Genomic DNA, 110,116 nt, shown 5'->3' with positions numbered 1-110,116 from the left:
CAAGGCTGGGACGCGGGTCCCTCCCCCGACCACGGCCGGGAGGCGGGACCCTCCGCCGACCAGGCGTCGGCGACCGGGCTCTCGACCGTCCATCCGTGCGCGGCGGCGGTCTCTTCGGCCGAGGCCACGTCGCCGAGACCCAGTGAGTGGCGGATGGCGTAGGCGCCCTCGGCCACCTCGCGCGCCGAGCGCGGACGGTCGTCGGGGTGCTTGGCCAGCAGCGCGCCGACCAGGCCTCGGACGGCATGCGGCATCGATTCGGGCAGCGGCGGGGGCTCCTCGCGCACGTGCTTGAGCGCGAGCGCGACCGGCGTGTCGGCGACGAACGGCGGCCGCCCGCACAGGCACTCGTACGCGACGACGCCGAGGGAGTACAGGTCGGCGGCCGGGGTCACCCGCTTGCCCGTCGCCTGCTCCGGCGAGACGTACTGGGCGGTGCCCATGACCATGCCGGTCTGGGTCATCGACGAGTCGCCGCCGCCGCGCGCGATGCCGAAGTCGGTGATCTTCACGGTGCCGTCGGCGGTCACCATCAGGTTGCCGGGCTTGATGTCCCGGTGGATGATGCCCGCCGAGTGGGCGACCTGGAGGGCCTGCGCGGCCTGCCCGATGACGTCCAGGGTCGCGTCGACCGACAGCCGTCCGTCGCCGGCGAGGATGCGCGAGAGCGTCTCGCCCGGGACGAGCTCCATGACGAGGTAGGCGAGGTCGTCCTGCTCGCCGTAGTCGTACACCTGCGCGATGCCGCCGTGCTGCAGCCCCGCGGCGAACCGCGCCTCCGCGCGGAAGCGGCCCCGGAAGGTCTCGTCGTCGAGGTACTGCTGCTTGAGCAGCTTGACCGCCACCGGCCGGCCCAGGAGCCGGTCGGTGGCCTTCCAGACCTCGCCCATCCCGCCGACGGCCAGACGCTCGTCCAGCACGTATCGGTTGTTCAGGACGTCCGGGGAAGTCATCGTCAGCGCACCGCCTGGACCATTCTCAGCGCGATCGGCGCCGAGAACTTCGCACCGGTCGACCCACTCGGCCCCTCGGTGACCACGGCGAAGGCGATCTTGGGGTTGTCCTTCGGGGCGAACCCGACGAACCAGTCCTCGTTGATCCCGCCCGCGCCGGTCTCGGCCGTTCCGGTCTTACCGGCGATGTCCTGCCCGCCGACCGTGCTCGCCGCCGTTCCGTGGTCGACCACCGCGCGCATCATCTCCTGGAGCTGCTGGGCGGTGTCGGAGCTGATCGGCTGCCCGAGCTCCTTCGGCTCCGCCGTGACCAGCTCCGACTGGTCCTGGGCGACGACCCGCTTGACGAGGTACGGCTTCATCAGCTTGCCGTCGTTGGCCACCGCCTGCGCGACCATCGCCATCTGCAGCGGCGAAGCGGTGACGACCTCCTGGCCGATGCCGCTGCGGGCCAGCTGGTCGCCGTCGATCTGCTTGGTCGGGTAGACGCTGGTGGCGCTGGAGACCTCGTTCTCGATCTGGGTGGGCTTGTTGAAGCCGAACTTGGCCGCCATCGCGCTGAGCCTCTGCTGCCCCAGCGTGCCCGCGAGCCGGGCGAACGTCGAGTTGCAGGACGCCGCGAACGACTCGATCAGCGCCGGAGAGCCGGTGCACTTGGCCTCGTCGCCGTCGGAGTTGTGCAGGGTTCGGCCCGTCACGGGCAGGTGGAACTCGTTGGCGTCGAACCCCGAGTCCTTGGTGCCCAGCCCACCCTCGATGGCCGCGGCCGAGTCGATGATCTTGAACGACGAACCCGGTGCGAACGTCTCGCGGGTCGCGTAGTTCAACATCGGGTCGGGCTTCTTCTTCAGCGCGGCGAAGGCCTTGGTCGCCTTGTCGCCGTCGTGGACCGCGACATCGTTCGTGTCGTACGACGGGAAGGAGGCCATCGCCAGGATCGCGCCCGTCTTGACGTCGAGGGCGACCGCCGCGCCACGCCGGACCGTCCTGTCCTTGACGCCGCTGTAGGCCGCCTGCTGCGCGTCCGGGTCGATCGTCGTCTGGACGGTCGCGCCAGCGGCCTTCTTGCCGACCAGGGCGTCGAACCAGTTGTGCAGGGCCAGCCGCTTGTCGGTGCCGTCCAGGAGGGGGTTCTCCGCGCCCTCCAGGCCCGTACGGCTGAACACGCTGACGTAGCCGGTGATCGGGGAGTACAGCGTGCCCTGGTTGTAGTGCCGCTGGTAGTTCTTCCCGTCCTTGTCCGTCTTGGTGGAGTAGGCGAGCGTGACCTTCCCGGCCATGATCGGGCCACGGTTGTACTGCCACTGCTGCGCGAACTGGCGGGAGTTCAGCGGGTCGTTCTTCAGCTTGTCCGCCTGCGACCCCTGGATGTAGTTCACGTTGATGATCAGGATGACCACCAGCAGCAGGCCGGCCACCGAGACCTTGCGGAGCGGCTTGTTCACCTCGTGCTCACCACCTGGGTCATTCCCTCGTCCTGGATCGGCTGCGGCGCGGGACGCCGCGCCGTGTCACTGATGCGGATCAGAATGGCGATGAGAATCCAGTTGGCTAGCAGGGAGGACCCTCCCTGGGCGAGGAACGGGGTGGTCAGACCGGTCAGCGGGATCAGCTTGGTGACACCGCCGACGATCACGAAGACCTGCAGCGCGAAGACGAACGACACACCGCCCGCGAACAGCTTGGAGAAGTTGTCCTTCGTGGCCAGCGCCGCCTTCATGCCCCGCTGCACGATCAGCGCGTACACGAGGAGGATCACCATCGCGCCGGTCAGCCCGAGCTCCTCACCGAACGAGGTGAAGATGAAGTCGCTGAAGGAGTACGGGGTGCGCCACGGCTCGCCCTGGCCCAGCCCGGTGCCGAGCACACCGCCCTGGCCGAGCGAGAACAGGCCGCGCATCAGCTGACCGCTGTCGGCGACGTACGTCCCGCCCTTGGCGTGACACGCGGCCACCGTGCCGATCTGATTGATGATCTTGTTGCCGACCTGGCAGCCGCCGTCGAAGTACGACTTCGGGTCCAGCCAGATGTTGATCCGCTGCTGGACGTGCGGGATGAACGGGGTGAGGGCGCTGGCCCCCGCCAGCAGCAGCCCGCCGATCGCCACCCACATGAACCGCTCGGTGGCGATGTACAGCATGCTCACGAACAGCCCGAAGAACAGGATCGCGGTGCCGAAGTCGTTCTCGAGGGCGAGGACGCCGAGACACAGCGCCCAGATCACCAGGATCGGGCCCAGGTCACGCGCTCGCGGGAGGTTCAGCGGGCCGATCTTCTTCCCGACGATCGACAGGGCCTGCCGTTTGTTGACCAGGTAACCGGCGAAGAACGCGACCAGCGCCAGCTTCGAGAACTCGCTGGGCTGGATGGAGAACGGCCCGAGCCGGATCCAGATCTTCGCGCCGAGGCTGCCGCTGATCGACGACGGCAGGAAGCCCGGCAGGGCCAGGAAGAACAGCCCGGCCGCGCCGATCGTGTACATGTACCGCTGCAGGACCTTGATCTCCCGGAGCAGCACGATCGTCGCCGCGAACGCCGCGATGCTGAGGGCCGTCCACATGAGCTGGTTCGGCGCCGACGCCCAGATCCCGGAGGGGTTCTTGCCCTGGGCCCGGGCCAGTTGGACGTCACGGCTCGTGCCGAGGTCGAGCCGGTAGATCATGGCCAGCCCGATGCCGTTCAAGAAGACGGCCAGCGGCAGCAGCAACGGATCGGCGTACGGGGCGAAGCGCACGATCAGGGCGTACGAGATCGCGACGAGCACCGCCAGGCCGGCACCGTAGCCGTACATCCCGGTGGGCAGGGTGCCGTCCCGCGCGAGACCCACCTGGGCGAAACCCGCGATGGTGATCACCATCGCGAAGATGAGCATCGCCAGTTGGGCGCTCCGCCGGGGGCGGGTCGCGATCTGAACCTCGGGTTCGGCGGCTGCGGAAGTCATCAGTGCTTACTGCTCGGCTTTGGACAGTCGGACCCGGGGCGCGTCCGGCACTTGTCGGCCGCGTCCTTCAGATCGTTGACCTTGGCGCGGGCCTGATCGATGTCGGGAACGGTGATGCCCCTGCGCACGCTGTCCTTGGCCGACTTGGGGAGCTGGCTCGTGAGCAGCGACGGATCGGGCGTCTCGAGGACCTTCTCGTCACAGCCCTGCGGCTTCTGGCCCTTGCCTCTCCAGATCGCCACGACGCCCTTGGAGTCGTCGGACACGACCAGGTGACAGACCTGTTTCCGCAGGTCGGTGACGGTTTTGCGGGCCTTCGTCAGGCTGTCGAGATTGTCGATCGTGTGGGTCACGGAGTTGCGGGCCGCCGAGGTGAGGTCCTCGAGCTTCAGCGCGGGGTTGGGGCGCTCCTGCAGGTGGGACAGCTTGAAGCCCAGGATGTCCTGGTTGATCCCCTGGTAGATGACGACCTGGCCGCCGTCCGCCGCGACGTAGTACTGCCCCTGGGTCGTGTTCCACGCGACGTACGACCCGCCCGCGGCCAGCAGGACCACCGCGCCGGCCGCGGCGACCAGCCACGGCCAGCGGCGCCGTCGCCGCCCCACCGCCATCTGCGGCAGCGTGTCGTCCGGCTGATGACCGATCGCCGGCATGTCCGCCACGGTCACGGGCGCGGGCTGCTGCTGCGGGTCCCGCAGCTGGGCGGCCCGCTGCGCCGGGGTCTCCCCGGCCATCGCGCCGGGCGGCGGCATGTCCGCCTCGCCCCGCGTACGGCCGGCGTTCTGCGCGGCGCCCGCCGTGATCGGCACCGACGGCGGGCCGTGCTGCTGCTCCAGCTCCACGACGTCGGCCACCACGCACGTGATGTTGTCCGGGCCGCCGCCGCGGTTCGCCAGGTCGATGAGCTGGCGCACGGCCTGGTCCGGCTCCGCCACCGTGCTCAGCGCGTGGTGGACCGTCTCCGCGCTCACCACCGTGCTCAGCCCGTCGGAGCACAGGAGGTAGCGGTCGCCGATCTGCGCCTCGCGCAGCGAGATGTCCGGATCGACCTCACCACGGCCGTCGAGCGCCCGCAGCAGCAGGGAACGCTGCGGGTGTGAAGCGGCCTCGTCCAGGCTGATCCGGCCCTCGTCGACGAGCGACTGCACGAGGGTGTGGTCATGGGTGATCTGGAACAGCTCGCCGTTCCGCAGGAGGTACGCGCGGGAGTCGCCGATATGGACGAGGGCGACCTGCGGGCCGTTCCAGAGCATCGCGGTCAGCGTGCAGCCCATCCCCTGCAGGGACGGATCGCCCTCCACGATGCTGTGCAACGTCTCGTTGGCGCGGTGCACCGCCTGCTCGAGCACACCGACCAGCTCATGCGGCGGGACGTCGTGGTCGAGCGGCTTCAGGGTCTCGATGGCCGCGGCGCTGGCGATCTCGCCGCCGACATGGCCGCCCATGCCGTCGGCCACCGCGAGCAACCGGGGCCCGGCGTACGCCGAGTCCTCGTTGCCCTCGCGGAGCATGCCGACGTCCGACCGGGCGGCGAAACGAATTCCGATGGTCATTTGCGCAGCTCTATGACGGTCTTCCCGATGCGGATCGGTACGCCGACGGGGACGGGTTCCGGCCTGCTCACCTTGGCACGCCCGAGGAAGGTGCCGTTCGTCGAACCGAGATCCTCCACGAACCACTGACCGTTCTGCGAGAAGAGCCGGGCGTGCCGCCCCGAAGAGTAGTCGTCTCCGAGAGGCAGCGTGACGTCATTGGCACGACCCATCGTTATCTCCGTGCCGACGAGATCCATCGTCGTGCCGGCCCGGGCACCTTCGGTGATCACGAGCTTGGTCGGGTCCGCTCGCCTGACGCGCGGCGGCGCCGCCGACCGAGGCGGCCGGGCGGGCTGAGCGGCCTGGCGAGGCCGCGCCGCCTTCGCGGCGGCCTTCGAACCCCACAGGTCGGCACGGATGACGCCCGCAGCCGCGATGACGAACAGCCACAAAACGGCCAGGAACGCCACCTTCATGAGCGTCAGGGTGATTTGGTTCATCGGAGTCGGAGCTACTCCCTATCGCGGCGGAACACCAGGGTTGTTCGGCCCAGCGTCACACGTGAGCCATCGTGCAGCGTCACGCGACGGATCGGCTGGCCGTTCACGAAAGTGCCGTTTGTCGACCCTAGATCAACCGCAACCACCTCCGGGCCCTCGACTCTGATCTCGGCATGGTGCCGGGAAACGCCCGGATCGACAAGCCGAAGATCGCAATCGGTGCCCCGGCCCAGCAGTGTCACCGGGGTCGTCAGATCGTACGTGTGACTCTGCTGACCCTCCGTGCTCACCAGCAGTCGCGGCCGGCCACCCGCGAACCCGCGCGGCGGCGGAGGCATGTCGCTCATCGGCTGGCGGATCTCACCGCCCTCGACCGTCGAACCGCGGATGACGCCCGAACGGATCCGGAACATCCCCGTCCGCAGGTCATCGGCGTTCTCGAACCGCACCCGCACCGGCCCGACGAAGGAGTAACCCTGCTCCTTCGCGTGCTCCCGGGCGAGATTGGCCAGCTCCTGGCTCAGGCTGTCGGCGTACACCTCGAGCCGCTCACCGTCGGGGTGCGAGATCTCGACGACGAAGTCGTTCGGCACCAGCGTGCGACCCTGCGCCACGATCGCGGCGCGTTCGTCCATCTCGCGCTGAATGGCGCTGGCGACCTCGACGGGCTGGAGCTCCGACTTGAACGCCCGCGCGAAAGCACCCTCGACCATGCCCTCGAGCCGACGCTCGAAGCGCTGTAGGACACCCACGTGCACCTCCCCTCTCCACTGCTAGACGATCGTATCTGTGCGTAGGTTCGTCCCGAGCAACCGATTCGGACCACGGCACGAATGGTGCTAACCTTTGGACGCGCCCAGGGCGGGTGGCGGAACGGCAGACGCGCACGGTTCAGGTCCGTGTGTCCGCGAGGACGTGAGGGTTCAAATCCCTCCTCGCCCACTCGGTGTCGGGGTCAGTATGGTCGGAAGCGTTGCTTCCTTCCCGCTGACCCCTTCGTCATTTTTTCGGGGGGACGACCCCCCGGGCCCCCCGAGGTGGGGGCTTCGCCCCCCACGCCCCCCTTGTGGGCTGGGGTTTGGTGGTTGGCTTTTTTTTGGGGCTTTGCCCCTTGCTCTCGGTGGTTGTCGGTCTGGTTCAGGATGCTCTTGTTTTGGGGTCGGGTGGGTTGGTGGTTGGGAAAGATTTACGGTTGGGTGGTTCTGTTCTGGGCTTGGCTTCACTACGGGGTGACGATGCCGGCGTCGTGGGCCAGTAGGCCGGCCTGGGTGCGGTTGACGCAGCCTAGTTTGTCCAGGGTGCGGGATACGTAGCCCTTGATGGTGGCTTCGGAGAGGAAGAGGCGCGCGGCGATCTGTGCGTTCGACAGGCCCTCGCCCAGGCCGGCCAGCACTTGGGTCTCCCGTTCGGTCAGCGTGTTGACCAGTTCTTGTGCGCGCTCGCGGGCCGACAGGCTGTCCGTCGACGCCGCGACCAGTCGGCGGGCGGCGGCGGGCGACAGGACGGTGTGTCCCTGGGCCGCTGCGCGCACCAGACCGATCAGCTCTTCCGGTGGCGTGGACTTGACCAGGAAGCCGGTCGCCCCGGCCCGCAGGGCACGCAGCACGTACGGGTCGGCGTCGAAGGTCGTCAGCACCACGACGTTCGGCGGATCCGCCAGCTCGTTGATGCGCTGGATCGCGGTCAGGCCGTCCATGCCCGGCATGCGCAGGTCCATCAGGACGACGTCCGGGCGGTTCTGCTGGACGGCTTCGAGGCCGGCCGCCCCGTCGTGTGCCTCGGCGACGACCTCGATGTCCTCGGCCGAGCCGAGGATGGTGCGCAGGAACATTCGCACCATGGGCTCGTCGTCCACCACCAGCACTCGGGGCATTCTCACACCGTCAATTCCGCGGTAGGCACGTGCGCGGGCAGCGTCGCCTCGACGCTGAACCCGCCGTCGGGACTGGGTCCGGCACGCAGCTTGCCCTGCACCAACTCGGCGCGCTGCCGCAGGTGGGGGATGCCCAGACCGGAGCCGGAACCGGTGAGGGCGATGCTGGGTCTGCTGGTCGGTGGCGTGTTGTGCACCGTGAGCCGCAGCTGCGCCTCTCCGTACTCGACCCGCACGGTCACCCGCGCGCCGGGCGCGTGCTTGCGCACGTTGGTCAGGGCCTCGCGCAGGACGCGGTAGGCGATGCGTCCCACCACCGGTGAGGCGAGTGCCGGGTCGCCCTCCTGGATCAGTTCCGTGGGTATCCCCACCGCGATCGACTCGGTGACCAGGTCGTCGAAGCCTCCCACCGAGGGCGTGTGATCGCCGTCGGAGGGGTCGCGCAGGATGCCGACCACGTCGCGCAGCTCGTCCAGGGCCTGGCAGCCCGCAGCCCGCAGGTCCTCCGCGGCCTGCCGGGTCGCCTCGTCCTTGGCGGTCACGCGCAGCGCGCCGGCCTGCAGCACCATCAGGCTCACCCGGTGGGTGACCACGTCGTGCATTTCAATGGCCAGCCGCGCGCGCTCCTCCGTGCGCGCCTGCTCGGCCAGCAGGTGCTGCTCCCGCTCGGCCCGCTCGGCGCGTTCCACCAGCGCGCAGACCATCCGCCGGCGGGCGTCGAAGTACAGCGCCAGCAGCGGGCCGACCGCGGTGCGCAGCAGCCCTATCGTCATGGGCGTTAGCGACGGGTCCCAGGGCCGCATGACGACGACGGTGAAGGCGGCGAGCGCGACGAGCGCCGTCTTGCGGTTGCGGTGGTAGAAGAGCGGACCGTACGCGGCCAGCATCGTGGACAGGGGGGCCCAGGAGTTCTCGTCGTGCGCCGGCGTCAGCGCGCCCACCGGTGAGATCAGCAGCGTCACCGCCAGCGTGAACGCGCCGAGCACGCCGATGACGGTGAGCGGGGCGATGCGGCGGATGGCCAGCGAGCCGCAGGCGAGCGCCTGCACGCCCAGCATGACCCAGGCGAGGGTGCCCGGGTGGTCCGGCCACCAGGTGGCGTGGATCAGCGTCATGCCGGTGTCGAGCAGCCCGAAGGCGACCGCGATCGTCACGTCCAAGGCGACCCGGTGTTCTCGGTACCACGGTGCCTTCGCCATGCCCCCTACCGTACGGATTGTTGGTCTTCGTATCGCCTGCACGTGAATCGCCCCGTACGTCCGTCTTGGGCGGACCCTACGAAAGTCGTATGTCACCGCCTGTGAGTAGCCCTTTCGGTGTTCCCGGAGCCGACGGCCGGCCCTGTCGCGCGGGGGCCCGTCGGCAATGAGATAGGGGCATGGCCTCGACAGTCAACCCCGTCACGACGACCCCCCGGCTGGGTCGCTACACGATCGACACGAACCGCTCCTCCATCACGTTCAGGAGCCGCCACTTCTTCGGCCTACTGCCGGTGAAGGGCACCTTCGCCATTCGCAGCGGAACGATCAAGGTGGCCGAGCCGCTCGCGGAGTCGAGCCTTCGGGTGGAGGTCGACGCGGCGAGCTTCCACACCGGCAACGGCCAACGGGACGCGCACGTACGGTCGGCGAAGTTCCTCGACACCGGCCGCCACCCTCTGATCACGTTCGTCTCCGACAGCGTGGACGCCACCACGGTCTCCGGCACGCTCACCGTGTGCGACGTCTCCCAGCCCGTGAGCCTGGCGATCGTGCACTCCGAAGTGGCCGCGGAGAGCTTCACCGTGCGAGCCACGACCCGGGTCGACCGCCACGACTTCGGTGTGACGGCGTCCCGCCTGATGGCCGGGAAGCGCTTCGACCTGACGTTGGAGGTCACCTGCGTGCATCGCTGACCGCACACCACCGAATCACGGGAGAGGACCATGACCAACGCGGTCGTGGTGGAAGGCCTGCACAAGACCTACGGCACGGTACGGGCCGTGAACGGCGTGAGCTTCACGGTCGACGACGGCGAGATCTTCGCGCTGCTCGGCCGCAATGGCGCAGGCAAGACCACCACCATGGAGATCCTTGAGGGGTTCCGCACCAGGACCGGCGGGCGTGCCGAAGTGCTCGGCCTCGACCCGGGTGACCCGGCCACCAAGCGGCGGCTGAGCGAGCGCGTCGGTCTCGTGCTGCAGGACATCGCGGTCGAGCCGTACCTGACGGTCCGCGAGACGATCGCCCGCAACGCGGGCTACTACTCGGCGCCGCGCGACATCGACGAGGTGATCGGCCTGGTCGACCTCGTCGGGCTTGAGAAGAAGAAGGTCCGTACGCTCTCCGGCGGCCAGAAGCGCCGTCTGGACCTCGCGCTGGGAATCATCGGCGATCCGGATCTGCTCTTCCTCGACGAGCCGACGACCGGGTTCGACCCGAACGCCCGTCGGGGCGCCTGGCAGCTGGTGCGGAATCTGCGTGACGCGGGGATGACCATCCTGCTCACCACGCACTACATGGAAGAGGCACAGGTGCTGGCCGACCGGGTGGCGGTGATCGCCGCCGGGCGGATCGTGGCGGAGGGCACCCCCGACACCCTCGGCGGGCGCGACACCGCGCAGACCCGCATTCGTTTCGAGCTGCCTCCGGGATGCGCGGTCACCGATCTGCCGGCGGTCGCCGTGCCGAGCGACGACGGCCTGGTCACCGTGGAGTCCGGGGAGCCGACCGGGACGCTGCACCGGCTGACCGGCTGGGCGCTGGGCCGCGGTGTGGTGCTCGCCCGGCTGACCGTCGACCGGCCCAGCCTGGAGGACGTCTACCTGCATCTGACCAGCGCCGGCCAGAGCGCGCCGGAACGCACGCTGGAAAGGAGCGCACCGTGAATGCCGCGGTTCCGGGCGCGGCGCACCGGCAGGTCGCACCTCGCCGCGGTGTCGGTCTGTTGTGGCACCAGATCCGCTACGAGCAGCTGACCTTCTGGCGCAACCCGCAGAGCGCGTTCTTCACCTTCGTGTTCCCGGTCCTGGTCATCTCGATCTTCGGCGGGTTGTTCGGTGACGTCAAGGACACCTCGTTCTACTACGGCGGGGATGCGCTCCAGTACTACGTGTCCACGATCATCGCGATGTCCGTGCTGGGCTCCTGCTACAGCCAGTTGGCCATCGTGCTCGCGACCCGGCGCCAGAACGGGATCCTGAAGCGGGTCCGGGCGACACCGCTGCCCGCCTCCGCGTACTTCGTGGGCCTGCTGGCGCACTGCATCCTGGTGAGCTTCGTCGACGTCCTGCTCATCATCGTGGTCGGCCGGTTCTACGGGCTCTCGCTGCCCGGTTTCTCCCAGTGGCTCTCGATCGTCGTGTCCCTGGTGCTCGGCGCGACGGCCTACTGCGCGCTGGGCGCCGCGGTGGCCTCAATGATCAAAAACGCGGATGCCGCGCCGGCGGTCGTGCAGTTCGTCCTGTTCCCGCTGGTGATCATCTCCGGCACGATGGTGCCGATCCACGGCGTCGTCGGCACCATCGCCGGCGCGCTGCCGGTGAAGCCGTTGAACGACGCGCTGCTGACCGCCTTCACCGGCGACGGCTCCGGCTTCCAGTGGCATGACTACGGCACTCTGCTCGCGTGGGGTGCGGTCAGTGCGGTGGTGGCCATCCGCCGGTTCCGCTGGGACCCGCGGCCGGAGTAGACCGATCCGGCCGACGGCAAGGGCTGAACTGGGTATTTCCGCTTCTGTGATGGATGTTCGCCTGCTCACCGATGCGGGGATCGAGGAGCGTTCCGCCGACGAGTTGCCCGCGCTGCTCGACCGCACGGACTGCCTGATCTGGGTGGACATCGCCGGCTGTGACCCGGCGGCCGTACGGATGCTGTCGGAGGTGTTCGACTTTCACCCGATGGCGGTACGCGACTGCGTCGAACGCAACCGCGTGCCCAAGATGCATGCATACCCCGACCACGTGTTCTTCGTACTGCACACCCCCGAACGCGGCGAACGGGGCCACGTGCACTACATCGAGCTGGACCAGTTCGTCGGCCGCAACTACCTGGTGACCGTGCATGGGCCGATCAATCCGGCCGTCGATCCGGAGGCCGCGCTGCGCGAGACCCGCGCGGTGCTCGCCCGGATCGAAGCGGGCCGGCTGCGTCCCACGACGCCCTTCGCGCTGTCGTACGCGATCGTGTCGGCCCTGACCCGCAACCAGGAGGAGTACATCGAGACGCTGACGAGCGAGGTATGGCAGCTGGAGCAGCGGGTCACCGGCGGGCGTGTCGGTGACCCGGAGGAGTTCATCAACGAACTGTTCCGTGCCCGCCACGGACTGCTCGCCGTGCGCACCATGGGCGCACAAGGGGCCGCCATCCACCGGCGGATGGCCGCGCTCCCTCGCATCTCACCTGAGGGGCGGCGGCTGGTGGCCGACATGGCCGGCCAACTGGAGCAGGTCCGCGGAGTCGCCGACGGCGAACGCGAGTATCTCCAGGGCGTGATCGAGTTCTATCAGACCACGCTCACCATCAACGCCGCGTTGATCGGTCAGGCACAGAACGAGGAGGTCAGACGCCTGACCGAGGCCAGCTATGCCCAGAACGAAGAGATCAAGAAGATCTCCGCCTGGGCGGCCATCTTCTTCGCTCCCACCCTCATCGGGACCGTGTACGGGATGAACTTCCGCAACATGCCCGAGCTGCACTGGACCTTCGGCTACCCGGTGGCGTTGGTCCTCATGGTCCTGGCGTCCGTCGCGCTCTATCTGGTCTTCAAGCGCCGAGGGTGGCTGTGACCGCACGGCCGATGCGGCCATCGCGGAGAGCGTCGCAGACGGTCTCATAGAGCGCGAAACCGTCGGCGAAGCAGCCGTGGTGGAAGAGTTCGTGAACCGGCTCGGGCGCGCCTGCCAGCGCCAGGCGGCCACCGTGGGTACGTACGCGCCGCCAGGCCCCGACCAGTACGGCCACGCCCGCGGGGTCCACTAACGCGGCTCCGCTCACGTCCACCAGGAAGCGCTGGCACTTCCTTATCGTCACCGACCACGACCAGCGGCAGATCGTCGCCGACATCTTCCGTCGCGCTCTGGCCACCGGCGGCGGGCAATCGGTGAACGAACGCGACCTGCGCCGCATGAACGCCCACCCGGGCAGCATGGAGCGCATCTACGACGGGCTGCGGCACCTGTACGACAACGTGCACCGGGTGCCCGCATTCGTCATCCCCGCCGTCGAAGGCCGTACCGACCGGGCGTCGGTGCTCGACCAGTCCATGACCTGGGGCTCCATCCTGCCCGCGGTGTGGAGCTTCATGCTCGCCGCCCGCGCCCGCGGCCTCGGCACCGTCTGGACCACCGCCCAAGGCCCCCTCGAACGCGAACTCGCCAAGGCGCTCGGCGTGCCGTACAGCGAGGTCATGCTCGCCGCGTTCATCCCGCTCGCCTACACCATCGGAACCGACTTCAAGCCCGCTCGCCGCATCCCGCGCGAGGAGGTCCTGCACTGGAACCGCTGGTAGGCATCGACGGCCGCCACGGAATCAGTCACGCCGGGGACCGCTCAGGTCCGTGCGGAGCAGCCCGGTGCGTTTGAAAGTCTGCAGGAGGGGGGTGGTGTCGATGCCGGTGATCCCGTCCAGGGGGCCGACGACGGTGGTCAGGAAGGTGTACAGGGCGTCGAGGTCGGTCGCGGCGAGCGCGATGAGCAGGTTGGCAGGGCCGGAGGTTGCGGCGGTGAACCGTACCTGTGGGTGGGTGCTGAGGGTCTGTGCGGTCCGGTGCAGCGCGCCCGGCTGGACGGTGATCCACAGCAGCGCCTCGGCGTGCGCGCCGAGCAGCGTCAGGTCGACCTCGGTGGCCACGCGCAGGACCTGACCGCGCAGGAGCGCGTCGAGTCGTCGACGGGCGGTGAGCGGGGTGGTGCCGGCGCGACGGGCGAGCTCGGTGTAGGTGGCCCGGCCGTCCTGGGTCAAAGCGGCGATCAGGGCGGCGTCGACGTCGAGGGGAGCGGGTGGTGTCGTCGGCGGGCCAGGGTCGAGTTGGGCCGTCTCCTGGGGGGAGAGCAGGTCGGCGGTCCAGCGGAACGCGGTCGGGAAGACGCGCAGCACGCTGTGTGTGGTCCAGGCGTCCACGGCGTCGGTGGCGGGCAGGTCGCGCAGCAGCAGGGTGTTGCGGGCGTCGGGACCGTCGAGAAAGAAGATCGCGGAGATCTCGTTGCCGCCGCCCAGGATGTCGACCCAGACCGTGTCGCCGCGGCGGGCCAGGGCGCGGGCCACCTGGCTGATCTTGGCGGGTCGACAGCGGATGCGCACCGCGATGGGGATCAGGTCGGGGAAGTGCGCGGGGTTGCGGACGGCGGTGGCCCGAAGGGTGCCGTCGCCGTACAGGGGCGCGGCACGACGGACGACGGTGCGTTCGGACAGCCCCAGGCAGCGGGCCAGCTCACGCCAGGAGGCGCGGGGCGAGAGGAGGAGGGCGGCCGCGATCCGGCGATCCGTGTCATCCAACGCGTGGCGCACGATCTGCATTCTAACCCGCTTTGATGGCGTACTTCCTGCGATAACGGCCGCTCCATGGAATCGAATCTGTCGAAGTCTCGTACAACGGGATGGTCGACAGACGAGATCGAGGAGGTAGGAAAGCCATGACTGATCACGGTGCGGATCTGCTGATCCGGGGTGCGGTGGTGCATACGCTGGTGCCCGGCCAGCAGCCGCAGCGGGCCCTGGCGGTGCGGGGCGACCGCATCGTCGCCGTCTCACCCGACCCGAACGGCCTGAACGCGTGGGTGACCGCGCGCACCACGGTCCACGAACTGCCCGAGGCCACCGTCCTGCCCGCGTTCGACGACACCCACACCCATCTGATCTTCGCCGCACACGGCGCGCACGACGTCCCCGTCCATCGGGCGCGTACCATCCCCGAGTTCCTGGACCTGATCCGCCGACGGGCCGAGACCACTCCCGCGGGCCAGTGGATCCGCACCACCACCAACTGGCAGGAACTCAACCTGGCCGAGCGGCGTATGCCCACCGCCGCCGAACTCGACCAGGCCACCGACCGCCATCCGGTCCTGGTCAAACGCGGCGGCCACAACGACGTCGTCAACACCTACGCCCTGCGCCTGGCGGGCATCACCGAGGACACCCCCGTACCGCCGGGCGGTGTCATCGGCCGCGACGCCGACGGCAGGCTCGACGGCCGGCTGATCGACAACGCCCTGCCCCTGGTGGAACGCTTGCTCCCCGCCCCGGACCGGGCCGGGCGCATCGACGGGCTGCGCCTGGCCAGCAGCCAGTACGCCGCCACCGGCATCGGCACCGTGCGCGACTGCGCGGTCACCCCCGACGACTACGCGATGCTGCTGGCCACCCGCGAGGCGGGGGCGCTGAGCACCCGGGTGCGGGCCTTGATCTCGGCGCTCGGCCTGAGCGGCGCGGCCCAGGTGGAGGACCTGCTCGACGTCATGGAGGACTGGCGCTACGGCTCCGACCCATGGCTGCGGGTGTGGGGAGTCAAGTTCGGCCTCGACGGCGGCCTTGAGGCCGGGGCCACCGAAGAGCCGTACGCCTGCGACCACGCCTTCTCCGGAACGCTGACCTGGGAGCCCGACGCGCTGGTCGAGGCGGTCGAGGCCGTGGTCCGCCGCGGCTGGCGGGTCGGCACCCATGCCTACGGCGACCGCGCGGTCCGCATCCTCCTGGACGTCTACGAACGCGTCCTCGAGCGCATCCCCGGCCTGCCCGCCGGAACGCTGGTCATGGAACACGGCGGCCTGGCCGGCGCCGAACAGCGCGCCCGCGCCGTCGCCCTCGGCGTCCCCGTCACCATCCAGCAGCCGCTGCTGCACGACACCGCCGAGGTGGAGCTCGGATTCTGGGGCGCCGAAAGGGTCGCCGCGCTCTTCCCCGCCCGGGAATGGCTCGATCAGGGTGCCCTGGTCGCGGCCGGATCGGACTTCCCCGTCGGCCAGTTCGGCGCCATGCGGTCGGTGTGGGGCATGACCACCCGCCAGACCGTCATCGGTGTCCAGGGGCCCCAGCACGCCATCACCTACGACGAAGCCGTGGCTCTGCACACCACCCACGCCACCCGTCTGCTGGGAGAAGATGACCAGCGCGGCATGCTCACCCCCGGCCGCCTCGCCGACCTCACCATCTGGGACCGCGACCCCGCCTCCTGCTCGAGCGAGGTCCTGCGCGACCTCAACCCCACGCATACCGTCCTCGGCGGCTCCCTCGTCGCAGTCGACCACTGAGCCCTGTTGATCATCATTTGGTTCAGCGGCGGGCGAGTTCTCGGTAGTCCCGGAGGTTGATGTTCTCGGCGGCCTTGCGGGCCATCTTGGCGGGCATGTTCTTGCCCGGCAGGTAGGGCATGACCTTGTAGTAGCGGTTGAGGAACGAGGCCAGGGCACGGCTGCTCGGGACCATGAGCTTGGCGACGCCGTCGCCCATCTTCTGGCAGCCCGTCGCGTACTCCCGCATCTCCTGCTCGTAGCGTGCGAAGGCCGTCCGGTGGTCGCCCTGCGCGGCGGCCAGTTCGCCCGCCAGGACGTACGCGCCGACGAGGGCGAGACCGGAGCCCATGCCCGACAGGGATGACGGGCAGTACGCGGCGTCACCGAGCAGGGCGACCCGGCCGCGGCTCCAGGTGTCCATGTGGACCTGGCCGACGGAGTCGAAGTAGAAGTCGGGCGCGTACCGCATCTCGTGGAGCAGCCGGTCGCTCTGCCAGCCGTTGCCGGCGAACTGCTCGGCGAGGACGGCCTGCTGCCGCGCCACGTCGCGTCGGTCGAGGCCCAGGGCCGGTGAGCCGAAGTAGAACATGGCCCTGGCCTGGGTGTTGTGGTGGGCGCTGTACATCGCGACCAGCCTGTTCGCGGTGCGGTAGGCGTGCCCGGTGTGGTCGAGCCCGAGGTGGTTCTCAGTGGTGAAGATCGCGCAGTAGAGGCCGAGGTGCTTCACGAACTGCTCTTCCGGGCCGAAGGCCAGGCGGCGGGTGTTCGAGTGGAGGCCGTCGGCGCCGATCACCAGGTCGAACCGGCGCGGTGCGCCGCGTTCGAAGGTGACGTTCACGCCGTGGGCGTCTTCGGTGATCGAGGTGATGGAGTCGCCGAAGACGTATTCGGTGTGGTTCTTGGTCGCGTCGTAGAGGATGCGGGCCAGGTCGCCGCGGAGGATCTCGATGTCCCCGGCGAACAGGTCGGCGGGGAGCTTGGCGATCGGTTTGCCCGCGTCGTTCACGTACGACATGAAGCCCATGCCGGTGCGGGCGCGTTCGAGGTCGGCCAGGATCCCCATGCGGCGCAGGACCGTCAGGTGCGCCTCACCCCGGAAGTCGACGGCGTAGCCGCCGTCGCGGAGGGCCGGAGCCCGCTCCACGATCGTGGGGGTGAAGCCGTGACGGTGGAGCCAGTAGGCGAGCGCGGGGCCGGCGACGGAGGCACCGGAGATCAGGACGTTGAGGTTCTTCATGCCGGTGAGCTTCGCGGGGAGCGCTCACCGCGGGCTCACCGCGCGCTCACCGCCTCGACGACGTTCTCGGGGAGCCCCATCGCGCGGAGGGCCTCCGGGGTGGCCGTCCCCATCACGGCCGCCGCGGACTCGGCGGCATCCCCGTAGCGTGCCCGTGCCGCGGCGTGGTCGCCGCGCGCCTCGGCGACGCGGCCGAGCCCGGCGAGTGTGCGGACCCGGTTGGCGGCGCTCTTGATCCAGTGCGGGTCGAGCCGCTCCAGTGCCTCGTCGAACAGCCGCCCCGCCTTGGCCGGATCCCCCTCCGACAGCGCGATGTCGCCGAGCCCGCGCAGGGCCGCCGCGAGGTAGGTGGCGCTGCCGGCGCGGCGGGCGAGACCGGCGGCCTTCTCGTAGTCGGCGCGCGCCGCCGCCGCGTCGTGCGCGATGAGGTGATCACCCCGGTTGACCAGGAGGTCGGCGCCGTCCTCCAGGGCACCGAGCCGCTCGGTGAGGGCCAGCGCCTCGTCGGTCAACGCGAGGGCCGTCGCCTGGTCCCCGCGCGTGCCCGCCAGGCCGGCGAGCGCGTCGAGGGCCAGCGCGGTGCCCCACCGGTCACCGAGTGAGCGGAACCCCTCGACGGCCGAGGCGAAGACGCGCTCGGCCGACGCGTCGTCGCCCTCACCGAGCGGCCCGAAGCCCGAGACGAACCGCGCGGCCGCCCGCACCCACGGCTCGGAGCGGTCGCACTGGGACGCCACCAGCGCGAACGCGCCGCGGGGATCGCCATCGCTCGCGTTCCGCATCATCCACATGAGCAGGACGACCGGGTAACGGCCCGGCTCGGCACCGGACCACGCGGCCGCCAGAGCCTTCTCGGCTACGGCACGGTGCCGCTGCCAGACCGGCCGCCCGGCCGCGTCGGCCGCCGCAGACAGCACGCACATCACGTACTCCTCGCCCCGGCCGGCCGGGGGCTCGTCGCCGATCGCGTCGAGCAACGCCGTCGCCTGGGACGCGATCGAAGCGGACGCGCCGCGGATCCACAGGTAGTGGGAGGCCGCGGCGATCAGGTCGAGGGCCGTCTCCGCGTCCCGGGTCTCGACCGCCCAGCGGACGGCCGCCAGGAGGTCGCCGTGCTCGGCGGCGAGGACGGGCAGCCACTCCAGCTGTTCGGCCCGGCGAAGATGCGGATCGGCGGTCCGCGCCAGGTCCAGCAGATGCCCGGCGTGAGCGCGTCGTACGGACTCGGCTTCGCCGGACGCGTCGAGCCGTTCGGCGGCGTAGGCGCGGATCGTCTCCAGCATTCGGTAGCGGCCGCCCGCGAACTCCAGGAGCGACTTGTCGAGCAGCGACTCCAGCGTGTCGGCGTCGGTACCGCAGACGCGTACGGCGGACTCGGCCGTCGCGCCCCCGGCGAAGACGGCGAACCTGCGCGCGGCCAGCTGCTCGGGCTCGGAGAGCAGGTCCCAGCTCCACGCGACCACCGCGCGCAGCGTCCGATGCCGGTCGTCGACTCCGCGGCTGCCACGCGCCGCGACACCGAGCCGGTCGTCCAGCCGCGCCGCGAGGTCGTCGACGTGCAGCGTCCGCAGCCGGACCGCCGCGAGCTCGATCGCCAGCGGCAGGTCGTCGAGGGCCGCGCAGATCCGCCGTACGACCTCGGGGTCGGCGGTGAAGCCGCGCTGGACGGCCTGGGCGCGGTCGGTGAAGAGGCGCACGGCGGCCTGGGCGTCGAGCGGCCGTACCTGCCGGAGGTGCTCGCCGATGACGCCGAGCGGCTCGCGGCTCGTGGCGAGGATGCGCAGGCGCGGGCAGGTCGCCAGCAGCCGCGACGCGAGCGCGGCCGCGTCGTCGACGACATGCTCGCAGTTGTCCAGGACCAGGAGGAGTACACGGTCCGACAGGGCGGTGATCAGCCGGTCCAGCGGCGTCTGCGCGCCACCTCCCAGGTGGAGCCCGTTCTCGCGCAGGCCGAGCGCGCCCAGCAGCGCCTGCGGCAGCCCCGCGCCGTCGCGCAGCGGCGCCAGCTCGGCGAAGCAGACCTCGTCGGTGACGGCACCGGCGACCTCGACCGACAGCCGGGTCTTGCCGACGCCGCCGGGGCCGATCAGCGTGACCAGCCGGGCCACGCGCAGCAGGTCGGCGACCTCGGCCACCTCGTCGTCGCGGCCGACGAAGGCCGTCAGCGGGACGGGCGGCGCGGCGGGCGACGGCGACGGGTCGGCGCTCAGCAGCTCCCGGTGCAGCGCGGTCAGCTCGGCCGAGGGGTCGGCGCCCAGTTCGTCGGCGAGGCGTCGTCTCGTCTCCTCGAACACGACGAGGGCCTCGGCCTGCCCGCTCTCGGCGGCGAGCGCCCGCATCAGCAGCGCCGCCGGCCGCTCCCGGAGCGGGTGGCGGCCGACCAGCTCGCGCAACGCGGGGACGCGGTTCTCGCCGAGTCGCAGCTCGGCCTCGATCCGGTCCTCGAGCGCCCCGAGCCGCTGCTCCTCCAGCCGTACGGCGGCGGCCTGCGCCGTCTCGCCCTCGGCGATGTCGGCGAGCGCAGGGCCCCGCCACAGGTCGAGGGCCTCGCGCAGGAGCGCGGCCGCGCGTTCGGCGTCGCCGTCGCGCAGCGCCGCCCGGCCGTCCTGAGCCAGCCGTTCGAAACGGCAGGCGTCCACGTCGTCCGGTGGGACCACGATCCGGTAGCCCGCCCCCGCCCGCTCGATCGGGGCCTCGGGGCCGAGGGCCGTACGGAGCCGGGACACCTGGGACTGCAACGCATGCGACGACAGCGCTCCGTCCGGGTCGATCTCGTCGCCCAGCCGGTCGGCCGACACGACCTCACCGGGGCGGACCAGCAGCAGGGTCAGCAGCGCGCGGCGGGCCGGCCCGCCCAGCGGAACCTCGGCTCCGTCGTCGCGCCACACCCGGGTCTCGCCGAGGATTCCGAACCGCATGCCGGTGATTATCCACCGGTGACGATCGCGCAGGGCGGGCCGGTGCGGCCCGCCCTCTCCCGTAGGCGCTGGTCACGGGGCGATCGGGCCGAGGTAGGTCCCGCCCGAGACGTCGACGGTCTGGCCGGTCACCCATCGCCCCTGCGGGCCCGCCAGGAAACCGACGACGTCGGCGACGTCCTCCGGCTCCCCGAGTCGGCCGAGCGCGGTGATCGCTTCGAGCCCGGCGACCATCTCGGGGATGGAGGTGTAGCCCGCGGTCATGTCGGTCCGCACCGCGCCGGGCGCGACGGTGTTCACGGTGATGCCGCGCCGGCCGAGTTCGTTGGCCAGTGACGGCGCCATCGACTCCAGCGCCGCCTTGCTGATCGTGTAACCGATCTGCGTGGAGACCGCGAACCGGCTGGCCGTCGAGCCCATGTTGATGATGCGGCCGCCGTCGTTCAGCAGCGGCAGCGCGCGCTGGATCACGAAGAACGGCGTGGTGACGTTGATCGTGAGCAGCCGGTCGAGCTCTTCGGGGGTGACGTGCGCAATCGGGCTGCCGGAGCCGATGCCCGCGTTGTTGACCAGGATGTCCAGCCCGCGTCCCGCCAGCCCCGCGGTCAGGCCCTCGAACAGCCGGTCCACCGCGCCGTCGTCACCGAACCGCGCCTGGACGGTGAACGCCCGGCCGCCCGCCGCCTCGATTCGCGCCACGGTCTCCTTGGCCGCCGCGTCGTTGCCGCCGTAGTGGACGGCGACCAGCGCGTCCTCGGCGGCCAGCCGCAGCGCGACCGCCCGGCCGATGCCCCGCGATCCACCCGTCACCAGCGCCGTCTTGCCGGTCAGCATGCCCATCGCCCTGCTCCTCGCTCAGTGGCCGGTCCTCGGCGGATCCGGCGATGGGGCAACCGTGGCGGGGACCCCTCACCGCACGCTCACCGCACGCTCACCGGCGACCGGCGGCGGAGGGGTCCACCGACCGGTGGACGCCAGGTTCAACCGGTCGAGGCTGTCGACGGCATCGGCCCGGCGACCAGCATGAATGCCATGACCAACCTCCCTGTACGGGTGGCGCGCTGGAGCGCCCATCACCCCTGGCGAGCGATCGCCGGCTGGATTCTCTTCGTCGTCGTGTGCCTTGGCGCGGGCATCGGGGTCGGCGGCCACGCTGCGACCTCAGCGGACTTCCGCGTCGGTGAGGCCGGCCGAGCGGAGGCGATGGCCGAGGAAGGCGGCCTGCAGCAGAAGCCCCTGGAACGCGTCCTGATCTCCGCGAAGGCCGCCGGTGGGCTGGACGCCGGTCGGGCCGGCACCGCGGCCCGGGACATCACCGACCGGATGAAGAGACTTCCCGAGGTCGAGTCGGTGGCCGCGCCGGTCCGATCGGCCGACGGTACGGCGATCCGGGTCGACGTGACCATGAAGGGTCCCGAGCTCGAGGGCAAGAAGCACATCGATCCCCTCCTCGCGCAGACCGCCAAGGTACAGAGGGCCAACCCCGATCTACGGGTGGAGGAGGCCGGCAGCCCGTCCATCAGCAAGGACGTTCAGGGGCAGCGAGGCGACGATCTGTCCCGCACCGAGTTGATCGCGCTGCCGCTCACGCTGATCACCCTGCTGCTCGTCTTCCGTTCGGTGGCGATGGCGGCCGTGCCGCTGCTGCTGGCGGTCTCCTCGATCACCGCGGGCGTCGGCCTGTCCATGCCGGCCTCGCACCTGTTCCCGGACGCCGGCGTCGGCACCAACGTCATCCTGCTCATCGGGATGGCGGTCGGCGTCGACTACACGCTCTTCTATCTCAAGCGAGAACGGGAGGAGCGGGCCCGGTCCGGTGGAAGGCTCTCCTCCGAGGCCGTGGTGGAGCTGGCCGCGGCCACCTCAGGACGGGCCGTCGTGGTCTCGGGACTCGCGGTCGCCGCGTCCAGCGCGACTCTGTACCTCGCCGACGACGTCATCTTCTCCTCGCTGGCCACCGGCGCGATCGTGGTCACCGTCGCCGCCGTGGTCAGCTCGCTCACCGTCCTTCCGGCGCTGCTGGTCAAGCTCGGCCGGCGGGCGGAACGCCGTGCGGAACGCAGGGCTCGGCGAGGCCGGGCCGTACGGCCGACGCGGCAGGGGGCCGGCCGGATCACGGCCGCCATGCTGCGCCCCACGAGCAGGCGTCCCGCCATCACGCTGGGCGTCGCGGTGATCGGCATGCTGGCACTGGCCGCTCCGCTCCTGGGCCTCAAGCTGACCGACGTGGGACGGGAGACCTACTCCCGTGAGCTCCCCGCGATGCGGGCGTACGACCGGATCAACACCGCGTTCCCGGAGCTGAAGTCCATGAATCAGGTGGTCGTCCGCGCCGACGCGAGCCGCGCGGACGAGGTGGCCGCCGCACTGCGCGACCTCGGCGAGCGCGCAAAGGCCGACCCGTTGTTCGCCGGAAAGGCGGAGTCGCGTGTCTCGGCGGACCGCCGGATCAGCCTGCTGGAGCTGGCCGTACCGCACTATGTGAGCTCCGACGAGGCGCAGGCGTCCCTCAAGCGGATCCGTGAGAGGTATCTCCCGGCCACCGTGGGCAGGCTGCCCGGGGTCGAGGTGGCGGTGACCGGAGACGTCGCCCGCTACGCGGACTACCCCGAGCACCAGAAGCAGAAGCTACCGATGATCATCGGTGCCCTGCTGCTCGTCACCTTCGTCATCACGGTGTTCGCGTTCCGCTCCGTGGTCCTGGGCCTGGCCGGCCTGCTGCTCAATCTGCTGTCGGCCGCTGCCTCGCTCGGGCTGCTGACGCTGGTGTTCCAGGGCCGCTGGGCCGAGGGGCTGCTCGGTTTCACCTCGATGGGCTCGATCGGCTCGCGGGTGCCGCTGTTCCTCTTCGTGATCCTGTTCGGCCTGTCGATGGACTACCAGGTGTTCGTGATCAGCCGGATCAGGGAGGCCGTGCAGCACGGAACGCCCACCCGGACGGCCGTGCTCGACGGCATCGGCAACTCGGCCAGTGTCGTGACCAGCGCGGCCTTCGTGATGGTGACGGTGTTCGCCAGCTTCATCCCCTTGCACCTGATCGAGATGAAGCAGCTCGGCTTCAGCCTGGCGATGGCCGTGCTGCTGGACGCTTTCGTCATCCGGCTCATGGTCCTGCCGGCGCTCATGCTGCTCCTCGGCGAGGCGACCTGGTGGCCGTCGCGGCGGGCGCGGATGGCGGCCCCCGGCGCGCCGGTTCTCCAGAACGTACGCTGATCAACATGCCGCGGCCCAACGACCAGCGCTGGATCCACCGGTGGAACACCGTCTCCTGGATGCTCCTGGGGCTGGCACCCACGATCGTCGCGGGTCTGGACGATCCCGGTGCGATGAGGTACTGGTCGTTGGCACTGCCAATCGTGCTCGCCGTCGGGTACGTGATCGCGTTGCGGTCTCCCCGCCACCGTCTTCCGTTCCTCTGCATGCTCATCCTCGGTCTGGGCGCGCTCTCCTACCTGAGAGGCGGCGGCGCGGCGCTGTTCATCATGTCGCTCCCGCAGTTCTGGATCTTTGACGGAAGGGCGGGACGATCGGTCGCGTTCAGCGGCGCGGCCGCCCTGACCACCGAGCTGGGCGGGATCATCCGGACCGGGGATCCCACCACCGGCAACGCCGTCGTCACCCTCGTGGCGTACTCGGCCGGCGTACTGCTCGGACTGTCGATGCACCGCATCGTCGGGAGAAGCGAGGAGCGCGCCGACCGCTTGAGCATCGAGCTGGAGACCACCAGGTCGGAGCTGGCCCGGGCGCACCGGCGCGAAGGCGCCGCAGAGGAGCGCGAACGCCTCGCGCGGGAGATCCACGACACTCTCGCCCAGGGCTTCGCGTCCATCATCGTGCTCGCGGAGGCGGCACGCTCGAACATCGCGGCCGAGCCCGAAAGGAGCGCCCAGCAGTTGCTCTCCATCGAACAGACCGCGCGAGAGAACCTCGCCGAGGCGCGTGTCCTCGTCGGCGCCGCCCCGGTGAGCGGTATCGCGCCCGGTTCGGTCGCCCGGACGCTGCGCCGGACCCTGGACCGCTTCATCGAGGACACCGGTCTGACCGTGATCGCGGATCTGGCGGAGATCGAGTGCGATCAGACGACACGGATCGCGCTTCTGCGGTGTACCCAGGAGTCACTGGCCAACGTACGCAAGCACGCTGCCGCATCCACGGTGGGGGTCGTGCTCGCGCACTGTCCCCACGGCGTCGAACTGGAGATCACCGATGACGGTCGCGGCTTCGTGGTCGGAGAGTCCCGTGGCTTCGGCCTGGACGGTATGCGCAAGCGCCTGGCCGAACTCGGCGGCGAGCTCACCGTCACCAGCTCCATTGGCGACGGCACTCGTGTCCTCGCGATGATCCCTACGGAAGAGTGAGATGAAGAAGGACAGACTCCGGATCATCGTGGCCGACGACCACCTGGTGATGCGCGCGGGCGTCGTCGCCCTGCTGGCCTCCGACCCCGGCATCGCCATCGTCGGCGAGGCCGACAACGGCCGGGAGGCGGTAGAGCTCGTCGAGCGCCTCGCGCCCGACGTGGCACTCATCGACCTGCGGATGCCGGTCCTCGACGGCGTCTCCGCGACGGCCGAGATCGTCGCTCTCGGCGCCGGAACGAAGGTGCTGATCCTCACCACCTACGACACCGATACCGAGATCGAGCACGCGGTCGAGGCCGGCGCCATCGGCTACCTGCTCAAGGACACCTCGCGCGAACAGCTCGCCGATGCCATCCACGCCGCGTCCCGAGGTGAGACCGTCCTGGCCCCACGGGTCGCGGAACGGCTCGTGGCCCGGATGCGGCAACCCGCCCCGGTGGCGCTGACCGCCCGGGAGGCGGAGGTGCTGGGAGCGGTGGCCGACGGTCTGTCCAACGCCGAGATCGGCGACCGACTGGTCATCGCGGAGGCGACGGTGAAGACCCACCTGCTGCGGATCTTCGCCAAGCTCGACGTCAGCGACCGTACGCACGCGGTGGTCGTGGCCCTCGAACGCGGCCTGCTGGCCCACCGCGGTCCGTGGCGTGACTGATGTGGGCGGCGAGGTCGGGGCGAGAGCTATCTCATAATACGAAATCATATGTCTCGTTTTATAAGACATTGACCTAGGGTTGTCGACCATGAGATCCCCCGACCGGCGGGTCCTTGTGGGCCTGAGCGTTGCCGTGCTCGGCGCTGGATGCGCCGCGATCTTCGGGCTGTCCGAACGGCCGTGGGCGATGGTCGCCGTGCTGGCGGCGGGGATCGTGGCCGGCGCCATCAACGCGATCGTCGGATCGGGCTCCCTGATCACCTTCCCCACGCTGCTCGCCGTGGGACTGCCGCCGATCACGGCGAACGTCTCCAACAACATCGGCCTGGTGCCCGGCGGGGTCACCGGTGTCCTCGGATACCAGGCCGAGCTCTCGGGGCAGCGCGGCCGTCTCGCCCGGCTGGTCCCGGCCTCGGTGGCGGGCTCGCTGATCGGCGGGTTGTTGCTGCTCAATCTGCCGGAACGCGCCTTCACCACGGTCGTCGCCGTGCTGATCGGGCTGTCCTGCGTGCTGGTCCTGACCCAGCCCGTGATCAGCCGCAGGCTCGCCGCCCGGCCCCGGAAGGCACACGGCGGGCCCTGGCTGTGGCTGGGCGTGTTCGCGGCCGGCGTCTATGGCGGCTATTTCGGTGCGGCACAGGGCGTGCTCTTGGTCGGCCTGTTCGGCGTCTTCCTGGATGAAGACCTGCAACGCGTCGTCGCCGCCAAGAACGTCCTGACGTTGCTGGTGAACGCCACGGCCGCGGTGCTGTACGTGCTGGTCGCGAAGGTCGACTGGTGGGCCGTGGCGCTCGTCGCGCTGGGGTCGATGGCCGGAGGCTTCCTCGGTGCGAGGGTGGGGCGCCGGCTCCCGTCCCCGGTTCTGCGCGGTGTGATCGTCTGCGTGGGCGTCGCGGCCGTCGTCAAGCTCCTCAGCGGTTGACGACCGGCCGGTGGGATCGTCAGAGGTGGCCGGCCAGGTCGGCGAGGAGGCGGCGCTTGGAGCGGGCGCCCATGATCTGCTGGACCACCTGACCGTCGCGGTAGAGGTTCAGGGTGGGAAAGCCCATCACGCCGTATCGCTCCACGATCTCCGGGTGCTCGTCACCGTTGATCTTGGCGATCCGGAGGCGGTCACCGTACTCCGCCTCGATCTGCTCCAGGATCGGAGCGATCATCTTGCACGGAGGGCACCACTCCGCCCAGAAGTCGACCAGTATCGGCGTCCCGTCGCGGAGCACGAGCTCGTCGAAATTCTCGCTGGTCAGCGTGATCATCTGTTCCCTCCGGGAAAAGGGCGCAGCCCGGGCAGGCCCGCGCCAGTTGGTCGGCCACGTCGATCCGTCGCCTGATCAGGTCGCGGATCTCGGCGTCGATCTCGGCGAGCTTGCGCCGGTAGACGGCGACCGACTCCGGGCAGGAGGCCCCCGTCGACTGCCCCGACCGCAGGCAGTCCACGAACGGCCGGGCGTCCTCCAAGGTGAACCCCGCCGTCAGCAGCGAACGGATCTCCACGACCAGGCGGAGATCCGACTCGTCGTACTCCCGGTAGCCGTTCGCGGCGCGGCGTGCCGGGAGCAGGCCCTGCTGCTCGTAGTAGCGGAGCGCCCGCGTGCTCACCCCGGCCCGCTCGGCCAGCTCCCCGATCCGCACCGGTTCCTCCCTGATCCGTGGCCGTCAGCGACGGTACGCCTTGACACCGGCGTCAATGTCAAGGCTCCGCGGTGGCCCCGGATTCCGGCTTCCGGCGTGCCGCGGAGGCCGCACCATGTGCGAGATGAAGAGGATCACGGCTGCGGGCGAGTACCGGGTGACCGCCACCCCGGAGGAAGCCGATGCCTGTTGAAACAGAGACCCTTCCCCTCAGCCGGGACGACCCCGAGTGGTTCACCGTCCTGTACGACCGGTACGCCGAGGACATCCACCGGTACATCGCCGGGCGCCTGGGGCGGGAGTCCGCCGACGACCTGACCGCCGATGTCTTCCTGGTCGCGTTCCGCAAGAGGGCGACCTTCGACCCGGCCCGCGGCGCCGTCAAGCCCTGGCTGTACGGGATCGCGACGAAGGTCGTGTCCCGGCATCGGCGCAGTGAGGGGCGCCGGCTCAAGGCCCTGTTCCGGATGAGCGCTGAGGATGCGACCGACGGCCATGAGGACCATGTGGCCGCCCGGGTGGCGGCCCAGCGGGCCGGTCCGGAGCTGGCGCGGGCCATCAACGGCCTGTCCCAGGCCGAACGGGACGTGCTGTTCCTGACCGCACTGGGCGGGCTCAGCTACCAGGAGGTCGCCGAGGCCCTCGGCATCGCCAGCGGGACCGTCGGCTCCCGTCTCAACCGCGCCAAGCGTGAACTGCGCCGTGTCCTCGGTGGCGTCAACCCCGCGAAGGAGAACTGATGGAGGAGATCGAGATCGTGAAGCAGATGTTCACCGAGCCCAAGCCTTCGCCGTCGGTTCTCGCCGTCGGCCGCGAACGCGTGGTCAGGGGGACACGCGGCCGTACGCGGCGGCGCGCGGCGCCGTTCTGGGCCGCCGGCGTCGCGCTGGGCGCGGCGGCGGCCACCGTTGCCGTGGTGACCGTGGGCAGCGGCGGATCGGGTGCTCCCACCACACGGTCGGCGATCCGCCTGAGTGCCGCGCAGGAGGTGCTGGCAGGGGCCGCGCGGAACGCCGAGCGACAGGCGGCGCTGAACCCCCAGCCGAGCCAGTGGGTCTATTACCGGTTGGTCGGCTACGACCCCAAGCGCCAGGACCACGTCTACAAGTACGAGGGCTGGGAACGACTCGACGCGCGACAGGACGCGAGCCGGATCGAAGGGCGGATCGTCGTCCACGGTCCGAGGAACCCCGGGCCCGAGGTGTACACCCCGTTGGGCGCGTGGCGCCGGCTCGCCGGGCTGCCGACCGAACCCCGGAAGATGCTGGCCGCCCTTCGCGACCAGCCGGGACTTTCCCCGGACGATGCCGACTCGCCCGACGAGCGGGCGTTCGCCAACGCCGGCGAACTGTTGTGGAACTCCCCGCTGGGAGCGCCGCCGAAGGTGCAGTCCGCGCTGTACCGGGCGCTGGGCACACTGCCCGGGATCCGCGTCGACAAGTCCCCGGACGCCGTGGGGGAGCCCGCCGTCGGGCTGTCGCTCCCCCACACCCAAGAGATCCTCTTCGATCCGCGTACCTATCAGTACCTGGGCGCACGGGTGGTGAGCGACGGCGTCCAGAAGAAGCGCCCGCAGCCGCCCGCGGGGCTGTCCGCGACCAAGCGCAAGGCCTGGGAGCAGCAGGGGGCGAACTACCGCGTCCCGCCGGCGGGAACCCTCGTGAGCTCCCAACTCCGGACCCTCGTGAAGCTCGTCGACAAGCCTGGGAACCGGTAGCGGTCATATGCACCCGAGGGCGAGACGCATGTCTCGCCCTCGGGTCCAGGAGGTCAGGGTTTCAAGCCGTAGGCGTGGACGATCGTCTGGTCGACGGTGCGCCCCGTGGTGTCCTCGGCGACGGTGCGGAGCGACACGTACCCGCCCCGCACTCCTTCGGGGTTGCGCACCGTGGCCGTCCAGCCGTCGGCCGTCCTGGCGACCGGGGCATCCGACCAGATCACGCCGTTGTCGTAGGAGACCTGGACGGTCATACGGCCGATCGTCGGCTTCGGCTCGTTCCCGTTGGTCCGCGCGTCGAGAGCGATCCGCTGGGTCCCTGGCGTCGCACGGTTGTCGTCGTCCAGCGGGGTGCGGTACAGCACGGAGAGCAGGGGCGCGTACGCGGCCTCGTCCCCGTCGGGGACCTTCGCGGGGAAGGTCCAGACGACGTGCTGCCGCGTCGCGAGGTCCGACCACGGGGCCTGACGGTTCAGGTCGGTGGTGACCTTGTACGAGCCCTGCCCCGGCGGCAGCGGGAACTCGCCGTAGCCCGGCTGGTCGCTGGTGCCGATGACCTTCCCGCCGGCGTCCTGCAGTGTCGTCTGCCCGGTGACGCGGTCGTACGGAGCGATCCCCGACCTCGCGCCCCAAGAGCTCAGCATGGGCACCCAGAACAGCGGGGTGCCGTCGCCGATCACAGCGTTGTAGTCGGCTCCGGGGCCGAGCGGCCCCGTCGTCCGGTCGCGGGTGTACGCGCCGGCGTGCTCGAAGTGCTCGGTGACACCGGTGGTGCTGCCCTCGTTGAAGGAGCAGTCCGCCGGTCCGACGACGGTGTCGGTGTCCCAGTCGACGCCGGGGCTGAAGTACTCGGTTCGGGTGGCGGGTAGCGGCCCGACGCCCGCATAGAACCCCACGTTGAACCCTCCGCCCGGCAGAAGCGCGGCGGCGTGGGTGCCGGCGCAGCCGGGCACGCCCTGCCGCGCGTAGCGGGTCCGTACGGCGGCCAGATCCGCCGTACGGACCCGGAGGACGGGATCGGCGGGGATGAGCTCCTGGTCCGAGGCGTCACCGGCGACGTTGTAGATGTACGGGCTGCCCGTCACCGCGCCGTCCTTCGTCAGCCGTCCCGCCATGAGGAGCGAGAGTCCCGGCGCGCGGTCGCTCGGTGTGACATAGGTGGGCGAGCCGTCGAGGAAGACGGTCGCGGTCGTCGTGGTCTTACCGCCGATGTCCTGCACCACACGCGCGAGCCCACCGCCGCCGTCACCACCGGTCAGGCGGGCGTCCGGACGGTCGGCCGCGATGGACATGGGGCGGCCCAGGCGTGCGTCCAGCACCACCGTACGGTCCCGATCGAGGACGAAGCGGGGCAGGTAGACCAGGGTGAGCGGCCTCGTGCCGTCGGCCTTCGGGGTGTACACATCGGCTTCGACGACGTACTCGCCGGGCGGCAGGTCGGCGGTCAGGTGGCCGTCCTCCGCCTGACCGTAGAGGGGGGTCGAACCGTCCAGCGGGCGGAAGAACACGTACTGTGCGTCGGCCGTCCGTGGGGCCGCTCCACTGCGGTCGACGAGGTCGACCGTGAGCGTATGCGTGTCGGCAGCGGCCGACTTGGTACGCACTGCCGAGAGCGGTTTTGACTCCCGCATGATGCCGAGGACGTCGCCGATCGCGTTGCTCCGGGCGGCCGTCGTACCGCCGTGCACGGCGACGCCCCGGTAACCGTTGGGATAAGTCGCGCCATCCGGCGCGTGGGGCGGGCGGGGAACAGCGTGAGACGCGGGCAGAGGGCCGGTCGTGACCAGAGTCAGGGCCGTCGCGACGGTCGCGAGCGTGGCCGTTCGTCTTCTCATCGGAACCTTTTTCGTCGGCCGCCGGGCATGGCGGCTGGGCCGTCCTGTGCGAATCAGGCCGGAGGGAGGGAAAGGGAAGTCCGGGCGTCAATGACCGAGCTGCGAGCATGCGCCGCGTCAAGAAGGTGCGGCCCGGGAGACCTGGGTCAGGGACGCTGACCGGGCCGATCGACGATCTTCGGGGTGGCGTGCGTCTCGAGGTTGAGGATGGCGCCCTTCTTGATCGTCCATCTGCCGTCCGTGGCCGTGGACGCGTGGTCCTTGACGGCGATGTCGCGCTCGCCCAGATAGGCGTATGTCTTGGGATCGATCAGGATCTCCCTGAACAGGTAGCCCTCCTCGACGCGTCCCACCGCGATGGCCGGGCGTCCTGCCAGGTCGACGGTGTTCTTCCGCAGCGTGACACCGGAGATGCGGGCGATCGCCCGGAAGACCGCCGCCTCGATCTTGGGCGGTGCCACGCCGTTCCGCAGGATGGCGCAGTACTGGCCGTAGAGAGCGACCGCCCGCTCCTCCGCGTTCTTCGGCTTCAGGCCGCCGATGAACTCATGGGAGGCGACCCAGGCGTCGAGGGCCGCCGGATCGGTCGGCAGGGCCGCGAGCATCGGATAGTTGTGCTTCCAGAGCTGATTGCCGTTCTCGATCCGGAGCTTCCCGTCGCCGTAATGGCCCTCCTGCGTCCGGGCGATCTGCTTGCCGTCGGCACGCCACCACGTGCGCTCGACGAACTTCACGAGCGGCGTCTTCGGGCCTTCCGCGTGGGTTCCGATCGCAGGAAAGCGCTGGCGGGACTCCACGTAGATCCACTGGTCCGGGCGGGGCGCGAACTGCTGCGCCTCCGCGGCGCCGGCGGCGCGCTTCAGCAGGTCCTCGGCGTTGGCGACCGGGCCGGCGGGGAGGCCGGGGATCACCGGCCGCGGATGGCCGTGACGGTCGGTGCCGCCGACGTTCTGCGCGATCGTGACGCCGGCGGCGATCGCGACCGCGAGCGCCCCGACGACGGCCAGCCGGACCCCCGTACGGGGCAGCCGGAACGACCGGCGTGACGGCCTCGCCGCCGGAACGCCCTGGGTGGCGGCGAGGAGCCGGCGGCGGCCTTCCATCACCGCGGTGGCTGCGGGCGGGGGGACCTCGGCGCACATGCGCTCGAGCTCGTTCATGGGTGAACTCCTTCCCCGACGACCCGGGGGTCGGTGCCGCCGAGCGCGTCGCGGGTCTTCTTGCGGGCCCGGTTGAGCCGGGAGTGGACGGTGCCCTTCGCGACGCCGAGAGCGGAGGCGATCTCCTCGGCGGACAGGCCGCCGGCGGCGGTGAGCAGCAGGACGTCGCGCTGTCCGCGCGGCAGCCTGGCGAGTGCTGCCGCGAGTTCGCGGCGCATGCCCTGCGCGGTGACGCGTTCGGTGACGCGCTCACTCGGGGACTCGATCGCCGGGTCGACGCCGGTCCTGGCGATGAGCCGCCAGAAGCGGTCCTCCGCGCGGTGGTGCCGCCCGACCAGGTGAGTGGCGATGCCGTAGAGCCAGGGGCGCGCGTTCGCGCAGGTGAGGTCGTAGCGGTCCCGCTGCCGGAAGGCGATCAGAAAGGTCTCGGCCATGAGATCGTCGGCCTCATCGCGGCCGAGCCGTCGTGCGAGATACCGGTGGATCGTCTGGTGATGCCGGTCGTACAGGTCCGCGAACCGCTCCGGTTCGCGCAGCGAGGCCTCGATCACCTCGGCGTCGGTCTCGGCGCCCGCCTCGGCCCTCACGGGCTTCTCGTCTCGGTCATGCGACCCTCTCGGTGGGGGATGTCACCTGTTGTTGCCGCAGCCGGTGACGCCGCTTCCCCGAGGGTGGCGTACGGGACGGGTCAGCTCTTCCGGCGGCCCTTCTCCCGGCGAGGGGCGCGCCGTCCGAGGAGGGGCTTGCGCTCGGGCCGGAGGTGCGGGGCCGGTTCCTGGCCGTTGACGACGGTGGGCTCGGCGGGCGGCTCGACGCCGGTGGCACGCCGGAGGAGGGCCCACAGGTGCCGGTTGACGTCGCCGGCACGTTCGAGGGTCATCAGGTGCCCGGCGCCGGGGATCACCGCGAGCTCGGCGCCGGGGATCTCGGCAACGAGGTCCTCGGCGTGCCGTACCGGCGTGATCAGGTCCCGGTCGCCGACCATGACGAGCACGGGCACGCGCCCGAGCGCGGGCAGGGCGGCCCGTTTGTCGTACGTGATGAGCTCCTTGTAGAAGTCGGCGATCACCTCGATGGGGACGGAGGCCATCAGCCGGGTGGTGACCTCGGCGACCTCCTTCGACACGCGGGCGCCGAAGAGGTACGACCGGGTCAGCAGGAAGGACATCCCGCCGAGCGGCCGCCGAGCCGCGTCCACCAGCCGGGCCTGGTGGCGGAGCGTGCCCAGCGTGACGGGGACCATCCGGTGCAGGACGCGGGCCGTGCGCTCCGGCAGCCCGATCGTCACGGAGGACAGGCCACCAGAGGAGGTCGCGGCGAGGAGCACGCCGGCGATCCGCTCGCCGAACAGCTCCGGGTGCGCCTCGGCGAGCCCGAGGATCGCCATGCCGCCCATCGAGTGGCCGACCAGGACGACCGGCCCCTTCCGCGCGGTCGCCTGGAGCACCGAGTACAGATCACGGCCCAGCTGGTCAATGGTGGCGTTCGGCGGATCCCCCCAGCCGGATCGGCCGTGCCCGCGGAGATCCCAGAGCACGGCGCGGGCCCGGCCGTCCAGCGCGTCCCGCTGGACGTGCCAGCTGGTGGAGTTGAGCAGGAACCCGTGGCAGAAGACGACGGTCACCCTGGCCTCGGAGGCCTCCTGTACCTCGACGTGCAGCCGGACACCGTCATCGGCGGTGATCGCCGACGTCCGGAGATCCGGACGCGGCTGCGCCCCGTCGGGAGATCCGTTCGGCCACCAGGTGTGCCTGCCCAGCACCTTGGTGATTTCCGTGAACGACATGGCCACCTCCGCCCGTTGCCGCTCCCAGCTCTTTACGGTGGCCCCTAACTCCAGTTTGGGCCATGGTGAAGGCATCGTCAAAGAGAGGGGCTGGATCGAAGGAGCTCACGGCGCGGCCGGAGGGGTACGCCAGGTCAGCGCGGCGGACAGTGCCGATGAACGCGGACCGATCGTGACGGAGTACCCGGCGGCGCCCAGCCCGTTCGCCACGTGGCCCAGCGAATGACGGAGCCGCCGGGCGATCCGCTGAACGCCCGCGGCCACCGCCACCGGCACTCCCGCGGACCCGTCGTGCGCCCGGTAGAACGCGGCGACGAGATCCGAGCAGAGCGTGGCCCAGGCCACCAAAGCGGCGTACACGGCCTCGGGGTCCCCGCCCCGAGGATCGGCGTCGATCGCGTCCTCGAGCTCGGCGAGCACCGAGACGAGGCCGTTCTCGTCCGCGCCGGCCGCGCGTACGCGCTCGGCGAGCTTTTCCCGGAAGACGTCCGCTGGTCCTTCCATCATTCCCCCCCGAAATCCGCTGCTCTCTTCAGCGTGGGCGGCGGGAGGCGAGTGCCAGGACGGCCGACCGTCCCGAACGACCAGGGACTTTCGCCCCTCACCCCCGGCCGCACGTCCGTACGGGATCGGCTGGGGGAGCCGCCCGCCATCCTCCTCGGTCGCACGTTCGATACGGGTCGGCCGGGGCGAGCCGTCCGTCCTCGGCCTCGGCCGCACGTCCGTACGAGCGATCATCCTTCTCGGTCACCCGTCCGGTACGGGGCAGGTCACGGTGAGCCGTCCGTCCTCCGCCTCGGCGACGGTGGTGCCGAATCCCGCGCACGCGGCGGCGAACCGCTTGTGGATCCAGGCGTGATCGGCGCCGGTGGCGAGGCGGGTACGGGCGTACTCGAGCGTCAGCGGGACGGCCGTGAGCCGGGCGATCCGCCGTCCCTCCAGCCTCACCTGGAACGCGAGGCCCAGATCGTTCCGCAGCACCGGGTCCACGGCGTAGTCGTCGATGAGGTCGCCGAGGTCGTACAGGACGCGGCCGCACACGCCGTGGAAGACATGCGCGGAGTGCCCGGCGACCAGCGTCGCCCCGGCGTCGACCAGCGCCCGCGCCGCCGCCCGGATGTAACGGAGGGGTTCGGTGGTCATGTTGGGACCCCAGTGCGCCAGCACGAGGACGAGGAACCCGTCGGCGGACAGCGCGCGGACCCGGTCGGTGAGCCAGGCCGGGACCTGGTGGCGCAGGTCGGCGTACGCGACCCCGGGCCGGTCGGCGCGGGCGGCGAAGTCGGGCGGATGGTCGGTGACGCCGAGGACGGCCACGCGCGCGTCCTCGAGGTCGAAGAGGGCGGGTTCGCGCGCCCGCCGCAGGTCGGGTCCAGCGCCGACGGCCCGGATGCCCGCCCGGGACAAGTGCGCGAGCGTGTCCGTCAGAGCCTCGTGGCCGTAGTCCAGCCCGTGGTTGTTGGCCAGCGTCACGCCGTCGATCCCCAGGTCGGCGAGGGTGTCGACGGCTCGCGGCGGGGCGCGGAAGTGGAACGGTTTACCGGGGGCCGGCCAGGGGTGGCCGCGCGCGGAAACGCAGCACTCGAGGTTGACCAGCGACAGGTCGGCGGAGCGGAACATCCGCCGCACCTCGTCGGCGAACAGCCCGTACGGGCCGGACACGGCGATTCGCTCCGCGACCCCGCGTCCCAGCATCGTGTCGCCGCCCAGGGCGACGGTGATGGTCACGTCGGACTCCCCTCACCAGAATCGCCGTGCGGGCCGCGCCGGGCCAAGGGCCGAAGGTCCCGCCCGGCGATCGAGGCGCGGTTCTCCCGACCGGCCTGGCGGCGATCGTCCACAGCCTGTGGACGGAGCCGTACCCTGGGACCATGCCGGAGCTGCCGGAGGTGGAGTCCCTCGCCGCCTTCCTGCGCGAGCACGCCGTCGGGCGGGCGATCGCGCGGATCGACGTGGCCGCCATCTCGTCGCTGAAGACGTACGATCCGCCGATCACCGCGCTGAGCGGCCTGACCGTCACCGGGGTCGCGCGCCACGGCAAGTTCCTCGACCTTGACGTCGACGGGCTGCACCTGGTCATCCACCTGGCCCGCGCGGGCTGGCTGCGCTGGAAGGACGCGCTGCCGCCGGCGCCGCCCCGGCCGGGCAAGGGCCCGCTGGCCCTCCGGGTGCACCTCGACGACGGATCCGGATTCGACCTGACCGAGGCGGGCACCCAGAAGAGGCTCGCGGTCTACGTCGTGCGCGACGCCGCCGAGGTCCCGGGCGTCCAGTCGCTCGGCCCCGACCCGCTCGCCGACGGCTTCACCGCGGACACGCTGAAGGGCATCCTCGACGGCCGGCGCACCCAGATCAAGGGACTGCTGCGCGACCAGAGCGTGATCGCCGGCATCGGCAACGCTTACTCCGACGAGGTCCTGCACGTGGCGCGGATGTCGCCGTTCAAGCTGGCGGCGAGCTTCACGGACGAGGACGTCGCGACGCTGTACGACGCGATCATCCGCACGCTCGGCGACGCCGTCGAGCGCTCCCGGGGCCTGGCGGCCAAGGACCTCAAGGGAGAGAAGAAGGAGGGCCTGCGGGTGCACGGCCGGGCAGGCCAGAAGTGCCCGGTGTGCGGCGACACGATCAGAGAGGTGTCGTTCGCGGACTCCGCCCTGCAGTACTGCCCGACATGCCAGACGGGCGGAAAGCCCCTGGCCGACCGCCGGATGTCCCGGCTGCTCAAGTAGGCCACGCGCAGCGAGCCGCCGTCGACCGTTGTCAGCGCGCGGTCGCGGTCCGGCACGGCGGCACATCCGCCGCACCGGACCGGCGGAGGGCCGTGGTCAGCGGACCGGCGGGTGCGAGCCGAACAGCAGGGCCAGGGTGCCCCACCGCTTGATCTCGCAGCCGTTCTTGCGGCTGAACGTCGCGTCGACCTTCTTGCCGTTCCAGGTGCCGGTGACGGTGGCGGTCTCCGGCCCGCCGTAGATCTGGGTGCACATCACGTTCTTCGGCGTCGGCGCGAACGGGTCCTTGCCCGTCGCGGCCGCCGTGGCGAGCGCCGCGCACGCCTCCTTGGCCTTGGGCAGGTCGCCGCCGACGGGGTCGCAGGTGAGCGTCCTGGTCTTGGGCTGCGACGTCTGCGAGTCGCGCACCGTGATGGTCAGCCGGGTCTTTCCCGCCTGCCCCGGTGCCGAGGATCCGGGCGCGGAAGTGGACGGCCCGCTCGGCTTGACCGTCGCGGTGTCCTTCCCGCTGCCGCAACCGCCCAGCATGAGGGCGGCGGCGATGCCAGGGAGGGCGACGGCCGCTGGTCCCAGTCTGGTTAGAGATTGCCTCATGACGATTCGACGCCGGGCGTCGGCTCGTGGTTCCGTTAACTTGTGAATGCTTTCAGGGACCAGGTTCCCGCTGTGGAAGTCGCCAAGGTTCCGGACGACGCATACCTCCTGGACGTGCGCGAACTGGACGAATGGGAGGCTGGGCACGCGCCTCGCGCGATCCACATCCCGCTCAGCCAGCTCGGCGCCCGCGCGTCCGAGGTGCCCACCGGCGAGGACGTCTTCGTCATCTGCCGGTCGGGGGCCCGGTCGGCGTCGGTGGTCATGGCGTTCAACAACGCCGGCTGGAAGACCGCGAACGTCTCGGGCGGCATGCACGCCTGGGTCGCGGCGGGCCGTCCGATGGTCAGCGAATCGGGCGGAGAGCCATACGTCGCCTGATCGAGGTACATTAACGGCGGAAAAGTTCAGACTCGCGGGAGCTCGGGCGACGACCGGGCTGAGAGGGCGGCTTCACACGCGCCGCCGACCGCTCGAACCTGACCGGGTAATGCCGGCGTAGGGAGTGTGCCTTGAGCACTGCCGTCGACGAACGTCCACTCGACAACGAGGCCCCGTACACCCTCGATCAGCCCGCCCCCAAGGTCCTCAGCTTCTGGGACCAGAGCGCCTTCTGGGCCAACCTGGGCGTCAGTCTCCTCGCCTTCTCCGGCGCCTACACGGTGCTCGCGCCGGACGCCCAGGGCGCGCCCCGGCTCCCCATCGTCGCCGGGATCGTCGCCATGGTCGTCGGCACCGCGATCGGCGGGATCATGCTCGGGCTGGCGGCCGTGCCCGGCACCCGGGCCGGCGTTCCGGCGATGATGCTGCTGCGTGGCCTGTTCGGCACGCGCCTCTCGTACGTCCCCACCGTCCTGAACATCCTGCAGATGATCGGCTGGGGCACCTTCGAGCTGGTCACGATCGCGGGCGCGGCCAAGGAGCTCGTCGGCGGCGGCCCGCGCTGGGCGTACGTCATCGTCGCGGGCGTGGTCACGACCGTGCTGACCATCTGGCCGCTCGGCTCCGTCCGGGTCCTGCGCCGGTACGTCACCGTGGCGGTCATCCTGGCCCTCGTCTACTTCTACGTGCAGCTCGTCCGCCAGCCCCTCCCGAATCTCTCCCACGGGTCGTGGAGCCATTTCTGGATCGGCGCGGACGCCGCGCTGGCCGTCTCCATCTCCTGGGTGCCCATGGCGGCCGACTACACGCGGCACTCCCGCTCCGAGCGGGCGGCGTTCGGCGCCGCGAGCGTGGCGTACGGGCTGACGCAGATCGTCGCGTACGTCCTGGGCCTGCTGGCGCTCGCCCTGGTCGCCGGCGACTCTTCCAAGGTGTTCGGGCCGTTCCAGCACGTCGCCCTCGGCACGCTGTTCTTCGCGGTGTTCGTCCTGCGCGAGGCGGACCAGTCGTTCGCGAACGTCTACTCGACCGCGGTCTCGATCCAGAACCTCGTGCCCCGCGTGGACCGGCGGCTGCTCACCATCACGCTGGGCGCCCTGACGACGCTGCTCGCCCTCGCCCTGAACATGGACAACTACGCGGGCTTCCTCACGCTGATCGGGTCGGTGTTCGTGCCGATGCTCGGCGTGCTGGCCGTGGACTTCTTCTGCTTCACCGGACGGCGCGGCTGGGACGTCTCCGATCGCGCGCCCGCCCGCTGGGGGATGGTCGTGGCGTGGGCGGCGGGCATCGCGACGTACCAGCTCATCAATCCCGGCCAGGTCGGGTGGTGGTCGCGGATGTGGACGCACGCGCAGAGCGCGCTGCACTTCACCCCGGCCGACTGGATGAGCGCCTCGCTCCTGTCCTTCGCCGTCGCGGCGGCGGTCACCGGGGCGATCGGTCTCATTCGCCGGTGAAGACCCTCAATCGCACGTCACGGCGTCGTCGCGCCCGTCATGATGGGAGTACGGAGCGCGGGAGGCGATCACGATGGCGCAGTGTGATCACGACTGGGTGCAGACGGCGCCCAACCAGAAACGATGCCGCAAGTGTGGATTGGTGCTGACCTTCGCATAGGAGCGCGGCGCGGGTGGCACTATGGGCCGCGTGAGCTCGTCTGATGCGATGATGCGTGCGGCGGTGGCCTCCTCCGCCGACGCGATGATCGCGTTGGGGGCCGACCAGACCGTCCGGCTGTGGAACCCCGCCGCCGAGCGGATGTTCGGCTGGACGGCGGAGGAGGTGCTGGGCCGGCCGCTGCGCATCGTCCCCGAGGAGCACACCGCGGAGCACCGCGCCGTGCTCGAACGCGTCCGCGAGGGCGGCCACATCTCGTTCCTCACCCGGCGGCTGCACCGCGACGGCCGGTTGATCGACACCCGGGCGGTCGCCAGCGCGATGCGCGGCGAGGACGGTGAGTTCCTCGGCTGGGTCGGCCTCTACCGCCCGGTGCGGGAGGACGAGGCCGTTCAGCACCAGACGGCCGAGCGCATCCGCCTCGTGCGGCGGCTCAACGACGTGGTGGCCGACCTCAACGCCGAGCTGGAGCTCCCGGCGGTCCTGGACCGCGTCACGTCGGGTCTCATCGAGCTCACCGGCGCGGACGCCGCCGGCTTCGTCGTCATCGAGCAGGCCACCAACACGCTGCGGCTGGTCAGCATGACCGGCCTGCCCCGGCGGCTGCGCGGGGCGACCGCCGACCTGCGCTCCAGCCTCGTCGGCGAGCTGCTGCGCTCCGGCCGTACGGTCATGCTGGCCACGGCCGACACACGCAGCCTCGGCGACCTGATCTGGTCCGAGCTCGACGGCCTGCACACCATCGCCGTCGGCATCTCGAACGTCCAGGGCAGCCCGTACGGCGCGTTGTACGCCCTGTTCTCCAAGCGCAAGGCGGGGCACATCGAGCTGGAGCTCCTCGAGCTGTTCGCCGGGCACGCCGGAGTCGTCCTCGGGAACGCCATGAACTACGCCGAGGTGGTCCGGCAGCGCAGGCACGAGCGAGCGGTGATCGAGGCCAGCGCGGACGGCATCGCGGTGCTCGACCGCGACGGCGTCGTCCAGCGGTGGAATCCCTCGGCGCACCAGATCACCGGCCTCGCCCCCGAGGAGGTCATCGGCCGGCCGCTGCCGTTCGCGCTGCCCGATCCGGGCGGCGAGACGACGATCCAGCTGGAGTCCGGCACCTGGCTGAACGTCCTGCACACCGAGATCGAGGGCCACGACGAGGTGGTCGTGGACTTCCGCGACGTCACCGAGGCCAAGTCCCTCGAAGCGGCCAAGGACCTCTTCCTGTCCATGACCAGCCACGAGCTGCGTACGCCGATCACGGTCGTGCAGGGGTTCGCCAAGACGCTGGTCGACCGGTGGGAGAAGCTCGACGAGGCCGACCGGCGGCGCGCGGTCGCGACGATCGCCGACCGCGCGGACGCTCTCGGCCGTCTCGTCGACAACCTGCTGTACTCCCGTGCGGTGCCGGACGGGCTGAGCGTCACCAGTGAGCCGTTCGACCTGGGTCGGCTGCTGCGTGGCGCGGCGTACGGCTTCCGCGGCGTGTCGGAGCGCCACCTCGTCGAGCTGAAGATCGCCGAGGACCTGCCGCCGGCCCTCGGCGACTCGATGGCGACGGACATCATCGCCGGCCAGCTGCTGGAGAACGCGGTGAAGTACTCACCGGAAGGTGGCGTGATCACGGTCCGTGCGGGCGTCGACGGCGACGCCATCGTGGTGACGGTGGAGGACGACGGGATCGGGATCGCCGCCGACGACCGGGAGCGCGTCTTCGAGCGTTTCGTGCAGGGCGAGGCGGGGGACCGCCGTCGTTTCGGAGGCCTTGGACTCGGGCTGTACATCGTGCGCCGGCTGGCCCGTGCGCAGCAGGGCGACGTCTCCGCGCACCCGCGCGCGGACGGGCTGGGAGGCACCTGCATGCGGTTCACCCTCCCCAGATTTGGTGACTCTGAGTAACAGGTCATACTGGTGCATACCGCTCAAATGGGCTGATCTTCGCAGCGTGGCGGAGGTCACAGTTACACGTGGTGTTGGTAACAGATTCCTGTGGCACGGTTTCCGCGTTTTTTAAGCGGGCATTTCGGTTGTAACCGGGGTGACCACGTAACGGGGAGTATCCGGGAGCCAGTGCCCGGGGAGGTGAGGGTGTCGAGCGTCGTGTTCCTGCCACATGCGCCGTCCAGCGTCTCGGACGTGCGAAAGCGCCTGTGCGCCGACCTGCTCGCGTCCGGTGTGTACGAGGAGGTCGCGGACGACGCGGCCGTCGTCATCAGCGAGCTCATCAGCAATGCGCTGCGCCACGCACGTCCTTTGCCGTCCGGGGAGATCCGGGTGTCCTGGAGTCATGACGGCGACCTCATCCAGCTGGCCGTCAGCGACGGCGGTTCGATGACCGAACCGCGCCGGACGCGCGCGGCCCTGTCCTCGCTCGGCGGCCGCGGGCTCAGCATCGTCGAGACGCTTTCCGAAGGCTGGGGCGTCTCCCATGAGGACGACGGCACCACCGTCTGGGCCATCCTCCGGGCCATCCAGCCGGCCAACGGCCACCACGTGCCCGCGGTCCACCCGATGAAGATCGTTTTCGACCCCTCCTTCTGAGCGGTTCGTACCGGCAGCGGCGCCTCTTCCGGAAGAGGCGCCGTACGCTGCTCCCTGTCGTTCGCCATGTATCTTGGCGTTCAAAACGACTCGATGGTCGAGAGGCTTGATGTCGAGAGAACCTGGTGACGATCTCCGGCAGGCCGTCGGCGAGGAGATGCAGGCGATGCAGGCGGCCGTCGACGCGTACGACGAGGCGGCCGCACGGGTCCTCGGCGTCAACCGGACGGACCTGCGCTGCCTCGAACTGCTCATGCGGCACGGCGCGCTGACCCCCGGGCGCATCGGACCCGAGCTCGGCCTGACCACCGGCAGCGTCACGGCGATGCTCGACCGGCTGGAGCGCCTCGGCTACGCCACCCGGTCGCCCGACCCCGGCGACCGGCGCAAGGTGCTGGTCACGATGACCGATACCGCCCGCGAGAAGGCATGGCGACTGTACGGTCCGTTCGCCACCGAAGGCGACGCCCTCATGCGGGAGTACAGCGACGCCGACCTCGAAGTCCTGGCCGGCTTCCTGCGCCGCTCCCGCGAGCTCTACGAACGGCAGCTGGAGCGCACTCTCAAGGAGCACGCCGAGAAGTAGCACCCGGCGTCCTTCGGGCGCCGCAGACCGGCTTACCGCAGGTCGGTCACCCGGGGTCGGTCACCCGGGGTCGGTCACCCGGGGTCGGTTACACCGGGTCGCGGAGGATGGGGCAGGACATGCAGCGCGGGCCACCTCGGCCGCTGCCCAGCTCGCTGCCCTGGATCCGGATGACCTCGATGCCCGCCGCCTCCAGGCGCGCGTTGGTCTCGACGTTGCGCTCGTACGCGACCGCGAGGCGCGGGCCGATCGCGAGGGTGTTGTTGCCGTCGTCCCACTGCTCGCGTTCGGCGGTCACGGGATCGAGGCCGGTGTCGATCACCCGGAGCCGCTCGATGCCCATCGCCTCGGCGGCGGCCTCCAGGAACGGCCGGGCCCGCGAGACGCGCAGGTCGCCGTTGTCCTTCGTCACCGTGTAGGCGACCAGGGAGTACGCCACGGCCGGGTACATCACGACCTTGTCGACGTCGACCATCGTGCAGATCGTGTCGAGGTGCATCGTCGCGCGCTCCTGCGCGATCGGCACTGCCAGGACCGTGTGCGCGAGACCGGCGTCGAACGCGCGCCGGGCGATCCGCTCCACCCCGGCCGGGGTCGTACGCTCGCCGGTGCCGATCGCGAGCACGCCGGGGGCGAGCAGGAGGACGTCGCCGCCCTCGATGTGCTCCAGGCCCGGGTCGTACAGCTGCTTCGTGCCCTCGAACCGCGGGTGGTACCGGTAGATCACCCGGGTGAGGGCGGTCTCGCGGCTACGCGCTGGCATCGCGAGGCTCGTCACCGCGACCTGGTCGCCGACCCACACGCTGGAGTCGCGGGTGAACAGGACGTTCGGCAGCGGGTCGATGACGAAGTCGTGCCGGTCCATGAGCCGGTACACCAGGCCCCGTCCGGTCTTCAGCTCCTCATGGGCGAGTCCGGCCACGAGCACCTGGGTGAGGTCCTCGGTGGTCAGCTCGGCGAGGTGGCTCTCCAGGATGACGCGGAGCTGGTCGCCGAGCCGCTGGTCGCTGAGGACGTCGGCGATCGCCTCGTCGCGCGCGTGCTGGTACTCCAGCGTCTCCTGGAGCAGCTCGGTGAGGTAGAGGACCTCGACGTCGTGGTCGCGCAGGGCCTGCGCGAAGGCATCGTGCTCCTGCTGGGCGCGTCCGACCCAGGGGATGCCGTCGAAGAGCAGTTGATCGTTGTTGCGGGGGGTGAGTCGCTTGAGCTCTGGGCCCGGTCGGTGCAGAAGGACCGTGCGGAGGCGACCGACCTCGCTGTCGACGCGATGCGCATGAGTCACAGGAGGAGCTTAACCGGATATTCCGCCCCTGACCTTTTCAGATTTGCTTGAACCGGCCAAAGTCTCCACAACGGGACAGTCGTCGCAACCGCCGTGGCCAGGGTGGTGCGGGCGCTAAGGTCGGCGATCATGGCGAACCGGTCCTTTCTGCTCGTCGGCGACTACGACGGGATCAATCCGGGGTGGCGGGGCGACATCCCCGGCCTCGAGCACCAGGTGCTCGCCGAGGACGTCTACTGCGTGCCGTTGCTGTGGCTGGCGATGTTCCGGCCGGCGGACCTGGTGACCGAGACGTTCCCGCCGGAGGACGAGGAGGACGGGCCGATCGAGGCGACCGCGCCGCTCGCGCCGAAGGAACGCGCGCTCGCCCAGCTCGACGCGGCCCTCCCGGCGCTGAACCGGATCTTCGACGGCGCCGGGCGGCTGGACGACCACGCCGCGCTGCTGCGGGAGGGCGTCGCGTCCATGCCGGGCCGGTCCGTGACGATCGAGCTCTACGAGATCGCGGTGCTGATCGACGACGAGCAGTTCTACCAGAACCTGCGTGCCGGGCTGGGCAGCCTGGACCAGCCCGGCGACCTCGCCGCCGACCGGTCCCGCCTGACCGACCTGGCGCAGCTGCGCGAGGGACGGCCGTTCCCGCCCGCCCGGCTGGTCCTCGACGGCCTCGACGCGCCGGACGACGACGATTGGAACCACACCAGGCTGCTCGGGACGTGCTTCCTCCGCCCGGTCCCGTGGGAGACCGCCGTGGACACGCCGGCCTGACCCGACCCGTCCGCCGACGCGAGACGAGGCCCGGGCGATGCCCGGACCTCGCGTGCCGACCGTCCATCGCGCAGGTCTACCGGCGAACGCGGCGGCGCGGATCGGCGGAGGACGGCTAGTTGGGCAGAACCTTCGTCCACTCGGCGACGATGGTGGCACCACCCGGGACGAAGGCCTCCGCCCCGTCCGGAGTGACGAAGAAGTTCGTCTCATGCACGCGCCCGGTCGCCGGATCGACCACCAGTCTGTCCGGAGCGCTTCCCGCCTGGCCGCCCCTGGCTGCGGGCCGCGGGGGCCGTGCTGCGGGCCGCGGGGGCGGTGCCGGGTGCGAGGACGTTATCCCCAGGGCCTGCCCGCCGCTCACGGCACCCAGGTTCTTGACGTTCGGATAGGTGGCGATCGCGCGGAAGGCCGCGGCGCGGACCTTCGGTGTGGCCGGCAACGCCGAGACCAAGGAGACCAACCCCGAGAAGACGGCGTCTCGCTGGTCCTCGGCGTTCAGTCGGCCGGCACTGGTCCTGACGTCGCCGTGCTTCACGATGTCGGCGATCCGCGCCTTGAGACCGTTCGGCGTGGCCGGCAGCTTCTCGATCTGCGCGAAGCTCACATCGGCCCCTCCGAGCCGGAACGGAGTGGGCTGGACGATCTTGACCACCTTGCCGCCCGACTTCTCTCCTCTGAACCACTCCTGGCCATCGCGCCGGGTCCAGGTCTCCCACTGGAACGGGGCCTTGCCCGTGCCCTCATTCGTCACCGTCTTGACGTACCAGTAGGTGCCCGAGCCCCCAGGGGTCCGTTCCGCGGTGCTGGCGGCCGCGAGCAGGACCTGCTGCGCGGACAGAGACGCCGTCGTACGGCCCGTCGCATGGCCGCCCGGTCCGCCCGTCGGCTTCCCGGAGTCTCCGGTACTGATCACGACGGCGGCGGCGGTCGCGCCGGCGACGGCGGTCAGCGCCGCGGCCAGGAAGACGGGGCGACGCTTCCGCGTACGGCGCGGCCGCTCGGCCGACTGCAGGTCCTGGTGGATCCGGCTCATCACGAACTCCTGGATTCGTTGGTGACGGCCGCTCGGCAGATCCCGTTCCGCCGGTGGCGGAAGCAACCGGGCCAGCTCTTCGCGATCGTCGCGGCCGGGCTGAGTCGGGGTGGTGTTCATCGGGTGTTCTCCTGAGCGGACCGGACCGCGATTTCGCGGTCACCTTCTCCCTGTCCGTGGCCGGCATGCGGTTCCCGATCTTCTCCGGGTGGCCGGATCCTTCCCGCGGCGACCAGTTTGTGCAGCTTCTTGCGGGCCCTCGACAGCCGGGAGCGCACCGTGCCGACCGGGATTCCCAGCGCCTCTGCGGCCTCGGCATAGTCGAGACCGGACCACACGCACAGGGCCAGCACCTCGCGCTCGTGCTTGCGCAGCGCCGCCAGGGCCGTACGCACGAGGGCGAGGCGTTCTCGGTCGTCGATGCGGGCGGTGACCTCCTCGGCGAAGTCCGGGACCGCCTCCTGCCGCGGAAGACGGGCCAGCGCGCCGTCGTATCGCCGGGCCGCCCGGCGTACGTTCCGTGCGACGTTGGTGGTGATGCCGAGAAGCCAGGGGCGGAGCGAACCGCCGTCGGCGTCCGTGTCGACCCGGTCGCGCAGCCGCCAGGCTTCGAGGAAGGTCAGCGACACCACGTCCTCCGCCGTCGACCAGCTGCCCGTCAGGCGAAAGGCATGGTTGTAGACCGAGCGGACGTGCTCGTCGAAGAGTTCTCTGAACGCGTCCGGGTCTCCGGCGCGCACCCGGGCGCGCATACTCATCTCCACGGCCCAGGACTGTCCGGTCCGATCCTCCCGGTTCCCGTGATGTGGGTCACATGATTGCTCAGGGGAGGAAGACGGCGTACTCCGCGATCTCGGGCATGAGGTCGGGGTGCAGGTCGGCGGTTGCCGCGAGCTCCTCCGCCGAAGAGAAGCCGCCGACGTGGTCGCGGACCGTCGCGATGTGCTGGGCCAGCTCCGGCGTCACCCCGGAGAACAGCGTGAGGACCTGTGCGGGCACGTGGTTGACGTCGATCAGCCCGCCGTCGTCGTACTGGCGGGGTAGATCGGGTCGGCCGATCCGCAGTTCCCGGGCGAGGACGATGTCGGCGGCGGCCTGTTCGCGGGCCTTGTGCCGCATCTCACGCCGGAGGTTGGCGGCCGCGACGGCCTGGGCGTTGAGGTTGGCGGGCGGGGGCCCGACGGGGCCGACCGGGACGACCGGGGGACCCGGGGGACCGACCGGCGGCATCGGACGGCCGTTGAACAGCAGGACGCCGTACGGGTCGACCGTGATGACCAGGCGCTTCTCGGTCCCGGTGATGGCGAGGATCACCCAGACGGGCAGCCACAGGCCGCACAGCAGGAGCGTGATGAGCAGGTGCAGGACGTGGTTCACCTGGCCGCCGGTGACCAGCACCGCCTGTATGTCGGACTGCGCCTGGAGACGCCATCCGAACGACGCCTGCCGCATGACCGCGTTGCTCAGGATCGCGCGGAGCTGCTCGGGCGGCAGCGGTGCCCCTCCCGGCGGGCCCGGTGGCTGCCCCGGGAAGCCCGGAGACCCGCCAGGCGGGACCGGTGGCGGACCGGGCGGAAACGGATTCATGATCTCCCCCTGAGTACGCGGCTCGGTGCACCGTCTCGCGTCGCCTGCTCTGGCGGATCCGGCTCCCTTCCGCTCTGTCCGGCCTGTATCAACGAACCGCGCGGCTCTCGTGCTCCCAGTACGGCTTGCGCAGTTCGCGCTTGAGCACCTTGCCGGTCGGGTTGCGGGGAACGGCGTCCGTCCACTCCACGGAGGTCGGGCACTTGAAGTGGGCCAGCCTGCTCCGGCAGAAGTCGATCAGCTCGCGCTCGCCGACCTCGCCGTCGCGGACGACGAAGGCCTTCGGCGTCTCGCCCCACTTTTCGTCCGGCACGCCGATGACCGCGCAGTCGGCCACGGCGGGGTGGCTCATCAGGACGTTCTCCACCTCGGCGGGGTAGATGTTCTCCCCACCCGAGATGATCATGTCCTTCACGCGGTCGTGGATGTAGAGGTAACCGTCCTCGTCGAGGTAGCCGGCGTCGCCGGTGCGCAGCCAGCCGCCGGGGAGCACGACGTCCCGGGTGGCCTCGTCCAGGGCCCAGTAGCCCTTCATGTTCTGCGCGGACCGGCAGACGATCTCGCCGACCCGCCCGGGCGGCAGCGGCTCGCCGGTCGCCGGGTCGACGATCTTCAGCTCGCTGCCGGGGTTGGCGATGCCCGCGCTGCGCAGCCGCGGACTGTCGGGCACGTGGTCGGCCGGGGGCAGGTGGGTGACGGCCCCCGTCGTCTCCGTCATGCCGTACACCTGCATGAAGTCGCACGAAGGAAGCATCTCCAGCGCGCCGCCCAGCACCTCCTCGCTGATCGGCGAGGCCCCGTAGATGATGAGGCGGAGGCTGGACAGGTCCGCCTCCCTGACCTGCGGCAACTGCTGCATGAACAGCAGGAGCACCGGGACGAGGAAGACGTGGGTGACCTTGTGCTCCTCGACGGACCGGGCGATCCCGACCGGATCGGGCTCCCGGACGAGCACGGCGGGGATGCCGGCGTAGATCCCGGCGACCGCGAGGGCGCATCCGGCGATGTGGTACATCGGCATCGCGACCATCAGCACGCTGTCCGGGCCGATGTCCCAGAGCTGCTCGCTCATCGGCAGCGCGGTCAGGAAGTTCTCGTGGGTCAGCATGACCCCTTTGGGCCGGCCGGTGGTGCCCGAGGAGTACAGCTGGACGAACACCTCGCCGGACTCGTCGCGCGGCCCGGCGTCCCGGTCGGTCCACGCGTCGTAGTCCGTGTAGCCGTGACCGGTGCCGCCGATGACGATCAGGTGCTCGGTGTGACGCAGGCGGCCGGCGATCGCGTCCAGCACCGGAACGAATTCCGGTCCGACCACGAGCACCGGGGCCCGCGCGTTGTCGACGATGTAGGCGATCTCATCGGCGGACAATCGGTAATTGATCGGAACCTGCACGGCTCCGGCCCGCGCCGCGCCGAACAGCAACTCGGCGTAGGCCAGTGAGTTCTTGTCGAGCACGGCGACCCGGTCGCCGGGGCGTACGCCGGACGCCCGGAGCGCCTCCGCGACCTGGTCCGCACGCTGGTCGAATTCCCGGTATGTCACGCGGGTGCCTTCGTAGCTGAAGGCGGTCTCGTCCGGGCGTTCGCTCGCCCGGTCGCGAAGGATGCCCGTGAGGCTCATGGCCGAATCATGCGTGCCATCCATAGGGCGGCACAAGACCCGCTATCAGCTCTTCGCCATTTTGCTGATCACCGTGACGATCACGGCGCCGATGACCGCGAGAACGCCGAGCCAGAGCAAGAACTTCAATGCGGAGATGAGCATTCCGAGGACCGTGAACAACAGCCAGATCGCCAGCAGTATCCCGATGATGGTGAGAATCGCGCGCCCCATGAGTCGAGCGTACGCGCTCGGAACGCGGTGACAGTGCATTTCGGGCCGATCTCGGCCATGATCGCCGTAGCGTCGCGCGCCGTCCCCAACCAGGGCCGGCTGTGGACAACCGGTGGACAACCCGTGGACAAATCCGGGATGCACGCCGATGGCCCACCGGATCAAGCCCCTCCATCGCTGGTCAGGGCCTATTTCCCGGTGATGTGGGTGCTGTGGATCACGAAACCCACACCCTGTGGATAACTTGCGTCCGCTCGCTCGTGTCGTCACCGGGCCGCCTCCTGTCCGGAGGTGGCGGCCCGACGCGTTCAGCGAGCCCGTACGCCGGGGATCGCGGGCCCGGCGGGTGCCCGCGGATCGGTCATCAGCAGGACTTGCCCCACGCCTTCACGAGCGCGGTCGGCACCTTGCCGCAGGGGGAGCCTCCGGTGTCGCCCTCGTAACCCCAGTCGGTTCCGTTCGGGCTCTTCCAGACGAAGGGACCGTCCTGCTTGGTCGCCGGATCGTTCTTGAGCGAGATCTCTCCGATGGCGTAGTAGACGCCACCGACCTTTCCGTAGTGCGTTTCCGTCGGGCCGACGACGTCGGCCGTTTTCTCTTTCGGGTGCTTTTTCATCGCATCCATCAGGTACGCGTCGACCATGGCCGAGCGGACCTTCGCCGTCATCGGCAGCACGGTCGCTCCCTTTCCGGAGGCCTGGCCCTTTCCGGTGCCGGTGGATTTCCCGCCGGACTTCCCGCTCGATTTCGACGGGGTTCCGGCGCCGGCTGAACTGGAAGCGGCCGGCGCGCCCGAGCTCGGCTGTGCGTCAGCGGAATCCTTGGACTTGGAGCCGCATCCGGTGAGGATCAGAGCGGACAGGCCGATGGCGGCGGTAAGCCCCATCGCCTTGGGCATCGTTTTCGTCATGCATCAGTAGACGCACCAAGATCACGGTTGGTTGGGAGGCGAAGAATAACGAAATGATCGCGGCCCGGTGATCGCGTCAGGCTCCCGGCGGCCGGTCGACCATGTCCTGGACGGCGCGGAACGTGGGGCAGGGCCAGCGCCACATGCAGGCGCGACACCGCCGGAGCGGGTTGGCGACGTCGCTGGTGATGCCTCCGGCGTCCTGCGGCCGGTGCAGGTCGATGATGCGCAGGGTCATCTCGCAGAAAGCGATGACGTCGTCACGGGCGGAGGCGAGGAAAACGATGTCCTCCCGGGCCAATCGGGCCTTGACGGGAACGTACCCCTCGCGATTCACCAGGCGCGAGACATATTGCGTAATGGACCGCCATGAACTGGACTTCTCGGAACGATCGCGAATGGCTTCCAGCCGCTCGCGGACCCGGCGGCGTCCCGGGTCGCCGGGCCTGTCGCTCGTCATCTTCCCAGCTTCTCGCACCGGCGACGCGCCGGTGGGCGGATTCGCGCACTTCGACGCCGAGAATTGAGAAGATCTCCCTGACGTTGCGCTGGCACATGAATTGTCGGAAATTTCACTCGTAAGTCGCAGAAGTCACTTGCTCGTTGGCAAAGCACGTCCCACCGACTGGCAACGGCCGCTCCCTAATCTCGTTCGACTCTGGTTCGCCCGCTCCGAGAGCGCTAGTGTGCGGCTCGTGGAGCTAAAGGTCTCGACCGCGTCTCAGGGGGGTCACGCCGTCGTATCCGTCTACGGCGAGGTCGATCTCTATACGGCGCCCAGATTGCAAGCCGAGCTGGCCTCCCTCGTTCGCGACGGAGCCGGCCGGGTCGTGGTGGACCTGAGCGGGGTCGAGTTCTGCGACTCGACGGGGATGAACGTCCTGCTCTCCGCCATGAAACGACTCCGTGAGCACGGGGGCACGCTCGAGCTCGCGTCACCGCGTCCGGCCGTACGCCGGATCCTTCAGGTCACGGGCCTCGACACGGTGTTCTCCGTGCACGATGCCCTACCGGCCCTCGAAGGCACCTGACCGCCACTACCATCGCCTTCATGCAGGCGGACACGGCCGTCATCATCGCGGCCAAGGATGAGCAGGACCGGATCGCCGCGACGGTGGAGGCGGCGGCGTCGCTACCCGGCGTCGACCTGGTGGTGGTCGTCGACGACGGGTCCACCGACGCGACCGGGCGGCTGGCCGAGGGCGCGGGCGCGAAGGTCGTACGGCACTCGCGCAACCGCGGCAAGGGCGCCGCGATGGAGACGGGTGCCGCCGCCGTGCGCTTGCTCGACGGCGACGTCCCCCACCACCTGCTGTTCCTCGACGCCGACCTCGGCGACACGGCGCGCCAGGCCGGACCGCTGATCGAACCGGTCCGCGCCGGGTCCGCCGCCATGACCATCGCCGTCTTCAGCGATCGGGTGAAGCTCGGCGGCCACGGCTTCGTCGTCCGGCTGTCCCGTGACGGCATCAAGCGCGTCACCGGCTGGACCGCCACGCAGCCGCTGAACGGCCAGCGCTGTCTCACCCGCGAGGCGTTCGAGGCGGCCCTGCCCCTCGCTCCCGGATTCGGGGTCGAGACCGGTCTGACGATCGACCTCCTGCGCAAGGGGTTCAAGGTGACCGAGGTCGAGGTCCCCCTCGCGCACCGTGCCACCGGCACCGACTGGCGAGCCCAGCTGCACCGGGCCCGGCAGTTCCGGGACGTCGGGCGCGCGCTCGCGGCACGGGAGCCCGCCGTGACCCGGCAGCTCGCCCGGCTGCGTCGTGCCACGCGCTGACCGTCTGGGCTTCGCGGGGCTGTCGGCCGCCGCGCTCGGCCTGGCGTGCTTCCTGACCGTGGCCCTGCTCGGACCCTCCGTGATGGAGCCCGCCCTGCGCGGAGGCCCGGCACAGCCGCCCTACTCCCTCAATGCCCACCCCTCCCCGTACCTCGTCATCACGCTGACCGCGATCGGTGTCGCGCTGTCCGCGCTCGGCCTCGGCCTGTGCCTGTACGCCGCCCGGCGCGGCTGGTGGATCTCGCCGCGGATCCTCCTGATCGCCGGGGGCGTCGCGGCGGTCGCGTTCATGCTCATGCCGCCCATCGGCTCGGCGGATCACCTCAACTACGCCGCGTACGGCCGGATGGCGGTCACCGGAAACGACCCGTACTCCACCGCGGCGCGCGACCTGCCGGTCGACCCGGTGATCCGCGCGGTGCAGGACTGGCGGGACGCGCCCACCCTGTACGGACCGATCGCCACCGCGCAGCAGACGTTCGCGTCGTTGATCGGCGGGCGCTCGGTCCGGCTCACCGTCTTCGTGATGTCGGTGACGCAGGTCATGGCCTTCCTGACCGTCGGCCTGCTGCTCGCCCACGCGACGCGCGGCGACCGGGAGCGCCGGCTGCGCGCCGCGCTGCTGTGGTCGGCCAACCCGCTCCTGCTGTACGCGCTGGTCGGCGGGGCGCACAACGACGTTCTCGCGCTGGCGTTCGCGATCGCCGGGCTCGTCGTGTTCGCGCTGCCCGATCCGCCGTGGTCGCGCCAGACGGACACCCGGTCCCTCGGCCGGTGCGTCGCGGCGGGCATCCTCATCGGCGCGGGGGCCGCCGTGAAGATCAACGTGGCGATCGTTGCCGGGGGACCTGCCTGGATCCTGCTCCGCGACTGGTGGGAGGCCCGCCGGGCGACCGGAGCCGGACGGCCGCCGGCCCGGAGCGGCGCCGGCGCGGCGGCCGTCCGGCTGGTGGCGCTCCCCCTCACAGCGGCGGTGGTCACCGGCCTGGCGTACCTCATGGCCGGACCGCACTCGTTCGACCAGTTGGGCCGCGCGTCACGGGCGGTGGCGCTGGCCACGCCCTGGCACCTGTTCGCCGGGGCGGGAGGCGGCCTCCTGCTGACCCTGCCCCGCTCGGCGGTCCAGCGCGGGGCGGCCGTCCTCACCGTCGTCCTGGCGGTCCTGCTGCTGCGCGCCGCGCCCCGGCCGCGCGTCCGCGACGTCGGCGAGGTCACGGACACGACCGGGGAGGACGCGCTCCGGATCAGCGCAGCGCTGGCGATCGCCTGGCTGTTCGCCGCCCCGTACGCGCTGCCCTGGTACGACGGCCTCGGCTGGGCGATGCTCGCGCTCGTTTCCACCCCCGTGGCTGCACCCCACCACCCCCCTGTGGCTGAGCCCCACCACCCCCTGGCCTGGTCGCGGGTCGACGGGCTGCTCCTGGCCCGGACGAGCGTGCTGGCGCTCGCCTACCTGCCGGCCCGGGACCCGCGGCTCGCCGGGCTGCCGCACGCCCTCGACTGGCTGGTCACCGGCGTGCGCTCGCGCGTCACGCCTGCCGTGCTGACGGCTCTTCTGATCGCTCTGGTCGTGGTGGCCGTTCGGGCCCGCCGAGCTCCAGCGCCCGTACGCTCGCCGCGAGAGCCAGCGGGACCGCGATCGTGAACGCCATGGCCGGGATCGCCGCCCCGGAGTCGTTGACGAGCATGCCGACCACCGCGGTGACCAGCACGGCGAAGAACGTGGCCCGCAGCGCGGGGGCGCGCTCGTAGGCCATCTGCAGCGCGGCGGCGCGCCAGGCCAGCGGCCGCAGCAGGGCGAAGAACAGGAATCCGATGCCGGCCACGATGATCACCGTCAGCTGCCAGTGGCTGAGCGTGCCGATCATGCCGCGGAACTTCCGGAACAGCACCGTGCCCGCGTCCCCGCTCACCAGGTTGTCCCAGAACTCGCCGATGTGGGTGGGGTTCGCCCGCAGCGAGTCGAGGAAGGAGACGCCCAGGACGAGGACGGCCCCGGCCGCCAGCACCGCGATCACCCGCATGGGCCGGACCCGGCGGCCGCTCAGCATGAACGCGAACGCCGCGAACCCGGGGATCGTCGCGATGATGCCGCCGAAGTCCGCGCCCCACATCGGTGCGCCGTCGACGACCAGCGCCGCCAGCCCCGCGGCGACGATCAGGGCGAGCGGCAGGAGACGGCGGTCGCCGCGCCCGGCGATCAGCCGTCCGGCCAGCGCGCCCGTCGCGATGATCACTCCGGTGACCCACAGCGCCCAGGTCGTGTTGCCGAAGCCGTAGAACCGGCCGGCGACGACCGGCGTGTAGCCGAGCACGCTGCAGTTCTGCAGGTGGTTGCCGGTCATCACGTCGAGGGTCAGGAACAGCGCCGTCGCGCCGGCCACGACCGCGCCCGGGCCGGTCACGGACCGGCGCCACGGCCCCGCGACCGCGGCGGCCGTGACCACCGCGACGCCGAGCAGGATCAGCAGGGTCAGCGTCAGCCCCGGCTGCCCGCTCCTCCACCACGGGAAGGCGTTGGCCAGGAACGACGCCACCGGCACCGCCCCGGCGGCCAGCGCCAGCACCTTCGTCGCCGCCAGCAGCCCGTGTCCCTTGCGGCGCAGCCCGACGGTCGCGAAGGCGTACAGCCCGATCTGCACCGCGATGAGGACCAGATAGAAGGGGAAGACGAGACCGCCGTACACCCGCGCATGGGTGTCCCGGTCCTTCAGCGCGCGCACGACGCGGCCCACGGACGCCGACTTGCGCCCGTCGAGTCGCCACGGCGAGCCCACCGCGTCCTTCGGCTGCGCGGCGCCGAGGGTGTGCAGGACCGTCGACGTCACGTCGGTGAGCGTGACCAGGCCGCTCGTGCGCGTGGAGTTCGCCGTGAGGTAGCGCGGGCCGTACCCCGGGCCGGTGGCCATGGCGACGTGCAGGCGACCGGTGCTGGTGTTGTCGGACAGCCCGGCCAGCAGCACGGTCGTGCCGGCGGGCGCCGCCCGGAGGATCTTGCCGACCTGGGCGTCGGCGGCCGAGACCGCCGCCGCGCGTCCCTTGTCGGTCACGTGGACCTGCCGGCCGTTCACGTCCACGCCGGCGTTGATGTAGGCGCGGACGACGTCGTCGACGTCGACCACCGTGAGCGCGCAGCGCGACCAGGCGTCCGCCGGCGTCTTGTCCACCGAGGGGGCGTACCCGTCCACCCGGCCCGAGCCGTCCGCCGCGCCGACCGCCGCGCCCGGGCCGATCGCCATCGTGCAGCCCCCGGCCCGATGCACCGCGTCGCCCAGCAGGCCCAGTTTTGAGCCGTACTTGTTGTGCGCGTTGTCCTGCCGCAACCCGGCGAAGCCCGGCACCGTCGTCCCGTTCGGCGCGGGTGGCAGACCGCAACCGCCGTGGCGCAACTGCGACCGCTGGCCCGCCGACACGGTCAGCCAGCCGTCGATCGGGCAGGTGTTCCCGGCCACGGTCTTGACCGACAGCGAGCCGACGGCGGCCTGGCCGGTGAGGCTCCAGAGGTTGGGCGCGCCGGTCCGGCGGATGTCGCCCCAGCGCAGGCCCGGCACACCGATCAGCAGCACCCGGCCGTGGACCTTGGCGGGCGGCGCGGCCGTCTCCGTGGCCGACGCGGCGGCCGCGGTCCCTGGCAGCAGGCCCAGCAACGCGGCCGCGAACCCCACCAGCACGGCGATCGCCGCGCTCCTGCGGTGACGTTCCGCCATCCGTGGCCGTGCCACGATCACCTCCGGTATCTGGGGGACCTCCCCAGGCTAGTGCCGCGTCCGAGTTGCTCGCCGATGTACGTGATTTTGCAGATCCTGCCGTCCGGGCCGCGGGCAGTCTGGGTCAAGCGTCACGGACCGTACGAGCGGCCGCCCTCGTCACCGGTGTCCGGCGGTGTGGCCGTGCCGGTGCCGGACTTGGGCCAGGATGGACCCATGGCTGAGCGAAGGACGAAGCGCGAGATCGCGATGGTCGTCGCGGGTCTCGCGATCGTCGCGGCCGCGGTGGGGCCGCTCGCCCTGCATTGGCTGAGCAACCCGCCCGACCAGCGCATGGTCGACCTGGACGTCTACCGGTCCGGCGGGCAGGCAGTGCTGCGCGGGGCCCCGGTCTACGACTTCCTGACCCAGCCGCCGCAGCTGCTCCCGTTCACCTATCCGCCCTTCGCCGTCCTGGTGGCGGTGCCGCTCGCCCTCCTGCCGTGGGCCGTCGCCCAGTGGCTCTGGGTCGGGCTGGTCCTGCTCGCCCTGACCGTCACCGTGCGGTACGCCTTCCGCCCACTGCTCGCCAGGGTCGGCCTGTGGGCGCCGGTGCTCACGGGCGTCCTCGTCGCACTGTGCGCCTACCCCATGCCCCTGCGGGACCAGATCCGCTTCGGGCAGGTCGACGTCTTCCTCGTGGCGATGTGCGTGGCCGACTGCGCCGCGCCGCGGCCTCGCTGGCCGCGGGGCCTGCTCATCGGGCTCGCCACGGCGGTCAAGCTCATCCCGGGCGTCTTTATCGTCTACTTCCTGGTCACCGGCCGCCGCCGGGAGGCGGGCACCGCGATCGCCGGTGCGGTCGTCGCCACGCTCGGCACGTTCCTCGTCCTGCCGGTGGACTCCGCCGACTACTGGTTCGGTGCCCTGTTCGACAGCGAACGCCTCGGTTCCAACACCGCGACCACGAACCAGTCGATCCGCGGCATGCTGCTGCGGCTCTACCTGCCCGACTCGGTCGCGGCCCTCATCTGGCTCGCGTTCGCCGGGGTGATCGCGTACTTCGGCTTCCGCGCCGCGCGCCGTACCGCGCTGGCGGGCGACGAGATCGGGGGTGTAGCGATCACCGGGCTGATCGCGGTGCTCGTCTCGCCGGTCTCCTGGATTCATCATCTCGCCTGGCTGGTCGTCGTCTTCGGGGCCATCGTGGGCGCCGGCCGCGACCCGCGAAGGCTCGCACTGGCGGCCGGGGTCTGGCTGTTCTACGTGCTCACGATCCCGTGGTGGGGGATCACTATGCTCGCTCATCACCTCGCGCCGCGGCCGATCGGGCGAATCGTCCAGGACGCGTACGGTCTCGGGGCCCTGGGTCTCCTTCTCCTCTTCTGCCGCCGGCGGCCCGCGCGGAAGGTACCGGTAAGAGAATCTCAACGTGATCGCGTGGATACGTCGCGTGAAGACGCCCAGGTGGGTACGCTCGGACCGTGATCCTTATCACGATCGCCCTGGCCGGTGTCGGCATCGGCGGGCTCGGCCTCTATGCCGGGCTCAGCGCCCGGCGCCGCGCCACGCGGGCCGTTGAGGAGTGCACCGAGATGATGCGCCACCGCCTGCAGGTCAGCGCCGGTGCCACCGACGACCGCGCCATCCGCGACGTCGCCATCGTCCACTATGACGCGCTCCGGGAGGAGTCCGGCGGCCTGTCGTTCTCGCTCGCCCTGCTCAACTCCGGCGGCGACGGAGTGGTGCTCACCTCCATCAACGGCCGCACCGAGACCCGCACCTATGCCAAGATCGTGCAGAGTGGCCGCAGCCTCCAGTTGCTCTCTCCAGAAGAGGACCAGGTCGTACGCGCGGCCAGGCTCGGTCAGGGGCCGCAGATCCGGCTCGACGACGGGCGCGACATCGGCGTGAACAGCCGATCCTCCACGTCCACCTGACCCGAACCCGCGGTCAGTTCCAGGTGCCGACCGGCCGTAACCTGGGATGACGCCGGACCGAAGCAGCATGCGGCATGAGGGGACTCCGTGACCGACGACAGCCCGCGAGACGAGGCGGCACCGGCCGACCGCCCGGAACGGTTCGCCTATTTCGGCCCCGAGGGCACCTTCACCGAGGCCGCCCTCCTCACCCTTCCCGAGGCGCGGCGGGGCGTCCGCGAGCCGTTCTCGACCGTTCCGATGGCGCTCGACGCGGTCCGCCGCGGCGATGCGGACGCCGCGATGGTCCCCCTGGAGAACTCCGTCGAGGGCCCCGTCCCCACGACCGTCGACGAACTCGCCGACGGCGACGTCCTCCTCATCACCGATGAGGTCCTCCTCCCCGTCGAGTTCTCGCTGCTGGTCCGCCCCGGCACGGCAATTGAGGACATCAAGAGCATCTGCACCCACCCGCACGCGCACGCGCAGTGCCGCCGGTGGCTCGCCCGTACGCTCCCGCACGCCCAGGTGACGACCGGCACGTCCACGGCCGGCGCCGCCATGGCGGTCGCCGACGCCACCTCGGGATTCGACGCCGCGATCGCAGCCCCGATCGCCGGCGAGCGGTACGGCCTGGTGGCCGCAGCGCGCAGCATCGCCGACCGCCCCGGCGCGGTGACCCGGTTCGTCCTCGCGCGGCCGCCGGGCCCGCCCGTCCCGCGGACCGGCTTCGACCGCACGTCGCTGATGGCCTACCTCACCGACGACCACCCGGGCGCGCTGCTGGAGTTCCTGACGGAGTTCGCGGTCCGCGGCGTCAACCTGACCCTGATCCAGTCCCGGCCGACCGGCGACGGTTTCGGCCGCTACCGCTTCTGGATCGACTGCGAGGGCCACGTCGCGGACGCCCGCGTCGGCGAGGCGCTCCTGGGCCTGCGCCGCATCTGCCCCGACATCCGCTTCCTCGGCAGCTACCCGCGAGCCGACCACGGCCGCACCGAGATCCGCCGGGGCACCCACGACAACGACTTCGCCGAGGCGTCCGCCTGGCTGCACGCCATCCGCTCCGGTCACGACCTGTGAGTGACCCCAGGGGTCACCGCCGGACGATCGGTGCCGATCTGACGTCGACGTAGTCACCGCTGGTGGCGATCGGCAGGTAGGGGTCCCCGGTCGGAAGGTGAACGCCGGGACGGCGAACGGGCGGCGACTCCGGGGTCCCCGGTGGAGTCACCGCCCGCTCGATCCGGCTCCTGGCCTCCCGGCTCTCGGGCGACGTGGTCGCCAACGCCACGGCTCGGCAGGAAGCGCCATCGCCCATCGAGCGGCGCGCCAGGTGCCGTCCGGGGCGGTCTGGAGATCCCGCTCATGACGGACGGCGGCGACCCCCGGTACGCCACCGCCGTCCGATCCGGTCGACCGGTCGCCGTCGAACGGCAGGAAGGTGCCGGCCTGTGCGGCGAGCGGCGCCGATCACGCCTTTGTGATCATCCCTGGTCGTTGAGTGAGCGGCAAAGCCTTTCAACCAGGGATGAAACCCAGCGCCCATCAGGGGTGGAGCCGCCTCGCGCGCTCGCCGAGATCTTCGCCCTCAGCATGAATCGGCCGACGCTCGAACAGTGGCAGCGACCACCGGCATCGACTCCGTCGCGAACGGGACCCGGACATATGGCGGGGGCGACGCAACCCCTTGAGGCCCTGACTGCATTAGAGGGGGCGTCCAGTGACCGACGAGAGGACGGTTGTGTGACATCCGATGAGAGATACACGGAGTATGTGACCGGGCGGCTGGAGTGGCTGCACAAGATCGCCTTCCTGCTCTGTCAGGACTGGGCGCACGCCGAGGACCTCGTGCAGATCACCATCACCCGGCTGTACGTGCACTGGAGGCGTGCCAGCAAGGTCGACAACCTTGACGGCTACACCCGCACCATCCTGATGCGGGTGTTCCTGGCCGAGCAGCGGACCGGCTGGCGCAAATGGGTCACCGCGCGACGGCCGCCACCCGACACGCCCACCGCCCCGGTCGATCCGGACATGGGATTGGATCTGCGCGCCGCACTGCTCGCGCTGGCGCCCCGGCAGCGCGCCTCCGTCGTACTGCGCTTCTACTGCGACCTGTCGGTGGAGCAGACCGCAGAGATCCTCGGCTGTTCCCCCGGAACCATCAAGAGCCAGACCGCCCGCGCCCTCATGACGCTCCGGCATGACCTGCGGCGGTCCCCTCTGAAGGAGCGTTTGGCATGAACAAGGAAGAGATCGACCTGCGGGCCGGGCTGCGGCGGCTCACCGACCAGCCGCGCCCGCTGAGCATCTCGGTCGAGACGGCACGAGCGAAAGGCCGCCGGGTCCTCCGGCGGCGTCGCGTGGGAACCGCCGTCGGGACCGCCGCAGCGGTCGGTGTCGCCGCCCTCGGAGTGCTGGCGCTGCCGTCGGGCGGGGAGAAGCCCGATGGCAGCGTGGACCTGTCCTCCAGCAGCGCACAGCACAGCGCGTACATCGCGCGGGCATCGTTCGGCTGGCTTCCCAAGGGATACCGGCCGACGAGCACCGGCTTCGAGAACGGCACCTTCTACCTGGGGGCGAGCAAGGGAGACTCCCAGTTCTTCCTTCAGATGTTTCCGGCCGGGCCCGAGCCGGCCCTGGGCTCCCTGCGCGGAGGAGTGCCCGCCAAGGCGGTCCCGGCCCCGTCGGTCGGCGGCCACGCCGCCCACTGGAAGCAGCCGCCACCGCCTGGCGCCGGGACGGCGCCGGGGGAGGCGAAGCTACGCATCCAGTTCGGCCCGAAACAGTGGGGCGAACTGGAGTACGACGCGGCCCCCGGCGTCACGGACATCAAGACGACGCTCTACAAAGTCGCCCGTGCGATCAAGCTCCGCGACACCCCTCAGACATTCCCCCTCCGGCTGGGGCGTGTGCCGGTCGGCCTCAATCCCGGAAACGTTGACGTCCTCACCGACTCGCACAGCGGGATCGGCTGGCAGACGGCCATCACGTTCGAGCCCGGCCTGCAGATCAGTGTCTCGCTGACCGGCCATACCCCGACGCAATGGACGTTCATGCGAGGCGCGCCGAAGACGACGATCGATGGACATCCGGCCACCCACCTGATGGAGCCTTTCACCGGCGCCGAAGCGGGCAAGTTCGAGAACGACGGGGCGCACGCGGCGGATGGTTCCGGTGTGAACCCGTCGGGCGGCAGCGAGCAGCTGTGCGTCCACGGCGTGCACGGTTTGGACGTCTGTTACTCCGCGACCGCGCAGGCCGGAAAGCTGCTGAAGTCCACCGGCGGTCTCATCGGTCTCTACAAGAGGACCACCGTCTACACCGCCGACCCCTCGACCTGGACCGGCCTCTTCGGCTGAACCGCCCTATCGGAGCATCCATGAACACCACGATCACCCGTCACCCCCTGCCGTACCGTGTCCGCCGCCTGGCCGCCGTGGCGATGGCACTCGGACTGACCCTTGGAGTCGCCGCCGGCAGGGCGAGTGCCGAGACCGAAGACTGGAAGCAGAGTCCGCTCCCGGTGTCCGACGCCAACATCGTCACGATCGCCCAACCGGACCAGCACACCACGTGGGCCGCCGGGGCCACTGTGACGGCGGTGCCGGGTAAGGAGGGGGCGCTCATGTTCAAGCCGCTACTGCTGGCCAAAGACGAGCGCACCGACCAGGGCTGGAAGGTCGTCTCGATACCGGATGACACCACCTACAACCGCATCAACGCCATGTCCACCCGTGGGCCGGACGACGCCTGGCTCGTCGGAGACAACGACACCCGTGCAGGGTCCGGAAACGCCATCTTGACCGAGCACTGGGACGGGACGGCCTGGTACAAGGTGACCGCGCCCGTTCCGGCGGACACTGTGTCCGCCGGCTTCCTCTCGGTCGCCGCGGTCGGACCGAACGACGCCTGGGCCGCCGGCTGGAGGCAGACCCAGGACAGCGTGCCGGGCCTCCTGGAACACTGGGACGGCACCGCTTGGAACCAGGCTGCTCTTCCGGCCGGCACGGATGACCTGATCCTCAACGCCGTCGCCGCGACGGCGGCGGACGATATCTGGGTCGCCGGATATCACAACAGCACCGATCAGCCGGCACTGCTGCACGGCGACGGCCACTCCTGGCAGCTGGTGAATCTTCCCAAGACCGGCCGATATGGCGAGCTCAACACTCTGGCGGTCGGCGGCCGGAACGACGTGTGGGCCGCCGGCCGCACGGCGCTCACCGCCACCGACGGCGGCAGCCCACTGCTCGAGCACTGGAACGGCCGGTCCTGGCAGGCGGTCAAGGCACCGGGCACCGGCGAGGTGCGCGGCGCGGCGCTCACCTCGCGCGGTCTGACACTGGTCGGTGACCACCTGGACGGCCCCGCACCCTACGGCTGGCGCTTCGACGGTACGCAGTGGGAATCTCTCGGCCTGCCGACCTTCGGTAGTGAGAACACATCGCTGTTGGCCGTCGCGGACACCCGAGACGGACTGGTCAGCGTCGGTGCCTACAAGAACGCCGATGAATACCTCGTCCATCCCTTGATGTTGACCAGCACGGCGCCGTGACCCGGCGCGGCTCGTGCTCCTCGGCGGGGGCGAGCACGAGCCGCCCGCCGGGCGCGGCTCTGTCAACGAGTCAGCCGAGTCAGCACGTCGTCATGCAGCAGCCCGTTGGTGACGACGGCACACTGCCGGTCGACGCGCGGCTCGCCCGCCAGGTCGCTGAACCGGCCGCCCGCCTCCTCGACGATCACCTGGATCGGTGCGTTGTCCCAGATCTTGCCCCGGGGGTTCAGACTCACGTCGCAGCGGCCCTCGGCGACGAGCATCTGACCCCAGAAGCAGGCCGACGCGAACTCGTACCGCGTCGCCTTGGACAGCCCGACGATGCCGGGCACGAGGCCGCGCCGCTCCCAGTGGTCCAGCGCGGCGTACGAGAGGTGGGCGTCCGCCAGGTCGCCGACCGCCGACACGCGCATCCGCCGCGCCGTACGGCCGTCACCCGAACCGTCCGCCTGCGGCGGCCACGGCGGACCGCTGGTGTAGGCGCCGTGGCCGCGGGACGCCCACCAGCGGCGGCCCATCGCGGGAGACGACACCACGCCGACGGTGATCCGGCCCTGTTCCTCCAGCGCGATCAGGGTCGCGAACACCTCGATCCCCCGCGTGTAGTTGTCCGTGTGGTCGACGGGATCGATGATCCACCGGCGCCCCTCGCCCGGCGTCTCCTCGAACTCCTCGCCGACGACGCCGTCACCCGATCGGTGCTCGGCGATCAGCGATCGCAGCGCGCGCTCGGTCGCGAGGTCCGCCTCCGTCACCGCCGACCGGTCCGGCTTGGTCCGTACGTCGAGGTCGGCGTGCCGGAACCGGCTCATCGTGACCGTGTCCGCCCGGTCGGCCAGGAACAGCGCGAAGGAGAGGTCGTCGTCCATGCCCGTGACTCTCCCATCCGAGCCGCACCGCCCGGTGAACGCACGGCGCATCGCCGTCGACATCGTCGCCTCACCACGTGGTGCCCTCTCTCTCGCGGCCGTGATCGAACCGTGCCTTTCGCCAGGGCAACGCGGAGATCGCACGCGGCGTCCTCTGTGCGCAACCAAGATCCTCTTACGTGGAGACGATCACGTGCGCAGACTCCTCGGCCTTCTGGCCGCGCTGGTCATGTCCATAGCGGTCCTCGCCATGCCTGAGCCGGCGATGGCGGGTGTCGGGGTGCTGAAGATCAAGAGCGCCAAGGCCACCGACACGACACCCGGGCACAGCGCGCAGATCGAGGTCGCCGCCGCCTCCGACTATGGGGTGACGGAGTTGGTGGTGCGGCTGCACCTGGTGAACGACCGGAACATCATCGCCACGCTGAACACCGACCGCATATCCGGTACCGCTGAAGACGGTGTCTGGCGGAGCACCGAGACGGTGACGATCCCGGACGGGCGCGTGGAGATCGAGGTGAAGGCGGCCACCGGCCTCGGAGGACACCTGGGGTATGTCAGCGCCGGGATCATCGACAACGGCCGGGACGTGAGGCTCAGCGAGCTCACGGCCTCCCCTGACTCACTCGATTCGGAGCACGGGGACTTCCGTCTCACCGGCCGCCTCGTCACCCGGGCCACGGACGGGACAGAGCAGGGCGTAGGGCACCACACGATCAGACTGCTCAACGCCACGCAGAACCTCGAGATGGGCTACACCATCACTGACGATCAGGGGTACTTCTCGGCGGCGGCGCACCTCAACCGCGCGGCGCGGGTCGACGCGGTGTCGCCTGCGGACGCGATCTACCGCACGGCGAAGATCGAGACGGTCGTCCACTACACCGCCCTCGCCACGCGGTTGACGATCGAAGCTCCGGCCGATGGAGGCGTCGTCGGGAAGGGCATGACGCTGACCGGCCGCCTCGAACGACAGAGCCTGACGGGGGAATGGTCCGGTCTGAGCGGTGCGACCGTCAACCTCTCCTCCTCCGGCGCATCCGCGATCGACGTGGTGACCGGCGCGGACGGCACCTACAGCGCTCAGATGACGGTCCAGCCCGGTGATGTCTACTGGAGCGCGCTGTTCCTCGGCGACATGGGCGCATCCGGGACCTACGAGCACTCGAGCGCGGTCGCCAATGGGGTCATCGTCCGCACACAGCCGAAGATCGTCGACTTGGATGCCGGTCCGGAGCCGGCCGGGCGCGGTGCGACCGTGACCGTGCGGGGCCACGTCGTGCGGCCGGCCCCGGCGGGTGGGACGGAACCCGCCCCGCAGGCCTATGTCGGTGTGCAGTTCTCGGCCGACGGGAAGAAGTGGTCCGGACCCTCCGGCTTCACCCTGACCGATGCGCATGGCGCCTTCAGCCTCGGAGTGACGGCCGACCGGGACGGTTACTGGCGCGCCTTCGTCGAGAAGGATTACTCGTACCTGGCGGCCACGGGACCCTCGGACTACGTCGACACGAAGTACCGGACGCGGATCTCCGGGCTCAACGCCTCCCCGGAGCCGGTCCGGAAGGGCAGGACGATCACGGTGGCAGGTGTGCTGGAGCGGAACACGACGTCATGGAAGGCGTTCGCGACGCGGAGCGTGAAGATCTACTTCCGTGCCGACGGCAGCACGAAGTGGACCTATGCCGGTACCGCCAGGACGGACGGCCACGGACGCTTCTCCTTCGGGGCCAAGGCGTCGAAGGACGGCTCGTGGCGGGCGACGTACGCGGGCGATTCCTCCTACCTCGCCGTGACGAGCGCCGCGGACCACGTCGACGTCCGCTGATCGTCCGGCGGACGGAACCGTCACCATGCGCCGGAATACGGCCGCTGCGGCGGTCGTCTCCGGCGCCTGCGCCCGTCCGGCCGTTCCCGGCTGGATGATCGGTTATTGGGTCGGTCAGGGGCGGCCTGGGCGGTAGCCTCGTCTCTGTGATTGACCTGCGAGCCCTTCGAAACGATCCCGACCGGCTGCGCGCGAGCCAGCGCGCCCGGGGCGAGGACGAGGCCGTCGTCGACCGACTGCTCGACCTGGACGAGCGCCGCCGCTCCGCGCTGAGCGGCTTCGAGTCCCTGCGGGCGGAGCAGAAGAGTTTCGGCAAGTCGGTGTCGAAGGCGCAGGGCGAGGAGCGTCAGAAGCTGCTCGACCGGGCCAAGGAGCTCGCCCAGCAGGTCAAGGAGGCCGACGCCGAGGCGCAGCGGCTCGAGCAGGAGCTGCAGGACCTCCTGCGCGTCGTGCCGAACATCGTCGAGGAGGGCGCGCCCGCCGGGGGCGAGGAGGACTACGTCGTCCTGGAGACGATCGGCACCCCACCCTCGTTCGACTTCGAGCCGAAGGATCACCTGGAGCTAGGTGAGCGGCTCGGCGCGATCGACATGGAGCGCGGCGCGAAGGTCTCCGGCGCCCGGTTCTACTTCCTGACGGGCGTGGGCGCGCAGCTGCAGATGGCGCTGCTCAACCTCGCGATGGAGCAGGCGATCGAGGCCGGGTTCGTGCCGATGATCCCGCCGGTGCTGGTCAAGCCGGAGTCGATGGAGGGCACCGGGTTCCTCGGCGCGCACGCGTCGGAGGTCTACCACCTGGCCGAGGACGATCTGTACCTCGTGGGCACCTCCGAGGTGCCGCTGGCGGCCTACCACCGTGACGAGATCATCGGTGACCTGCCCCGGCGCTACGTCGGCTGGTCGTCCTGCTTCCGGCGGGAGGCCGGGTCGTACGGCAAGGACACGCGCGGCATCATCCGGGTGCACCAGTTCGACAAGGTGGAGATGTTCTCCTACTGCGATCCGGAGGACGCGCATGAGGAGCACCTGCGCCTGCTGAACTGGGAGAAGCAGATGCTCGCCAAGGTCGAGCTGCCCTACCGGGTGATCGACGTGGCGGCGGGCGACCTGGGCGCGAGCGCGGCCCGCAAGTACGACTGCGAGGCCTGGGTGCCGACGCAGAGCCGCTACCGGGAGCTGACCTCGACCTCCAACTGCACGGAGTTCCAGGCGCGCCGGCTGTCCGTACGCTTCCGCGACGACGAGAGCCGGACCCGTCCGGTGGCGACGCTGAACGGCACGCTGGCCACGACCCGGTGGATCGTCTCGATCCTGGAGAACCACCAGCAGGCCGACGGTTCGGTGCGCGTTCCGCAGGCGTTGCGGAAGTACCTCGGCCGTGAGGTGCTCGAGCCCGTGGCGCGATGACGCCTCCGCGGGCGGTCGCCACGGACCTGGACGGCACCGCCGTCCGCAGTGACCACACGGTGTCCGAGCGGACCGTGGCGGCCTTCGGCCGGGTGGAGCGGGCGGGCGCGATGCTGGTGCTCGTGACGGGCCGCCCGCCGCGCTGGATGCGACCCGTCGCCGACGCGGTCGCGCACCGGGGGCTGGCGATCTGCGCGAACGGCGCGATCGTCTACGACCTGCACACCGAGCAGGTCGTGGACACCCGGCTGATCCCGGTGGAGGCCCTGCGCGCCGCCGTGGAGCGTCTCGGGGCGGCGCTGCCGGGGCTCGGCTTCGCGGTCGAGCACGGCGAGGGCCTGGTCTTCGCCGAGGGCTTCGAGCTGTCCTTCTGGGACTCCCGGACGGCCCCCGAACCGACGCCGATCGACGAGCTGGTGTCGCGGCCGGCGGCCAAGCTGCTCGCCCGTCACCCCGACCTGGACGCCGACGCGCTGCTGGCCGAGGCGGCGAAGCTGGTCGGCGACACCGTGCTGCCGACCCACTCCAACGGCAACCGCCTGATCGAGATGAGCGCCCTCGGCGTGTCCAAGGCCAGCACGCTCGCCGAGCTGTGCGCCCGGCACGGCATCGACGCCGCCGAGGTGGTGGCGTTCGGCGACATGCCGAACGACCTGCCGATGCTGGCCTGGGCGGGCCGCTCGTACGCCGTCGCCAACGCGCATCCGGACGTGCTGGCCGCCGTCGACCACAAGGTCGCCGCGAACGACGACGACGGCGTGGCCCGCGCGATCGAGGAGCTCTTCCCGGACGAGTAGGGCCCGCCGAGCCCACTGGTGGGCCGGGTCGGCGGAGCAGACGAACACGACGGGGCCCGGCGGTTCGCCGGGCCCCGCCGTACGGGAATTCACTCGGCCTCAGCGGCGGGCGCTCACAGGTACGGGCCGGACGAGTGGCCGTGACCCGGCTCGTCCTGCTGCGGGATGACGCCCGGAGGAAGGGCGCGCCGCATCTGCTCCAGCTGGGCGCGGGCGGCCATCTGCTGGGCGAACAGCGTGGTCTGGATGCCGTGGAAGAGCCCTTCGAGCCAGCCGACGAGCTGCGCCTGGGCGACGCGGAGCTCCGCCTCGCTGGGCGTGTTGCCGGTGTTGGTGAACGGCAGCGTGATCCGCTCCAGCTCATCGATCAGCTCGGGGGCGAGGCCGTCCTCGAGCTCCTTGATCGAACGCTGGTGGATCTCCGCCAGGCGTGCCCGGCTGGCCTCGTCCAGGGGCGCCGCGCGCACCTCCTCGAGGAGCTGCCGGATCATGCTGCCGATGCGCATGACCTTGGCGGGCTGCTCGACCATCTCGGTGATCGGCCGTCCCTCCGAGTCGTCCTTCATCTCCCCGGCCATCATGGGCAAGCCGTTCGGGCCGACGACGACGACCTGCGGATCTTCGCTGTTCAGTGGATTGTTCATAGATTTCCCAGTCTCACACCGTTAGAACGATCTTGCCGACGTGCGCGCTCTCCTCCATCGTGCGGTGCGCCGCGGCGGCCTCCGCCATGGGAAGCGTACGGTCAAGAATCGGACGTACGGCACCGGACTCGACCAGCGGCCACACGTGTTCGCGGACGCCGGCGACGATTTCGGCCTTCTCATCCAACGGTCGAGCGCGTAGCGAGGTTGCGTGGACGGATGCCCGTTTCGTCAGGAGTGCGCCCAGATCGAGCTCTCCTACCCCGCCGCCCTGCAACCCGATGACGACGAGTCGGCCGCCGGTGCCCAGCGCGGCGACGTTGCGGGGGAGGTACTTGGCGCCCATGTTGTCGAGGATCACATCGACCGGGCGGGCCGCCTCGACGAAGTCCTCCGTCCGGTAGTTGATGGCGACGTCCGCGCCCAGCTCCCGGCACCGCTCCAGCTTCTCCTCGCTGCCGGCCGTGCACAGCACCCGCGCCCCGTACGCCTTGGCGAGCTGGATCGCCATCGTCCCGATCCCGCCCGCACCGCCGTGCACGAGGAACGACTCGCCCGAACGCAGCCCGGCCAGCATGAACACGTTGCCCCACACCGTGCAGGCGACCTCGGGGAGCGCGGCGGCCTCGACCAGGCTCAGCCCGCGCGGGACCGGCAGCAGCTGGCCCGCGGGCACCGCGACCCGCGTGGCGTATCCGCCTCCGCTGAGGAGCGCGCACGCCTCATCGCCGACCGTCCATCCGGTGACGCCGTCACCGACCGCGGCGACGCGCCCGGACACTTCGAGGCCCGGGTACTCCGGCGCCCCTTCCGGCGGCGGATAAAATCCGAGCCGTTGCATGAGATCGGCGCGGTTGACTCCAGCCGCAACGACGTCGAGCAGCACCTCGTCATGGCCGATGACGGGGTCGGGAACCTCGCGCCAGCGCAATACGTCGGGGTCGCCCGGTTTTTCGATGACGATGGCATGCATGGGTTTCACAGTAGCCGGGGATGCTCAAGCGACACGGTATTGGTCAAGGCCTGGGGTGGCTTAGGCTGCGGATGAACATATCGTGTTGATTCATCCACTGCGCGTCCGCGAGGGGGACCTGGTGGCCAAGAATGATCAGGATAAAACGGGCCGTTCTCTTGATGAACAGCTCGCGTCTCTTGATGCCATGAACAGCGAGCCCGCCGAGCCGAGAGACGACGCGGCCGACGAGGCCGCGCCGCCGCCCAACCCGTGGACGAACACCCCTCCCGCGCCGACGTTCCCGGCGGTGCCGCCCGAGACGTCCGGGCCCGGCGAGGGGCAGCCGCCGTACGGTTTCGGGGCGCCCGGGTATCCACCGCCGCCGGAGTTCGGGGCGCCGCCGCAGTTCCCCGGCACACCGGCCCGGGAGTACGGCCCGGCCTTCGGCCCCTACCCTCCGCAGGGCTTCGGCCCCCAAGAGCACCAGGAGGCCGAGGTGGCGGAGCAGCGGGACGACGCGCAGGGACCGCAGGACGGCCGTGCGGAGCCCGCGCCGCCGTACGACGCGGAGCCCGCCGATCCCGCCGCGCCGTACGACGTGCAGCAGCCGTCCCCGGCGGCCACGCCGCAGGACGAGCCGCGCGGCGACGCGGACGTGGCCGACGCCGAGCGGACCCAGCTCGTCCAGCCGCAGCGGCCCGCCGCCGAGGCCACCCAGGCGGACGGCTTCGAGATGTACGGGGACGGCGGCTACACCGGCTACCCGCAGTACTCCGCCCCGGCGTTCGGCGGCCCGCCGCCCTATTCGCCGCCTCCGCAGGGCTACCCGGCGCCCCCCGCCGATCCGGGGTATCCAGGCGTGCCCCCGGGCTACGCGGCGCAGTACCCCGGCGCTCCCGACTACGGTCGGCAGCCCGAGGCGCAGCAGTTCCCGCAGCAGCCGGATCCGCGCTACACCGGCCGGCCGCCGATGGAGCACCAGGGACCGCCCTACTCCGTACCGCCGTTCTCCCAGCAGCCCGAGGCCGCGCCGTACGGCCGGCAGCCCGAGGCACAGCACTTCCCGCAGCAGGAGCCGCCGCAGTACGCCCCGCAGCCTGAGGACGGCCCGCCGTTCGCGCCGCTGCCCGAGGCGTACGCCCAGCAGCAGGGCGGTTCGCAGACCTCCGACAGCCTCAGCGCCGACATGCTGCTGCGCGGCCGGCGGCAGGCGCCCGCCAACGGCTGGCGCCGCGCCCTGTACAAGGCGACCGGTGGGACGATCCACCCCGGCGAGTCCCCGGCCGAGATGCGCCGCCGCGAGCTGCTGGCCCGCGCCCGCACCCCGGTGGCCGGCGGCCACCACCGCGTCGCGGTGATGAGCCTCAAGGGCGGCGTCGGCAAGACCACCACCACGGTCGGGCTCGGCGCGACGCTGGCGTCCATGCGCGGCGACCGGGTCATCGCCGTCGACGCCAACCCCGACCGGGGCACGCTGTCGGACAAGGTGCGGCTGGAGACCGCGACGACCGTCCGCGACCTGCTCAACGAGCACCAGCAGATCCAGCGGTACGCCGACGTGCGGGCCTACACCTCGCAGGCGTCGTCCCGGCTCGAGGTGCTCGCCTCCGACCGCGACCCGGCGGTCTCCGAGGCGTTCAGCGAGCAGGACTACCGTACGGTCGCCCACGTCCTGGAGCACTTCTACTCGATCTGCCTCACCGACTGCGGCACCGGCCTGCTGCACTCGGCGATGGCGGGCGTGCTCGGCCTGGCCAACCAGCTCGTGCTGGTCAGCTCGCCGTCGGTGGACGGCGCCCGGTCGGCCTCGGCCACGCTCGACTGGCTGGAGGCGCACCACTACGGCGAGCTCGTCCGCAACGGGGTGGTCGTGCTGTCGATGGTGCGGAACCGCAGCAGGAGCACGGTCGACCTCGACCGGCTGCAGGCCCACTTCGAGAGCCGCTGCCGCGCGGTCGTCCGCATCCCGTACGACCCGCACCTGGAGGAGGGCGCGGAGGTCGAGCTGGAGCAGCTGTCCGCCGCGACCCAGGACGCCTACCTCATGCTGGCGGCGACGGTCGCCGATGGGTTCGCCTGGCCGCGCTGAGGCCGCGGGAACGCGAAACGGCCGCCGCCCGTCACGGGCGGCGGCCGTTTCGATCGGCGGAGGGTGTGGGATTCGAACCCACGAGGACTGTCCCCAGCCCTGGGCGCTTTCAAGGCGCCTGCACTAGTCCACTATGCGAACCCTCCAGGCGATGACCACCATAGCGGCCCGGGCGGGAACCTCGCGCGCGGGACGCGTGTGCACAGGCTGTGGACGGCCGGCGGGTCGTCGCGTGGCCGGAGTCCACAGGCTGTGGACAACGAAATCGGCGCACGTCAGCCCGTGCGCCGGTGGACGCGGCGCTTCGCCTCCTCCGGGAGGGCGTCGGCCGCCGTCAGCGCCGGGAGCAGGTCCGGCTCGCCGGTCAGCGCGCGGAAGGTGAGGGCGACGGTGACCTCGTGCGCCGGGCGGTGCTCGACGGTGATCCGGTCCCCGGCCTGGACCTCGCCCGGCTCGATCACCCGCAGGTACGCGCCGGGCAGGGCCGCCCGCGTGAAGCGCTTGATCCAGCCCTGCTCCCGCATCCAGCCCTGGAACGTCCCGCACGGGATGCGCGGGCAGGAGACCTCCAGCACCAGCCGGTCGCCGACGCGCCAGCGCTCGCCGATCAACGCGGCGTTGACGTCGACGCCGGACGTGGTGAGGTTCTCGCCGAAGACGCCGTTCGACAGCTCGCGCCCGAGCTCCGCCGCCCAGTGGTCCAGGTCCTCGCGTGCGTAGGCGTACACCGCCTGGTCGTCTCCGCCGTGGTTCCGGACGTCGAACACGCGGTCACCGGCGAGGCCGACGGCGCCGGTGCCCTTGGGCCCCGGCGCCGCGACGGCGACCGGCCCGTCGACGGGATGTTTGTCGATGCCCGTGATCCCCGAGTCCTTCCAGGGGTTCGAGCGGGGCGTGCCGATGTTCACCGAGACGATGAGCGCCATGCTCGAACGGTAAGCGGATCCCGGCGGTGGCCGCGAATGATTTGTGCCCCGGCTAGCCGGTGGTGATGAAGTCGCCCGGCTTCGTCACGACGGGGGACTCGAGGTAGAGGCTCTTGTACTCGTCCTGGATGCCGCTGTTGTGGATCTGGATGGCGAGGGGTCCCACTTGGCCGGCGGTCTTGTCGGTGAATTTCAGCACCTCGACGGCCTTGCAGGTCTTCGCGTCCGACTTCAGCGGGCAGCAGGCCATCCGCGCCACCCCGGTCGCCTGGGTGGCGACGATCTCGCACTGGCTCCACTTCTTGACGTCCCACTTCGTGTGGTCGTACTTCGTGAAGAGGCTGCCGCCGCCGTTGTTGTGCCCGGGACGGTAGTCCCAGTGGCCGCCGTTCGGCGGCTGGAACTGGATGGCGCTGAGCGCGTCGCGGATCGGGTCGGTCGTGCCCCAGATGAGCACCGTGGGAGCGTGGTCGCCCTTCACCTGGCGGACGTTGAAGATCCACCGGAAGTCGCCGGCCTGGGCCTTGTTGTAGTAGATCCAGCCGCGGCCGGCGGTGCCGGTGCCGTGGATGGCGTCGTTCTTGACGGTCCAGCCGCCGGCCTTGTGCGGCGTCCAGCCGTCGAGGGTCTTACCGTCGAACATCGAGACGAGGTTCGGGTCGCCGTACGGGTTGGGATCGGCGGCGGCGCTCGCCGCGGGTGCGGCGACGCCTGCCAGGAGTAGTGCGAGCCCCAGGATGAGGGCTCCGAGCGAGCGATGGAACATGACCGCTGACCTCCTCTGGCCGAAAGCCGGATCCCGCCACGGGATCCGGCGGCCGTACGACGGCGGCCGCCGTACGGCATCGGAGGACTGCCAGGGGTCAGTCGCTAGGAAAACCTTTTCACCCCGACGTTAGGACGGCGGGCGGGACGAGTCAAGGTCGTCGATGCGGCGTTCGAGTGCGGTCTCCTCGAGCAGCGTGAACAACCGCACCCGGCGGAAGGGCGGTGCCGGTCCTTCCATCCCCAGCTGGGCCCACGCGACCTGCACGGTGTGGTGGATGAACTGCCGCGTGGCCATGAAGAGGAGCATCGCCATCGGCAGCTCGCCCAGCGCCGCGGTGAGGAGGGCCATCCAGAGATCGGGCCTGCCCCAGCTGAGCATGACGTCGAACCAGGCGTCGCAGAGCAGCAGCGTTCCGGTGACGACGGCGAAGAAGATCGCCAGTTGCCGTTTCCGCCAGATCGCCCACGCCGTGGCCGCCAGGGCGAGGAGCAGGGCGATGTCGAAGCCGGTCCACGCGGCCTGCCACTGCCCCGCCGTGTACCGGACCGGCAGCGTGAGGACGAGGAAGACGATCCACGGGATCAGCAGGACGCAGCAGGTCAGCAGGAAGGTGAGGCCGCGCCGCCGGCGGGCGCGCAGACGCGGATCGGCCAGCGGGTCCGGCGGGCGGTCGATGGCGATCAGCGCACGCAGCAGGGCGGCGCGCTCGTGCGGGTCCAGCCGCGAGAGCTCCTCCGGTGTGATCACGCGCGACCTCCCGACACGAAGTGATCAGGGCGTCATCCGTCCGTCGGCCAGCGCCGCCAGTCGAACGCGTCGCGCCACCCCGGGGCGTCGGTCGCCCAGGCGGTGAGGACCTCGTGGACCTGCCGCAGGTCGACGGCGACGGCCTCGAAGTGCCGGTCCGCCGTGCCTTCGCGGTACTCCACGGCGAACGTCCCGTCGTTCTCACGGTAGACCTGCATGTAGTGCTCGGCGTTGGCGGCGTCGAGCCGGTCCACGATGAGGTACTGGTTGCCCGGGCCGAGTTCGCCGAGCAGCCGGAGCAGCAGGACGCTGGAGGGGGCGTCGTACGCCGTTCCCCGCGCTGTCTCAGCGCGCAATCCCGCTCTGCCCACCCGTGCGACGTTATGCGACATTTCGTGGTGTTGTGAAGCGACGCGACATCGCCTGAGCGCTGCCTTTAGGCTCCCCCCGCATCGCCGCACATGCGGTGATTTCGTGACAACGGGGAGTTTCATCTTGACGAGCATCAAGCGCGTGGCGACGGTCGCGGGCGTGGCCGCCGCGGCGACCTCGCTGTCGATCGCCGCTTGGGCGATGACCGGCGATTCCCATTCCACCACGAAGAACGTCTCGGCGTCCCGGCCGCAGTCCTCGGTCGCGAACGCCGCCGACACCTCCGCGACCGCGCCGGGTGAGCAGGCGTTCGCGGCGACCTCGGCCAAGCGCGCCCCCGGCGTCCTCAAGGCCGGGCAGATCCTCAAGGCGGGGCAGTACGTGCGCTCGCCGAACAAGAAGTACCTCTTGGCCCAGCAGACGGACGGCAACCTCGTCCTGTACAGGGGCAAGAAGGCGCTGTGGAGCAGCGTTACGGGGCAGCATTCCGGGGCATTCACGGCGATGCAGAAGGACGGCAACCTCGTCGTCTACAAGGGCAAGAAGGCCCTGTGGTACTCCAACACCGCCCGTAACCCGGGCGCGTTCCTCGCCGTCCAGAACGACGGCAACCTGGTCATCTACAGCAAGGCCAAGAAGGCGCTCTGGACGCGGAACATCAGCATCGAGAGCCTCCAGCCGGGCTACTCCCTCAAAACCGGCCAGGCGGTGAAGTCGCGCAACGGCCGGTACACGCTGCTCCAGCAGAACGACGGCAACCTCGTGCTCTACCAGGGCAAGAAGGCCCTGTGGAACACCACCACGGCGCGGCACCCGGGGTCGTACACCCTCATGCAGGCGGACGGCAACCTCGTCGTCTACAGCAAGGCCAACAAGCCGCTGTGGTACTCCAACACCGCCGGGCACCCCGGCGCGTTCCTCGCTGTCCAGAACGACGGCAACCTGGTCATCTACGGCAAGAACAACAAGGCGCTGTGGTCACGGCACCTGTACAACGGGATCCTCGGCTCCGGGCAGAGCCTGCGCGCCGGCGAGGGCGTGCGCTCGCCGAACGGCGCCTACTCGCTGTTCCAGCAGACCGACGGCAACCTGGTGCTGTACAAGGGCAAGGAGGCGCTGTGGAGCACGAATACCCACGGCTCCGGCGTCTACAGCGTCATGCAGACGGACGGCAACTGGGTCGTCTACAGCGCGGCCGGCAAGCCGCTCTGGTACTCCAACACCGCGAACAACGCCGGCGCGTCGCTGGCGGTGCAGGATGACGGCAACATGGTGATCTACGCGACCGACCATCACGTCGTCTGGGCTTTCAAGAAGTGACTCCGGCTCCGCGAGCCCCGCACCCCGCCCCCGGTGCGGGGCTCGCGGTCTGCCGGATGTCGGAAAAGATCCGGTGACGCTCGTCGAACCTCCACTATCGTCACCTGCATGCCGAAAAACGAACAGGATCCCGCGGGCAGCACCCAGCAGTTCCGGGCGTTCCAGAGCCAGGGCGACTCCGCGCCGTCCGGTCCGAACACCGGACTGATCATCGGCGGCGCGGTCGTGCTGCTGGTGGTCATCGTGGTGGTCGCGCTGCTCGTCGTCTGACGCGGGTCAGCGGCCGGTCGCGGAGAAGTGCTGGAAGTCCCAGGGCCCGCCCCAGGTGCCGCCCCAGCCCCAGCCGATCGACCGGAAAGCCCGGACCACCTCGTCGCCCGCGTGGATCACGCCGGGATCCTTGCGCTTGCGGTTGCCGTACTTGACGCAGGCCGGATGCTCGATGTGGCCGTTCGGGTGCACGTAGGGGTTCTCGCACGTGTTCACGTCGACGGCGTGCCCGTAGGCGTGCTGTGACCAATTGCTGGACCCGGTCGCGTTGCGGCAGTTGAACGCCGACGTGTTGTCGGCCTCGATCGACTGGAAGTCGCTGCCCTTGTACTTGTCGACGAGTTCCATGCGCCGGATCGGATAGCGCTCGTCGTACAGCTTGTGGAAGACGGTCACGATCTTCGAGGCGACGTCGGCATTGACGACCATCTCGCCGTCGTGCGGCTTGTGGTCCATCCCCCAGTAGGTCATCCGGATCAGCCGGAGACCGTCGATCCCGACCGGGCAGCCGGAATGCCAGGAGTATTTCACCGTCGCGCGCGACGGAATCTTCGTGATCTTCGCGGTGAAGGCCTGTGGCTTCGCCGATGCCGTGGTGGCTTTGGGCGAAGGCGTCGGAGTGGCGGGGGCCTGGGTCGATGAGACGGGCGACGTCGCCGGGGCGGCCGGTGGCTCGGCCGAGCCCGACGAACCCCCGCCGCAGGCCGAAAGGGCCAGGGCCGTGCCACCCAGGACGGCGGCCAGGGTGAGGCGTTCCATAACGGAAGGATTACATGCGGTGGCCGATGCTTCGTCCCAAATCACCAGGCGACTTAGTCTGCCGGTACGGCCCGGCCAGCCGATCCCCGAGGACCGATCATGACGGAAACAGGCGACAAGCGGCGACCGCCACTCGGGATGCGCGAGATCACCGCGGTGGGCAGCGGGCTCGGCACCTTCATCCTCGTCGACTCGATCATGATGTACTCCGCGTTCGAGATGAACATCATGGGCGGCAAGGACTTCAGCCTGCTGTCCCAGGCGCTGGCGCTGCTCCTGCTGGCGTTCGGCCTCGGGGGCTTCCTCGCCTGGAAGATGACGGGGTTCACCCGGTTGTACGGCGTCGGGCTGATGTGCGGCTGGACCTTCATGACGCTGTTCTCGCTCGGCTTCTGCACCGGACTGAACACGTGACCGGTCAGCGCACCTTGGCGACCCGCTCGGCGACGGCGCCGAACGCCCGGCCGACGGCCTTGAGGTCGTCCGGGTCGATGACGTCGATGAAGAACTCCCGTACGGTGGCGACGTGATCGCGCGCCGCTCGCTCCAGCAAGGCGAATCCCTCGTCGGTGAGCTCGGCGTTGACTCCGCGCTTGTCGGCACCGCAGGTGCCGCGGGCGACGAGGCCCTTGCACTCCAGACGGGCCACGGTGTGGGAGAGGCGGCTTCGCGACTGGCTGGCGAACTCCGCGAGCTCGGCCATCCGCAGCCGCCGGTCGGGGGCCTCGGACAGCCGTACGAGGATCTCGTACTCGGCGGTGCTGAGCCCGTGCTTGGACTTCAGGTCCCGGTCGAGGAGATCGGCCAGCCGGACGCTGCCCTCGATGTAGGCGCGCCAGTCACGCTGTTGTGCGGCATCGAGCCAGCGCGGTTCGGTCATGTGTGCATTATACAGAGTGATTGAAGTTTCAACAAATCTTCGTGTACGGTGTCACTCGACCCTTTCGGTGTGCCGGCGCTCCGGTGCGGCGGAATAGTTGAAACTTCAATCACGTTCTCTGGGTCGTACCGACCGAGGAGGTAGCGATGCCCGCCGTGACCGCCGATCCGCTGACCCTGACCCGACTTCCCCGTCTCCCGGAAGAGGGGACCGCCTGGCGGCCGGTCAAGAAGATCGTCACCGCCTCGAAGCACGTCGAGGGGGAGGGCTTCCAGGTCCGCCGGCCGTTCCCCGGCATCGACCTGTCGCTCGCCGACCCCTTCCTGCTGCTCGACCACATGGGCGCGGTGGAGTACGCCCCGGGCGAGGCCAAGGGCACGCCCTGGCACCCGCACCGCGGGTTCGAGACCGTGACGTACATCATCGACGGCGCCTTCCAGCACCAGGACACCACAGGCGGCGGCGGTCTCATCGCCGACGGTGCCACCCAGTGGATGACCGCGGGCGCCGGGATCCAGCACATCGAGCAGCCGACGCCCGAACTGGTCGCCACGGGCGGGCTCTTCCACGGCGTGCAGCTGTGGGTGAACCTGCCGCGCGCCCAGAAGTGGGTGCCACCGCGCTACCAGGACATCGAGTCCCGCGACGTGGCGCTGCTGACCAGCGACGACGGCTCGTCCATCGTGCGGGTGATCGCCGGTGAGCTGGCCGGTCACCAGGGGCCGGGCGTCACGTACACGCCGATCACCTACCTGCACGCGACCGTCGCGCCGGGCGCCCGGCTGACGCTGCCGTGGCCGCGCGATTTCAACGCGCTCGTCTACACGCTCTCCGGGCGCGGGCAGGCGGGTCCGGAGGGACGCCCGCTGGACGAAGGGCAGCTCGCCGTGTTCGGCACGGGCGACGCGCTGACCGTCACGGCGGCCGACTCGCAGCCCCTCGCGAGCCGGAACGGCTGGGAGATCCTGGTTCTGGGCGGCCTGCCGATCCGCGAACCGATCGCGCGGTACGGGCCGTTCGTGATGAACACCCGCCAGGAGATCATCGAGGCCTTCGAGGACTTCCAGGCGGGCCGCATGGGCACCGTCCCCGCGGAGAAGGTCCCGCACCGCAGCGCCGCCGACGAGCACCTGTCCTGACCTCACCCCCACCGGGGCGGGATACGGCCCGCCCCGGATCCCCCGAAGGAGACTGTCATGGCGACGAAGGTCGCGGTCATCTACTACTCCGCCACCGGCACCGTGTTCGAGCTGGCCAAGACGGCCGCCACGGCGGCCGAGAAGGCCGGCGCGGAGGTCCGCCTGCGCAAGGTGCGGGAGCTCGCCCCCGAGGAGGCGATCGCCGCCAACCAGGGCTGGGCGGACCACGCCGAGGCGACCCAGCACGTGGTCGAGGCGTCCCTGGACGACCTCGAGTGGGCCGACGTGATCATGCTGGGCGCGCCGACGCGGTACGGCCTGCCGGCCGCCCAGATGAAGCAGTTCCTCGACACCACCGGACCGCTGTGGGCGCAGGGCCGGCTGATCAACAAGATCGGCACGTCGTTCACCGCGACGGCCACCCGGCACGGCGGTCAGGAGTCGACGATCCTGGCGCTGAACAACACCTTCTACCACTGGGGCTCCATCATCGTGCCGCCCGGCTACGGTGACCCGATCCAGTTCCAGGCGGGCAACCCGTACGGCGCCAGCCACACCTCGAACAACGGCGAGGACCTGCCGGGCGACGTGGAGCGCGCCGCCATCGAGTTCCAGGCCCGGCGCGCCGTCGAGGTAGCCGACACCTTCCTGCGCGGGCGCTCGCAGGCCTGAGCCTGGGGGGCGGGCCGCGGTCCGCCAACGAGGCCCCTGCATGGCGTGGGGGCGGCGAGACCCGGCATAACGCCTGAATGTCGCCGGCGGGCGAGGGTCTTTGTTCTGCGCCGTCCCGCCAGGCGGGAAAATTACCGTGTGGCGGGACAGCGCAGAACGAGGGCAGCCGTCCCGGACGGAAAAGAGTCTCGGAATCCGCGGCGAATCTCCTCGGCTCAGTTGCCCGCGGCGGGGCGGTCGAGCTCCGCGAGCATCTGGCGAGCCGCGTCCGGGTACTTTCCGATCAGGACGCGGGGTTGTGCCTCCTCGGCGATGCGGCTCGCGCCGATGAACGGCGTCCGGCGTAGCACGTCCTGAAACTCCGCCAGCGATCGGAGGAGGTCGTCGCCCGGCGCACTCATTCCGTTCCCCTCCTGACGTGAAGCTCCGCCCAGACGGTGTTTCCGTCGGGTCGCTCCAGGTAGCCCCAGCGGTCGGCGAGGGCCTCGACGATCACCAAGCCACGCCCGTTCTCGTCTTCGGGACCCGACTCGCGTTGCTCGGGCGTTCCTTCGCGATGATCGGCGACCTCGACGCGAAGAATCGCGGTCTTGAGGTTGAGATACAGAGTCAGCCGATATTCCCCGCCCGGGAGCGCGTTGGTGACCAGCTCGCCCGCGATCTGCTCGAGGTCATCGGCGAGCCGGCTGAGGCCCCACGTCCATAGGACGGTACGGACGAATCGCCGTGCGCGGCCCGCGAATTTGCTGTCTGCTCCGAGATCTACGTAACGGGATATCTCGGTCTTTATCAGGATGCTAGGCACTATCGCCTCCTCCGGCAGCCCCGCGTTCCGGGGCTTCCCAGAATGAAGCCGACGGGGCTACGGTGGGGAGCGTTCTGGGGCTCCAAGGGGATTGGAGCCTACCGACGGGGAGAATGGCCGCGGGAGGCGATGAGAATGTCGCAAGCGGATGATATCGACCCGGATCGGTCGCTTCAGGAATGGATGGCATATGCGCTCCGAAAGCGGCGCGCAGCGGCCGGAATGTCTCAAAGGGACTTAGCCAAGCGCGCCACGCTCTCCGAGTCGGGGGTCAAGCATCTCGAAGCCGGTCGGCGGCCGTTCCGGAGGGCGCATGCTGAGCTGTTCGATACGCTGTTCGACACGGACGGCTTTTTCGTGCGGCTGTGGACACACTCGCAACGAGAGCACGACCGCGAATGGTTCCGCCGGTACACGGGCTACGAACGCCGCGCCGACGAGATCCGAATCTTCCAGCCGCTCGTTATCCCGGGCCTGTTCCAGACGCCGGCCTACGCCCGCGCGCTGCTCGAACCCGGCAGGCTGCCAGACCTCGACGGGACCGTCTCCGCGCGTATCGCGCGACAGGAGATCCTCGACCGCGCCGACGCGCCGGAGGTCTGGGCGCTTATCACGGAAGCCGTCCTCCGGACCCCGATCGGTGGTACGGAGGTCTTCCGCGAGCAGTTAGGGCAACTCCTAAAGATCGCCAAACGCCCGAACGTTACGATACAGGTCATCCCAATGAGTGCTGGCGCCCACATCGGGTTTGACGGAGGGTTCGTCCTCTTGTCGATCGAGGACGAGCGGGTGGCCTTCGTAGAGGCGCAACTATCCGGTCGGCTCATCCGCGATGAGGGCGAAGTGAGGGAGCTCGCGGTACGATATGACCGGATTCGCGCTAAGGCACTGTCCGAGGATGACTCCCTATCCCTCATCGCAAGCATCGTGGAGGCCCTCTGATGCACCAAGCGACCGACTGGCGTAAGGCCGACCGAAGCAACGCGTCCGGTGGCGAGTGTGTCGAAGTCGCCGTCTTCCAGGATGAGCGCTCGGCCTGACGTTCCCCAGATGTGAAAAGCCCTGTCCCTCGGCCCGTGTACGCGGGTCAAGGGGCGGGGCTATTTGGTGCTCCCAGGTCATCGCCGGTTTCGAAGTAGTCGTGGAGGTGTGGGGGGAGAGCGGCGGGATCGGGCTGGAAGATCTCGATGAGCAGGCGGTCGGGTCCCTGGGCCATGGCGTAGGTCGCGGTCGGCTCGTCGCGGATGTCGGGGACCGAGACGCCGAGGGCGCGCAGACGTTCCACGACGGTCTCGAGTTCGTCGGTTTGGACGCCGAGGTGGTGGACGGTGCCCTGGCCCAGGGTCTTGGGCGGCTGCTCGTACAGGTGGATGCGGCCGGTCAAGAGGTGACCTTTGGTTGCTGGTGTTGTCCGAGTCCGCAGGGCTTCAAACCGTCGGGCAGAGGACGGCTTCGGCGGTTTTGAACATCGCGGGGATGATGGCGGAATCGTCGGCGGTGCTCCGCGTGACGGAGATGGCGAACTCCTTCCGGCCATCGGCCGAGAAGACGGTCAGTGCGACGTAGCCGGGCGCATCGCCGCCCCACATTTTCAGGTCTTCTGCGCACCGGCCCCTGCTCTGCTGCGCGCTGCCCTGGGGTTGGGGGCCACGGGTGAGGACCTCCTGCAGCGACGGCGGCAGCAGGCTGCCCTGGGAAAAGGCCCGCCAGAAGGTGCTGACGTCATGCGTCGTCGAGACGACGCCGCCGGCACCGTTGCCCCAGCTGGCGTTGAAGCGGTGCACATCGCGCAGGGTGCCGGTGGAGTCGGGGTAGTAGCCGTGCCCGTGCGGGCCCTTGATGCCCTCCGGGGGCTTGGTGATGTGGTAGGTCCGGGTCATGCCGAGCGGGCGGAAGAGACGCCGGTCGAGCTCGCTGGCCAGGGTGTCCCCGGTCACCTTCTCGATGATCATGTCGATGAGGGTGTAGTTGGTGTTGGAGTAGGTGAACTTCTCGCCCGGCTCGCCGGTGCGCGGCAAGCCCCGCGTCATCTTCACGATGTCGATGGGCCGGTAGTAGGTGGTGAAGTCGAAGACGTCGAACGCCGGTTCGGTCGTGCCGCTCTTGTAGAACCAGTCGGGGATGCCGGAGGTGTGCTGGATCAGCTGCTGGACGGTGATCTCGTCGGCTCGTTCCACCAACCCGTCCACCTCGGGCAGCAGGTCGGCGAGTTTGTCGTCCAGGCTGAGCCTGCCCTCCTTGACAAGTTGGAGGAGCACGGTGGCCACCATGACCTTGGATTGCGAGCCGATGCGGAAGCGGGAGTTCGCCGGGATCGTGCCGCCTTTGCCGTTGAGCAGCCGCGACCCAGCGGTGCCACGGCCGGCCGGCTTGCCGTCCACGTACACGCCGCCGATCGCGCCCACGACGCCCGGCATCTTGGCCAGGTTCTCCATGGCCTGCTGGACGTCGCCGATCGCGGTGGCGTGGGCGGCCGTCGCGGGCGATGCGGTGGCCAGCAACAGGGCTGCCGCGGTCGCGGCGGCAACGGACATGTGCTTCAAGACAACAACTCCTTCGAGGGGACGAAAAGGGTCAGGAAGGCGCGGGCGGGTCACGTGATGATCTGTCGTGCCGTCTCGCGCCTCCACTCAAGACGGAAGGCTGTTGTGGTGACGTATGCGATTTTCGAAACGCTCGCGATACACGACATCCCCGTCTTGTTACCGACCGGCCCGCGCGATCGCCGGAAAGCGTACATGCGGCCTGTACGTACATGCTGCATGTATGTATGGTGGCGACATGATCGACATCGGTGTTCTGCTGTCCACCCGCGAGGCGGCGATCAAGGACGACTGGCACGTGCCACGGCTGATCGAGTTCGCCCGACGGGCCGAGGCACTGGGCTTCGACTCGGTGTGGGCCGGTGATTCGCTGACGGCCCGCCCCCGTGTCGAGCCGCTCACTCTCCTGTCCGCGGTCGCGGCCGCGACCACCACCGTCGGGGTCGGCACCGCCGCGCTGACCGGTGCGCTGCGGCAACCGCTGCTCGCCGCGCACACGATCGCGACGCTCGACCTGGTCAGCGAGGGTCGGCTGACTCTCGGCCTCGGCGCGGGGTTCCCGTATCCGCAGACCGAGGCGGAGTTCACCGCCGCCGGTGTGCCCTTCACCGAACGGCTCGGCCGGCTGCTGGAGACCGTACGGCTGTGGCGTTCCCTGTGGAGCGCCGACCGGCCGGACGCCTTCGAGGGCCGCTACTGGAGGTTCGACGGGCTGGCCGGCCTGCCCGCGCCCTCCCGGCCGGGCGGCCCCGCGCTCTGGCTCGCCGGTGCGGGGCCCCGGGCGGTCGACCGCGTCGGGCGGCTCTTCGACGGCTGGCTGCCCTACCTTCCCGAGCCGGAGGAGTACGGCCGGCAGCGCGCCGAGATCGAGGAGGTCGCCACGGCGGCGGGCCGGGATCCCGCGACGGTCACCCCCGCGCTCTACGTGACCGTGCTTCCGCAGGACGACCCGGCGCGCGCCCGCGCCGGCCTGGAGTCCTACGTGCGGGCGTACTACGGCGCGTCCCTCGACGACATGTCCCGGCTGCAGGCGTTCGTCGCCGGGACGCCGGAGCAGTGCGCCGAGCGCCTGGCCGCGTACGCCGTCGCCGGAGTCCGGCACTTCGTCATCCGCATCGGGTCCCTCGACACGCTGCCCCACCTGGAGACGGTCGCCGGGATCGCGGACGCCGTACGGAGGCCGGTGAGCGTCCGATGAGGCGCGAGGAGGTCGTGGCCGGGCTGTCCGGCCAGTACGCGGTCTTCGCCACGCTGATCGACGGCCTGACCGCGGAGGAGTGGGACACACCGACCCGGTGCACCGGATGGCAGGTCTGCGATGTCGCCGCTCACGTCGTCGGCAACGCGGTCGACACCGCGAACGGCGTCGCCGGCACGCGTACGCCGGACGAGCAGGCGCGGGCCTTCCGGGGCGAAAGCCCGGATGATCTCGCCGCCGAGCTGCGATCGGCCGCCGGACGCCTCATCCCGCTCCTCGAGACCCTGAACGACCGCGTCTGGGAGCGCCCGAGCCCGGTCCCCGGCCGGTCCGTCGGGAACGGCGTGCACACGCTCTGGTACGACACGTTCGTGCACGGCGACGACATCCGCGTGGCGCTCGGCCGGCCCGAGGACCGCGGACCCGGGCTCGCCGGAAGCGTGGGCTGGCTCCGCGACGAGCTGGAGCGGCTCGGCCGGGGGCCGTACCGGCTGGTCCTGGACGGGCTCGGCGAGTACGCGATCGGCGCGGACGGTCCGGTGCTGCGCGGTGATCCGCTGCGGTTCGCGCTCGTCGCGACCGGCCGGGCGGATCCGGCGGAGTTCGGGACGGACGTCGGTGTCAACGTGCACCTACCATGATCCTATGAGCCGCAAGGTGGAGCAGGGCGAGGTGACGCGCGCGGCGCTCGTCGACGCGGCCGTCGCCCTCTTCACCGAGAAGGGCTACGCCGACACGTCGACCGCGGAGATCGTGCGGCGGGCCGATGTGACGCGCGGCGCGCTCTACCACCACTTCGCCGACAAGGAAGAGCTGTTCCGCGCCGCTCATGAGGCGGTGGAGAAGGACATCTTCGAGCGGGTTCGCACGGCGGCGGAGAAGACCGAGGGCGGGGCCGTCGAGCGGCTGAAGGCGGGCGTGGACGCGTTTCTCGACTCCTGTCTCGAGCCCGTGGTCCGGCGCGTCCTGCTGACCGAGGGGCCGCTGGTGCTCGGCTGGGAACGCTCGCTCACCTTCGACAACCCGTACTGCTCGCGGCGGCTGCTGCGGGCGGCCGTGGGGGAGCTGCGGCCGGGCGAGGAGCCTGAGCCGCTGGCCCACCTGCTGTACGGCGCGCTGCTGCAGGCGGGGCTGGTCGTCGCGGCCGACCGGGAGCGGCGTGCGGTGATGGGACGCTCGTTGTCAGACCTCATCGATACTTTGTTCGAGGGATAGATGGGTTCCGGCTGACGCGGCCGTCCGCGTGCGCTACCGTTGGCACGACTTCGAACACAGATTCGATGTCCTGTCCGCGCACGTTTCGAGGAGGCGGGGCCGGTGGCGATACTCACCGCTCCGGGCGCGACACGGTGTCGGTCGCGTCGTCGCGCGACACGCCGTAGCGCTTTCTATGGAAATCTACGGCCGCAGCTATATCCCCTCATAGAGTCCGAGAGCGTGGACCCCGTCCGTAATCCGTACGCCCCCGGCGCGGGGCAGCGCCCCCCGGAGCTCACCGGACGCGACCGCGAGCTGCGGCAGTTCGAGGTGGTCCTCGAACGCGTCGCGCACGGCCGTCCCGAGCGCAGCATGATCCTGACCGGCCTGCGTGGCGTGGGAAAGACCGTGCTGCTCAACACGTTCCGCTCCATGGCGATCCAGAAGCTGTGGGGCACCGGCAAGATCGAGGCGCGGCCGGACCAGTCGATCCGCCGGCCCGTGGCCTCGGCCCTGCACATGGCGGTGCGCGAGCTCGCCCCACGGCACCGGGCGCCCGACCGTATCGAGGAGTTCCTCGGTGTGCTCAAGGCGTTCGCGCAGGCCGACACCGAACCGCCCAAGGGCAAGGCGGCACCTCGCCGGTGGAACCCCGGCATTGACGTGCCCGCGGCGCGGGGCCGGGCCGACTCCGGCGACCTGGAGATCGACCTGACCGAGCTGTTCGTCGACGCCGCGTCGGTGGCGACCGACCTCGGGGTCGGGATCGCGCTGTACGTCGACGAGATGCAGGACATCCCGGCCGACGACGTCTCGGCGCTGTGCGCGGCCTGCCATGAGCTGTCCCAGAGTGGCGGCCCGCTCATCGTCGTCGGCGCGGGGCTGCCGCACCTGCCGGCGGTGCTGTCGGCCAGCAAGTCCTACTCCGAGCGCCTTTTCCGGTACGCCCGCATCGACCGGCTGGACCGGGACGCGGCCGACCTGGCGCTGCTGGCCCCGGCCGAGCGCGAGGGCGTGACCTTCACCCCGGACGCCCTCGACGCCCTGTACGACGCCGCGGACGGCTACCCGTACTTCGTGCAGGCGTACGGCAAGGTGGCCTGGGACATCGCGCCGGAGACGCCGATCAACGCGGGCGACATCAAGGTCGCGGCTCCGGAGGCGGAGGGGGAGCTGGCCGTCGGCTTCTTCGGCAGCCGGTACGAACGCGCGACCCCGGCCGAACGCGACTACATGCGCGCCATGGCGTCGCTGGGCGACGACCCGGTGCTGACCGCGACCGTCGCCGACGAGCTGGGCCGCAAGCCGTCCAGCCTCTCGCCGGCCCGGGACGGCCTGATCAAGAAGGGTCTCATCTACAGCGCGGAGCGCGGGCTGGTGGCGTTCACCGTCCCGCACTTCGGTCATTTCCTCAGGTCACAGCCGGTCTGAGGCCCCGCTACCGCTGTCTAGCGCACTCTTGGAATGCTCCTAGAGAGCCGTAGAGAGTGCCATCGGGGTGCCGTCTCGACAGGAATATACGGCTGTCTAGTCGCCCTCCTAGAAAGCAATAGAAAAGGCGATGGCCGCCCGGTGGTCTCCACTGGACGGCCGTCGAGCTCTCTATACGATGGTCTAGCGGTGAGCGAAGACACCCTTATACGGAGGCAGAGACGCCGATGAGGTCGGCGGTGCGGACCACGCGGGCGAACCGTCCGTGGTGCAGGCTCGCGGCGGTGGCACGGGTGAGCTCCTCCGCCGTCACCGTCTCGCCGTCCGGGCCCACGGCGTCGAACGTGTGCATCGCGTCGATCGGGTAGAGCACGTCGTACCCGAGGTTGCCGCCCATACGGGCGGTGGTCTCGTTGCACATGTTCGTCTGGATGCCGGCGATCACGAGCTGGCCGATCCCGCGCTCGCGGAGCCAGCCGTCGAGGTCCGGCTTGCCGTAGAACGCCGAGTTGACGTTCTTGGTGACGAACAGGTCGGGCCGGGTCTCCCCGAACGCCTCCAGCACCACGTCCTTGAGCTCGTTGCCGGGGGACTCCGCCGCGAGGGGCGAACCCGGACGGCTGTCGTGGCGGACCAGCACGATCGGCCGGCCGGCTGATCGCCAGGCCCGGATCAGGGCCACGATGTTCTCCTCGGCGGCCGGATTGTCCCGCCGGCCCCAGTACGGGTCCTCGAAGCCCTTCTGGACGTCGATGACGATGAGCGCGGCATTCTCGGTGAGTTCTGTCATGTCATCGAGCATCTCGCCGACGGCGGACGGCCACGAGTGGCAGAAATGTCGACGTGCGGTACTTTTCTGCCATGCGTACCGTCGGCGTCGTCCTGTGCGAGGGCATCCGCCCCTTCGACTACGGCGTGATCACCGAGGTGTGGGGCGTCCCCCGGCCCGCGTGCCCGGGCTTCGAGCTGTGGCGCTGCGGCGAGGCGCCCGTCGCCCTCCAGCACGGCGTGACCATCGCCCCCGACCGGCCCCTGAACGCGCTCACCGAGTGCGATCTCGTCGTGGTCCCCGGCCGCGTCGACGCCCTCGCCCCGGTGTCCGACGCGGTCCTCGAAGCGCTGCGCGCCGCCCACGAGGCGGGGGTGCCGATCGCGTCGCTGTGCGCCGGGGCGTTCGTGCTCGGCGCGGCCGGCCTGCTCGACGGCCGCCGCGCGGTCACCCACTGGGCGCTCACCGACGCGCTCGCCGAGCGGTACCCGGCCGCCCGCGTGCAGCCCGACGTGCTGTTCGCCGAGGACGGCGGCATCTGGACCTCGGCGGGCACCGCCGCCGGCATCGACCTGTGCCTCCACCTCGTACGCCAGGCCTGCGGCGCCGCCGTCGCGAACTCCATCGCCCGGCGCATGGTCACCGCCGCGCACCGGGAGGGCGGCCAGGCGCAGTTCGTCGAGCACCCGGTCCCCGTCGCGGCCACCGCCCAGTCCGCCGTCGCCGACACCCTCGAATGGGCACGCCACCACCTGGCCGAGCCGCTGTCCGTCGCCGACCTGGCGCGGCGGTCCGGCACCGCCCCCCGGACGTTCGCCCGCCACTTCACGCAGCTGACCGGCACGACGCCCGCGCACTGGCTGATCCGGCAGCGGGTCGCCGAGGCGCAGCGACTGCTGGAGACCACCGACCTGGCGGTGGAGCAGGTGGCGGCGCGGACCGGGTTCGGCACCGCCACCATGCTCCGCCGCCACTTCGCGCGCGTCGTCGGCGTCCCGCCCACGAGCTACCGCCGGACGTTCGCCGGGTCGTCGCCGAACCCGTAGTCCTTGAGCGTGATGCCGTTGACGACCTCGTTCAGGCGCTCGAGACCCTCCTCGTACCCCTGGATCTCCGCCTGCGGGTCACCCGCGGCCTGCTCCTCCATCTGCTTCCGGTTGACCAGCGCGAGGGCCTGGTTCTTCTCGACGAAGTCGCGGAGCTCCCCCTCGTACGCCGCGAACGCGGCCCGGTGGTCGCCGTCGACCGCCGCGAGCTCGCCCGCCAGGACGTACGCGCCGATGAGGGCCATGCTCGTGCCCTGCCCGGTCAGCGGCGACCCGCAGTAGCCCGCGTCGCCGAGCAGCACGACGCGCCCGCGCGACCAGTGGTCCATGCGGACCTGGGACATGGAGTCGAAATGGAAGTCGGGCGCGTCCCACATGTACTTCAGCGCCGTCGGGAACACCCAGACGTCACCGACACGCTCGGCCAGGAGCCGCTTCTGCGCCTCGACGTCCCGGAAGTCGTAGTCGATCGGCTCGTCCGTCTCGAAGCCGACGTAGACCCGGACCTCCGCGTTGCCCCGCGCGCTCATGATGCCGCCGCCGACGCTCTCCGCCATGCAGAACGTCTGCCAGCGGTCGAGGTTCAGGAAGTTCGGCGCGGTGTACACCGCGAGGTACGTCCCGAGGTAGCGGAGGAACTCCGACTCCGGGCCGAACACCAGCCGGCGGACGTTGGAGTGCAACCCGTCGGCGCCGACGACCAGGTCGTACGAGCGTGTGAGACCGCTCTCGAACGTGACGTGCACCGCGTCCTCGTCCTGGGCGACCGCGGCGATCGAGTCGTCGAACAGGTACTCCACCCGGTCCCCCACCGCCTCGCGCAGCAGCGTGATCAGGTCGTCGCGCATGACCTCGACGTCCGGGCTGTCGAGGTCTCCGCCGCTGAAGGTCCGCTCGGTGCTGGAGTAGATCTCGTTCCCCGCCGCGTCGACGGCCGACGCGCCGCGCATGTCGGTCCCCCGCCGACGCAGGCCGGGCAGGATCCCCATCCGCTCGGCGGTGGTGAGCGCCGGGCCGCGCACGTCGATCGCCTGCCCGCCGGGCCGGGGCTCAGGCGACCGTTCGACCACGGTCACGTCGAAGCCGACGCGGTCCAGCCAGTACGCCTGCGCCAGGCCGGCGATGCCGGCACCGGAGATGAGAACGCTCGTGTTCCGCATGAGATAACCCCCTGTGGGCCGATTCGGATCGGCGCGGTGTCCCCCGCGCCGATCCGAATGTCCCCCACGCCGCGCACCATCGGCTGACAGCGCGCCAACGGTGGCCGGCGCGCCGCGTCAGCGATCGCTCAGCGGGGTCTCAGCCTCAGACGGAGCTGTGCACCCGCTGCGGACCGGAGTCGTCGTCCTGCCGCTCCCAGCCCGGATCCCACGCGACCCCCGCGCGTACGGCCGACGGCCGGCCGTCGACCGGGACGGCGAACACGACCTCCACGGACCGCCCGTCCACCTCGGCCGGGTAGACGAGGTAGCGGTGGCACAGCTCGCGCCACACGTCGCTGGGTTCCGTCGAGGTCAGGGACGCCGCGTGCGCCCGCCAGGCGGTGCTGGGCCGCAACGCGGCGTACGTCGCCTCGAGGGGGACGTCGCGGAGCTCGCAGGGGACCGGATGGCGGATTCGCGCGACGGCGGCCACCACCTCGGGGGACAGGGCCAGGAACACCATGCAGTCGACGGCGAACAGGGCCAGGGATCGGTCCCCGGCCGTGCCGAGGATCGCCGCGCCGGTCCCCGGGACGCCGGCCGACACGACCGCCATCGCCGTCAGCACCGCCGCCCGGATCACACCGAGGCGCCCCACAGGCGTCGTACCGAGACGGCCGAAACAGCCGCACGCCTCCTCGGATCCACGCCGGACCAGATCGGCCACCACCGCCGTCGCGGTCGCGAAGAACACGACACCCGCCAACCGGACCACGAGCAGCGGAGTCGTCAGCAGCAGTGTCCCGAGCACCACCTCGGCGGCCGCCACGGTCAGCGTGAAGGCCTCTCCCCGGTACCGCCCCATGACCGGGACGCGGCCGTCCCCGCGAGGGAGCGCCTTCATGGCGCCCGCGACCAGGAGGACGACGGCCAGGAACGGGATCTGCACCTCGCGGAAGAGCTCGGTCATGGGCGGTCCACTCGTACCGTGACGTTGAAGCATCCGGCGTCCAGGTCACCGCCCAGATCGACGAACGCGCTCCTGGACAGTTCGACGACCCGGCCGCGCGGGGAGGTCCCGCACCGCACACAGCGGTCGCAGAAGCGCGCGGCCATGCAGCCGCACTCGATGATCGGCACGCGTGCCTCCTGGCCGGTGCACTCGTTGCGGACCCACAGCTCGCTGCCCAGCGAGAGGTACGGCAGCCGCACGCCCGGACCGGCGCCGCAACCGCCGCCGTGGCCGTGCGGGTCGAGGGCCGGGTACGCCGCGCCGCGCCCGCCGTCGGGGTCCTCGAACCAGGTCGCCGTGCCGCGCAGGACCCACGGGGTCGTCCGGCGCGGCGGCGGGGCGACGGCGTGCGGGGCCGGCTGGGGAGACGAGCGCAGGGGCCGGAGCCCGAGGATCTCCCGGCCCCGCCGGATGCCGATCACGTCGAAGAGCGCCCCCGGCTCGAGCCGCGGATGGCGCACCTGCACCCGGCGCAGGGCGTCGTCCGGAACCGTGACGGTCAGCTGCCCGCGGTGCGGTCCGGCGTCCACGTCGAAGCGATTCCCGACGCGTCCGGTGATGACACCCGTGACCCGTGCGACGTCGACCCAGATGCGCTCCGCGGCCAGGCCGCCCGCATCCGTCGGACGCACCACCGCGCGACGCCCAGGGCGCAACTCCGCGAGCTCGGCCTTGCCGTCGTACCAGATCGAGGTCGTGGCCGACATCGGCAGCCGCACTTCGGAGCCGTCGGCCCTGGCCAGCACGATGACGTGCGGGCTGGCGTCCACGATCACACCCTCGATGGCACGCCGGGGCCAGGAATCGTCGTCGAGACGGTGCGGCGGATCGCTGAACACCACCTGCCGGAGCCGGCGTCGGCGGTGCATTAAATCGCGTGATGGCAGCATGGGGGAAGCTCCGAACATCGATGAAACGCTCATGGCCGTGCGACGGGAAGTCGCACGTCAAGCCTTACCCGGCGCGTTCCTTCTGTCGACTCCTTTGTCCAAACCGGCCAAAAGATGCCGAGAGGTATACGTGATGTTTTTTCACGATTACTGCGCGCGTGGTTGGCCGAAACATGAGGTACGAGTTGATCCGTAATTACGATCTTCGTGCGATCGTCGGCATGGTGTCGATAAGAACGCACCGATCTGCCGGGCGGTGAAGTGGGCGCAACATCGCACGATGAGTTCCGCGACTTCGTCGCGGCGCGACGCCCCACGCTCCTGCGCGCCGCCCTCCTCCTCACCGCCGACCGTACCGAGGCAGAGGACCTCCTGCAGGCCGCCCTGGCCAAGACCTACCTCGCCTGGGACCGGATTAAGGACCGTACCGCCCTCGACGGCTACGTCCGCCGGGCGATGGTGAACATCAACATCTCCTGGTGGCGACGGCGCCGGCTGGAGGAGTACCCGACGGACGAGATGCCCGACACGCCCGTCGCCGACCACACTGACCGCAGCGAACTGCGCGACGTGCTCGAACGCCTGCTGGACCGCCTGCCCGCCCGCCAGCGCGCGTACATCAGGCTGCGCTACTACGACGACCTCACCGAGGCCGAGATCGCCCACGCGCTCGGCGTCAGCGTCGGGACCGTCAAGAGCACCGTCTCACGGGCGATGGCCAAGCTCCGCGAGGACGCCGACGAGGAGTTCGCCGCCCTCGACTGAGGTGAGATTCGGCGTACTCGACGGGCCCGGGGTGCTGACAACGGCCGACGTAGGGGGCCAGAATCCGGGTCACACCCCCGAGCGTGGAGGCCGCCGTGTGGAGCACGATGCAGGACCATCCGCTGACCATCTCCTCGATCATGCGATACGGCACCCAGGTGTTCGGCGACGCGGAGGTCGGCACCTTCATCGGTGACGGCATGCGGCGCACCTCGTACGCCGAACTCGGGCGCCGCGCCGCCCGCCTCGCGAACGCCCTGCGCCGCCTCGGCGTCGACGCCGACCAGCGGGTCGCCACCTTCCAGTGGAACAACACCGAGCACCTCGAGGCGTACCTCGCCGTCCCGTCGATGGGCGCGGTCCTGCACACGCTCAACATCCGGCTCGCCGCCGACCAGGTCGTCTACATCGCCGACCACGCCGAGGACGACGTCGTCATCGTGGACGGCACGCTCGTCCCCCTCCTGGCCAAGATGCTGTCGCGGATGAACACCGTGCGGCACGTGATCGTCGTCGGCGACGCCGACCTGGCCCCGCTGGAGGCCGCCGGCAAGGAACTCCACTCGTACGAGGCGCTGCTCGCCGCCGAACCCGACACGTTCGACTGGCCGGAGATCGACGAACGCCAGGCCGCCGCCATGTGCTACACCAGCGGCACCACCGGCAACCCCAAGGGCGTCGTCTACTCCCACCGAACCGCCTACCTCCACTCGATGGCCGCGTGCACCGGCAACGCCTTCGCGCTGTCCAGCGCGGACCGGGTCCTCCCCGTCGTGCCGATGTTCCATGCCAACGCCTGGGGCCTCCCGTACGCCGCCCTCATGGCCGGCGCGTCCCTCGTCATGCCCGACCGGTTCCTGCAGGCCGAGCCCCTCGTCCGCCTCATCGAGGACGAGCGCCCGACGGTCTCCGGAGCGGTGCCGACGATCTGGAACGAGGTCCTCCGCCACGCCCAGGAGACCGACGCCGACCTCAGCTCCCTCCGCCTCGTACCGTGCGGCGGATCGGCCGTCCCCGAGTCGCTGATGCGCGCGTTCGACGACCTCGGCGTCCGGATCGTGCAGGCGTGGGGGATGACCGAGACCTCGCCCCTCGCCTCGGTGGCGCACCCGCCGCCCGCCTGCCCCGACCCCTGGCGCTACCGCGCCACCCAGGGCCGCATCATCAGCGGCCTCGAGGTCCGCGTCGTCGGCGACGGCGACACGGTCCTGCCCTCCGACGGCACCTCCGTCGGCGAGATCGAGATCCGCGGGCCCTGGATCACCGGGTCGTACTACAAGGACGAGGACCCCACGAAGTTCCACGACGGCTGGCTGCGCACCGGCGACGTCGGCACCGTCTCCCCCGACGGCTACCTCGTCCTCACCGACCGCGCCAAGGACGTCATCAAGTCCGGCGGCGAGTGGATCTCCTCGGTGGAGCTGGAGAACCACCTCATGGGTCACCCCGACGTGATCGAGGCCGCCGTCATCGGCGTCCCCGACCCCAAGTGGCAGGAACGCCCGCTCGCCTCGGTCGTCCTCCGCGAGGGCGCCACCGCCTCCGTCGGCGACCTCCGCACGTTCCTCGCCGACCGCGTGCCGAAGTGGCAGGTCCCCGAGCGCTGGTCCTTCATCGCCTCCGTCCCGAAGACCTCGGTCGGCAAGTTCTCCAAGCGCACCCTCCGCCAGATGTACGCCGACGGCGCCCTGGAGGTGGTCGAAGCCGAGTAGGTGCCAGGCCATGATCGCCGAGACCTTCTGGTGTCAGAGCCCCGGAAACCCTCGGCGGGAGGCCCGTACGGCGGGGCGCGGCCAATCGCTTTGCCGGTAGGGGCTGATGCCCGGTACTCTGTGTGCGGCCTGTTGGCCACCGAGGAGGCTTCGCCTAGTCAGGTCTATGGCGCCGCACTGCTAATGCGGTTTGGGTTTACCGCCCATCCGGGGTTCAAATCCCCGAGCCTCCGCCCCATGATCAAGGGCCTTCCCCAGTCGATGCTGGGGAAGGCCCTTGATCGTTTCTGGGGCTTGAACGGCCCCAGTTGCCGTTGCGAGCCGGATCGCGCGGCCGAGCCCCAGCACTGAGGGCCCGGAGCGGCGATGCTCCGGGCCCTCGGCGGGTGTGACCGGGTCAGGCGGAGAGCCGACCTCGTACGGTCGTCAGATCCGGTGGGTCACTCAGGGGCAGATCTTCCTCGACTTCGTGCCCGCGTGCTCCCAGCGGAGGATGCCGTCGACGTAGGTGGGCATCCACTTCTCGACGGTCGGCGAACGACCCGGCGTGCTCGGCTTGCCGGCGTCGCGCGGCGCTGTGCCGTCCTGTGCTTGCGGCCCTTGGCGGTGACGTCGGCCTGTGTCTTCGCGCTGACATGGCGTCGGTCCGGGCTCCCGTCGTTCTTGATGCACTGGTGACGCGGCCATGCCAGCGGCCATCGCCGGTGGGGCCTTTGCCGTGAGCGGGCCCGGTGACCGGGTCGGGCTCCTCCCTGTCAGTACGACGACACCGACGAGGAGTTCCTCATGGGTGAGTACAGCCGCAGCCTGCCCTACGATCTGATGACCTTCGAGGAGCGCGACCAGGTCGACGCCGAGCGCACCGACGCGATCCGAGAGACCGTGTCCATCCTGCCCGCGCGGCCCGGTACCCGACGCTAAGGAGCCCCCCAACCGTGAAGATCATCGACCGCGTCAAGGCGTACATCCAACAGAACAAGCAGAACCGCGATGACAAGAGGCTCGCGGTGTCCACGACCCACGAGGCGCCGGAGCCGGCGACCGAGTCGGCCACGGAGCCGGCCACGGAGTCGGCGACCGAGCCGATCACGGAGTCGGCGACCGAGCCGGCCACGGAGCCGGCCACGGAGCTGGCGACCGAGCCGGCCACGGAGCCGGCCACGGAGCTGGCGACCGAGCCGGCCACGGAGCCGGCCACGGAGCTGGCGACCGAGCCGATCACGGAGTCGGCCACCGAGCCGATCACGGAGTCGGCCACGGAGCCGGCCACGGAGCCGGCCACGGAGCCGGCCACGGAGCCGGCGACCGAGCCGGCCACCGAGTCGGCCACCGAGCCGATCACGGAGTCGGCCACCGAGCCGGCCACCGAGCCGGCCACGGAGTCGGCTACCGAGTCGGCCACGGAGCCCGCCGCGTGCCCGCGCTGCGGCGCGACCGGCGAGGCGCCCTGCACGACCCCGTCCGGCAAAGCCACGAAGACCCACAAGGGGCGCGAGCAATGAGCAGCGGTGCTGCAGACTCCCGGACGGATCCGCGGGTCGACGCTGTGCGTGTGACGCACTCGTCGAACACGCAGGTCGACCACGTCCGGGTCCGCGGCCATCTGGAAGGGAATGAGTAGGCCCAGACGGTCTCTGCGAGACACGTAGGTGGTCCCAGAACTGGTCTCATTTGTGGCCGAGATCAAATAACAGTCGTTGATGTACGCCAAGGTCCGCCGACGTTTCGAGATACGCCTGCTCACCTGTGCAGATGCAGACGTCGACGGACCTTGGCGATGAACGGCGAAAGATCGTTGGACTAACTGCTAATGCGGTTTGGGTTTACCGCCCATCCGGGGTTCAAATCCCCGAGCCTCCGCCCAATGATCAGGGCCTTCCTCCGTCGATGACGAAGGAAGGCCCTTGATCGTCTCTGGGGCCCGAACGATCCCCGTGGCAGTTCCGTTGCAGCACTTGCCCGCGGAACCCTGCGTCCGCTCGCCGGCATGCCCAGCGCCGAGGGTCCAGCGTGCGCCCTGACGCGGCGACGGCCACGGCCACCACTGCGCTTTGAGCACAGCCTGGGTCAGCTCATCCGGGTCTGCGGCCTCGACCAGCCGCCACCCGCCTGGAGGAGGGATCAGCGCCCACCACACGCCTGTTCGGCCGCCGAGCCAGAACACCAGTCCCGGAAACCGCCGGCGTAGAACCTCGACCGGATCGGGAGTCATGGCCGGTCGCCGGTGCCCCCGTCGCGGAGCTTCAGGTACTGGGCGATCTGAGACGCCGCTCCCGCCGGATCATCGACCGCGTGACGGGCATGGTCGTCACGCCGCCACACGTATGAGGTGCCTGATGGATCGACCTCGATCCACAGCTTCCGCGCGATGAGCGCGCCTCGGACCGACGGCCGGGCGCGCATCACTCATGCCCACCTTGACTCCGAGCTTGATGAGTTCGTGGCACAGCTCGATCAGCGCACTCAGGTTCTGATCGCGATTGACCTCGTTTGCCTCGCTCCCCAAAAGGCCGTCCGTTCGACTACTCGACGCTTTCCAAGATCGAGAACGGTGGCATCTTTCCCAGTGAGGTCATCGCCGGCCTGCTCGACGATGCATGAAGCGCTAAAGGCGCAATACGCGCGGTCTGGCCGCTGTTGGCGGAATTGCGTGGAGGTAACCTCGGGAGTGAAGCCCCCACCCGAGACCATGAGGATTCCGAAGTGGAGCGGCGCGCCGCGATCCAGATCCTGGCCGCGTTGGCGGCCGGGGCGACCCTTCCGCCTGACCTCGTCGAGACCCTGAGGGCGGGCCTCGGATCTCCGGTTCCCGAATCCGAACGACACTCCATCGATGCGTGGGAGCAGACGGCGTACGAGTACGCGTCCTTCCTGTGGCCGCTCCCGCCTGCCGAGATCATCGGAAATCTCGGTGCCGACCTCGCCGACCTGCGTGAGGCGATACAGCGAGCGTCGGACGACACGACGAGGCTCGGTCTGCATCGCATAAGTGCGCGGCTCGCCGCCGTCATGGCAATGGCGCTGCATGAGACCGGAGACTTCCTCGCCGCGTCTCGATGGTGGCGCACCGCACGCCGGGTGGCCGACGTGAGCGGTGACCGCGAGGTCGGGGCATGGATCTGCGGTCGTCAGGCGATGATGCTCGCCCAATCGATCGGCCTGACGGACAAGGCGCTCAAACTCGCCGACGAGGCCCGCCACCTTGCGGCCGGCCATCCGAACGCCGGTGCCGCCGAAGCGCAGGCGACTAGCGCGAAAGTGCTGGCCGGCCGCGATGCCACAGGGGCCCGCCGAACACTCGACGAACTGATGGAGACCTTCGCGCGGCTGCCCGAGGCGGTTTCGCAGGAGCACACCGCCATCTGGGGATGGCCCGAACGCCAACTCATGCAGAATCGCACCGCCGTACTCCTGGCCCTGGGCGACTCCTCCGCGCCGAGCTCACCGCCCTTCGTGATCGCACGGAGCCTCATCTGCTCCAAGGCCGGGCCGGCGTCGAACTGAAGATCAGCTGGTCCCTCATCAACGCGGGAGAGATCGACGAAGGTCTCACCCACGCCGTACGAACCCTTGGTGAGCTTCCTACCGCGCATCGGACCACCGGCGTGCTCCGTACCGCCGGCCGCGTTGTCGCCGCCATCCCGGATGACGCTCGTACAGTGCCCGCCGCGCGAGAACTTCGTGCTCTCGCGGGGCAGCCCACGAGCGGGCCGAAACCTTGACTGTCTTCCGACTACTCCGTTCCGGTGGCCCAGCGCCGCGACAGAGAGTTGCGATCGTGACCGGATCGCCACTGCGGCTCACGGCCGCTCTGGCCTCGTCACCGAGACCAGAGCTCACGATATCTATCGATTGATTACTACTTAAACTTGATGCAGTTGGTGGGAATCCAGCCCGTGCGCCCGCGGTACGTGACGTGATCCCAGTCGTGGGAGGTGCCTCCGCACGCCGTGTACTTGCCGCCCTTCGGGGTGAACCCGATCCAGCAGGCCTTCGTGTTCTTGTAGACGACACGCAGGGCCGTGGAGTTGGAACGGGGTGACTTGCGGAGGTTGATGTTTTGTTTCGCCGTAACGGAACTGCACTTCGAGGCTTGGGTCGTCTGCGCAACCTGGCGAGTCGTGGTGGTGGGCTGTTTCGCGAAAGCAGAGGTCGCGGTCCCCGCTCCAGCAAGGGCGAGGGCGGCAACAGCCGAAGCGACGAACAGCGATTTCTTTACCATAGTCGGAGTATAGGCATACTAGATGCCATATTTTGTTTCGCGACCTAAGGCGAACAATGTGTGATATGTATCACATGTGGATAGCGGGGTAATTTCAAGCCGCCCGTCTCGGGCATTTTCACGGCCGTGGCGGTGACGACGGTTCGCCTGCTGTGACCTTCGACGGGCAGCGGGTGATCGCCGCCCAGGCGTTGGTATTCCGCCCGGGCCGGAACACGCACGATTCCCGCGATGGCGTCGGCTGAGATGGAATCTGCCGGGCTCACCGCCAGGGCGGCGTCCGCTCGCCGTGACGCCGACGCGGATCACCGAGGCGTCACTTGAGGTACCAGATCTGGTACCTGCCCTGGTTCTTCGTGTGGGTGTACACCGCGCCCTTGGCGTTGCCGTCCAGGTAGAGGTTGGTCGCCCAGTCGAGCCAGTTGGCGGGGAGGGTAGGGAGCCAGTACTGGTAGTTCCCGCCATTGCACGGAAGGGTGTAGACGTTGCCTGCCTTGTTGCTGTCGAGGCAGCGGCCAGTCGCGACGTTCTTGACGTACCAGGCGGTCCGGATGCGGTCCATCTTGTGGGACGTCAACTTCCACTTCTGGTAGTTCCCACCGTTGCAGGGTCGGGAGTAGACCTTGCCCGCCTTGTTGCCGTCGAGGCAGCGGCCCGTGGCGTCCTGGACGATCCGGTGCGGGCCGACCGTCTGTGCCGAAGCACCGGTCGCCGTGGCGGTGACGACCCCCACCGAGGACAAGAGCACGAAAGCGCCGGCCGTCGAGGAAATCCTGATGCGCATCGGATCCCGTCTCCCTTGCCTCGCGGGGAAGTCGATCTTCTCGCCGCGGTCAACGTAACCCGCGCAGACGATCTTGATGGAGAGCGCTCCGGATGAACATTCGGCGAACGCGGCCGGCCCTGCGAACATGCGCGAGCGCCCAGAGGGCCTCCCCCCGGGCGCTCGGCGGTGCCTCGATGTGATCAGTGGCAGTAGTGGTCCAGCGCATGCACGATGCGGTCTGCCCGCACCCGCGCCGGCCCCTGCCAGTGCACCCGTTCGGCGACGATGCGTCGCCGCACTATCCGCCAGCTGTCCGACTTGGTGGGCTTCCTGACCGCGGAGAGCCACTTTTTGCCCTCGACGGTCCACTGTCGACACTTGGTCGTCTGGGTGGAAACGGTCTCCTTTGCGACTGCGGCGTTCGCGGGGGAGAGCGTTGCGGTGCTCAGTGCGGCGGTCAGCAGCAGGCCGCCCACGACCGTCGCCCTTCGTCTCGACATCGGCTTCCGTTCCGTCGTAGTTCTGATGATCTTCGGCAGGCTAGGGGCCGGCAGGGCCAGCTGCAAGATCACGCGCGAGAGCGCCCGGAGGGTCTTCCTCCGGGCGCTGGGCGGATCAGAGGTTCGTCAGGAGAAGAGCTGGCCGCGCACGGCGCCGCCGGGGAACTCGGTGCTGTGCAGGTTGGCGTAGAACCCGGACGGGTTGGAGCGGATCTCGCCGACCACGGCCGGGTCGATCCCGGTGGCGGTGCCGGAGATCGCGAACACGGTGCTGGGAACCGGCGTGGTGAACAGCGGGACGACGACCGGGCCGTTGGCGCCGAACGCGCCCTTGTGGATGTGGCCGAGGGTCGGGTTGACCCCGAGCCAGGCGAAGGAGTAACCGACCCGGTTGCCCTGCGGCCGGATGAACGCGACGGCGCGCCCGTCGGGGTCGCCGACCTTCGGGCCGCCCGCGACCGGCACCTCCTGGTCGCCCGCGAGGAAGGCGCGTGCTCCGCCGCCCTGGAGCAGCGACAGCAGGTCGGCGGAGCGGTTCAGGGGCGTGAGCTGCCCGCGTACGGCGCCGCCCGGGAACTCCTTGCTGTGCAGGTTCAGGTAGAAGCCCGACGGGTTGGTGCGGAGACCGTCCGCGACGGCCGGGTCGGTGACGGTGACGGCGCCGGCCGCGGCGTCAGCGGTGTCCGGCATCGGGCTCGTGAACAGGGGGACCTTGACGTCACCGTTCACCCCGGCGACGCCCTGATGGATGTGGCCGAGCGTCGGCGCGCCGATGTTCTTCCAGCTGAAGGCGAAGGTGATCCGGTCGCCCTGGACCCGTACGACGCCGGTCGCGCTGCCGTCCGGGTCGCCGACGGCCGGCTTTCCGGCCACCGGGACCTCGTTGCGCCCCGACAGCCGGGCGGCCAGGAACACCGGCTTCTGACGGGCCCGCGCGATCGCGGCGTTCAGATCCGGTTGATCGTCCGGGGCGCTGCTCGGCGCCGCGCTCGGCATGTTCATGCCTGGCATCCCCGGCATGGAGTGCCCGGGCGTCTGGGCGGACGGGGAGCCGTACGGGGCGGGGCTTGTGGTGTCGGCCCGGGCGGCGGTGGTGCCGAGCGCGCCGAGGGCGAGGGCCATGGCCGGGACGGTGACGGTACGAATACGCATTTTTTCCACTCTCCGTTCGCTGATTCGCCCGGGAGTACGGCGGCCATCGATCGTCCGGTTCAACGAAGAATAATTTTTTTCGCGTTGAACCCCCACGCCGCCACGTGCGTACCGCATGCCGACACGCAGATCTCGGCTACGTCAGGGAGCAGTTCTCATGCGCGCACGATTCGTCGTCCTCGGTACCGCACTCGTCCTCGGCCTCGCCGCGTGCGGCGGCGGTGGAACCGAAAGCAAGCACCACGCCGCCGCCGCCTCGGGCGATTCGGCGGCGAGCGTCAAGATAAGCCAGTCCAGTCTCGGACCGATTCTTACCGACCGGGAAGGGCGGACCTTGTACGCGTTCGCCAGGGACAAGAACGGCGGCAGCAGCTGCAGCGCGGACTGCATCGCCACCTGGCCGGCGCTGACGAGCCGGAGCACGGTGACCGCCGTGAGCGGCGCGAACAGCACGCTCCTCGGCCAGACCCGCCGCGCGGAGGGCACGACGCAGGCCACGTACGGCGACTGGCCGCTCTATTACTACGCCGGGGACATGAACGCCGGAGACGTCGACGGGCAGGGCGTGGACGGTGTCTGGTTCGCCGTCGGCGCCAACGGAAAGCTGGTCAAGACCGCGCAATAGCGGACAGGCCTGATCCGGGCGTGGATACACATCACTCGATCGCTGCGAAAAGCCGGGTACATCGCCCGGCTTTTTCGCGTTCCCTGCGATAGGCGTCGTTCGGTCAGACCGGTATGCGCAAGAGCGTCCCGCCATTTTCGATCAGCACGTCGAAACGGATGATCTGCGAACGCTGTGCGGCGGTTCCGCCGTGCACCTGAAGATGCGCCGGGGCGCCCGGAACGCCATATCCCTTCGGCGGGACCGCCCATTCGGTCACCACACTTCGCTGCCCGGAGCGCGTCACGGCCACCAGCCGGCAGGTCAGCGGCCCCCGGACGCCGGCCAGGTCCAGCGCCACCCGCGTACCCCACGGCCGGCCGTCGGTCGCGACCGTCCCGCTCGCGTGGGTGACCGGATCGGTCGCGGAGTGGCGTTCGCCACTGGCCAGTAGATCCGCCGCCGGACTGCCGTGATCGTGCGTCGGCGCCGCCGGATTCCTGAGGGCCGCGCCGATGGTGACACCGCCCGCGACGATGGCCGCTCCCGCGGCCACCCCGATGAGCAGAGTTCCGCGCCGACGGCGGCGCGCGGCCTGGCGCCGACGGCTCAGCAGGTCGACGACGCCCTCCGGTGACGCACCGGGCGCGCGGTCGATCGGGGCGACCTCCGTGAGCAGGGTCCGCATGCCGGCGAAGCTCTCGACCTCCGAGGCACAGGACGCGCACCCGGCGAGATGCTCCTCGAACGCGCGGCGATCGTTCTCCTCGAGGAGGCCGAGCACGTACGCGCCGACGTCGGTGTGCTCGACGCTCATCTGGCCACCCCCGTCCGCGCGGCACGGCGCCGCCTCGACGCCCGGAGCACATCATCGACCCTGCCCCTCACCGTATCCGTGGATCGGCCGGGCACCCAGCGCCCATCACCGGCGAAGGGCACCCCGTCTCGGTCTCCGGCGGAGGGCTCCCCGTCTCGGTCTCCGGCGGAGGGCTCCCCGTCTCGGTCTCCGGCGGAGGGCTCCCCGTCTCGGTCACAGGCGGAGGGCTCCCGGGGGTCGGTCACAGGCGAAGGGTGAGCAGCGTCCGACCGTCGTCCGCGACCACGTCGAAGCGGGCGAGGTCGGCGCGGGCGACGGCGGTGCCCCCGTGGACCCGCAGGTGTTCTGGGGCGCCGGGGACGCCGTAGCCTCGCGGCGGAACGGCCCACTCCGTCACCGCATGACGGTTCCCGGTGCGCGTCACGGCCACGAGCCGGCAGGTCAGCGGGCCGCGGACGCCGGCCAGGTCGAGTGCGACGTTGGTGCCCCACTTCTTGTTCTCCGTCGCGACCGTCCCCTTCACTCCGGTCCTGGCGTCGACGGCCGAGTGGGTCTCGCCCGACGCGAGCAGGTCGGCCGCCAGGTTCTGGTGGTCGTGGGCCATCTGCTGGTGAACGTGCTCGGCGGTCCGGCCCTGGCCGGTGGTGACTGCGCCGACGGTGGCGCCACCCGCGACCAGCGCGATCGCGGCAGCGGCACCGAGTGCGGCCGTCCGCCGATGGCGGCGCCGCTGGGCAGTCCGGCGATGACGCATCATCTCGACCAGGCGGCCGTCAGCTTCACCACCGCCTTCCTCACGGTCATCGTCGGCCGGATCGGCCTCGCGCAGCAGCGTGGCCAGGCCGCCGAGGTCGCGCAGCTCCTCCGAGCACAGGGCGCAGTGCGCCAGATGAGCGTCGAAGGCGCGCCGGTCGTCCTCCTCGAGCAGGCCGAGGGCGTAGGCGGCGACGTCGGTGTGCCGGATGTCGGCGGTCATGCCTGCAGCCCCCTCTCCTCCAACGCCAGCTTGAGCGCCCGCAAGGCGTAGTACGTACGTGACTTGACCGTCCCGACCGGGATGCCGAGAACCTCGGCAGCCTCGTTCACGCTGCGGTCCCGCAGGATGGTCTCGGTCAGGATCTCCCGGTGGGCCGGTGACAGGGCCTTGAGCGCCTCGCTCACGACCACCGATCGCAGCAGCTCCTCCATCCCGTCACCGACCTGCAGCGTCTCCAGCGGTCCCTCCCCCGCCTCACTCGGCCGCGCCGCCTTGCGACGCCTGTCGTCGATGACGACCCGGCGCGCGACCGTCGCCAGCCACGGCATCAGCGAGTCGCCGTCCACGTCGAGCCGGTCGATCGAGTTCCAGGCGCGGATCATCGTCTCCTGGACCACGTCCTCGGCCCACGAGCGATCGCCGCCGACCAGCCGGAGCACGAAGGACAGCAGCGGGCGGTGGTACGCGCGGTAGAGCTCGGCGATGACGAGGTCGTCGTCCGGGTCCGTGACCGGCCTGGCCCGCCGGGTCCAGGCCCGCAGCCCACGTGGGCGGGTGGTCTCTCCGGTCGCGCGGAGCGTCGGCGCCGGGTCATCGGGGATCGGGCGCGGGGAGGGCGGAGTCTGCTGGCGCATCGTCGAATCTCCCCGTCACGGACCGTACGGCCCGGCGGCGCACGGCCCGCACAGTTGCCCCGGCTCCCGGACCAGGGGCGGCCGGGACGACCCCGGCCGCCCCGCCCCCGACGGTTCGGCCCCTGCCCGACCGGCCCATGGCCGTATCACTCCTGCCTGTACGGCCATGGGCCGTCGAGTCATGGCGAATTCCTGCCTTCCGGGTCCGCTGTCGGCAGGAGGTACGCGCGCGGGCCCCGGCAGGGTTCAACCGATTCGGCTCGAACCTACGGGGAGAGGATCAGCGGCCGGTGATCTCGTCGAGGGTCTCGAGATCGCCCTGCTCCGGCGTCCAGTTTCCGGCCTCGACGTTGGCCCGGACCTGGTCGGGAGACGTGGCGCCGGCGATCACCGAGGCCACGGCGGGCTGGGCGGCGAGACCGCCGATGGCGACCTGGAGCATCGACAGGCCGCGCTGGTCGGCGAAGTCGCGGATCGCCTCGATGGTGTCCCAGTCCGCGTCGGCGTGGATCGAAGGCCTGGCGTTGATCCGCGTACCGGCCGGGGGCTGCTCGTCCCGCCGGTACTTCCCGGTGAGCAGGCCGTGCTCGAGTGGGAAGAAGGGCAGGATGCCGACGCCGTACGCCTGGCAGGCCGGGAGCAGCTCGGCCTCGGGGTCGCGGTGCAGCAGGTTGTAGTAGTTCTGCGCGCTGATGAACCGCGCTCCGCCCCCGGCGCGGGCGGTGTACTCGGCCTCCACGACCTGCCAGCCGGCGAAGTTCGAGGAGCCGATGTAGCGGACCTTGCCCTCACGGACGAGCTCGTCGAGGGCGGCGAGCGTCTCCTCGATCGGGGTCACGCCGTCCGGCGCGTGGTACTGGTACAGGTCGATGTGGTCGGTGCTGAGCCGCCGCAGCGACGCCTCGACCGCCTTACGGATGTAGCGGCGGGAGCCGCGCGCGCCGAAGTCGGGGCCGTTGGCGCCGCGCATGTCCATGCCGAACTTCGTCGCGACGATCACGTCGTCGCGGCGGCCCGCGAGGCAGCGGCCGAGGATCTCCTCGGACAGGCCGGGTTCACCGCCGTAGATGTCCGCCACGTCGAACAGGGTGATCCCGGCGTCGAGCGCGGCGTCGATGACCTCCTGGCTGCCTTCGACGGTCTGCGTACGGGTTTTGGGCCGGCCGAGGTTGTTACAGCCGAGACCGACGACGGAGACCATGAGACCGGAGTCGCCCAGCGGGCGGAAAGCCATATCGGACATGCTCGTGAGCCTAAACGAGCGCTTCGCCACCGGACGTGGTGGCGTGCCGCGCCCGGGTGTCGAAAGCGGAGGTCGACCGGCATCATCGACCCATGGAACAGGAGGACGGATACCTGTTGGACAACCGGCGGGCCGAGGCCGGGGTCCGGTTCGACGCGCTGGCGGAGCTGTTCGACCCGTGGACGTTCCGCCACTTCGAAGACATCGGCGTGGCCCCGGGCTGGAGCTGCTGGGAGGTCGGGGCGGGCGGGCCGTCGGTGCCCCGGTGGCTGGCTCGCCGGGTCGGCGACCGTGGCCGGGTTCTGGCGACCGACATCGACGTCTCGTGGCTGCGGGAAGCGCCGGGAGGTCGGCCGGGGTGGGTTGGTCGGGAAAGGCCGGGAGGTCGGCCGGGGTGGGTTGGTCGGGAAAGGCCGGGAGGTCGGCCGGGGTGGGTTGGTCGGGAAAGGAACGACTCTGCCGTGGAGGTGCGTTCGCACGACGTCGCCCGCGACGAGCCGCCCGCGGAGACCTTCGACCTGGTCCACGCCCGCCTGGTCCTCGTCCACCTCCCCGACCGCGACCGGGTGCTGCGCTCGCTGGTCCGCAGCCTGCGCCCCGGCGGCGTGCTCCTCATCGAGGACGCCGACCCGGCGCTGCAACCACTCGCCTGCCCCGACGAGCACGACGCCCCTCAGCGACTGGCCAACCGGATCCGTACGGGCTTCCGCGCCCTGCTGGCCGCGCGCGGCGCCGACCTGGGCTACGGGCGCACGCTGCCCCGGCTGCTCCGAACGGCAGGCCTGGAGGACGTACGGGCCGACGCGTTCTTCCCGATGACCTCGCCCGCGTGCGGAGTGCTCGAGGCCGCCACCGTCAGACAGCTCCGCGACCCGCTCATCGCCCACGGCCACGCCACCGCGGAGGAGATCGACGCCCATCTCGCCGCCATCACCGCCGGTCACGTCGACCTCGCCACCGCGCCGATGATCTCCGCCTGGGGCCGCCGCCCGGACGGCCCGAGTCCCGGGCCGGAGGTCCGGTGAGTCCCGGATCATCCCGGGTAGGGTCGTCCTGGTGACGAGTGCGAATCTGCTCACCGACGCGTTCGGCCGGGTCCGGGACGCCGTGCACCGAGCCGTCGACGGTCTCGGCTCCGAGGAACTGGCCTTCCGCGTCGACCCCGGCGCGAACTCCATCGCCTGGCTGACGTGGCACCTTACCCGCATCCAGGACGACCACCTCGCGGACGCCGCTGGCACGCCGCAGCTGTGGACGTTCGAGGGCTGGGCCGAACGCTTCGGCCTGCCCTTCGACGTGTCGGACACGGGATACGGCCACACGTCCGCCGAGGTGGCGGCGGTCCGCGTCGAGTCGGCGGAGCTGCTGACGGGCTACCACGACGCCGTGTATCAGCGGACGGTCGCGTACGTCGGCTCCCTGACCGACGATGATCTCCCCCGGATCGTCGACCGCTCCTGGGACCCGCCGGTCACCCTGGGCGTACGGCTGGTCAGCGTCATCGCCGACGGTCTGCAACACGCCGGGCAGGCGGCCTTCGTCCGCGGCGTTCTGCTGCGGAGCGGCTGACCGGCGACCCACCATCCACCGGCTCGGGCCGCTGGACGGCGGCCATGAGCGGAAGAGACGGCTCAGCGGGTGGCCGGGACGCCGTTGACGGTCACGTGCCGGAAGCGGATGCGGGTGACGTTCGTCAGTTTGTCGACGGGGTCGTCGATGCCGGTGAAGGCGCTGTTCCGCACGGTCAGCCCGACGATCGGGGCCTCGCTCAGCCCGGTCATGTCGAAGACGACGGGCGCCTTGTCGCAGGTGGAGTTCGTGATGGTGAAGCCGCCGAACCGGGGCGTGTACGACCCGGTCTGGTTGTTGTACGTCGTGGTGGCGAACACGAACGACTTCTTCAGGTTCGTCGCCGTGAACCGGTCGAGGTTGACGTTGTGGGTGAAGCCGCCCCGGAGGGTGTTCGACTTCACGTACAGGGCGTAGCGGGTCTCGAGGGTGCAGTTGTGGGCGTAGACGTTGCGGATCCCGCCGGTCTGCTCGCTGCCGCAGGTGATCGCTCCCCATGGGCCGGAGAAGTGGCAGTCGTAGACGACGATGTTCTGCGACGGCACGTTGACGCGGCGGCCGTCGTCGTCGCGGCCCGACTTGATCGCGATGTTGTCGTCGTACGCGCCGAGGGTGCTGTTCCGGATGACAACGTGGTCGCAGGACTCCGGGTCGCAGCCGTCGGTCTGCGACTTGGTGGCGGCGGTGTCCACACCGTCGACGGTGACGTTCCGGCACAGCGTCGGATGCAGCTGCCAGAACCTCGAGTTGCGCAGCCGTACGCCTTGGATCAGCACGGTGTCGCACTCGTACGGCTCGACGAACGTCGATCGCATGAAGTGCCCCGAGCCGGGCACGACGCGCTCGCGGGCGGGCACGCCCTGCGCCACGAGCGTCTCCAGGTAGGCGCGGTCGGATCCGGTGTTCCAGGCACCGGTCGCGTCGGCGTCCAGGGTCCCGCTGCCGGTGAGCGCGATGTTCCGCTGGCGGTGGGCGTAGATCATCGGTGAGTGGTTCATGCACTCGATGCCCTCGTAGCGCGTGAGGACGATCGGGTACTTCGTCACGTCTCCGCTGAACCGCAGCGTCGAGCCGTCTTCCAGATGGAGGTCGACGTTGCTCTTCAGATGGATCGCACCGGTCAGCCAGGTGCCGGGCGGGACGATCACGTGGCCGCCGCCGGCCGCGTGGCAGGCGGCGATCGCCGCCGCGAACGCGGCCGTATTGTCCGTCGTGCCGTCGCCCACGGCCCCGTGGTCGGTGACGGGGAACCGCCGGGGCGGGAAGGCGGGCAGTCGCGTACGCGCGACGATGCGGTTCGCCTCCGGCCAGGGAAGGCGGCGCGGGAGGGGTCCGCCCGGGCGCGCCCCGGCTCCGCCGGGCGCTGCGGAGGCGGTGCCGCCGAAGAACACCGGGGATCCGGCGGCCAGTGTCGCGATCGCGAGGAATCGTCGCCTGCCGAGCTCGTCCGCCATCGCCCACTCCTCCGGGTCACGGAAAGATCGGATCTTTGTGCCTCGTGACGGTAAGAGCGACGGTCATCCGACGTCAACCCTGGCGCGGACCGAAGGCGCGGATGTGGGCCGGATCCGGTCACGCGCGAAGCCGAGAGCTCCGCTGATCACGGCGGGCATACATCGGATGTCGATCCGATGAGTTCAGCGCGGCACGGCCGTCCTACGGCGTCGCGGGCGGGGGGATCGTCCGGTGCTCGCGTCGCTCAGGGAGTGGGTGAGGACAGCCGCGTGTCGATCTCCCGGCCCGCCGTCGTACGGCGTCGCGGGCGGGGGGATCGTCCGGTGCTCGCGTCGCTCAGGGAGTGGGTGAGGACAGCCACGCGTCGATCTCGCGGCGCAGCCGGGACTTGGTCGCCTCCGGCGCGAACGAGGCGTCGACTCCCGCACGCGACAACGCGGCCAGTGCGGCGTCGTCGTACCCGAAGGCGTCCCGGATGCGGGCGTACTCGTCCGTGAGAGTCGTGCCGACGATGACCGGGATGTCGGTGTTGACGGTCACCGTCAGTCCGGCATCGCGTAGCCGGGGCAGCGGGTGGGCGGCGAACGAGGGAACCAGGCCGAGGGCGACGTTCGAGGACGGGCAGACCTCGAGCGCCAGTCCCCGGTCGCGTACCTCGGCGACGAGGTCGGGGTCGTCCAGGACGCGGATGCCGTGACCGAGCCGATCGGCCTGGCCGACGGTCATCGCCTCGCGGATGCTCGCCGGTCCGCCCATCTCGCCGGCGTGGTGCACGAGGCGCAGTCCGGCGTCCCGGGCCGCCGCGACGACCTCGGCGAAGGGGGCGAGGGAATGGGACTCGTCACCGGCCATGCCGACGCCGACGACCCCGTCCGCGGCGTGGCGGGCCGCCAGCTCGACGGTGCGCCGGGCGCGGTCCACCGAACGCCGCCGTGAGTGGTCCAGAATCACCCGGCACTCGATGCCGTACGCGGCCTGTCCCTCGGCGAGCCCGTCGAGGACGGCCTCCAGCGGCATCTCAGGCCGGCCCAGCCGCTCACCGTGCGCGGCCGCCGTGAAGGTGACCTCGGCATAGCGGGTCCCCTGTACCGCCTCGTCCGCGCAGAACTCCACCGCGATCCGCCGGAAGTCCTCCGGTCGGCGCAGGCAGTCGCGGACCGTCGTGCCGAGGTCGGCGAACTCCCGGAAGTCGCCGAACGCGACCGGGCCGCCGCCGTGCCGCGCCGGGACCGGGGCGGGGACGCCGTTGGCCTCCCCGATCTCCTGGAGCGTCGCCCATCGGACGGTGCTCTCCAGGTGGACATGGAGGTGGGCCTTCGGCAGGTGGGTCAGGTCGCGCACGCCGTGATCCTAGGGACAGGTCACCCGGCACGTCACCTCGATATCGGGGCATTCGACCGCGATCGGCGCGGTGCGAAAGGGCGGGCACTCGTGGCCATGGGTCATGACAACACCAAGGATTCGTGCGCGCTGGGGTCTTGGTCATTGCTGCCCGTTGACGTTCCCGGCCTGCGGCTGAGCCTGCGCCGGTCTCGTCATGGAAAAGCGCTTGGCCGAGCGGGTGACCCTTTTACGTGCCCATCCGCCGCGCACTGGCGGCAGGGAAAGGCGGTGTTAGCCTTTCGACCGGTCAGAAAAGGTCCACTTTCCGAGATCACCGGCCACCTGGAGGGTGCGTGAAGCGGCACGGCTCGTACGTGTGGACGATGTCCCGCGTCGCGACTTCGGAATGCCGCCCAAGCATCCCCTCTTCGCTTCCGAGGTCACGACGGGTGAATCTCGACAACATCCCGATCCGACGTGATCGTGCGATCCCGCCGCGCCCGCTGCTCGGCGAAAAGTCATTCGCAGCAGGATGACGGAGAAATCACCCCGCAACTTCACCGAAGAAAACAAACACCCTTGGGGGAACCATGCGTAAATGGACTGTTCGCGCCGCCCGCGCCGTCCTCGTCGGAGCCGCGTTCGCGGCCGTCGGCAGCGGCATCGCCAACGCCGACACCACGAGCGGCGACCACAGCCTCCTCGGCGGAAACCAGATCCCGGTGACCGTTCCCAACCTGCTGGCGGGCAACGCGGTCAACGTGCTCAGCCCGCACTCGAGCGCCTCGACGGGGAGCACGCAGCGCCTGCGCTACAGCTACCACCACCGCAGCAACACCATCCAGGCCACGTCGCTCGGCGGGTCGTCCCTCGGCAGCGACAACCAGGTCATCGCGCCGGTGACCGCGCCGATCATCATCTGCGGCAACGCGATCTCCGCCGAGGGTCTCGGCACCGCGACCTGCAAGGGCCACTCGTCCATCACGAGCGGCACCTCGTCCGCGCAGGCGTCCAGCGCCTGCAACGCCACGTGCGGGCAGACGTCCACCGCCTGCAACGCCACGTGCGGGCAGACGTCCAGCAGCTGCAACGCCGCGTGCGCGCCCGCAGCCCCGGCCGAGCCGCCCGCGCCGGTCTGCTCGCAGGCCTGCGCGCCGGCGATCCCGGCCCCCGCGAAGCCGGCGGCGCCCGTCTGCTCGCAGACGTGCCAGCAGGTCGGCGCGCCGGTCGCCTGCCAGGAGACCTGCGCCCAGCACTCGGCGCAGAGCACCGACATGGCCCGCAACCAGCTCCTCAGCAACAACCAGGCCATAATTCCGGTCACCGCGCCCATCATGATCTGCGGCAACTCGGGGGCCATCCGCGGCATCGCGGCCTCGTCCTGCGAGGGGGACGCGTCCTTCGCGAGGAACGCCTCCTGACCTGAAGCATCCCCGCCCGGCCGGTCCTCCGGCCGGGCGGTTTTCATTTCTCCGGACGGGTATTCGGCCCTCGATCGCTCGAATCGCCGGGCGGATCGGGTGCCTGTGTTTACTCGGATCTGGCACATTCGAATACCGGGACTGACCTTCCCTTTCAGTGGGCCGGTCGATATCCGGATGGCGAGCAATGCGCCGAAAAGGGTAATGGTACGCCTCCCTTCTTTTGGGGTATGTGCTGCTGCTGAGTAGCTCGCTCTCCATTTGGAGGATGGTGGATGAGGTCACCTGGTCACGAATATGCTTCGGTCGTAAAGCAGCGCGCCGGATCGGCGCGTCCCGCGTTACTGCGATATCCGGTCATCGGGGTGAGCGTGCTGCTCGCCTTTTGTGCGCCCGGCGAGGCGTCGGCCCGTACGGAGCGCGGATCCGTGGTGATGGCCGCCGCTCGGCCGTCGCACCGGCAACTGCGGATCGTGCACGCCTATGAGCGCTACCTGGCGCGGATCGCCGCTCAGCGGGCCGCCGCCCGAAGGGCCGTGCACTTCGCCTACCGGCAGATGGGCAAGCCCTACCGATGGGGCGGGGCTGGGCCGCGATCGTACGACTGCTCGGGCCTTTCCATGGCCGCATGGCGGAGAGGCGGGGTGGCCCTGCCGCACCGGGCCGACATCCAATACCACACGATCAGGCGCAAGGTGCCCATCAACCGTCTGCGCCCGGGCGACCTGATCTTCTTCTCCGGCGCCCGCCACGTCGGCATCTACGTCGGCCACGGCCGCTTCGTCCACGCCCCGCACACCGGGACCGTGATCCAGCGCGGCTCACTGAGGGGCTGGCGACGCCGGGCGTTCGCCGGCGCCGCCCGGCCGGGCGCTCCCGCCTATCGGGTCTGGCCTCGCTGGGTCCGGTCGCTCGCCCACCGGCCACGGAGACGGACCAGCGGGTCGGTGTCCGTTCCGACCCGGCCCGCGTCCGCGCCCGGCTCGGTGTCCGTTCCACGCCGTCCCGCCCAGGGGGTTCCGGAGCCGACGTCCGCCACCGCGGGCTCGGCGTCCATCCCTGCGGAGACGGCGTCTGGGCCTGCGACATCGGCGTCTTCCCCGGCGCCGCACCCGAGCACCGCATCCGCCGCACCGACGTCCGCTCCTACCGCGCCGACGTCCGCCCCGGCGGGGTCGGGGTCCGCGCCTGTCGGGTCGGGGTCCGCGCCTGTCGGGTCGGGGTCCGCGCCTGTGGGGTCGGGGTCTGCCCCGGCGCCGCACCCGAGCGCCGCATCCGCCGCGCCGGCGTCCGCTCCTACCGCGCCGACGTCGGCCCCGGCGGGGTAGGCGACCGTCCCGGCGTCGCACCCGAGCGCCGCATCCCGCGCGCC

General features: G+C 70.4%; 113 protein-coding genes, 3 tRNA genes, 2 pseudogenes and 1 riboswitch (1 of these 119 cut by a window edge). Of the genes and pseudogenes, 56 read left to right on the top strand and 62 right to left on the bottom strand.

Annotation, left to right across the window (positions count from 1 at the left end; all coding sequences use genetic code 11):
- The 6 genes in view from ABEA24_RS45615 to ABEA24_RS45590 are tightly spaced (at most 11 nt apart) and all read right to left on the bottom strand, a layout consistent with a single transcriptional unit that may run on beyond the window.
- Positions 1-953, bottom strand: partial view of a protein kinase domain-containing protein gene (locus ABEA24_RS45615; protein ID WP_345440835.1) — the 5' portion only. Its footprint begins 523 nt before the window's first position; the window shows 953 of its 1,476 coding nt (coding positions 1-953); the start codon lies at positions 951-953; its stop codon lies off the left edge, out of view.
- A gap of 2 nt (positions 954-955) precedes the next feature.
- Complete coding sequence (locus ABEA24_RS45610; protein WP_345440832.1) at positions 956-2,398, bottom strand: peptidoglycan D,D-transpeptidase FtsI family protein; 1,443 nt, start codon at positions 2,396-2,398, stop codon at positions 956-958.
- Positions 2,395-3,894, bottom strand: coding sequence for an FtsW/RodA/SpoVE family cell cycle protein (locus ABEA24_RS45605; RefSeq protein ID WP_345440829.1), 1,500 nt, complete (start codon positions 3,892-3,894; stop codon positions 2,395-2,397). The genes ABEA24_RS45610 and ABEA24_RS45605 overlap by 4 nt, the downstream gene beginning before the upstream one ends.
- Entirely contained in the window at positions 3,894-5,447 is a 1,554-nt protein-coding gene (locus ABEA24_RS45600) for a PP2C family protein-serine/threonine phosphatase (RefSeq protein ID WP_345440826.1), read from the bottom strand. The genes ABEA24_RS45605 and ABEA24_RS45600 overlap by 1 nt, the downstream gene beginning before the upstream one ends.
- A complete protein-coding gene (locus ABEA24_RS45595; protein ID WP_345440823.1) occupies positions 5,444-5,929 on the bottom strand; it encodes an FHA domain-containing protein FhaB/FipA in 486 nt (161 codons plus the stop codon). The genes ABEA24_RS45600 and ABEA24_RS45595 overlap by 4 nt, the downstream gene beginning before the upstream one ends.
- A gap of 11 nt (positions 5,930-5,940) precedes the next feature.
- Entirely contained in the window at positions 5,941-6,681 is a 741-nt protein-coding gene (locus tag ABEA24_RS45590; RefSeq protein WP_345366472.1) for an FHA domain-containing protein, read from the bottom strand.
- A 107-nt stretch (positions 6,682-6,788) separates the two neighbouring features.
- Here ABEA24_RS45590 and ABEA24_RS45585 point away from each other — a divergent pair.
- Positions 6,789-6,871 (top strand) — tRNA-Leu (locus ABEA24_RS45585).
- 280 nt (positions 6,872-7,151) lie between these two features.
- On the opposite strand, the gene ABEA24_RS45580 is transcribed toward ABEA24_RS45585, so the two are convergent.
- The gene (locus ABEA24_RS45580; protein ID WP_345440820.1) at positions 7,152-7,802 is read right to left on the bottom strand and encodes a response regulator transcription factor; all 651 of its coding nucleotides are present in this window, start codon (positions 7,800-7,802) and stop codon (positions 7,152-7,154) included.
- 2 nt (positions 7,803-7,804) lie between these two features.
- Complete coding sequence (locus ABEA24_RS45575; RefSeq protein ID WP_345440817.1) at positions 7,805-9,001, bottom strand: sensor histidine kinase; 1,197 nt, start codon at positions 8,999-9,001, stop codon at positions 7,805-7,807.
- A 179-nt stretch (positions 9,002-9,180) separates the two neighbouring features.
- Between ABEA24_RS45575 and ABEA24_RS45570 the strand changes: the two genes are divergently transcribed.
- The 4 genes from ABEA24_RS45570 to ABEA24_RS45555 are packed head-to-tail and all read left to right on the top strand — an operon-like array spanning position 9,181 to position 12,567.
- Positions 9,181-9,696, top strand: a complete 516-nt coding sequence (locus ABEA24_RS45570; RefSeq protein WP_345440814.1) for a YceI family protein — start codon at positions 9,181-9,183, stop codon at positions 9,694-9,696.
- Positions 9,697-9,726: 30 nt separating this feature from the next.
- Positions 9,727-10,668 (top strand): ABC transporter ATP-binding protein, encoded by a 942-nt coding sequence (locus ABEA24_RS45565; RefSeq protein WP_345440811.1) that lies wholly within the window; start codon positions 9,727-9,729, stop codon positions 10,666-10,668.
- Positions 10,665-11,471, top strand: coding sequence for an ABC transporter permease (locus ABEA24_RS45560; RefSeq protein WP_345440809.1), 807 nt, complete (start codon positions 10,665-10,667; stop codon positions 11,469-11,471). Before ABEA24_RS45565 ends, ABEA24_RS45560 begins: the two co-directional genes overlap by 4 nt.
- A gap of 49 nt (positions 11,472-11,520) precedes the next feature.
- Complete coding sequence (locus ABEA24_RS45555; RefSeq protein WP_345440806.1) at positions 11,521-12,567, top strand: magnesium transporter CorA family protein; 1,047 nt, start codon at positions 11,521-11,523, stop codon at positions 12,565-12,567.
- On the opposite strand, the gene ABEA24_RS45550 is transcribed toward ABEA24_RS45555, so the two are convergent.
- Complete coding sequence (locus ABEA24_RS45550) at positions 12,545-12,844, bottom strand: STAS domain-containing protein (RefSeq protein ID WP_345440803.1); 300 nt, start codon at positions 12,842-12,844, stop codon at positions 12,545-12,547. The genes ABEA24_RS45555 and ABEA24_RS45550 overlap by 23 nt on opposite strands.
- Between ABEA24_RS45550 and ABEA24_RS45545 the strand changes: the two genes are divergently transcribed.
- Entirely contained in the window at positions 12,804-13,289 is a 486-nt protein-coding gene (locus ABEA24_RS45545; RefSeq protein WP_345441033.1) for a nitroreductase family protein, read from the top strand. The two genes, ABEA24_RS45550 and ABEA24_RS45545, sit on opposite strands and share 41 nt — an antisense overlap.
- Before the next feature lie 21 nt (positions 13,290-13,310).
- On the opposite strand, the gene ABEA24_RS45540 is transcribed toward ABEA24_RS45545, so the two are convergent.
- Complete coding sequence (locus ABEA24_RS45540) at positions 13,311-14,288, bottom strand: Lrp/AsnC family transcriptional regulator (RefSeq protein ID WP_345440800.1); 978 nt, start codon at positions 14,286-14,288, stop codon at positions 13,311-13,313.
- A 125-nt stretch (positions 14,289-14,413) separates the two neighbouring features.
- On the opposite strand from ABEA24_RS45540, the gene ABEA24_RS45535 reads away from it, so the two are divergent.
- The gene (locus tag ABEA24_RS45535; protein ID WP_345440797.1) at positions 14,414-16,027 is read left to right on the top strand and encodes an amidohydrolase; all 1,614 of its coding nucleotides are present in this window, start codon (positions 14,414-14,416) and stop codon (positions 16,025-16,027) included.
- Positions 16,028-16,049: 22 nt separating this feature from the next.
- Here the strand turns inward: ABEA24_RS45535 and ABEA24_RS45530 are convergent, their stop codons facing one another.
- The 3 genes from ABEA24_RS45530 to ABEA24_RS45520 form a co-directional block, all read right to left on the bottom strand.
- Positions 16,050-17,246, bottom strand: coding sequence for an FAD-dependent monooxygenase (locus ABEA24_RS45530; protein WP_345440794.1), 1,197 nt, complete (start codon positions 17,244-17,246; stop codon positions 16,050-16,052).
- A 35-nt stretch (positions 17,247-17,281) separates the two neighbouring features.
- The gene (locus ABEA24_RS45525; protein WP_345440791.1) at positions 17,282-20,164 is read right to left on the bottom strand and encodes an ATP-binding protein; all 2,883 of its coding nucleotides are present in this window, start codon (positions 20,162-20,164) and stop codon (positions 17,282-17,284) included.
- Positions 20,165-20,236: 72 nt separating this feature from the next.
- Positions 20,237-21,004, bottom strand: coding sequence for an SDR family oxidoreductase (locus ABEA24_RS45520; RefSeq protein ID WP_345440788.1), 768 nt, complete (start codon positions 21,002-21,004; stop codon positions 20,237-20,239).
- Between the two features lie 192 nt (positions 21,005-21,196).
- Between ABEA24_RS45520 and ABEA24_RS45515 the strand changes: the two genes are divergently transcribed.
- The 4 genes from ABEA24_RS45515 to ABEA24_RS45500 all read left to right on the top strand — a co-directional run bounded on the left by ABEA24_RS45515 (position 21,197) and on the right by ABEA24_RS45500 (position 26,099).
- Positions 21,197-23,377 (top strand): MMPL family transporter, encoded by a 2,181-nt coding sequence (locus ABEA24_RS45515; protein WP_345440785.1) that lies wholly within the window; start codon positions 21,197-21,199, stop codon positions 23,375-23,377.
- 5 nt (positions 23,378-23,382) lie between these two features.
- A complete protein-coding gene (locus ABEA24_RS45510) occupies positions 23,383-24,522 on the top strand; it encodes a sensor histidine kinase (RefSeq protein ID WP_345440782.1) in 1,140 nt (379 codons plus the stop codon).
- A gap of 1 nt (position 24,523) precedes the next feature.
- Positions 24,524-25,177: a response regulator gene (locus ABEA24_RS45505; RefSeq protein ID WP_345440780.1), complete on the top strand. Its 654-nt coding sequence runs from the start codon at positions 24,524-24,526 to the stop codon at positions 25,175-25,177.
- A 187-nt stretch (positions 25,178-25,364) separates the two neighbouring features.
- A complete protein-coding gene (locus ABEA24_RS45500; RefSeq protein ID WP_345441030.1) occupies positions 25,365-26,099 on the top strand; it encodes a sulfite exporter TauE/SafE family protein in 735 nt (244 codons plus the stop codon).
- Between the two features lie 19 nt (positions 26,100-26,118).
- On the opposite strand, the gene trxA is transcribed toward ABEA24_RS45500, so the two are convergent.
- Entirely contained in the window at positions 26,119-26,397 is a 279-nt protein-coding gene (gene trxA, locus ABEA24_RS45495) for a thioredoxin (RefSeq protein ID WP_425551316.1), read from the bottom strand.
- A complete protein-coding gene (locus ABEA24_RS53880; protein WP_425551315.1) occupies positions 26,291-26,809 on the bottom strand; it encodes a MerR family transcriptional regulator in 519 nt (172 codons plus the stop codon). The genes trxA and ABEA24_RS53880 overlap by 107 nt, the downstream gene beginning before the upstream one ends.
- Before the next feature lie 182 nt (positions 26,810-26,991).
- On the opposite strand from ABEA24_RS53880, the gene ABEA24_RS45485 reads away from it, so the two are divergent.
- On the top strand, positions 26,992-27,549 hold the full coding sequence (locus ABEA24_RS45485; RefSeq protein WP_345440775.1) for an RNA polymerase sigma factor: 558 nt from the start codon (positions 26,992-26,994) through the stop codon (positions 27,547-27,549).
- Positions 27,549-28,526, top strand: a complete 978-nt coding sequence (locus ABEA24_RS45480; protein WP_345440772.1) for a CU044_5270 family protein — start codon at positions 27,549-27,551, stop codon at positions 28,524-28,526. Before ABEA24_RS45485 ends, ABEA24_RS45480 begins: the two co-directional genes overlap by 1 nt.
- A 53-nt stretch (positions 28,527-28,579) precedes the next feature.
- On the opposite strand, the gene ABEA24_RS45475 is transcribed toward ABEA24_RS45480, so the two are convergent.
- The 6 genes from ABEA24_RS45475 to ABEA24_RS45450 all read right to left on the bottom strand — a co-directional run bounded on the left by ABEA24_RS45475 (position 28,580) and on the right by ABEA24_RS45450 (position 35,035).
- Positions 28,580-30,361 (bottom strand): hypothetical protein, encoded by a 1,782-nt coding sequence (locus tag ABEA24_RS45475; RefSeq protein ID WP_345440769.1) that lies wholly within the window; start codon positions 30,359-30,361, stop codon positions 28,580-28,582.
- Between the two features lie 146 nt (positions 30,362-30,507).
- Entirely contained in the window at positions 30,508-31,521 is a 1,014-nt protein-coding gene (locus tag ABEA24_RS45470) for a CU044_5270 family protein (protein WP_345440766.1), read from the bottom strand.
- The gene (locus ABEA24_RS45465) at positions 31,518-32,108 is read right to left on the bottom strand and encodes an RNA polymerase sigma factor (RefSeq protein WP_345440763.1); all 591 of its coding nucleotides are present in this window, start codon (positions 32,106-32,108) and stop codon (positions 31,518-31,520) included. Before ABEA24_RS45465 ends, ABEA24_RS45470 begins: the two co-directional genes overlap by 4 nt.
- A 101-nt stretch (positions 32,109-32,209) precedes the next feature.
- A complete protein-coding gene (locus ABEA24_RS45460) occupies positions 32,210-33,307 on the bottom strand; it encodes an alpha/beta fold hydrolase (protein WP_345440760.1) in 1,098 nt (365 codons plus the stop codon).
- A 105-nt stretch (positions 33,308-33,412) separates the two neighbouring features.
- On the bottom strand, positions 33,413-33,814 hold the full coding sequence (locus ABEA24_RS45455; protein WP_345440757.1) for a hypothetical protein: 402 nt from the start codon (positions 33,812-33,814) through the stop codon (positions 33,413-33,415).
- A 240-nt stretch (positions 33,815-34,054) separates the two neighbouring features.
- Complete coding sequence (locus tag ABEA24_RS45450) at positions 34,055-35,035, bottom strand: CapA family protein (RefSeq protein ID WP_345440754.1); 981 nt, start codon at positions 35,033-35,035, stop codon at positions 34,055-34,057.
- A gap of 143 nt (positions 35,036-35,178) precedes the next feature.
- On the opposite strand from ABEA24_RS45450, the gene ABEA24_RS45445 reads away from it, so the two are divergent.
- Entirely contained in the window at positions 35,179-36,039 is an 861-nt protein-coding gene (locus ABEA24_RS45445; protein WP_345440751.1) for an Fpg/Nei family DNA glycosylase, read from the top strand.
- 96 nt (positions 36,040-36,135) lie between these two features.
- On the opposite strand, the gene ABEA24_RS45440 is transcribed toward ABEA24_RS45445, so the two are convergent.
- Positions 36,136-36,633 carry an SSI family serine proteinase inhibitor gene (locus tag ABEA24_RS45440; RefSeq protein WP_345440749.1) on the bottom strand — a complete coding sequence of 166 codons (498 nt, stop codon included), beginning with the start codon at positions 36,631-36,633 and terminating at the stop codon, positions 36,136-36,138.
- A 72-nt stretch (positions 36,634-36,705) separates the two neighbouring features.
- On the opposite strand from ABEA24_RS45440, the gene ABEA24_RS45435 reads away from it, so the two are divergent.
- From ABEA24_RS45435 to ABEA24_RS45415, 5 genes are all read left to right on the top strand, one after another.
- On the top strand, positions 36,706-37,014 hold the full coding sequence (locus ABEA24_RS45435) for a rhodanese-like domain-containing protein (protein WP_345440747.1): 309 nt from the start codon (positions 36,706-36,708) through the stop codon (positions 37,012-37,014).
- Between the two features lie 24 nt (positions 37,015-37,038).
- Positions 37,039-37,155: riboswitch (TPP riboswitch) on the top strand.
- Entirely contained in the window at positions 37,146-38,474 is a 1,329-nt protein-coding gene (locus ABEA24_RS45430; RefSeq protein WP_345440745.1) for a purine-cytosine permease family protein, read from the top strand. (Overlaps the previous riboswitch by 10 nt.)
- Before the next feature lie 181 nt (positions 38,475-38,655).
- The gene (locus ABEA24_RS45425; RefSeq protein ID WP_345440743.1) at positions 38,656-40,521 is read left to right on the top strand and encodes a sensor histidine kinase; all 1,866 of its coding nucleotides are present in this window, start codon (positions 38,656-38,658) and stop codon (positions 40,519-40,521) included.
- A 171-nt stretch (positions 40,522-40,692) separates the two neighbouring features.
- A complete protein-coding gene (locus tag ABEA24_RS45420; RefSeq protein WP_345440740.1) occupies positions 40,693-41,163 on the top strand; it encodes an ATP-binding protein in 471 nt (156 codons plus the stop codon).
- Positions 41,164-41,272: 109 nt separating this feature from the next.
- Positions 41,273-41,749 (top strand): MarR family winged helix-turn-helix transcriptional regulator, encoded by a 477-nt coding sequence (locus ABEA24_RS45415; protein ID WP_345440737.1) that lies wholly within the window; start codon positions 41,273-41,275, stop codon positions 41,747-41,749.
- 88 nt (positions 41,750-41,837) lie between these two features.
- Here the strand turns inward: ABEA24_RS45415 and ABEA24_RS45410 are convergent, their stop codons facing one another.
- A complete protein-coding gene (locus tag ABEA24_RS45410) occupies positions 41,838-43,031 on the bottom strand; it encodes an arginine deiminase (protein ID WP_345440734.1) in 1,194 nt (397 codons plus the stop codon).
- Between the two features lie 129 nt (positions 43,032-43,160).
- On the opposite strand from ABEA24_RS45410, the gene ABEA24_RS45405 reads away from it, so the two are divergent.
- Complete coding sequence (locus tag ABEA24_RS45405; RefSeq protein ID WP_345440731.1) at positions 43,161-43,799, top strand: hypothetical protein; 639 nt, start codon at positions 43,161-43,163, stop codon at positions 43,797-43,799.
- A gap of 115 nt (positions 43,800-43,914) precedes the next feature.
- Here the strand turns inward: ABEA24_RS45405 and ABEA24_RS45400 are convergent, their stop codons facing one another.
- From ABEA24_RS45400 to ABEA24_RS45370, 7 genes are all read right to left on the bottom strand, one after another.
- Positions 43,915-44,955 (bottom strand): CU044_5270 family protein, encoded by a 1,041-nt coding sequence (locus tag ABEA24_RS45400; protein ID WP_345440729.1) that lies wholly within the window; start codon positions 44,953-44,955, stop codon positions 43,915-43,917.
- Entirely contained in the window at positions 44,952-45,587 is a 636-nt protein-coding gene (locus ABEA24_RS45395; protein WP_345440726.1) for an RNA polymerase sigma factor, read from the bottom strand. Before ABEA24_RS45395 ends, ABEA24_RS45400 begins: the two co-directional genes overlap by 4 nt.
- Before the next feature lie 70 nt (positions 45,588-45,657).
- Positions 45,658-46,422 carry a helix-hairpin-helix domain-containing protein gene (locus ABEA24_RS45390; RefSeq protein ID WP_345440723.1) on the bottom strand — a complete coding sequence of 255 codons (765 nt, stop codon included), beginning with the start codon at positions 46,420-46,422 and terminating at the stop codon, positions 45,658-45,660.
- Between the two features lie 88 nt (positions 46,423-46,510).
- Entirely contained in the window at positions 46,511-48,043 is a 1,533-nt protein-coding gene (locus ABEA24_RS45385; protein WP_345440720.1) for a long-chain-fatty-acid--CoA ligase, read from the bottom strand.
- A 45-nt stretch (positions 48,044-48,088) separates the two neighbouring features.
- On the bottom strand, positions 48,089-48,256 hold the full coding sequence (locus tag ABEA24_RS45380; RefSeq protein ID WP_345440718.1) for a hypothetical protein: 168 nt from the start codon (positions 48,254-48,256) through the stop codon (positions 48,089-48,091).
- Between the two features lie 364 nt (positions 48,257-48,620).
- On the bottom strand, positions 48,621-49,154 hold the full coding sequence (locus ABEA24_RS45375; protein ID WP_345440715.1) for a hypothetical protein: 534 nt from the start codon (positions 49,152-49,154) through the stop codon (positions 48,621-48,623).
- Between the two features lie 88 nt (positions 49,155-49,242).
- A complete protein-coding gene (locus ABEA24_RS45370) occupies positions 49,243-49,626 on the bottom strand; it encodes a hypothetical protein (RefSeq protein ID WP_345440712.1) in 384 nt (127 codons plus the stop codon).
- A gap of 235 nt (positions 49,627-49,861) precedes the next feature.
- On the opposite strand from ABEA24_RS45370, the gene ABEA24_RS45365 reads away from it, so the two are divergent.
- Genes ABEA24_RS45365 through mptB form a run of 3 tightly spaced genes read left to right on the top strand, consistent with a single transcriptional unit; the run spans position 49,862 to position 52,591 of the window.
- The gene (locus ABEA24_RS45365; RefSeq protein ID WP_252785280.1) at positions 49,862-50,197 is read left to right on the top strand and encodes an STAS domain-containing protein; all 336 of its coding nucleotides are present in this window, start codon (positions 49,862-49,864) and stop codon (positions 50,195-50,197) included.
- 20 nt (positions 50,198-50,217) lie between these two features.
- Positions 50,218-50,946, top strand: coding sequence for a glycosyltransferase family 2 protein (locus ABEA24_RS45360; protein ID WP_345440709.1), 729 nt, complete (start codon positions 50,218-50,220; stop codon positions 50,944-50,946).
- Positions 50,933-52,591, top strand: a complete 1,659-nt coding sequence (gene mptB / locus ABEA24_RS45355) for a polyprenol phosphomannose-dependent alpha 1,6 mannosyltransferase MptB (RefSeq protein WP_345440706.1) — start codon at positions 50,933-50,935, stop codon at positions 52,589-52,591. The genes ABEA24_RS45360 and mptB overlap by 14 nt, the downstream gene beginning before the upstream one ends.
- On the opposite strand, the gene ABEA24_RS45350 is transcribed toward mptB, so the two are convergent.
- Positions 52,476-54,668, bottom strand: a complete 2,193-nt coding sequence (locus tag ABEA24_RS45350) for a hypothetical protein (protein WP_345440703.1) — start codon at positions 54,666-54,668, stop codon at positions 52,476-52,478. The genes mptB and ABEA24_RS45350 overlap by 116 nt on opposite strands.
- A gap of 201 nt (positions 54,669-54,869) precedes the next feature.
- Here ABEA24_RS45350 and ABEA24_RS45345 point away from each other — a divergent pair, with 201 nt between their 5' ends.
- The 3 genes from ABEA24_RS45345 (at position 54,870) to pheA (ending at position 57,634) form a co-directional block, all read left to right on the top strand.
- Complete coding sequence (locus ABEA24_RS45345; RefSeq protein ID WP_345440700.1) at positions 54,870-56,120, top strand: glycosyltransferase 87 family protein; 1,251 nt, start codon at positions 54,870-54,872, stop codon at positions 56,118-56,120.
- Positions 56,117-56,572, top strand: coding sequence for a DUF4446 family protein (locus tag ABEA24_RS45340; RefSeq protein WP_345440697.1), 456 nt, complete (start codon positions 56,117-56,119; stop codon positions 56,570-56,572). The genes ABEA24_RS45345 and ABEA24_RS45340 overlap by 4 nt, the downstream gene beginning before the upstream one ends.
- A gap of 87 nt (positions 56,573-56,659) precedes the next feature.
- Positions 56,660-57,634, top strand: coding sequence for a prephenate dehydratase (pheA, locus tag ABEA24_RS45335; protein WP_345440694.1), 975 nt, complete (start codon positions 56,660-56,662; stop codon positions 57,632-57,634).
- A 13-nt stretch (positions 57,635-57,647) separates the two neighbouring features.
- Here pheA and ABEA24_RS45330 read toward each other — a convergent pair whose 3' ends face one another.
- Entirely contained in the window at positions 57,648-57,845 is a 198-nt protein-coding gene (locus ABEA24_RS45330; protein ID WP_345440691.1) for a hypothetical protein, read from the bottom strand.
- Positions 57,846-58,297: 452 nt separating this feature from the next.
- On the opposite strand from ABEA24_RS45330, the gene ABEA24_RS45325 reads away from it, so the two are divergent.
- From ABEA24_RS45325 to ABEA24_RS45315, 3 genes are read left to right on the top strand one after another with little or no spacing between them, the layout of a single operon-like run.
- Positions 58,298-58,798, top strand: coding sequence for a SigE family RNA polymerase sigma factor (locus ABEA24_RS45325; protein WP_345440688.1), 501 nt, complete (start codon positions 58,298-58,300; stop codon positions 58,796-58,798).
- Positions 58,795-59,916, top strand: a complete 1,122-nt coding sequence (locus tag ABEA24_RS45320) for a hypothetical protein (protein ID WP_345440685.1) — start codon at positions 58,795-58,797, stop codon at positions 59,914-59,916. The genes ABEA24_RS45325 and ABEA24_RS45320 overlap by 4 nt, the downstream gene beginning before the upstream one ends.
- A 20-nt stretch (positions 59,917-59,936) precedes the next feature.
- Entirely contained in the window at positions 59,937-61,112 is a 1,176-nt protein-coding gene (locus ABEA24_RS45315) for a beta propeller repeat protein (protein ID WP_345440682.1), read from the top strand.
- Between the two features lie 62 nt (positions 61,113-61,174).
- Here the strand turns inward: ABEA24_RS45315 and ABEA24_RS45310 are convergent, their stop codons facing one another.
- The gene (locus ABEA24_RS45310; protein ID WP_345440679.1) at positions 61,175-61,981 is read right to left on the bottom strand and encodes an inositol monophosphatase family protein; all 807 of its coding nucleotides are present in this window, start codon (positions 61,979-61,981) and stop codon (positions 61,175-61,177) included.
- A gap of 193 nt (positions 61,982-62,174) precedes the next feature.
- On the opposite strand from ABEA24_RS45310, the gene ABEA24_RS45305 reads away from it, so the two are divergent.
- The 3 genes from ABEA24_RS45305 to ABEA24_RS45295 all read left to right on the top strand — a co-directional run bounded on the left by ABEA24_RS45305 (position 62,175) and on the right by ABEA24_RS45295 (position 66,009).
- Entirely contained in the window at positions 62,175-63,806 is a 1,632-nt protein-coding gene (locus ABEA24_RS45305; RefSeq protein WP_345440676.1) for a tudor domain-containing protein, read from the top strand.
- Positions 63,807-63,952: 146 nt separating this feature from the next.
- Entirely contained in the window at positions 63,953-65,212 is a 1,260-nt protein-coding gene (gene serS, locus ABEA24_RS45300) for a serine--tRNA ligase (RefSeq protein ID WP_345440673.1), read from the top strand.
- Complete coding sequence (locus tag ABEA24_RS45295) at positions 65,209-66,009, top strand: HAD family hydrolase (protein ID WP_345440670.1); 801 nt, start codon at positions 65,209-65,211, stop codon at positions 66,007-66,009. The genes serS and ABEA24_RS45295 overlap by 4 nt, the downstream gene beginning before the upstream one ends.
- Positions 66,010-66,122: 113 nt before the next feature.
- Here ABEA24_RS45295 and ABEA24_RS45290 read toward each other — a convergent pair whose 3' ends face one another.
- Both ABEA24_RS45290 and ABEA24_RS45285 read right to left on the bottom strand, forming a co-directional pair.
- Positions 66,123-66,653 carry a bacterial proteasome activator family protein gene (locus tag ABEA24_RS45290; protein ID WP_345440667.1) on the bottom strand — a complete coding sequence of 177 codons (531 nt, stop codon included), beginning with the start codon at positions 66,651-66,653 and terminating at the stop codon, positions 66,123-66,125.
- Positions 66,654-66,666: 13 nt separating this feature from the next.
- The gene (locus ABEA24_RS45285; RefSeq protein WP_345440664.1) at positions 66,667-67,626 is read right to left on the bottom strand and encodes an NAD(P)H-quinone oxidoreductase; all 960 of its coding nucleotides are present in this window, start codon (positions 67,624-67,626) and stop codon (positions 66,667-66,669) included.
- A 187-nt stretch (positions 67,627-67,813) separates the two neighbouring features.
- Between ABEA24_RS45285 and ABEA24_RS45280 the strand changes: the two genes are divergently transcribed.
- Positions 67,814-69,697, top strand: a complete 1,884-nt coding sequence (locus ABEA24_RS45280) for a MinD/ParA family ATP-binding protein (RefSeq protein WP_345440661.1) — start codon at positions 67,814-67,816, stop codon at positions 69,695-69,697.
- Positions 69,698-69,754: 57 nt separating this feature from the next.
- Here ABEA24_RS45280 and ABEA24_RS45275 read toward each other — a convergent pair.
- The 5 genes from ABEA24_RS45275 to ABEA24_RS45255 all read right to left on the bottom strand — a co-directional run bounded on the left by ABEA24_RS45275 (position 69,755) and on the right by ABEA24_RS45255 (position 72,495).
- A tRNA-Ser gene (locus ABEA24_RS45275) sits at positions 69,755-69,843 on the bottom strand.
- A gap of 129 nt (positions 69,844-69,972) precedes the next feature.
- A complete protein-coding gene (locus tag ABEA24_RS45270; protein WP_345440658.1) occupies positions 69,973-70,623 on the bottom strand; it encodes an MOSC domain-containing protein in 651 nt (216 codons plus the stop codon).
- A 52-nt stretch (positions 70,624-70,675) separates the two neighbouring features.
- Entirely contained in the window at positions 70,676-71,389 is a 714-nt protein-coding gene (locus tag ABEA24_RS45265) for a 3-keto-alpha-glucoside-1,2-lyase-like domain-containing protein (RefSeq protein ID WP_345440655.1), read from the bottom strand.
- A 129-nt stretch (positions 71,390-71,518) separates the two neighbouring features.
- The gene (locus ABEA24_RS45260) at positions 71,519-72,139 is read right to left on the bottom strand and encodes a hypothetical protein (RefSeq protein WP_345440652.1); all 621 of its coding nucleotides are present in this window, start codon (positions 72,137-72,139) and stop codon (positions 71,519-71,521) included.
- A 32-nt stretch (positions 72,140-72,171) separates the two neighbouring features.
- A complete protein-coding gene (locus ABEA24_RS45255; protein WP_345440649.1) occupies positions 72,172-72,495 on the bottom strand; it encodes a hypothetical protein in 324 nt (107 codons plus the stop codon).
- Between the two features lie 139 nt (positions 72,496-72,634).
- On the opposite strand from ABEA24_RS45255, the gene ABEA24_RS45250 reads away from it, so the two are divergent.
- Positions 72,635-73,831, top strand: a complete 1,197-nt coding sequence (locus ABEA24_RS45250; protein ID WP_345440646.1) for a hypothetical protein — start codon at positions 72,635-72,637, stop codon at positions 73,829-73,831.
- A 108-nt stretch (positions 73,832-73,939) separates the two neighbouring features.
- A complete protein-coding gene (locus ABEA24_RS45245) occupies positions 73,940-74,101 on the top strand; it encodes a hypothetical protein (RefSeq protein WP_345440643.1) in 162 nt (53 codons plus the stop codon).
- Positions 74,102-74,107: 6 nt separating this feature from the next.
- Here the strand turns inward: ABEA24_RS45245 and ABEA24_RS45240 are convergent, their stop codons facing one another.
- A complete protein-coding gene (locus ABEA24_RS45240) occupies positions 74,108-74,860 on the bottom strand; it encodes a M15 family metallopeptidase (protein ID WP_345440640.1) in 753 nt (250 codons plus the stop codon).
- A 99-nt stretch (positions 74,861-74,959) separates the two neighbouring features.
- Between ABEA24_RS45240 and ABEA24_RS45235 the strand changes: the two genes are divergently transcribed.
- Positions 74,960-75,274, top strand: a complete 315-nt coding sequence (locus tag ABEA24_RS45235) for a hypothetical protein (protein WP_345440637.1) — start codon at positions 74,960-74,962, stop codon at positions 75,272-75,274.
- A 4-nt stretch (positions 75,275-75,278) separates the two neighbouring features.
- Here ABEA24_RS45235 and ABEA24_RS45230 read toward each other — a convergent pair whose 3' ends face one another.
- The gene (locus ABEA24_RS45230; RefSeq protein ID WP_345440634.1) at positions 75,279-75,740 is read right to left on the bottom strand and encodes a MarR family winged helix-turn-helix transcriptional regulator; all 462 of its coding nucleotides are present in this window, start codon (positions 75,738-75,740) and stop codon (positions 75,279-75,281) included.
- Between the two features lie 146 nt (positions 75,741-75,886).
- Between ABEA24_RS45230 and ABEA24_RS45225 the strand changes: the two genes are divergently transcribed.
- Positions 75,887-76,879: a pirin family protein gene (locus ABEA24_RS45225; RefSeq protein ID WP_345440631.1), complete on the top strand. Its 993-nt coding sequence runs from the start codon at positions 75,887-75,889 to the stop codon at positions 76,877-76,879.
- Between the two features lie 57 nt (positions 76,880-76,936).
- Positions 76,937-77,551 carry an NAD(P)H:quinone oxidoreductase gene (gene wrbA / locus ABEA24_RS45220; RefSeq protein WP_345440628.1) on the top strand — a complete coding sequence of 205 codons (615 nt, stop codon included), beginning with the start codon at positions 76,937-76,939 and terminating at the stop codon, positions 77,549-77,551.
- A gap of 215 nt (positions 77,552-77,766) precedes the next feature.
- On the opposite strand, the gene ABEA24_RS45215 is transcribed toward wrbA, so the two are convergent.
- Positions 77,767-77,952: a hypothetical protein gene (locus tag ABEA24_RS45215; RefSeq protein WP_345440625.1), complete on the bottom strand. Its 186-nt coding sequence runs from the start codon at positions 77,950-77,952 to the stop codon at positions 77,767-77,769.
- A complete protein-coding gene (locus ABEA24_RS45210) occupies positions 77,949-78,356 on the bottom strand; it encodes an ATP-binding protein (protein ID WP_345440622.1) in 408 nt (135 codons plus the stop codon). Before ABEA24_RS45210 ends, ABEA24_RS45215 begins: the two co-directional genes overlap by 4 nt.
- Positions 78,357-78,491: 135 nt before the next feature.
- Here ABEA24_RS45210 and ABEA24_RS45205 point away from each other — a divergent pair, with 135 nt between their 5' ends.
- Together ABEA24_RS45205 and ABEA24_RS53875 are read left to right on the top strand one after the other, a co-directional pair.
- Positions 78,492-79,298, top strand: a complete 807-nt coding sequence (locus tag ABEA24_RS45205; protein ID WP_345440619.1) for a helix-turn-helix domain-containing protein — start codon at positions 78,492-78,494, stop codon at positions 79,296-79,298.
- A complete protein-coding gene (locus ABEA24_RS53875; protein ID WP_425551314.1) occupies positions 79,298-79,396 on the top strand; it encodes a DUF397 domain-containing protein in 99 nt (32 codons plus the stop codon). Before ABEA24_RS45205 ends, ABEA24_RS53875 begins: the two co-directional genes overlap by 1 nt.
- Positions 79,397-79,443: 47 nt before the next feature.
- Here the strand turns inward: ABEA24_RS53875 and ABEA24_RS45200 are convergent, their stop codons facing one another.
- A complete protein-coding gene (locus ABEA24_RS45200) occupies positions 79,444-79,740 on the bottom strand; it encodes a VOC family protein (protein ID WP_345440616.1) in 297 nt (98 codons plus the stop codon).
- A gap of 43 nt (positions 79,741-79,783) precedes the next feature.
- On the bottom strand, positions 79,784-80,890 hold the full coding sequence (locus ABEA24_RS45195) for a serine hydrolase domain-containing protein (RefSeq protein WP_345441027.1): 1,107 nt from the start codon (positions 80,888-80,890) through the stop codon (positions 79,784-79,786).
- A 247-nt stretch (positions 80,891-81,137) separates the two neighbouring features.
- Between ABEA24_RS45195 and ABEA24_RS45190 the strand changes: the two genes are divergently transcribed.
- The 4 genes from ABEA24_RS45190 to ABEA24_RS45175 all read left to right on the top strand — a co-directional run bounded on the left by ABEA24_RS45190 (position 81,138) and on the right by ABEA24_RS45175 (position 84,725).
- Entirely contained in the window at positions 81,138-82,097 is a 960-nt protein-coding gene (locus tag ABEA24_RS45190; RefSeq protein WP_345440612.1) for an LLM class flavin-dependent oxidoreductase, read from the top strand.
- Positions 82,094-82,738 (top strand): maleylpyruvate isomerase family mycothiol-dependent enzyme, encoded by a 645-nt coding sequence (locus ABEA24_RS45185; RefSeq protein WP_345440609.1) that lies wholly within the window; start codon positions 82,094-82,096, stop codon positions 82,736-82,738. Before ABEA24_RS45190 ends, ABEA24_RS45185 begins: the two co-directional genes overlap by 4 nt.
- 4 nt (positions 82,739-82,742) lie before the next feature.
- Positions 82,743-83,312 (top strand): TetR/AcrR family transcriptional regulator, encoded by a 570-nt coding sequence (locus ABEA24_RS45180; RefSeq protein ID WP_345440606.1) that lies wholly within the window; start codon positions 82,743-82,745, stop codon positions 83,310-83,312.
- Between the two features lie 222 nt (positions 83,313-83,534).
- Positions 83,535-84,725: an ATP-binding protein gene (locus ABEA24_RS45175; RefSeq protein ID WP_345440603.1), complete on the top strand. Its 1,191-nt coding sequence runs from the start codon at positions 83,535-83,537 to the stop codon at positions 84,723-84,725.
- Between the two features lie 205 nt (positions 84,726-84,930).
- On the opposite strand, the gene ABEA24_RS45170 is transcribed toward ABEA24_RS45175, so the two are convergent.
- On the bottom strand, positions 84,931-85,515 hold the full coding sequence (locus tag ABEA24_RS45170; RefSeq protein WP_345440600.1) for a cysteine hydrolase family protein: 585 nt from the start codon (positions 85,513-85,515) through the stop codon (positions 84,931-84,933).
- A 71-nt stretch (positions 85,516-85,586) separates the two neighbouring features.
- Here ABEA24_RS45170 and ABEA24_RS45165 point away from each other — a divergent pair, with 71 nt between their 5' ends.
- Positions 85,587-86,540, top strand: a complete 954-nt coding sequence (locus ABEA24_RS45165) for a GlxA family transcriptional regulator (RefSeq protein WP_345440597.1) — start codon at positions 85,587-85,589, stop codon at positions 86,538-86,540.
- On the opposite strand, the gene ABEA24_RS45160 is transcribed toward ABEA24_RS45165, so the two are convergent.
- The 3 genes from ABEA24_RS45160 to ABEA24_RS45150 form a co-directional block, all read right to left on the bottom strand.
- Positions 86,501-87,700: an FAD-dependent monooxygenase gene (locus ABEA24_RS45160; protein ID WP_345440594.1), complete on the bottom strand. Its 1,200-nt coding sequence runs from the start codon at positions 87,698-87,700 to the stop codon at positions 86,501-86,503. The two genes, ABEA24_RS45165 and ABEA24_RS45160, sit on opposite strands and share 40 nt — an antisense overlap.
- Positions 87,701-87,845: 145 nt before the next feature.
- On the bottom strand, positions 87,846-88,652 hold the full coding sequence (locus ABEA24_RS45155) for a MauE/DoxX family redox-associated membrane protein (RefSeq protein ID WP_345440592.1): 807 nt from the start codon (positions 88,650-88,652) through the stop codon (positions 87,846-87,848).
- Positions 88,649-89,563, bottom strand: coding sequence for a hypothetical protein (locus ABEA24_RS45150; RefSeq protein WP_345440589.1), 915 nt, complete (start codon positions 89,561-89,563; stop codon positions 88,649-88,651). The genes ABEA24_RS45155 and ABEA24_RS45150 overlap by 4 nt, the downstream gene beginning before the upstream one ends.
- Before the next feature lie 282 nt (positions 89,564-89,845).
- On the opposite strand from ABEA24_RS45150, the gene ABEA24_RS45145 reads away from it, so the two are divergent.
- The 5 genes from ABEA24_RS45145 to ABEA24_RS45125 all read left to right on the top strand — a co-directional run bounded on the left by ABEA24_RS45145 (position 89,846) and on the right by ABEA24_RS45125 (position 93,563).
- A complete protein-coding gene (locus tag ABEA24_RS45145; protein WP_345440586.1) occupies positions 89,846-90,349 on the top strand; it encodes a SigE family RNA polymerase sigma factor in 504 nt (167 codons plus the stop codon).
- Positions 90,350-90,444: 95 nt separating this feature from the next.
- Complete coding sequence (locus ABEA24_RS45140) at positions 90,445-92,061, top strand: fatty acid--CoA ligase (protein ID WP_345440583.1); 1,617 nt, start codon at positions 90,445-90,447, stop codon at positions 92,059-92,061.
- 143 nt (positions 92,062-92,204) lie between these two features.
- A tRNA-Ser gene (locus ABEA24_RS45135) sits at positions 92,205-92,294 on the top strand.
- Positions 92,295-92,847: 553 nt separating this feature from the next.
- Positions 92,848-92,982 (top strand): hypothetical protein, encoded by a 135-nt coding sequence (locus ABEA24_RS45130; RefSeq protein WP_345440580.1) that lies wholly within the window; start codon positions 92,848-92,850, stop codon positions 92,980-92,982.
- A 14-nt stretch (positions 92,983-92,996) separates the two neighbouring features.
- Complete coding sequence (locus tag ABEA24_RS45125; RefSeq protein WP_345440577.1) at positions 92,997-93,563, top strand: hypothetical protein; 567 nt, start codon at positions 92,997-92,999, stop codon at positions 93,561-93,563.
- 706 nt (positions 93,564-94,269) lie between these two features.
- On the opposite strand, the gene ABEA24_RS45120 is transcribed toward ABEA24_RS45125, so the two are convergent.
- Positions 94,270-94,467: a hypothetical protein gene (locus ABEA24_RS45120; protein WP_345440574.1), complete on the bottom strand. Its 198-nt coding sequence runs from the start codon at positions 94,465-94,467 to the stop codon at positions 94,270-94,272.
- Between the two features lie 297 nt (positions 94,468-94,764).
- On the opposite strand from ABEA24_RS45120, the gene ABEA24_RS45115 reads away from it, so the two are divergent.
- Positions 94,765-95,565: a hypothetical protein gene (locus ABEA24_RS45115; RefSeq protein WP_345440571.1), complete on the top strand. Its 801-nt coding sequence runs from the start codon at positions 94,765-94,767 to the stop codon at positions 95,563-95,565.
- Positions 95,566-95,920: 355 nt separating this feature from the next.
- Here ABEA24_RS45115 and ABEA24_RS45110 read toward each other — a convergent pair whose 3' ends face one another.
- The 4 genes from ABEA24_RS45110 to ABEA24_RS45095 all read right to left on the bottom strand — a co-directional run bounded on the left by ABEA24_RS45110 (position 95,921) and on the right by ABEA24_RS45095 (position 98,701).
- Positions 95,921-96,283: an SH3 domain-containing protein gene (locus ABEA24_RS45110; protein ID WP_345440568.1), complete on the bottom strand. Its 363-nt coding sequence runs from the start codon at positions 96,281-96,283 to the stop codon at positions 95,921-95,923.
- Positions 96,284-96,599: 316 nt separating this feature from the next.
- On the bottom strand, positions 96,600-97,067 hold the full coding sequence (locus tag ABEA24_RS45105; RefSeq protein WP_345440565.1) for an RICIN domain-containing protein: 468 nt from the start codon (positions 97,065-97,067) through the stop codon (positions 96,600-96,602).
- Positions 97,068-97,249: 182 nt separating this feature from the next.
- A complete protein-coding gene (locus tag ABEA24_RS45100) occupies positions 97,250-97,549 on the bottom strand; it encodes a hypothetical protein (RefSeq protein WP_345440562.1) in 300 nt (99 codons plus the stop codon).
- Positions 97,550-97,675: 126 nt separating this feature from the next.
- Positions 97,676-98,701 carry a CHRD domain-containing protein gene (locus tag ABEA24_RS45095; RefSeq protein WP_345440560.1) on the bottom strand — a complete coding sequence of 342 codons (1,026 nt, stop codon included), beginning with the start codon at positions 98,699-98,701 and terminating at the stop codon, positions 97,676-97,678.
- A gap of 157 nt (positions 98,702-98,858) precedes the next feature.
- Here ABEA24_RS45095 and ABEA24_RS45090 point away from each other — a divergent pair, with 157 nt between their 5' ends.
- Positions 98,859-99,326 (top strand): COG4315 family predicted lipoprotein, encoded by a 468-nt coding sequence (locus tag ABEA24_RS45090; protein WP_345440557.1) that lies wholly within the window; start codon positions 98,859-98,861, stop codon positions 99,324-99,326.
- A 103-nt stretch (positions 99,327-99,429) separates the two neighbouring features.
- On the opposite strand, the gene ABEA24_RS45085 is transcribed toward ABEA24_RS45090, so the two are convergent.
- The 4 genes from ABEA24_RS45085 to ABEA24_RS45070 form a co-directional block, all read right to left on the bottom strand.
- Positions 99,430-100,122: an anti-sigma factor family protein gene (locus tag ABEA24_RS45085; protein ID WP_345440554.1), complete on the bottom strand. Its 693-nt coding sequence runs from the start codon at positions 100,120-100,122 to the stop codon at positions 99,430-99,432.
- Positions 100,123-100,363: 241 nt separating this feature from the next.
- A complete protein-coding gene (locus ABEA24_RS45080) occupies positions 100,364-101,098 on the bottom strand; it encodes an anti-sigma factor family protein (RefSeq protein WP_345440551.1) in 735 nt (244 codons plus the stop codon).
- Positions 101,095-101,733, bottom strand: a complete 639-nt coding sequence (locus ABEA24_RS45075) for a sigma-70 family RNA polymerase sigma factor (protein WP_425551313.1) — start codon at positions 101,731-101,733, stop codon at positions 101,095-101,097. The genes ABEA24_RS45080 and ABEA24_RS45075 overlap by 4 nt, the downstream gene beginning before the upstream one ends.
- A 280-nt stretch (positions 101,734-102,013) precedes the next feature.
- Positions 102,014-102,976 (bottom strand): aldo/keto reductase, encoded by a 963-nt coding sequence (locus ABEA24_RS45070; RefSeq protein WP_345440548.1) that lies wholly within the window; start codon positions 102,974-102,976, stop codon positions 102,014-102,016.
- 92 nt (positions 102,977-103,068) lie between these two features.
- Between ABEA24_RS45070 and ABEA24_RS45065 the strand changes: the two genes are divergently transcribed.
- Positions 103,069-104,001 carry a class I SAM-dependent methyltransferase gene (locus ABEA24_RS45065; RefSeq protein ID WP_345440546.1) on the top strand — a complete coding sequence of 311 codons (933 nt, stop codon included), beginning with the start codon at positions 103,069-103,071 and terminating at the stop codon, positions 103,999-104,001.
- A gap of 31 nt (positions 104,002-104,032) precedes the next feature.
- Positions 104,033-104,545, top strand: coding sequence for a mycothiol transferase (locus ABEA24_RS45060; protein WP_345440544.1), 513 nt, complete (start codon positions 104,033-104,035; stop codon positions 104,543-104,545).
- Between the two features lie 62 nt (positions 104,546-104,607).
- Here the strand turns inward: ABEA24_RS45060 and ABEA24_RS45055 are convergent, their stop codons facing one another.
- On the bottom strand, positions 104,608-105,999 hold the full coding sequence (locus ABEA24_RS45055; RefSeq protein WP_345440541.1) for a glycoside hydrolase family 28 protein: 1,392 nt from the start codon (positions 105,997-105,999) through the stop codon (positions 104,608-104,610).
- Positions 106,000-106,336: 337 nt separating this feature from the next.
- On the bottom strand, positions 106,337-107,341 hold the full coding sequence (gene add, locus ABEA24_RS45050) for an adenosine deaminase (protein ID WP_345440538.1): 1,005 nt from the start codon (positions 107,339-107,341) through the stop codon (positions 106,337-106,339).
- A gap of 572 nt (positions 107,342-107,913) precedes the next feature.
- Here add and ABEA24_RS45045 point away from each other — a divergent pair.
- Together ABEA24_RS45045 and ABEA24_RS53870 are read left to right on the top strand one after the other, a co-directional pair.
- Positions 107,914-108,744, top strand: a complete 831-nt coding sequence (locus tag ABEA24_RS45045) for a hypothetical protein (RefSeq protein WP_345440535.1) — start codon at positions 107,914-107,916, stop codon at positions 108,742-108,744.
- 275 nt (positions 108,745-109,019) lie between these two features.
- A pseudogene (locus ABEA24_RS53870) lies at positions 109,020-109,568 on the top strand (C40 family peptidase); the annotation flags it as partial.
- A 56-nt stretch (positions 109,569-109,624) separates the two neighbouring features.
- Here the strand turns inward: ABEA24_RS53870 and ABEA24_RS45040 are convergent.
- Positions 109,625-110,116, bottom strand: a pseudogene (locus ABEA24_RS45040) (hypothetical protein); the annotation flags it as partial.

The organism is Actinoallomurus vinaceus, from assembly GCF_039542055.1.
Lineage (GTDB): Bacteria > Actinomycetota > Actinomycetes > Streptosporangiales > Streptosporangiaceae > Actinoallomurus > Actinoallomurus vinaceus.
This window is presented reverse-complemented; position numbering and strand designations above follow the sequence as displayed.

Bases quoted from the DNA above. Each gene is read 5' to 3' on its own strand.
- ABEA24_RS45605 (WP_345440829.1), bottom strand. From the start codon at position 3,894: ATGACTTCCGCAGCCGCCGAACCCGAGGTTCAGATCGCGACCCGCCCC.
- ABEA24_RS45600 (WP_345440826.1), bottom strand. From the start codon at position 5,447: ATGACCATCGGAATTCGTTTCGCCGCCCGGTCGGACGTCGGCATGCTC.
- ABEA24_RS45595 (WP_345440823.1), bottom strand. From the start codon at position 5,929: ATGAACCAAATCACCCTGACGCTCATGAAGGTGGCGTTCCTGGCCGTT.
- ABEA24_RS45580 (WP_345440820.1), bottom strand. From the start codon at position 7,802: ATGCCCCGAGTGCTGGTGGTGGACGACGAGCCCATGGTGCGAATGTTC.
- ABEA24_RS45575 (WP_345440817.1), bottom strand. From the start codon at position 9,001: ATGGCGAAGGCACCGTGGTACCGAGAACACCGGGTCGCCTTGGACGTG.
- ABEA24_RS45570 (WP_345440814.1), top strand. From the start codon at position 9,181: ATGGCCTCGACAGTCAACCCCGTCACGACGACCCCCCGGCTGGGTCGC.
- ABEA24_RS45565 (WP_345440811.1), top strand. From the start codon at position 9,727: ATGACCAACGCGGTCGTGGTGGAAGGCCTGCACAAGACCTACGGCACG.
- ABEA24_RS45555 (WP_345440806.1), top strand. From the start codon at position 11,521: ATGGATGTTCGCCTGCTCACCGATGCGGGGATCGAGGAGCGTTCCGCC.
- ABEA24_RS45550 (WP_345440803.1), bottom strand. From the start codon at position 12,844: ATGTCGGCGACGATCTGCCGCTGGTCGTGGTCGGTGACGATAAGGAAG.
- ABEA24_RS45535 (WP_345440797.1), top strand. From the start codon at position 14,414: ATGACTGATCACGGTGCGGATCTGCTGATCCGGGGTGCGGTGGTGCAT.
- ABEA24_RS45530 (WP_345440794.1), bottom strand. From the start codon at position 17,246: ATGAAGAACCTCAACGTCCTGATCTCCGGTGCCTCCGTCGCCGGCCCC.
- ABEA24_RS45525 (WP_345440791.1), bottom strand. From the start codon at position 20,164: ATGCGGTTCGGAATCCTCGGCGAGACCCGGGTGTGGCGCGACGACGGA.
- ABEA24_RS45520 (WP_345440788.1), bottom strand. From the start codon at position 21,004: ATGGGCATGCTGACCGGCAAGACGGCGCTGGTGACGGGTGGATCGCGG.
- ABEA24_RS45515 (WP_345440785.1), top strand. From the start codon at position 21,197: ATGACCAACCTCCCTGTACGGGTGGCGCGCTGGAGCGCCCATCACCCC.
- ABEA24_RS45510 (WP_345440782.1), top strand. From the start codon at position 23,383: ATGCCGCGGCCCAACGACCAGCGCTGGATCCACCGGTGGAACACCGTC.
- ABEA24_RS45505 (WP_345440780.1), top strand. From the start codon at position 24,524: ATGAAGAAGGACAGACTCCGGATCATCGTGGCCGACGACCACCTGGTG.
- ABEA24_RS45500 (WP_345441030.1), top strand. From the start codon at position 25,365: ATGGTCGCCGTGCTGGCGGCGGGGATCGTGGCCGGCGCCATCAACGCG.
- ABEA24_RS45485 (WP_345440775.1), top strand. From the start codon at position 26,992: ATGCCTGTTGAAACAGAGACCCTTCCCCTCAGCCGGGACGACCCCGAG.
- ABEA24_RS45480 (WP_345440772.1), top strand. From the start codon at position 27,549: ATGGAGGAGATCGAGATCGTGAAGCAGATGTTCACCGAGCCCAAGCCT.
- ABEA24_RS45475 (WP_345440769.1), bottom strand. From the start codon at position 30,361: ATGAGAAGACGAACGGCCACGCTCGCGACCGTCGCGACGGCCCTGACT.
- ABEA24_RS45470 (WP_345440766.1), bottom strand. From the start codon at position 31,521: ATGAACGAGCTCGAGCGCATGTGCGCCGAGGTCCCCCCGCCCGCAGCC.
- ABEA24_RS45460 (WP_345440760.1), bottom strand. From the start codon at position 33,307: ATGTCGTTCACGGAAATCACCAAGGTGCTGGGCAGGCACACCTGGTGG.
- ABEA24_RS45455 (WP_345440757.1), bottom strand. From the start codon at position 33,814: ATGATGGAAGGACCAGCGGACGTCTTCCGGGAAAAGCTCGCCGAGCGC.
- ABEA24_RS45445 (WP_345440751.1), top strand. From the start codon at position 35,179: ATGCCGGAGCTGCCGGAGGTGGAGTCCCTCGCCGCCTTCCTGCGCGAG.
- ABEA24_RS45440 (WP_345440749.1), bottom strand. From the start codon at position 36,633: ATGAGGCAATCTCTAACCAGACTGGGACCAGCGGCCGTCGCCCTCCCT.
- ABEA24_RS45425 (WP_345440743.1), top strand. From the start codon at position 38,656: ATGGGCCGCGTGAGCTCGTCTGATGCGATGATGCGTGCGGCGGTGGCC.
- ABEA24_RS45415 (WP_345440737.1), top strand. From the start codon at position 41,273: ATGTCGAGAGAACCTGGTGACGATCTCCGGCAGGCCGTCGGCGAGGAG.
- ABEA24_RS45405 (WP_345440731.1), top strand. From the start codon at position 43,161: ATGGCGAACCGGTCCTTTCTGCTCGTCGGCGACTACGACGGGATCAAT.
- ABEA24_RS45400 (WP_345440729.1), bottom strand. From the start codon at position 44,955: ATGAACACCACCCCGACTCAGCCCGGCCGCGACGATCGCGAAGAGCTG.
- ABEA24_RS45395 (WP_345440726.1), bottom strand. From the start codon at position 45,587: ATGCGCGCCCGGGTGCGCGCCGGAGACCCGGACGCGTTCAGAGAACTC.
- ABEA24_RS45390 (WP_345440723.1), bottom strand. From the start codon at position 46,422: ATGAATCCGTTTCCGCCCGGTCCGCCACCGGTCCCGCCTGGCGGGTCT.
- ABEA24_RS45385 (WP_345440720.1), bottom strand. From the start codon at position 48,043: ATGAGCCTCACGGGCATCCTTCGCGACCGGGCGAGCGAACGCCCGGAC.
- ABEA24_RS45380 (WP_345440718.1), bottom strand. From the start codon at position 48,256: ATGGGGCGCGCGATTCTCACCATCATCGGGATACTGCTGGCGATCTGG.
- ABEA24_RS45375 (WP_345440715.1), bottom strand. From the start codon at position 49,154: ATGCCCAAGGCGATGGGGCTTACCGCCGCCATCGGCCTGTCCGCTCTG.
- ABEA24_RS45370 (WP_345440712.1), bottom strand. From the start codon at position 49,626: ATGACGAGCGACAGGCCCGGCGACCCGGGACGCCGCCGGGTCCGCGAG.
- ABEA24_RS45360 (WP_345440709.1), top strand. From the start codon at position 50,218: ATGCAGGCGGACACGGCCGTCATCATCGCGGCCAAGGATGAGCAGGAC.
- ABEA24_RS45345 (WP_345440700.1), top strand. From the start codon at position 54,870: ATGGCTGAGCGAAGGACGAAGCGCGAGATCGCGATGGTCGTCGCGGGT.
- ABEA24_RS45320 (WP_345440685.1), top strand. From the start codon at position 58,795: ATGAACAAGGAAGAGATCGACCTGCGGGCCGGGCTGCGGCGGCTCACC.
- ABEA24_RS45315 (WP_345440682.1), top strand. From the start codon at position 59,937: ATGAACACCACGATCACCCGTCACCCCCTGCCGTACCGTGTCCGCCGC.
- ABEA24_RS45310 (WP_345440679.1), bottom strand. From the start codon at position 61,981: ATGGACGACGACCTCTCCTTCGCGCTGTTCCTGGCCGACCGGGCGGAC.
- ABEA24_RS45295 (WP_345440670.1), top strand. From the start codon at position 65,209: ATGACGCCTCCGCGGGCGGTCGCCACGGACCTGGACGGCACCGCCGTC.
- ABEA24_RS45290 (WP_345440667.1), bottom strand. From the start codon at position 66,653: ATGAACAATCCACTGAACAGCGAAGATCCGCAGGTCGTCGTCGTCGGC.
- ABEA24_RS45285 (WP_345440664.1), bottom strand. From the start codon at position 67,626: ATGCATGCCATCGTCATCGAAAAACCGGGCGACCCCGACGTATTGCGC.
- ABEA24_RS45280 (WP_345440661.1), top strand. From the start codon at position 67,814: ATGAACAGCGAGCCCGCCGAGCCGAGAGACGACGCGGCCGACGAGGCC.
- ABEA24_RS45270 (WP_345440658.1), bottom strand. From the start codon at position 70,623: ATGGCGCTCATCGTCTCGGTGAACATCGGCACGCCCCGCTCGAACCCC.
- ABEA24_RS45265 (WP_345440655.1), bottom strand. From the start codon at position 71,389: ATGTTCCATCGCTCGCTCGGAGCCCTCATCCTGGGGCTCGCACTACTC.
- ABEA24_RS45245 (WP_345440643.1), top strand. From the start codon at position 73,940: ATGCCGAAAAACGAACAGGATCCCGCGGGCAGCACCCAGCAGTTCCGG.
- ABEA24_RS45240 (WP_345440640.1), bottom strand. From the start codon at position 74,860: ATGGAACGCCTCACCCTGGCCGCCGTCCTGGGTGGCACGGCCCTGGCC.
- ABEA24_RS45235 (WP_345440637.1), top strand. From the start codon at position 74,960: ATGACGGAAACAGGCGACAAGCGGCGACCGCCACTCGGGATGCGCGAG.
- ABEA24_RS45230 (WP_345440634.1), bottom strand. From the start codon at position 75,740: ATGACCGAACCGCGCTGGCTCGATGCCGCACAACAGCGTGACTGGCGC.
- ABEA24_RS45225 (WP_345440631.1), top strand. From the start codon at position 75,887: ATGCCCGCCGTGACCGCCGATCCGCTGACCCTGACCCGACTTCCCCGT.
- wrbA (WP_345440628.1), top strand. From the start codon at position 76,937: ATGGCGACGAAGGTCGCGGTCATCTACTACTCCGCCACCGGCACCGTG.
- ABEA24_RS45215 (WP_345440625.1), bottom strand. From the start codon at position 77,952: ATGAGTGCGCCGGGCGACGACCTCCTCCGATCGCTGGCGGAGTTTCAG.
- ABEA24_RS45205 (WP_345440619.1), top strand. From the start codon at position 78,492: ATGTCGCAAGCGGATGATATCGACCCGGATCGGTCGCTTCAGGAATGG.
- ABEA24_RS53875 (WP_425551314.1), top strand. From the start codon at position 79,298: ATGCACCAAGCGACCGACTGGCGTAAGGCCGACCGAAGCAACGCGTCC.
- ABEA24_RS45195 (WP_345441027.1), bottom strand. From the start codon at position 80,890: ATGTCCGTTGCCGCCGCGACCGCGGCAGCCCTGTTGCTGGCCACCGCA.
- ABEA24_RS45190 (WP_345440612.1), top strand. From the start codon at position 81,138: ATGATCGACATCGGTGTTCTGCTGTCCACCCGCGAGGCGGCGATCAAG.
- ABEA24_RS45185 (WP_345440609.1), top strand. From the start codon at position 82,094: ATGAGGCGCGAGGAGGTCGTGGCCGGGCTGTCCGGCCAGTACGCGGTC.
- ABEA24_RS45180 (WP_345440606.1), top strand. From the start codon at position 82,743: ATGAGCCGCAAGGTGGAGCAGGGCGAGGTGACGCGCGCGGCGCTCGTC.
- ABEA24_RS45170 (WP_345440600.1), bottom strand. From the start codon at position 85,515: ATGACAGAACTCACCGAGAATGCCGCGCTCATCGTCATCGACGTCCAG.
- ABEA24_RS45165 (WP_345440597.1), top strand. From the start codon at position 85,587: ATGCGTACCGTCGGCGTCGTCCTGTGCGAGGGCATCCGCCCCTTCGAC.
- ABEA24_RS45160 (WP_345440594.1), bottom strand. From the start codon at position 87,700: ATGCGGAACACGAGCGTTCTCATCTCCGGTGCCGGCATCGCCGGCCTG.
- ABEA24_RS45155 (WP_345440592.1), bottom strand. From the start codon at position 88,652: ATGACCGAGCTCTTCCGCGAGGTGCAGATCCCGTTCCTGGCCGTCGTC.
- ABEA24_RS45150 (WP_345440589.1), bottom strand. From the start codon at position 89,563: ATGCACCGCCGACGCCGGCTCCGGCAGGTGGTGTTCAGCGATCCGCCG.
- ABEA24_RS45130 (WP_345440580.1), top strand. From the start codon at position 92,848: ATGGGTGAGTACAGCCGCAGCCTGCCCTACGATCTGATGACCTTCGAG.
- ABEA24_RS45110 (WP_345440568.1), bottom strand. From the start codon at position 96,283: ATGGTAAAGAAATCGCTGTTCGTCGCTTCGGCTGTTGCCGCCCTCGCC.
- ABEA24_RS45105 (WP_345440565.1), bottom strand. From the start codon at position 97,067: ATGCGCATCAGGATTTCCTCGACGGCCGGCGCTTTCGTGCTCTTGTCC.
- ABEA24_RS45100 (WP_345440562.1), bottom strand. From the start codon at position 97,549: ATGTCGAGACGAAGGGCGACGGTCGTGGGCGGCCTGCTGCTGACCGCC.
- ABEA24_RS45095 (WP_345440560.1), bottom strand. From the start codon at position 98,701: ATGCGTATTCGTACCGTCACCGTCCCGGCCATGGCCCTCGCCCTCGGC.
- ABEA24_RS45090 (WP_345440557.1), top strand. From the start codon at position 98,859: ATGCGCGCACGATTCGTCGTCCTCGGTACCGCACTCGTCCTCGGCCTC.
- ABEA24_RS45085 (WP_345440554.1), bottom strand. From the start codon at position 100,122: ATGAGCGTCGAGCACACCGACGTCGGCGCGTACGTGCTCGGCCTCCTC.
- ABEA24_RS45080 (WP_345440551.1), bottom strand. From the start codon at position 101,098: ATGACCGCCGACATCCGGCACACCGACGTCGCCGCCTACGCCCTCGGC.
- ABEA24_RS45075 (WP_425551313.1), bottom strand. From the start codon at position 101,733: ATGCGCCAGCAGACTCCGCCCTCCCCGCGCCCGATCCCCGATGACCCG.
- ABEA24_RS45070 (WP_345440548.1), bottom strand. From the start codon at position 102,976: ATGTCCGATATGGCTTTCCGCCCGCTGGGCGACTCCGGTCTCATGGTC.
- ABEA24_RS45065 (WP_345440546.1), top strand. From the start codon at position 103,069: ATGGAACAGGAGGACGGATACCTGTTGGACAACCGGCGGGCCGAGGCC.
- ABEA24_RS45055 (WP_345440541.1), bottom strand. From the start codon at position 105,999: ATGGCGGACGAGCTCGGCAGGCGACGATTCCTCGCGATCGCGACACTG.
- ABEA24_RS45045 (WP_345440535.1), top strand. From the start codon at position 107,914: ATGCGTAAATGGACTGTTCGCGCCGCCCGCGCCGTCCTCGTCGGAGCC.